Origin of the sequence: Legionella longbeachae (genome assembly GCF_004283175.1) — a bacterium.
GTDB classification, from domain to species: Bacteria; Pseudomonadota; Gammaproteobacteria; order Legionellales; family Legionellaceae; genus Legionella; species Legionella longbeachae.
In genome coordinates, this window is the sequence record NZ_RXNW01000010.1 from 1 (window position 1) to 115,343 (window position 115,343).

Consider the following 115,343-nt stretch of genomic DNA (forward strand, 5'->3'; position numbering starts at 1 on the left):
AGCACTCAAAGTCTTTCAAAGTGCCCACACAGTTTGTCTTCTCTATTCTTAATGAACTTCACCCTCAAGGTGTGCTGCGTATTCTACTCATTTCAGACTCAGTGTCAAACACTTTTTTGTTTTTTTTTAAAATTGTTTTTATCAGTTACTTATTGTAATCCATATAGATTTTATCTAACCCATAATGGGTAAATTTTCATCTATATACTGCTTAACTAATTTCATTCATTAAATTAAAATAACTTTCATCATTGTTTGATTACGTGTTGTAGTACTTCCATATCTTTACTGAAATCGATTTCTAAAATCATTGTGAAAGCGAAGCTCTTTACCCTAAGAATAGTAAAATTAACATATAAGTAAGTGCTTAAGAGGAATGATGATTAGTAATTTAATAAAAGTAGGAATCTAAAATATATATTAGTGCTTTCGCTCATAAAAACAGAAGGTCATATCATGTTTATTTTTTTCATCTTGATGTCGGAATTGCTCATTTTGACAATGCCAAACTGATTTATCGATTTTTGGAAAAAAGACATCTGCTGCAAATTGATGATGTATATGTGTTATATATAAAGAACTTGCTTTATCAATCGCGTCATTAAATAATACCGCTCCTCCAATTATCATTATCTCATCATGGCCAGCAGTATATTCAATTGCTTTTTCTAACGAGTCCAAAACATGAACTCCATCAATAAAAGATAATGATCGACTTAACACAATATTTAGTCGACCTGGTAGTGGCTTCCCTATAGAATCAAATGTTTTTCTTCCCATAATAATGGGTTTTCCCATTGTTATGGATTTGAAATGTTGTAAATCAGCCGGTAAATGACAAAGTAATTGATTATTAATTCCTAATCCGCCAGATTCATCAATTGCAGCAATTAAACTAATTGTTGTCATCATCTCATCCTAGATAAAGCCATGGACTTAGCCATCTCAACCGCTGCAAACATTGAACCCGTATCAAGTATATTTTTTCCTGCTAGTTCTAAAGCGGTTCCATGATCTACAGAGGTTCGAATGATTGGCAATCCTAAAGTTACATTAACTGCCTCATGGAAATCAGCATATTTTAAAACGGGTAACCCCTGGTCATGATACATAGCAACATAGGCATCACAATCATTTAATTGGTTTTTGATGAACATAGTATCAGCAGGCACAGGCCCTTCGACTTGAATGCCCTGCTCTTGAAGAAATTTCAACGCCGGAGAGATTACTTCAATTTCTTCCCGACCTAAATAGCCTGACTCCCCAGCATGAGGATTTAATCCTGCTACCCTAATGCGTGGGATTAAAATATTAAAATCCTTAATCAATGATTGATGTAATTGGCTTACTACTTTGATAATTAAACTGGATGTAATCGAGTCTGCTACTTTTCGCAAAGGAAGATGTGTTGTGACTAAAGCCACCTTCATCTGAGAGCAAGCCAACATCATAACGACTGTTTCGACATTGTAAAATTGTGCAAAAAACTCAGTATGCCCACTAAATGTGATTCCTGCTTTATTAATGTTTGCCTTATTCACTGGTGCAGTGACTAAAGCAGAAAAATCTCCACTGCCACATAATCGTGCCGCCTGGTTTAGTAACTCCACAACATAACCAGCATTATCAGGATTAAGACAACCGCTTTGGACAGGGGCAGGACATGAAACAGGCAGTACCGATAAACATCCAGGCTTGGACTTGAGAGGCTCTCCCATGTACGAAGTAAAACTAATATCAAGTTTCAATTCTTTTGCTCGAGCTTCCAAAACATCTCGGTCTCCCAAAATGACTAATGGAAAGTCGTAATCAGCAAGGGCCAAACATAAGTCTGGACCAATACCTGCAGGCTCCCCACTACTAATAAGCAGTGGCTTCATACTAATTCCTTATCTAGAATGTTTACATATGCATCTGTTCGTATGTGTTGTTGCCAATTTTGTACGGCTTCTGCGAATTTTCTTTGCTGTAAAAATTGCCTTACTTTTTGCACTTTAAACGCTTCAGAGTCATCTTCTTGCTTACGACCAAGAACTTGAATCAAATGCCAGCCAAATTGCGATTTAACTGGAGGGCTAATTTCGTTAATAGCTAACTTATCCATCGCTTTTTCAAATTCAGGAACTAATACCCCCGGTGAAACCCAACCCAAATCGCCACCTTTCACGGCACTTGCAGAATCTAATGAATATTGCTTAGCCATCAGGGCAAAGTCCTTCCCTGCTTTTATTTGCTGATAAATATTCCGAACTTGTTTCTTTGCATCCTCAGGAAGCATGTTCGGATCAGGCTTTAGAAGAATGTGGCGTACATGGGTCTTAGTAATAATATGGTGTTGATTTTCTCCGCCAATAGAAACCAATTTTATAAGCTGAAAACCGTTTCCTGCACGCAAGGGACCAGCAACTTGGCCAACTTTCATTTTCACAACTTCTTTAGCAAATAGTTCGGGGATCTCAGCGAGATGCCGTTCACCTAAGTCCCCCCCCTCCAATGCAAACTCTCCGCTTGAGTTTTCTATAGCAAGGCGACTAAAATCATCGCCTTTCTTGATTTTCGATAACAGTAACTCTGCTTTATTTTTAGCTTTTTTTACTTGTTCTGAGGTAGGCTCTTCACCCAAGGGGATAACTATATTTTGAATACGGTAAGTTAGTGCTGAGCGATCGACAATTCCACCCTCTGTCTTTAAATATTGCTCGACTTGCTCACTTGTAACCATGGCATCTCTACCAACCGCTTTTTGCTGCAAATGGCTTAAGAGCATTTCTTTACGAATATTTTCCCTGTATTCATCCCAACTCATACCCTGCCGTACAATTTCTTCGCGTAACTGTGTTAAAGTGACATGATTCGCGGATGCAATTTTTTCAATTGCCTGATTTAACTCGGTATCATCTACAGTAAGGCCATTTTTTTTCGCCATTTGCAGTTGTAAGTCAACATCAATCAAATGCTGCAGCACCTGTTTGCGTAATACTGATTCTTCAGGTAATTGCATCTTTTGTGCAAGAATTTGTTTTTTTGATAACTCGACCTGCTTATTTAATTCGCTCTCAGTAATAACACCATCGTTGACAACGGCAACTACTTTATCCAGCATTTGTTTTGCTTGTGCAATACCCATAACCACAGAAAAGAAGATGCATATCAGTGCTATTTTCTTATACATAACTGAATCCTTATTTACTTTTTTCGAGCAATTTAGGTTATTTTTATCCAAAATTCAAGCAGATTTGTTTAATTTTCACCATTCCATGATTTAACGATGAAATGGATCACTATATCCTGGGATATAGGTATTCAATACACTGCCTGGATCACTATTGGCTACTGATCCTAAGCCTTTTAATAAAATTTGCAAATAAATATTATTATTATATCGAGGTGAATAATTTGCGTCTAAGCTTTTAAATGTTCTTCCGCCTAAAATTCGTATTGCCCAACAACAATTGTCATATTGCATTCCCAGCAACGACATCATACTATAATCTTTACTAATATTGTGGCTGTATGCCCCAATCGCACTCCATCTATCACTTAATGGCCAGGAAATGGAACCCAGAACTTGATGCAACGCATTATCAACCCCTGTATTATTTCTAACTGCTGTAACATCACCATTCACTAAGTAACTATACCCCAAATTGACAACTGCATTTGACTTAGGCTGATAATGGATATTTAAATCAGCATTGTTCGTAGCAGAGGTAGCGGGATCCCAAACATAATCTCCAAGCAACTTCCAAAATGGGCCTAAAGAATACATAGCTCTACTCGCAATAGGAGAATACCCATAAAACGGTGATAATTGCCCAATTTCTAAGGGATTTGCGAAACATACACCAGAAGGGCTACGACAAAGTTGCACTTTTCTATCCGAAAAGTACTTGATTTGTCCTACAGAGAAAGCAGCTAACTCAGAACCTGTTTCCTCTGATAACCAACGAGTAGTCAATGCATAAGTAAGTTGATTTGCATCACCAATTCTATCAAAACCTGAAAAACGGTTTGTTCTAAAAAGTTGATCAAAATTAAAAATCATATTCGCAGTATCATATATAGGTAGCTGGCTTTGGTTATAAAAAGGTACATACAAATAAAATAAACTTGGCTCTAAGGTTTGTGTATAAGAGCCACCCCTCCAATTATAATTACGCTCAAAAAACAAACCACCTTGGGTGCTAAAACGGGGAATAAAGCGATTGTAATCCGTGTGCATGTTATTCCAATTGTTTTGAACCTGGTAATAGTTTTCTACAAACTCTACGGAGGGAGTAACATATCCCCAGTTAGTTCTTTGTGGTAACGAGAGTTCTGGATTAAGATGGAATCTAGGTCCTTGAGGCATTTCTATTGGAACACCTTGGGGCATTAATATGGGAACGTCTTGCGGCATTGATGTCGGCCAAAAAAACTGGTCATATTGCCCAGTGACATTTAAATTAGCCTGCAAGGGGAGATCATAATAATAACCGCGTGCGTATAATTGTGGCAAACGCTCATATTGATCAGCTATGGGGGTTTCATTAATTGGATGTAAGGTTTGAAAACTTTGTGCCATTCCCCTAAATGTCCAATGCTCTGTAGCATAGGTTAAATCTGCTTGGCGTAATAACTGCCTTTCAGTAATAAGCGCTAAATTAGTACTAAAGTCCTGGAAATAGTAATCATCAGAAACTTGTTGAACATTCACATTTAATCGCAAATCAGGATTAAATTGTGTCGTATTACGAATTCCCCAAAACCAACGATTAGTTGATTCGTTTCTGAACCAAGGAAACTCATCCGCATGGCTGTTTAAAAAGTTACGATATGCAGCATCATTTGGTAGAAAATCACCAGTAATGATACCCATACTTTTTGATGTTAAATAACGAAACTCCCCCCCAATCATTACATTACGTTCCGTGTAAAGATGAGGTGTTATAGTTAGATCATAATTAGGGGCAATATTCCAATAATAAGGCAGCCCAAAATCAAAACCGCCTACATTAGAATATCCTCCCAAAGGCATGAGAAATCCCGATTTTCTTTCTTTTGTTGTTGGAAAGCTTAAATAGGGGACATAGAGAATCGGCCATTCACGGATCCGTACTTTAGCATTTCGGGCAACCCCTATCTTTCTATTATTATCAATAACAATGGACTTAGCTTCAACATCCCAAGCTTTATCTTGTGGGGCGCAGGTTGTATAAGTGGCCTGACGTAATAGATAATCAGAATTAGCAAAACGCTGCATTAAACTTGCTCTTCCCCATGCAGGTAACATTGTCCCACGCTTATTGGTATTAAATCGATATATTACATCCTCAATCTGGCCTGACTTATCTTGTGGGTTAATTGATGCTTTACGAGCAATCAATAATTTATCAGGCTCCAGGTAATGGACATTGCCTAAAAACTCAATTTTGGTAATTTGATTACTTTTAGGATCGCGAAATACATAAGCTGTTTGTGCATTAACTATTCTCAGATTTTGTTGCACTTCTACATGCCCGCTCAAGGTAGATGGCTTATCCTGGTAAAAAGAAACACGATCCGCCATAATGCGTATTTCGTCAGCTGTTGTAAGCGGATTAACGGTGATAGGTTGATAGGTACCATGGCAGATAGGGGCGTTTTGATCCGTTTGCCAACCAAGGCATTGAGCAAATTTGGCTCTTATTGCATTAGTCAAATCAACATCACGTGCAATGACACAGGCTTGTACTGGCTCACTAATTAATGGGGCAGAATAGGCGAAAGTATGATAAAGTACCATAAACACAATAAGCACCATAGCCAGCATGCTCATCAAGAACCATTTGAATGAAATCTTGTTCACGAGTAATAAAATGCCTTATCATGCGCCAAAAAACATGTAACTAAATTATTTTTGATCAGTCGGTGAGTTGTTTTTCTTTAAAAACCTACCCCATTCATGGAAAAAAGAGATCAAATTATAAGTTACTGCCAAAATCGAGGAAGGAAGTATACCATGCATGCACGAGAAAACGCACTGAAAGAATGGCTCATTTACACGTTAAAACATCAAGATTTTCAGTTAGTACCTTTAGCAGGAGATGCCAGTTTTAGAAGATATTTTCGTCTTCACCATGATGGGTTAACCTACGTGGTAATGGATGCCCCTCCAGACAAAGAAGATCTTGAACCTTTTATACACATTGCCCAAACCCTTAAGAAAACCGGAATCCTTACTCCCGAAATACTTGCTATTGATCTTGAGCAAGGATTCCTATTATTAAGCGACTTGGGGGATGAACTTTTATTGAATGATCTTCGGCTTGAAACTGCTAATAAATACTATCACCAAGCTATGGAAACTTTAATTAAAATTCAATCTTGCTCCATTTACGATTCGAGCTTACTCCCTTTTGATAAACCCCATATGCTTAAGGAAATGAATCTATGCATAGAATGGTTTTTTAAATCTTATCTTGCCTTAGAACTCAATCAAGAGGAATTAACTCTAATACAGAAAACAATGGATTGGATTGCCACAGAAGTAACGCAACAACCACTTACTTTCATTCATCGAGACTACCACTCACGTAATTTAATGCTCATCAAGGAGCACACTGAAATTAAATTGGGGGTTATTGATTTCCAGGATGCCATGTGCGGCCCATTAACTTATGACCTGGTTTCGTTACTCAAAGATTGTTATATTTCTTGGCCACGTAAACAAATCCTGGAATGGGTGCGTTACTTTTATACTCACCAGAGTGCGGCAGCCAATCATTACTCATTATCTGAGTTTACTCGCGCCTTTGATCTTTGCGGATTGCAAAGGCACTTGAAAGTTTTAGGAATCTTTTGTCGTTTATATTTACGTGATAATAAGCCAGGATATCTTAAGGATTTACCTTTAACATTAAAATATGTTCTTGAATGTACTGAGATTTACGAAGAATTACATCCATTTTTTCACTTTCTTCAAATGAGAGTCAATTTACCATGAAAACAGCAATGATACTCGCTGCCGGACGAGGTGAACGATTAAAACCGATCACCGATGCAATACCAAAAGCACTTTGCATCGTTAAAGGTAAACCTTTAATCGAGCATCATATAATAAATTTGGCAAAAGCTGGTTTCAAAAAAATTGTAATCAATCATGCCTACCTTGGGGGGAAAATTCGGCAATACTTAGGAACAGGGGATCAATGGGATGTTGAAATCTGTTATTCCCCAGAGCCTCCTGGCGGACTTGAAACAGGTGGCGGCATTGTAAATGCACTACCCCTGTTAGGTAATGAACCCTTCATTACTGTAAATGCAGACATCTATACTGATTTTGATTTTTCTTTATTGCAACCAGAAAATGTTGGTTGCATTCACGTTGTTTTGGTTCCTAAAAATCCAACGCTTAATCATCATGGAGATTTTGGCATCATCAATGAAAATAAATTAAGTAACACTCCCCGTGAATACACTCTTGCTGGTATTTGCTGCTATCATCCCCAGATATTCACAAATTGTAAACAAGGACGCTATTCCGTAACGCCATTAATTAGACACCACGCTGAGCAACATGGGGTCACTGCAGATGTTTATAGTGGTATATGGTTTGATATAGGCTCCCTTTCAAGGCTATACGCAGCGAATCAGAATTAACTCAATATTGTGAGTCAGGTCTTTAAGATTCAGGGCTAAGACCTAACTCAAACTGTAGATGACTCAGCATATTATGCATGCCCTGGACCTTGTGGTTCAACACCGGCTTCTGGTTCTCCTCCTTTTTGAGATGCTGCCTCTAGTTCCTCTGCTTCAATAACTTTTTCAACGGCTTTTGCAGCAGCAGCTCGTCTGCGTTGTTCCTCCAGTCGTTGCTCACCAGGATATTCACGTTGGCGCGTTATAAGTTCTGTAGATACATTGTTCTCTCGAACATATTCTCGAAAATCTTTTGCTGAATCAGCCAGTAATTGTTCCACTTCTTCCACAGGAAGTTTTCGAATATGATTGCCGTCTTTATCTACATGAAACAAATAACCATTTTCTGTAGCAATTTGATATTTCTTTGCTAACCATGCGTTAAATAATTGATCCAAGGAGTCTACTGTAGTTTCATCTAATGAGGCATCAGATCCGGGAACTGCATAACCTCGAACAAAATGCCCATCTTGGCTAATAGCAAAGTCAAATCGAATGCCCTCATAATTTTTCTCTGTTAAATTACTTACTGCTTTTTCAGCAATACCCGTCTGCATATTTTTAAAGTTTGAAGTCTCAGGAAGGTCACCAAGCCAAATATTCGCTCTTTGGGAAAATTTATATTCAACAAATTGCACAAAATCATCTACAGCTTTTCGTATTTCTTCGGCAGCTGCCTTTGCTTCGGGTGATTTATTATAGAATCTTGATTTTTCGATAATTTCATTAACCCGATCCCTTAAATAGTGTGCAAGCTCTGGTGATTTTTCCGCATTTTGCATCGCCTTTAATATCTCTGATTTTGGGGGTAATGTGAAATCTCTAGTAGTGCTGATCGGGGCGTTTGCGGACATAAATTATCTCTCTAGCGGGTTCTATTGTCATATTGACCTAATTATAGCAAAATCATTTAGCTTTCAGAATTTCTAGTTTTACTACGCTGTTAAAAATTTGTAAAAATATAACATATATTATGGGTCTTCGCTTTCAGGAAGACCCTAAAAAACTACCTCAGGAAATGGCAGTGACCCTAATCATACGTTTGTATCAGATTTAAAATCCTGCATAAACGGTGATTTTATCTCATCAATTACCGATTTAAACGAACTATTTTTCATTGAGTCAAAAGTAAATTCATCTACTAGAATTGCATCCCAACGAGCTGCCTCCACTGACAATAACACATCCATTTCTTGTTGATTGATTTCGTTCTTTTCAACTTTTTCTTGAAGCTTTGCTCTTAATTTACCAAATTTGACTCGTTTCAAATCCCCAAGTTTTTGAGCGATCTGTTCGGTCTTGATAATTAATTGCAAAGCATGTTCAACTCGATCAACAGGTTGTTTCGGATCACCACTTAAATAAATCGATTTTTTCACCCGATCCCGGTAAAGGTTATTCTGCGCTGCCAGTTTTGCTAATCTATAATCCAGTTTATCGCTCGGATAGCGCATAGTCTGTCCAAATGGAAACGCCAAGAAACGCACCACAGTACCTAGTACTCTCGATGGAAAATTATTACATAAATTAATCATTGATTTTTGTGCATGGTAAAAGCAGTAAGAGACAGCCCATTGAGCATATAACTGATCATCAGGGTGATCACCATTTAATTGCACGTTACGCAAAACACCCATTGCCATATAAAGATAAGACATTCCATCTGCAAGACGAGCGGACAAGCGTTCCTTACGCTTTAAATCACCACCTAATTTAATCAAAGACAAATCCGCAAGCCAAGCATAAGCATGGCTTAAACGTGCCAATCGTTTGTACTCGCGTTTCATTTTTTGTTTCGGTGCGCTAATAAATATACCACCTGTCCATGCAGAACATACAGTTTTAGCAAAATTTTGCAAAAAGTACTGAATATGTTTCCAAATAATCTTTCTAAATGCCTCTTTGTCCTGATTGGAAATAGCATAGAACTCATCCCGAATATAAGGGTGACATGCCATTGAACCTTGCCCAAAAATTAATAAATTCCTGGACATTATATTTGCCCCTTCCACTGTGATGGAAATGGGAACCCCATGATAGAAATTAGTTAAATAGTTGCGAGGCCCCACTACAACTCCCCGCCCTGCATGCACATCCATAGCTGAATTGACAACAATTCGTGCTAATTCAGTATTAAAGTATTTAGTGATTGCAGATGCAACCGAAGGCTTCTTATGCTCGTTTACAGCTGCTACTGTCAGTAAACGAGTTGAATTAATCAAATAATTTAACCCGGCAATTTCTGCAAGTTTCTCGACTACACCTTCAAACTGACCTATTTCTACATTAAATTGGCAACGAACTCGCGCAAAAGCACTGGTTGTCAAATAGGAAACCGAAGAGGAAGCGGCACCCAACGCTGGTAAAGAAATAGAACGGCCAATTGATAAGCACTCAACCAACATTTGCCACCCACTTCCAATTCTCTTTTGACCACCAATTACTGTAGATATAGGTACAAAAATATCTTTTCCTCGAATGGTACCATTCATAAAGGGTTGATCTGCTGGCAAATGCCTGTTTCCAATTTCCAGATTAGGGGTATCACGAGAAATGAGTAGACAAGTAATGCCTTCTACACCTTCACCTTGTAATAAACCATTGGGATCCTTGACATTAACTGCCAAACCAATCAAGGTAGCAATTGGCGCTAAAGTAATCCAGCGTTTGTCTAAAGTAATGTTTAAACCTAATACCATTTCGCCATCAACAGTCTTCTGCACAACAACAGCATCAGACTGGATTGATGTTGCATCACTCCCTGCACCTGGTTCAGTTAAAGCAAAACAAGGAATATCAATGCCTTTTGCTAAACGGGGTAAATAATATCCCTTTTGTTCCTCTGTCCCATAATAATTTATTAGCTCCCCGGGGCCTAACGAATTAGGTACCATTACAGTTACCGCCGCTACCCCTGAGCGACTGGCAATTTTCATCACAACATCAGAATGCATTCGTGCAGAAAAACCTTTGCCACCGTATTCTTTAGGAATTACCAATCCTAAAAAGCCATTCTCTTTGATATAAGTCCAAACTTTCTTGGGTAAATCATGGGCTTGACTTATTTCCCATTCATCTAACATACCACATAGTGTTTGAGTTTCATTATCGAGAAATGCTTGCTCCTCTGTTGAAAGAGCAGTGCTTACATTAGATAATCTATCCCAATCTGGCTTTCCTGTAAAAATATCTTGTTCCAACCAGGTATCACCAGCATTAAGCGCTTCCTCTTCCGTTTTTGACAATTTAGGAATCGATTTTCCAGCTGTTTTGTAAAGATAATCCGCAATACCTGCACGCAAAGGTTCTAGATAGACTACAAGCAATGCCGTGATAATGATTAACCAAAGCAGAAAACCAATTATCCAGGGCAAACCAATAGCAAATGTTGCTATGATTAAATAAAAAACGCTGCCTAATTCCCAAACTAATGGATTCATTGCTCTATAGAGCACCACTAGCGTAAATATCAGGTAGAGCACAAAAAACAAAATAGCCATAATATCAATACCTTCCCTTGCTTTGGACGATAAAAGTGTAGTATATACTCTTTACTTTACAAGTAGCAATCGCGCATGAAACAACGTCTAATTTGGAATTTCGAATTTGCTCCTGAAAAAAGCCTACCCTTAGCAACCTTTATGGATATAAAAGATGAGCATCTAAAATGGGAAATTCGTTATTTTTGGCCAGAGAATAAATCAATTACTCTTAACATGATCGATCCGTCATTAGTTAACATTACGCATTACCAACAAAAACATAAAGAAGACGAATATTATTTACTACAAAGCCAAAACTATAATATTAAAAAGAGGCGTAACCAATTACTTTATAAACCGCTACTCCAAAAAAAAGGTTCTGCTTTTGGTTTTGGCAGCAAAATCCTTTTAAGTGCGCCTCAACACCTGTCACATCCAACTGAATTAACCGACCCTGAGTTGCTGGAAATAACACAACTAATTGCAAAAGAAAGCATAGAAGTTTCTGTTAAAAAAGAAGCCTTGATTTACACCTTTCCAACCAAACCTAAAATAAAAATGGAGCTTGCGCGTCTCGAGGTCCTTAACAAAATTTATTTTAGCGTATGTATTGAAGGGAGATCGCTTCATTTGGTAGAAACTATTTCCAAACACTTGCTAGGAGAACAAGTTTCCTGCGAATATGTAACTTTCCTAAAAAGTCTATTGAAATTATGCTAAGGACTCTATTTGATATCCTCCTAAGTTTTGGAAAAATCGGGCTCATATCCTTAGGTGGTGGTAACTCTATGTTAAAACTCATGGAGTATGAAGCTGTTGAGTACCGGCATTGGATAGGCCAAGAAGAGTTTGTTGCGATGGTTGGCTCAACCTTTATTTTCCCTGGGCTAACGGGGGTTAAATTATCTGCGCTTATAGGATATAAAGCAGCTGGAATCACTGGATTAATTATTGCCATCCTTAGTCTGAATTTACCAGGATTACTTATGGCTGTGGCCGGATACCATTGGTTGACCAGCCATAATGGTCCTGGGATGCGTAAAATCATGATTGGAGTACAATACGGTGCGCTGGCTTTACTCGCAGCAGCAAGCTACTCCGTTGCCCAAGGGGTTGTGGGTATGTATTTTTCCATTCCCATTGCTTTGTGCTGCATCCTATTTTTTCTTGCTTTAACCTTTTGGAATTTGTCACCTTTTTATGGTTTCATATTATTTATTGGAGTTTGTTTTTTTCTAGTGCGCTGAATAGGATCTGTCAACGGGGCTAGGATTTTTAAAAATCAATGGAGTTACTTTTGGAAACGAAACTGGATAATCCGGAGTACTATATTAATAGAGAGTTTTCTATTATTGCTTTTAATCAGAGAGTCCTTATGTTGGCTAATGATGAGCGCGTTCCTTTGTTGGAAAGAATGCGCTTTCTCAGTATCTGCAGCAGTAATCTCGATGAGTTTTTTGAAATTCGTGTTGCGGGCCTTAAAGAAAAAATTGCCATGTCTTCAGGAAAATTAACAATTGATGGTTTGCGTCCTGATGAAGCATTCAGTCAGATTAGTCAAAAAACTCATAAACTCATTGAACAACTTTACTCAATATTTAACAAGCAACTTCTTCCAGCGTTGAACAAAGAAAAGATTCACTTTCTTGAAACAGAGCAATGGACTGATGACATTCACTTGTGGGCAAAACATTATTTTAAACATGAAATTCAACCTATAATTAGCCCAATAGCGTTGGACTTAGCTCACCCCCTACCACAATTGATTAATAAAAGTTTAAACTTTATTATTTCTCTAAGTGGAAAAGACGCCTTTAATCGTAAAATTAACTATGCAGTAGTGCATGCACCTCGCTCAATTCCAAGAGTTATTCATTTACCTTCTGAATTATGCGGTGACGCCCATTATTTTGTATACCTCTCTTCTATTATTACAACACATGTGGATAGTTTATTCCCAGGAATGGAAATTAGTGGTTGTTATTCTTTTCGTCTTACGCGCAATAGTGACTTATTTTTGCGTGAAGAAGAAATTGATGATTTAGCCAAAGCAGTACAACGTGAGATTTTTTCACGCCACTATGGTCATGTAGTTCGACTTGAAATTGAAAAAAATTGCCCTGAAAAAATTGTTGATTTTTTACTGCAAAAATATCACCTTCGCCATGAGGACACTTATTATTGTGATGGTCCAGTGAATATTCAACGTCAATTAACAGCCATTAATAGTATTAATAGGCCTGAACTGAATTATCCAATTTTTACGGCCCAATACCCCCACTTCCCTAAATCAGAACGGAATTTATTTAACGTGCTCGACGAACAAGACATTTTGTTACATCACCCCTATCAAAGCTTTGATGTAGTGATTGATTTTGTGAGACAAGCAGCAAATGACCCTAATGTTTTAGCAATTAGCCAAACTTTATACCGAACTCGATCGGAATCAGTTATGGTTGATGCTTTAGTTGATGCGGCCCATTCTGGAAAAGAAGTTACCGCTGTCATCGAATTGCGTGCTCGTTTTGATGAAGAGTCCAATCTGAAATTAGCAAACCGATTGCATGCCGCAGGAATTCTTGTGCTTTATGGCGTTGTTGGATTTAAAACTCATGCCAAAATGACCTTAGTTGTTCGTAGAGCCCATGGAAAATTGAAGCGTTACGTTCATTTAAGTACAGGCAACTATCATGAATATACTGCAAAACGTTATACTGATTTTGGATTATTAACCTGCGAACCAACGATTGCTTCAGATACCCAAATTATTTTTCAACAATTAACTGGTTTAGGCAAAGTAGTTAAACTCAAGTCATTAAGTCATTCCCCATTTACACTACAAAAAACTTTATTGCAATATATAGAGCAATGTACCGCTACTGCCTTAAAAAAAGGAGATAGCGAAATTCTTCTAAAAGTAAATGGATTGGCGGATAAAACTATTATTCAAGCTTTATATAGAGCATCACAGGCCGGGGTTAAAATAAATTTGCTTGTACGCGGAGTTTGCTGTTTAAAACCAGGATTGCCTGGCGTTTCAGAAAATATAAGAGTGCTTTCCTATATAGGACGATTTTTAGAACATCATCGTATATTTTATTTTAGGGTCAATGAAGAGGAGTTTTATTTTTGTTCGAGTGCGGATCTCATGGAAAGAAATTTATATCATCGAATTGAAATTATGTTTCCCATTCTTGACGAAAATTGCAAAAAACGCATCAAGCAGGAGATTATTAAAAACTACCTTAAAGATAATAGTAATACCTGGGAGATGCAAAGCGATGGTAGTTATAAATCAATCACTCAAGGAAATAACTGCGCACAAGAAAAACTCATTCGGTTATTTCAAGATGAAGAAACTTCAATTTGATCCTATGGCGCGTGTCTAGGACTTAGTGGATGACTATAGACATCAGGTTTTCTATCGAAAACAAGTTAACTGTGCATTTTCGCCTAATTGCAAAGACACTTTTGTTCCTAAAGGAATAGGAAAATTGATAGGACCATGCCCTATACCCCTGATTCTTAATACCGGAATATCGCTACTTTCTGCAAAACGTCGTAAAACAGGTTCAATGAGAGAGGTACCATTAGGTTCATAGCCTTCAAGAAAATCACCCAATAAGATTGCAGCAGCATTTGTAAAAATACCTGCTTGATTTAAATGTTCTAACATGCGATCAACGCGGTATCCTCGCTCTCCAATCTCTTCAAGTAAAACAATCTTATTTTGGGTATCAATCTGCCAACACGTTCCAATACCTGACTGAATGATTGCCAAATTACCGCCAGTGATAAACGATTGAATAAACTCATCTTTTTGTGCATGCGTGTTAAGTGGGGTCAATCCATTAAAACGTACGGGTGCATCATCAAACAAAATTGACTGTACAGAAACAATCGATTCCTGGGAAAACTTATCAGGAGCAGCGGCTCCATGGATTGTAGGCCATCCCCAATGCTGCTGTAAATAAAGATGAAGACAAGTCACATCACTCATACCAACAAATATTTTGTTATGCTCAGGGGGAGGTGTATCTGCTAATTTCGAAATCAAGCGCGCTGAGCCATAGCCACCTCGGACACAAATCACTGCCTTGGTCTGAGGGTTGTGCAGGGCGTTTTTAAGATGCTGCAAACGCATTTCATCCGTATTAGCGCATAATAGATCCTTCGCAAAAATATCTTTCTGCACAATACAGTTTAATTTCCAGGACTCCAGTAATTCTTTTAATTCAGAGAGCTGATTGTCAGTACTTCGAGAAGACGGTGCAATAATTTCAATGCAATCGCCAACATTTAAAACAGGTAGTTTTTTCATTTGGGCTCTTCTTTAAATAAATGTTACTCTGCTTTATTTCATATCTTTAAATTAACTTAAGCCATGAATAAGTAAAACGAATCACTCCCTGGACATGTTCAGCGCAAAGTACAGTTCTTGGAGACTTGCCATACTTTTGTGAAGCCGTTGCGACGATGCTCAGGCATCCACAGCCCTAGCGGTGTCAGGTAGACTCTGGTTCTAATAAAATTCTTATCCGTAACTCACGTTAAATTAATAAAGTCTTACTTGATTTTCCAGGTTCTTCACGCACTAAACGAGGCAGCATATACCCAGGCAATAAATTTTGTAATTGTTGATAAATACCTTTTACCGTATTAAAAGGCAAATCAAAATGCGCTGCTCCTTTGACTTTATCCAGTACATGTAAATAATAGGGCAAGACACCAAATGAAAATAAGGTTTGACTCAAATCAGCTAAAACATGAGCATTGTCATTAATACCCGCCAATAAAACTGTTTGATTTAACAAATGGCAATCTATACGCCGTAGCTCATGAAGTACTGGTCGCACGGAATCATCAAGTTCTTGCGCATGATTACAATGTAATACAATAACCTTATTTAATTTAACCTTTTTTAATAATGAGAGTAAGTTCAAATCGATCCGTTCTGGAAAAACCACGGGAATACGTGTATGGATACGTAATGTATGCAAATGAGGAATCTGCTCTAACTGCTCTATCAGCTCTCCAAGAACAACATCAGATGCTAATAAGGGATCGCCCCCACTTAAAATCACCTCGGTAATACTCGTATCTTGGGCAATATAGTCACAAATATGTTTCAATCCTGCTCGCCCAGGGTTATTAGCCTGATACGGAAAATGTCTGCGAAAACAATAACGACAATTCACTGCACATACACCAGTCATTGTTAATAAAACACGACCATGATATTTGTGCAAAAGCCCCCGAACTGAGTTATTACTATGCTCATCCAAAGGATCACTGCTGTATTCTTCACTTCCTTGTAGCTCATATCCGGAAGCCAAGACCTGAAGTAACAAGGGATCATGAGGATTTCCTTTTTGCATGCGCTTTGCAAATCCCAAAGGTATACGGCTGGGAAATTGCTTTTCAGCATCTAAATTCCCAGTTGATAAGGGTAACTCCAGATAGGTTAATAATTCAGTGACTGAAGTAAATCCCTGGGCTAATTTTTTTTGCCAACTTAAAGAGGTATCTCGCATTAATAACACAGACTTGATAAACTGTGCGAACTTTAACTAAAACCAAACAAAATCTCAACTGTGGAGCACTAATGGCAATCTATAGCACCAATGAATTTAAAAACGGTTTAAAGGTAATGGTTGATGACGCACCTTGCACCATTCTTGATTGTGAATTCGTTAAGCCAGGAAAAGGTCAGGCATTTACTCGTATTAAAATTCGAAACTTAAAAACAGGCCGAGTTGTAGAACGTACTTTTAAATCGGGAGAATCCTTACCTTCTGCCGATGTTGCTGATGTAGAAATGCAATATCTCTATAACGATGGCGAACAATGGCATTTTATGGTTCCGGATAGTTTTGAACAATATGCGTTGAGCAAAGAAGTACTTGCTGATGCCGAACAATGGTTGAAAGAGCAAGATATTTGCATTGTTACTCTATGGAATAATGATCCCATACAGGTAACCCCACCTAACTTTGTTATTTTGGAAATCGTAGAAACAGATCCTGGTGTACGCGGAGATACTTCTGGAGGTGGTGGAAAACCCGCAAAACTAGAAACAGGGGCTGTAGTACGAGTACCTTTATTTGTACAAACAGGCGAGTTAATCAAAGTCGATACACGCAAAGGGGAATATGTATCTCGAGCTAAGGAATAATGATAGTTATTTTAGAATCAACTTCAAGGTTAAAACATTGCCTAAACTGAACCCAAAGTGTGATTTTAAAACGTCAAAACTCTTTTGGCCAATATTTTAAAATCTAATAGCCCGCAAGCCTTATCAAATGTTGAATCTTCATAGTCCAACTATGAAGATCCAGCGCCCTGTTTCTAATTCGCAGGCTACTTAATATTCGAGCAACAAACAGGTGTGCACGCATCTTATTGAATAATATTAAGCCATTTTAGCCAATATAATAACACTGTAAACAGATCCTAATAAACTTGATAGGAATTATACATACCCCAATATCCTTCATCCCCTAGATCATCATAGCCATAGTAATAGGCATCATTATCATTACTAAAATAATCAATATCCCAATAAGGGCTAGTATGATAATAACCAACAGAATAAGCATATTGCGGAGTATAAGTTGGGGTATAATATACTCTTTCAGTAGCACAACCTGCTACTAACAGTAGGGACCCAACCATCATTAAAGCAAGAATCAATCTGTTCATAATCCATCCTAATTGTTGAAAAGATCCTGCTGATAATTACCAAAGATGCTCATGGTTCGATTTGTACCAAATAAGCATAATTAGTTCCTGCTTTAAGCACATGAAATACTGTGATAACATTTAATCTCTACACTGGCTTATCAAAGGTTGAAGTCGGTGCAGAAAACCATGCATCACGGTTAAGAAAATTGGTGTGCTTAAAACTAAAAAAATAATTAGTGTTTCCATCCTACCTCCTATAAAATTTAATCCAATGTCGTATGTTAATTATACATTATGATTAATTTTTATACAAAATATGCGCTTGATTTTTTTGAAGGATTGGGGAAATACAGGCAATGACTTCCTGTCTTCTGAGCCCGTAACTGAATTTACTATGGAGGTCTATGTAGAGTTTCAGGCTTCCTACCATTTACATAGGCTTGCACATTACTCTCCAAAACAACCCCCCTATCTGACACTATTAAATGGTTCAGGCAGGATAAGTCATTCCCTATATGTATAAATAATAGACCAAAAGGCCTGCTTGTGTTAATTTTTTGAACAAACTTTATCTATTCTTCATTTTCGATAAATGATTAGCAGAAGCCTGTACTGTAGGCATTATAATCATTTCTTCAATATCTACGTGCAGAGGACGAGTAATACAATATACTATTGCATCAGCTATATCTTCTGCTAACAGGGGTTGAAAATCACTGTAGAATTCCTTTGCCTTTTCCTTGTCCTTCCACCGCACTTCGCTAAACTCGGTTTCTACTGCGCCTGGAGCAATTTCAGTAACGCGAACAGGACTACCAAGCATATCTAACCTCATTGTCTTTGAAAGCGCATGAACTGCGTGTTTTGTTGCACAATAAACATTTCCATTTGGATAACATTCATGGCCTGCAATTGATCCAATATTAACTACATGACCATAGCCTCGTTCAAGCATACCTGGAATCAACGCTCGACTCACATAAAGCAATCCTTTAATATTAGTATCAATCATAATATCCCAATGCTCTTCAATACCCTGTTGCACAGGAAGAGTATCTAAAGCCAATCCAGCATTATTGATTAAAATCTCAATCGACTGCCATTGGCTGGGCAAGGCAGCAAGTTGCTTCTTGACTTGCTCATGCTCACGTACATCTAAAGGTAAAATGTAATGTTCCTTGCCATACAGCTGTTTCAATTCCTTCGCTAATTGTTCAAGACGCTCTACGCGTCGAGCACAGAGAATGAGTCGCGCACCATATTTTGCACATAACTGCGCACAAGCCTGACCAATGCCGCTTGAAGCACCAGTGATTAAAATAATTTTATCCATTAAATCATTCATCTTTTTACACCTTTACTTTCAACAAGAAAATTAATTAAAAGGACTACTTGCAACTCTACTCTTGGCGAAACAGCTGAGTTTCCTACATTTCGCCGCTTGAAAATCCAGATATCATGACTTAAATGAGTAGATTATCAATTATCTCAAGTGATATCTTTTTAGTATTAAATATTGCCGCAAATATATAAGCAGATTTTGATGAGGCAATCGTTTATTTTGAAACTGACAACAATTTTATTACTTCATCATCTGTTGTTTGTGAAAAGTCATTGTACCACAATCCTACAGCATAAAAATTAGCTGGTTGAAGTGGGCAGATGATTGCGTCAACTAAAGGGGCGAGCTCATCACAAGTAGAACGTGCAGCAACAGGAACAGCAATAATAATTTTTGCGGGATGCTTCTGTTTCAAAGCTGCAATAGCTGCGCGCATTGTATAACCGGTGGCAATACCATCATCCACAAGAATTACGGTTTGCCCTGTAAGTTCGGGGAAAGACTTATTGCCACGGTACACTGATTCACGACGTGATAATTCATCCTTCTCTGATTGCAGCACCTTATTTAAAGCGTCCTTTTCTATATGAAGAGCACTAAGAACTTCTTCATTTAAAGCAACGGTACCTCCAGAGGCTATAGCACCCATAGCAAACTCTTCATGACCGGGCAAACCTAATTTTCTTACAATAAAAATGTCAAGTTCCAATGACAGCTTCTTTGCAATTTCATAAGCAACTGGAACCCCACCCCTAGGTAGCGCTAAAATGATGACATCGGTCTTTTTTGAATAGTCCTTTAATAAATCAGCCAAAACAAGTCCAGCTTGATAGCGATCACTATAGTTCATGCCAACCCTCCACAACAATCCTTATATTGAAGTTTAGCCTATTTGTTCTGCTGTGCTATATTTTAACAATTAGCTATTCTCACGGAGGAAATAGCCATGAATGTTACAGAAAAAATCATCAAAGCCCATCTTCTTGATGGTGAAATGAACGCGGGAAAAGAGATTGCTTTAAAAATAGATCAAACTCTTTGCCAGGATGCAACAGGCACATTGGTCATGCTTGAATTGGAAGCAATTGAACTCGAACAGACCCAGGCTGAAATTTCCGTCCAATATGTCGATCACAATTTAATTCAAGAAGATAACAAAAATCCAGATGATCACCTCTTTCTTGCAAGTGCAGCAAAACGTTTTGGTCTTTATTTTAGCCGTCCTGGCAATGGAATTAGCCATGCAGTACACATGCAAAATTTCGGTAAACCAGGAAAAACGTTAACGGGTTCAGACAGTCATTCCTGTGCTGCTGGCTCATTAGGAATGATAGCTATTGGTTCTGGGGGACTAGAAGTAGCCATGGCTATTGCAGGCTATCCGCTCTATATAAAAATGCCTAAAGTGCTTGGCGTCCATTTAACTGGGAAATTACCCAAATGGGTTAGTGCTAAAGACGTTATCCTGGAAATGTTACGCCGATATGATGTTAAAGGGGGTGTAGGTTACATCATAGAATACTATGGAGAAGGGTTAAAGTATTTAAGTGCCATGGATAGGCACGTAATCGCCAATATGGGGGCTGAATTAGGAGCAACAACTACAGTATTTCCTGCAGATGAAATCACTAAAGAATTTTTACAAAGTCAAAATCGTGAAAAAGATTGGATTGAATTAAAAGCTGATAAAAATGCATCTTATGATAAAGATGAAGAAATTGATTTATCAAAACTTGAACCCCTTATTGCAAAGCCCACCAGTCCTGGAAATGTAGTTCCTGTCGCAGAAATTGCTGGAGAAGAAATTTATCAGGCATATATTGGTTCATCAGCAAATCCGGGGTATCGTGATTTTGCGATTGCCGCAGAAATAGTAAAAGGTCGTACTGTGCATCCAAATGTATCCTTTGATATTAATCCAAGTTCACGAACTATTTTAGAAGAATTAGTTCGTGATGGACATTTAGGAAACCTAATTCATGCTGGTGCTCGCATTCATCAGGCTGGATGTAATGGCTGTATTGGTATGGGCCAAGCACCTGCAACAGATAAAAACAGTTTACGTACTGTGCCAAGAAATTTTCCTGGCCGCTCAGGAACAGATGAAGATAAAGTCTTTCTTTGTAGTCCTGAAACAGCGGCAGCCTCAGCATTAACAGGTGTTATTACTGATCCCAGGACTTTAGACATGCCTTATCCTGAAATAAAATTACCCCATAAAAGAATACTCAATCCTGGATGTTTTGAAAGTCCATTGCCTTTAGAAGAGGCTAAATACATTAAATTGATAAAAGGTCCTAATATTGTCACGTTGCCTGATTTTGATCCTTTTCCTAATTCATTGAAAATACCTGTATTACTTATAGTGGAAGATAATATATCAACCGATGAAATTTCTCCTGCTGGCGCCAAAGTTCTTCCCTATCGTAGCAATATTCCTAAAATTAGTGAGTTTACTTATCACCATGTCGATTCAGATTATGCAAGTCGTACGAAAAAATATAAAAAGGGTCATGTTATTATAGGCGGAGATAATTACGGTCAAGGGTCAAGCCGAGAACATGCAGCTTTAGCACCACGTTACTTAGGCTTAAGGGCAGTAATTGCAAAGAGCTTTGCCCGTATCCATTGGCAAAATCTAATTAATTTTGGTATTTTGCCTTTAGTTTTTAAAAATACCCGGGATTATGATGAAATCGATTTAAATGATATGGTTGAAATCAATAACTTTCCTGATATCTTAGACAAGGAGTCATTTAAGATAAAAATTGAGGAAAAAGAAATTGAAGTAGAACATACCCTTTCCAAACGTCAAATTGAATTACTTGTAAAAGGTGGATTAATTAACTGGGTTAAGAAAGATTTGCAAAAGAAACAAAAAACGGAATAACCTTAGCTTAGCGAGGCAAAAAGAAATAAGACTTGCAGGATATCATGTATTTTGCCGCGCCCCCAAATATCCAGGTTCACGGCCTATTATGAGGATTAATCAAAAGAAATTTGAGGTCCTAAAGGCACAACCTGAGTTGGGTTAATGGTTTTATGACTGTAATAATAGTGCTGTTTAATATGTAAAAAATTTACTGTTTCATGAACCCCTGGATGGTGATACAGTCGTTTCAAATAAGGTTGCAAAGCTTGATAATCACTGATTCGTTGTTGATTCGTTTTAAAATGACCATAATAAACAACATCAAAACGGATTAATGTTGTGAACAAACGCCAATCGACCTCTGTAAGATGCTCCCCTAATAAATATTTTTGATGGAGTAAACGTTTATCCAACTCATCAAGTAAAGCAAATAATTCAACGTAAGCCTCTTCATATGCATTTTGCGTTGTTGCAAACCCACAACGATATACGCCATTATTAATTGCATCATAAATCCTTTCATTTAAGTTATCTATTTCTGACTGCAAAGATTCAGGATAAAAATCCTGTGTATCGCCCGTTAAATGATTAAAAGCATCATTAAACTGGCGGATAATTTCTGCTGATTCATTACTAACAATAGTTTTTTCTTTTTTATCCCACAAAACTGGCACAGTAACCCTGCCAGTATATTGGTTGCTTGCTTTGGCATAAAGTTCATACAAATAATTAAGTCCGTAAAGGATGTCTCCAGTAGCCCCCATCCCTTTTTTAAATTCCCAACCTTTTTCAAGCATGTGCGGATGCACTATAGAAACATCAATATAATCATCTAATTGCTTCAATTTTCTAAAGATGAGCGTACGATGTGCCCATGGGCAGGCTAGTGACACATACAAATGATAACGCTCTTTTTCTGCAGGAAAACGGGCATTTAATTCATTACTGATTTTAAAGTGAAATTGTACAGGCTCACGTTTGAATTTCCCACCTGTCTTGGAAGTATCATACCAAACATCGTGCCAGTGTCCATCAATCATCAATCCCATAATTTGTCCTTATTAATTTCCTATAAATAATTATAATCAATCTATCATTCTAATTTTCTGCGCCCATGATATGATGCATTATTTAAGTTATTTTTAATCGTTACATGACAAAAATAATTTGCATTGGTGGGGTCACTGTCGATCGAAAAATAATCCCCTCTCATCAATTACGATTGAGAACTTCAAACCCGGTTTCCTCCCTATCCACATTTGGTGGGGTGGCACATAATGTAGCTAAAAATCTCGCTTTGCTGACTAATAACATTCATTTTTGTAGTGCCGTTGGTGATGATCAAGACGGAATAGATGTCCAAACACATTTAAAAAATCTAGGCATAGCAATCAAAAATATTCTCACAATCCCTCAGCAAAAAACCGCGCATTATGACGTCCTTCTCGATCACGAGGGCGAATTATATATTGCTTTGGCAGACATGGAGATTTTTGAGCATATTCCCTTTCAAAAATTTACTCAAACTTGGGAGGAATGGAATCATGGAGATATTGTATTTTTGGATACCAATTTACCAGAACCTATTATCGATCATGTTGTAAATATAGGTCGCACCCAAAATATTAGATTATGTATTGATCCAGTTTCCGTAGTAAAAGCAAAAAAATTATCTTCCTGCCTCGAACACGTTTTCTTATTAAAGCCGGATCGTTATGAAGCCGAAACATTAACGAATAGTTCCATCCATTCCATCTCTGATTGTATCAAAGCAGGACAAATATTACTGGATAAAGGAGTGGAACATTGCATTATTAGTTTAGGCAAATTCGGTTATGTGATCGTTAACGAGAAAATTCAGCAACATTTTCCATCATTTTTTATTGAATCAGTAGTTGATGTGAGCGGAGCAGGTGATGCTTTTCTTGCTGGAGTTCTTTATGAGTTAAAGCAAGAAACCTCCATATTAGAAGCATGTCGCACAGGAGCCGCGATGGCTGCGCTTACGATACAATCACCCCATACAGTAAATGAACAGATTAATCTTGAAGTTCTTCGAAAAATTCAATTCACAAATAAACTAAGAGAAACAGATCATGCTGCAATTTTTTGATTATTCCCCGGAAGTGAAATTTGCCATCGAACATAAAAAGCCCATATTAGCTTTGGAGTCCACTATCATTTCCCATGGTATGCCTTATCCTGAAAATTATGAAACAGCACAAACAGTAGAACAAATTGTCCGTGAACAAAATGTAACTCCCGCTACAATCGCTGTGCTTGATGGAAAAATTAAAATCGGCTTAACGACTCAAGAATTACGAGCCTTCTCATGTAACAACGAAATATATAAAGCCAGTCGACGTGATTTGTCATTTATAATAGCAAATGAATATTCTGCAGGTACTACTGTTGCCGCAACCTTATTTTGTGCAGCCAAAGCAGGTATTAAATTATTTGCTACAGGAGGAATCGGCGGAGTCCATCGAGGCGATGCCCAGGATATTTCCGCTGACTTAATCGAAATTGCACGAACACCCATCGCCACAATTTGTGCCGGCGCAAAAGCAATTCTTGACTTACCCCGGACATTAGAGCTTTTAGAAACAATGAGTGTGCCAATCATTGGGTACCGCACCCAAGTTTTACCCGCTTTTTATAGTGACTCAACCCCTTATCAATTGCCAATATCAGTAAATGATATTGAATCACTCGTTAAAATACTAAAAACCCATTGGTGCATCGATGCAGTCTCTGGAGTATTAATCGCAAATCCAATTCCAGCAGAATTCAATATTCCTGGTAATGAGATTGAACCAATTATCATCAACGCATTACATCAAGCAGAACTAAATAACATTTCAGGAAAAGCGTTAACCCCATTTTTATTAGCTGAAGTCGCCAAGCTTACTGGAGGAAAAAGCTTGCATGCAAATATCGCACTAATTAAAAGCAATGCACGTCTAGGAGCTCAACTTGCCCACGCTTATTTTAACTCCTAGAGCGCTCTCGTTGTCAGAAATTTTTACAAGATTGCTGACAACTGTGTCGCTTTTCTTCGTAAAAATCAGGCCACGCATTAATAAACAACCTTAAATTAACATTGGGAACAAGTGGCATATCCCTAATATTCAACCGCGTTACTGGATCAGGGATAGGCTGAGCATTACCCCATACCGGAAGTCCAATTTGCTTGGAGCTTATCCATTGTTCTATCGAACTTTGCTCATAGGAATATCCACTAGGGGATAATACAGGATTTTTCATAGTTACAAATTGTATGGGATCCTGGATATCCTCTTCTACTTTCTCTAATTTAGCTAAATAGTCATTAGGTTGTAATGCATTTGCAGCAACATAATTAATAATCGTTTTAAGCTTTATATTAGGATAAAAATCTCTGCCTTCTTGTAAAGTTGGATCCTCGTCCAGCAAATGTGCTCGTTCGTATGTAATACCATTCGAAACCAGGGTCACTGGATCTTTCATTAATTTTGCTGCTCCAGTTTTTTTAGTAGCAAGCGGGCATGAAAGAGCCATAAGTATACCTTCTGGCAAAGAAATGATCGTTGATTCCAAAGGTGACGATTTAGGCTTGGGCGCAGTTACATAAGTCGTGTACGCTGTTGTTTGTGTTTCTTCTCCCGCTTTTGGATTTATTCTATTATCTGGAACATAACCGCTCTCAGATAAAAGATTTAATAACCCGGGAAGATGGGGGGTTGTATTTTCCTCTGTCAACTTGACAATACCACCTACAGACATAGCAATGGCATCAAACAAGTCACTTCCCGGACTTTCGTTATTAAGTATCCATCCCTTGTCATTGGATAACAAATAACGTTGCGGTGTATTCATTTTCCATTTGGAGGATGACTTTTTATAACTTATTGATTGAACTGTGAGTAAACCCTCCACTCGACTCTCACGAATCAACCATAATTTACCACCATTTTCTTCTAATTCATCAATCTTGTTAGAAAAAGAGGGCTGATTTTTGAGCAATTCAACTTTGCTCACAAGAATTTGGTTTGTTTCTTTAGGCCCCATTTTACCATAGATAAAAATATCAGCTTCTTCTAATTTAGATTGCATTTTGACTCCACATAAAATCTATATAGAATTCTTTAATGTTCAGAAAACTATCTATAGAAGTTAAAAGAGAATGATTTTACATTGTTCATAAAGGATAAACAATGAAATAAATGCACGATATTGATATTTTAAGTTTAATTAAAGCCCATTTAGTTAAAAATGAGCATATTTACCTAAGAAAATGATGACAGATTATTTTCCTTAATGAGTTAACCCAATTTCAGATGCTCGTAATTCCTCTGTATTCTCCGGTGCGTGGACTCTCCCCTGGCACCAATGTTTCAACTGTTGAAATCCATGTAGCGTCGCCTTGTATAAATCGGGAAGGATAGAAACAATAGCATCAAGAAGATCAGTAAAACCACCTTTATTAAAACCATAAATACAACGATTAAATTCAGCTCCTTTTTTACTTAAAGCAATGATATCGTCCTTTTTAGAAAAAAATTGATGTGGATTAAAACCCAATTGAAACTTGGTATCATAATCTTTTAGTTCCTGAGCAAAAATATCTTCGATATCATCTGCGATAAGATGTTTCACTTGGGCTTCTGTAAGAACAGGATACAGTGTTGCCATCATATGCCGCACTGCTTCATTCTTAGTTAACTGCTCAATAGAACGATCCCTGCGTTTGCTAGGGTCTTGTCCAAGGCTCCAATTACATGCGCCAACCAATAGAGTTAATGACTCGTAGTATTCTGTATATGCTGCCGCCCGTTGATTGATATAATAAACTGTAGCCCCCCAACCTATCCAACCTAAGGAACCAACAACAGGTAGAAATGATAAGGCAGACGCTACTACGCCAAAAGCAACGCTTCCTAAGATTTTTTGATCAACGCTATGGAGTTGCGCGGATTTGTCTTTAAACAAAGCGATGCATTTATTTAAAAATTCAATATGTGTCCTATCTGTAGAGAGAAAACTCTGCCCCTCTTTAATCTCAACAGCAAGTTCATTGCGATTTGTTGCTTGAGCTGATCTAGGAATCACAAAATAATTTTCTGATTCTCTTTGTAGTTTGTAAGGATCAGTGTTAATACCAAGTAGAGGTACTGAAGTAGAATCAGATTGCATTTTAATTCCGAAAAATTCAAATACGGAGGCCATTTTGCGCTTATCCTTCATAAAAAAGGATTGATTGTAAATTTTATTGAAATCAATGACAATATTTGTTTGCTCAAAATTTACATTCTAAAAAAATAGAATTTAAATTATATTATTATTTATAATCATATAGTTACAAAGGATAAAAATTTTACAAACATCCACTAACCGTGTTTGCTAATAATCGCTTTTTATCATAACCAGCTCTACTATTTATTGACCAAAACGTTTAAAACATGTGACCCCTAATGATTGCATGGCGCTGCATTGGATTATTGTGGTTGTAGCCGCCGCATTATTCATGATTTGAATTACAAAAGAGCGTCCATCAGCACACGCGATATCCCAATATGCGGCACCAAATGAATCAAGGCCTTGAAAAAAAGATTGAGTAGGAGTACATGGCAACCCAGCTGAATTAACAATATTTCCCAAAATCTGAACTTGTTGATCTGAAGTTCTGCTTGACAAAATATCACTTGCAACATTGGCATAGGTAGATGCAGCTAATACTAATAAAATGATTGTCATTATCGAATGTCTCATGTTGCATCCTTACGGTACTAACAATAAGATATTGGTCATAATTTTATTGTAGGATAGGATTGGATTTAATTACAAAAAACAACCAAAAAGATAAAATATCAACCTTCAGTAATATCAAAAATAATCAAAGTGACTTAGGTGCAACATCACAGCTGTCCATGAATATGGAGAAAAGTAGAATTTAATCAAAACACGCGTAACTTAATGCCATTAGTGTATACTTGAGAAACATCAAATATCTCGATGTACAGCGAGGAACTATTATGCCAGGACAGCCCTTTAAAATACCCCAGCCACTTATTCTAGGTAGTATGATTTTCTATCTTATATTGCTTCCCTTTATTCAATATCCGCTAACCACTTTACTTAAGCCCTTACCTGTTATTTTGCTTATATTGTATACCTTGCAAGCCACTTTAGAACAACCAATAAAATTCTTTTTACTTGGTGCTTTGAGTTTTTCATGCATAGGCGACATCGTTTTAACATTACCCATAAAAGCCGCACTACAAGCCGGGATCTTGGCATTTATGGCGGCACACTGTGCTTATATTTGTCTTTTTTTAAAAGAGGGACAATTCCAAAAGAAAAATTTCTTTCCTTTTTTACCTATACTTTTATTCGTTCTTATTGGAGGATATTTTCTTTGGCCCTATTTAGGAGAAATGAAAAAACCTGTATTACTATATTTATTTCTTCTTACTTGTATGGTTTTTTGCTCATTTCAAGTAAGGCAGCAATCATTTTTGATTCGCCTTGGAGCATGTCTTTTTTTACTATCAGATTTTACGCTGGCATTAGATCTATTTGTCCTGACGCCTATTAAACCCCTCGCTGTTTTAATCATGTTTCTTTATTACCTGGCACAATTCTTATTAGTGACAGGAACTACTCACAGAACAACCCAAAATCTTAAACAACATAGTCCAACTTATTCATAAATAGAGAAGAACGGATTGAAAATTAAATTACCGCTACAAAAGCCTGGGACAGGATTAGTCCCATTCCCATTGACTAAGGGGTTTGTCATCACGCATTCCCCGCTTTATCCCCCTCATGCTCCTCTTTCTATAGAGTCTATTTTTGACACTACATGTTCTTTATGCTTAATATACCTCTCCAAGTAAAATGCATCAAAATCGCTCTTTGCGATATTAGTGGTTAGAAAAAAGCTCAGGATGGGTAAAATGCGCAATTTGTTATTCATAGGATTGATTACTTTACTTTTAATCTCCTGTAACAAAAAAGAGAATAAATTGTTTAGTGGCTATATTGATGCAAATCTTGTTTATTTATCCGCCGATTTTGGTGGACGTTTGACTGATTTGCCTATATCCAAAGGACAAGTGGTTAAAAAGAATCAATTTTTATTCAAGCTTGAACAAACCAATGAGCTTTATAATGTTAAAATGAGTCAATTAGGCACTAAAGAACTTCTTGCCCAGCGGCAACAAATTTTAACCCAACTCAATTATAATGAAATTAATTATCGCCGCGTCGTAGTAATGCGCCAACAAAATGCAGCCAGCCAAAGTGATCTTGATGCGGCACAAAGAGATTTAAATATTTCCAAACAACAACTTGATGACATCAACACTAAAATTAAAAGTAATCAGGTAGATGTTGCGGATAAAAAATGGTTCGTTAGCCGTAAAGAAAACTTTGCGCCAGAATATGGGATAATATTTGATACCTATTATACTCAAGGTGAATTTGTTCAGGCAGGGATCCCTATTCTTTCATTAATCACGAAAAAGAATATTAAAGCTATATTTTTTGCTCCTGAGGAAAAGTTAAGTCATTTACGACTTAATGAACAGATTAAAATTAAAACGGATCAAAATACCCATCTTGCTACAGGACATATTTCCTATATTTCTAATATTGCTGAATATACTCCTCCTATCATCTATTCCCGCGAGGAACGTCAACGACTTGTTTTTCGAATAGAAGTCCAAATTAATTCGCCTGATTTAGAAAAAATACACCTAGGACAACCTGTAACTTTGGAACTAGCCTGATGAGTGATCTAGCTATTGATGTTAAAGAATTAACCAAGAAGTTCGATGAAAAAGTTGCTGTGGATCATATCTCACTTAAAGTGGAAAAGGGCTCTATATTCGGCTTTCTCGGCTCTAATGGTAGTGGCAAGACTACAACGATTAGAATGATTTGCGGCCTATTAACCCCCACTGATGGCGAAGGTTCTTGCCTTGGTTATAATATCCGAACACAAAGCAACCATATAAAACAAAACACAGGATACATGCCACAAAAGTTCAGTTTTTATACTGGATTAACGGTTTATGAAAATCTTCGCTTTATTGCCGATATTTTCCAAATTAAAAACTCAGCCCAAGAAATAAAAGACATAATCCAGGATCTTGGTCTTGAAAAATACCGCAAAACCCAAGCCGGTCGGTTATCAGGGGGGTGGAAACAACGTCTCGCCCTTGCATGTAGCATACTGCACAAACCCAGCTTGCTCTTTTTAGATGAACCTACTGCTGGTGTAGATCCTAAAGCTCGCAAAGAATTTTGGGATTATTTACATGAGATTACCGCCCGCGATGGGACTACTATTTTAGTAACTACCCACTATATGGATGAGGCTGAAAAATGCACAGATCTTGCCTATATTAATTTAGGGAAGTTACTCTATACAGGCGCTACAAAAAATTTGATACCCTCCTCAAAAGTCAAAACCTTTATCTTAGAAGCTGACAGGAAAGAACAAAATTTATTAATTAAAAAAGTAAACCATTCTTATCCCGAACTATTGGCATCTATTGTAAATAATGAATTGCGAATTTCATCTCGAAATCATCAAGCAATGGATAAGTTAATTCAAGAAAATAAAAACTTATCGTTTAAAGGAGTTACGCCATCTTTTGAGGAAGTTTTTATTGGATTAATGCAATGAAGAAATATCAAAATCTTGTACAAGGAGTATCAATTGCCCGCATTGCAGGTTTAATCCGTAAAGAATTTATCCTGATTACCCGAGATCGTGGCACCATAGCCATGTTGGTTATTCTGCCTATTATGCTTCTTATTCTCTTTGGATTTGCTATTGAATTTGATCCCAAGCATTTGCCCACCTCAATTGTAAGTTACGATAATTCTCCTTTAACCCGCAGTTATGTCAGTGCCCTCGAAGCTTCAGGCTATTTTAAAGTAATAGATGGCGCATCTAGCGAAAATCAAAAAAATCAAGATCTTGCTAATGGAAAAATAAGTTTTGCCTTTACCATTCCCTCTAATTTTACCCGCAAATACATACGTAATGAAAACCCTCAACTCTTGGTGGAAATTGATGGTTCTGATCCTGGCAGCAGCGCCAGTGCGCTTGGAAATGCATTGCCGATTTTAAGTCAAACTCTAAATAGTTTTAATAAACAAGGTTTAGGTGCTCCAACACTGGGAAATTCACAACGGAATGTGAACCTTACGATTCATCGACTTTATAATGAATCAAATACTAGCTCATATAATATTGTTCCTGGTTTAATTGGCGTACTACTGACACTAACCATGGTCATGCTCACATCAACCGCCATTACTTCAGAAAAAGAATCCGGTACAATGGAGATGCTGCTAAGCACTCCTTTAAAACCTACTGAAATTATTTTAGGTAAGGTAATTCCTTATATTGTTTTAGGATATTTACAGCTCACCAGTATCTTAATTTTTGGCAAACTATTAATAAATATCCCTACTGAAGGAAGTTTGGTTTTACTTTATGTTGCTTCAGCGCCATTTATTGTTGCCAATTTAATGGTAGGGATGATTTATTCCACAATCGCGCGTACGCCTATGCAAGCCATGCAACTTAGCGTGTTTTATCAACTTCCTTCCATGTTTCTATCAGGTTATATTTTTTCTTTCTATGGCATGCCAGTATGGGCTCAAATGATAGGATATTGCATTCCAATGACTTATTTTATTCGTATTACTCGAGGAATTTTGCTCAAAGGTAATACTGTTAGCCAAATAATCCCTAACATTTTACCTATTTTATTTATTGCTTTGATCCTGGTGCTTTTGACAGGAAAAATATTTAGAACAAAACTCGATTAAATAAAGTGAAAGAATGATGAAACTAAAAATTATCTTGCTCTATTTATTCACGATGTTGCTGGGATCTTGTTGCAAAAATTGTATCGTTCCAGAAAAAGTTAATTATCCTAAAAGCACTCGTAGTGGAATAAAGTATGTCAACGACGAAACTGTTTTAAGTCAAGTTGCATGGTGGAAAAAGTTAAAAGACCCTGAACTCGATCAACTGATATATCAAGCACTTACTTCCAATTATCAGATCCAGAGTTCTTATGCAACGATTGAGCAAGCACAAGCCCAGCTTAAAGCAGCTCAATATGCATGGATTCCAACTCTTGATGGTTCAACAGGTGGATTTGCAGGTAGGACATGGAATTCACACATTACTCCCCAAGGACGATTGGCGAAAACTCCTTTATTTTCAGACTTATCCAATTTGAGGTTTAAAGAATACAATGCAGGCTTTGTGCCAGGATACACCGTTAACATTTTAACCAATATTAATGATATCAAAGCAGCCCAAGCCTCTTTAGATCTCCAAAAAGCTCAAACTCAAGCAACAAAATTAGGGATTATTAGTCAAATGAGTGGTGCTTATTTCATGTTATTGAGTCAGCGTGAGCAATTAGCGGTAGAAAAAACACTATGCCATGATTTAAAAAAACTACACCAACTAGAGCAAGTTCGGTTTCAAAAAGGAGCCAGTGACCTTGAAACATTAACAAATATTGATCAACAGCTTGCACAAGAGGAAACAAAAATTCCACAAATCGAAAATGTGGTAGCGCAAAGCGAGAACACTATTCATTTCTTATTGAATGGGAATCCCGGACCAATTAGCACAAGCCGTACTTTACTTTCGCTTAACTTAGAGAACATTATTCCGAAACACCTACCTTCGTCCGTTTTAAAAAATCGCCCAGACATTATGATTGCTTTAAATCATGTGAAAATCGCCTATTCACAAATTGGCGTGGCATATTCAGTTTTTTTTCCAACGATTTCATTAACTGGCTTACTTGGAGGTACTTCTGTTGATTTAAGCCATCTTTTAAAATTAAGTACTCATATTTGGATTGCTCAGGCTGCAGCGTCAATGAAAATATTTAATGCCAGCTCTTACCAGAATGTCAAATCCGCTAAAGCGAACTTCAAAGCGACTTATTATGATTATCTAGAGACGCTCCATGCTGCATTTGCAGATGTAGATAATGCGCTAATGACCGAGCAAAAAAGCAGATTATCTTATCTGCAAGCACACAAGGGATATTTAGCAGCGAAAAAAGGATATGCTATTGCTTTGGCACAATACAAAGCAGGAGCTAAAGATTACCGCAGTGTAGTGAACGCAAAGATAAACCTAGATCGAAGCATGCTTAATCTAATACAAGAAAAGGCCCAATTACTCGACGGTATGGTACAAGTTTATAACGCAGTTGCAGGTGGCTACGAAACCACCTAAGTAGATACAGAGAAACAACAAACCTTAACTGCTAAAACTATTTCTTTAAACATGCTCGTCTAATGCTTTCTCAATAACTTTAATCACTTTTCCTGCATCTGGAGAAGTGGTCGAATAAAAATAATCAATTAACTTTCCCTTCCGGTTGATAAGATATTTATGGAAATTCCACTTTGGTGCTGTACCAAATCCCAACTCCTTTCTTGCCCAAAGATAAAATGGATGTGCATTTTTTCCTGAAACCACTTCCTTAGCCGTCATTGGAAAGCTAACACCATAATTTAATTGGCAAAAGTTAGAAATTTCTTGTTCTGTTCCTGGTTCTTGCCCCCCAAAATCATTTGAAGGAACTCCTAATATAACCAAACCCCGGTCTTTATATTTTTCATAGAGCTCCTCTAGGCGAGCATATTGCGGAGTAAATCCACATTTAGAAGCAGTATTTACTACCATTAAAACTTTTCCTTGAAAAGAGGAAAGAGGTAATGGCTCGTGTCCTCGTAAAGTATGAAATGAATAATCATACGCATTATCATAATGCAACGTATCAGCTGAAGCGATATGGGTCATCATCCACCATCCTAGTATTATATATGGGAGCACTTTTCAACAAGCCCTATTGTTATTTAAGTCCAGAACTAAATCCGTTCGGAACATGAATTAATAATATACTATTGACCTTGTAAAGCAAGAATGAAAAAATTATCAACAATTTAGGATTGACAATTCGCATTACCCAAGGAAACAAGAGATACTTTTATGTTATTTTATTCGAAACTGCATCAAGATTTCTTTTCAGCAGCCCCAGACTTTATCTACATCTATCATTTAATCAATAAAGTTCATCATAAAGAATGTACTCATCTTATTGAATCATTATCCACTTTAGAAAAATTACTGACAGAAAAGCGTTTACGAAAAGAAGAGCCTATCTTACGTTTTTTAGTCGATACAAATGGAATCGCATGGTTTGCTCGAGAAAACCAACCCGATATTAGCGCCCCTAAACATTTCCAAATGACTGGGGAGTCACAAAATCAGGCCCGATGCCTAACCGCCGGGAATATAAAATTCACTAATCCAAAATGCCGTGTATTAAAAAGCATTAATCATAGAAGCGGTGATTTTCAACCTTCTTTTTATTCACTGCGTATATTTTTGGCAATACGCATTTTAAATGAGGCGATTTTACCTTTTAAATTACCAAGAATCCTTGTTGTAAAAGAGTTAAATGCTCAGGGTGAAGTCGCATGTAAACACAGATGGCTTGTGGCAAAGATTAAAGAATGGGTATCAACTTTTAATCATAATGAAGAGCTGACCCATAGGCTAAAAAACCAATGCGTCGAGACAAAACAAGTCCATTACAAGAGTACAACTGATGAATTTTGTTATCCAAATTAAATCCGAAGCAACGATAAATAACGATGAAGTGCTCTCTTTAAATTATTTCTATTTGATGTCTAATTTTTTCTTGTACTTCACGCATATGTACTTCGCTCTCGTAATGAGTTCGAGGCCAAAAAAAACCCTTTAGTCCATCCTGCTTGTTTCTTGGAACAATATGAACATGAAGATGAGGAACACTTTGGCTAATTGTATTATTTATAGCTATAAAGCTCCCTGCTGCATCCATCGCTTTTTCAACAGCCTTACCGATTCTTTGAGTTAAGAAAAAAAGAGAGGATGCCAAAGTATCAGGTAAGTCATAAATTGTTTTAATATGTACTTTAGGTACTAATAAAGTATGGCCGGGAAATAAAGGTCGAGAGTCCAAAAATGCAATAAAATTTTCGTCTTCAAAAACAAAAAACGCCCTTTCTTTTTTTGCAACAATCAAATCAAAAATACATTCCTTTGCCATCTTTATTCCTACTTTTGCGTGTTTAGAAGAGTGACGAGCCATTTTTATTTAACATTGATTTTTAAAATCAGTATGACGATTATCAGTTAAGATCCAGCATTAACTTAATTATTTTTTCATGAAGCATCGGGTGTGTCGATAATCCGAATTCCCGCATCCGCAACTTGTTCGCGAGACATAGATGTTGGATATTATGAATTATCCTCCGAAGATTTCGATTATAAATATATTTAGTTGAGTATAGTACCCAAGTGAAATAATACGGGTATATGATTTCAATGCTACACTTTATTATCAGATTTCTTAAAGATAAATTGGGGCTAACGAAATGAAAAAATACTCTCTATTTTTATTTTTAGTGTTGTACATGATTCATTATGAAAGTTTTGCCAGAGGTTTCACTCTTGAAAGTCCAGCATTTCAAAAAAATTCAATAATTCCTACTCAATATACCTGTAAGGGAGCGGACCAATCCCCTCCTTTAGCATGGTATAATATACCTCCAAAGACACAATCACTTGTATTAATTGTTGATGATCCAGATGCTGAGGGTGGAGTTTGGACCCATTGGATTCTATTTAATATTCCACCAACGATAACCAAATTAGATGCTGGAAGCCCAATTCCTCCTGGTGCATCAACAGCAAAGAACAGTTGGGGAGCATTAGGTTATCGTGGTCCCTGCCCTCCTGTGGGAGCACATAGCTACCATTTTAAATTATATGCGTTAAATACCGTAATAGACCTAGGGAATAACACGAGTAGAGATGACTTGTTGAATGCAATAATCGGGCACGTTATTGAAAGTTCGGATTTAGTGGGAATTTATCAATCTTTTGAATAAATCCAGGTAAAAACAACCAGAGCCAATAACGGAATATCCAGTTATTGTAAGAAAATCTGGGTTTTCGATAACATTCGAAAAAGGAAATGACGGCCATCATAAATTATGGCTTGACTACAACCTATTTGCCTTGTCCGGTTTTAAGTAATTGGAATTCAGTCAGTGTGGTATATGTCGATCGTTTTTGGCCTGGTTTGCTTTCAATAAAATAAATCTTATCAACAGTCATTGGTGGAATTTCCCCTAATTCAAATTGCGATAATAATTTCTGTTGCTTCTGCTGATAATGCACCCTGGCCAGGGTCATGTGGCCACGAAATGATCGAGATTCAATGGGATAATTTAAAAAGTCAAACGATTGAGTAATAATACTAACAAATTTAGCTAAAAAATCATGCGGCTCAACATTCAAAGATAGAATTTTGGGATGTCGTAATGAGGGGAACCACTCTACCGGCCCTAAATCTAATTGGAAACATGGAATATCCTTTAACGCATTGGAGACCCTTTTGCTCACCAGAGCCAAGTCATTTATTCGAAATTGGGCAATAAAGTGCAATGTGATATGCAGGTTTTCGATATCAACCCAACGAATATAGTCTCCTGGCATTTCCTGCTTTAAAAATTGCAAAACAGTTAATAAATGACAGCGTATTTCCTTAGGAGGAACAATTGCGAAAAAAACACGTATAGTATTCATCTTATCCATAAATATACGTCTTATTCCGAGCTCGTATTAATTTATATTATATAATGGGAACTCAATATAGGGATCCCATATTCCACTTTTTTCTTGGGGGCAGGCTTGATGCAATAACGTTCGTTTCGCCATATAGATAAAGCGCAACCAAAATGATAGCATTAACCTTTTTATTCGAGAATGAATGAAATACCGTCCCGATATTGATGGGCTAAGAGCCATTGCCATTATATTGGTCCTAATTTATCACGGCGGCCTCCGCTTTTTTCCTTCAGGATTTATAGGCGTTGATGTCTTTTTCGTTATTTCCGGTTTTCTTATCACCAGTATTATTCATGAGTCACTCAATAACCATTCTTTTTCCTTTTTGGATTTTTACAATCGCAGGCTATGGCGCTTACAACCTGTATTTGTCTGTTTACTCTTTTTGACAACGTTTTTAGCTGTATTATTCTTTTTACCTGATGATTTAATGCAGTACAGCAAAAGCGCACGCAAAACATCTTTATTTTTATCCAATCTATTTTTTGACAAAACGACAACAGGTTATTTTTCGCCAGAAACCCATCAACTTCCGCTATTACATACCTGGTCCCTTTCCATAGAATGGCAATGTTACTTACTCCTGCCTTGCCTCATTTATGGTTTATATCGCTTTATTCCTAAAAAATATTTGTCTTTTTCGGTATACGCTCTTACTTTAATCGCTTTTCTCTATTCATTACATAATGCGAAAACGTTACCTGCTCATACCTATTATCTATTGTTAAGTAGAATCTATGAATTTTTAATTGGTTCTTGCATTGCGTTGATTCCTGCAATTAATCCTAGAGTGAATCTTTATTTCCTAAATCTCATTGGCGGTGTTGCATTATTCTCATTATTTTATATCGCAAACCTTCATCCGGTTTTAAACGGGTATCCCGATGAACATGCGCTGGCAGTGTGTCTCGCAACAGGAGTACTTATTACGCTGGGAAGATTTTTCCCCGAGTGCCTATTGAGCAAATTACTTTGCACTAAGCCTTTGGTCTTTATCGGGTTGTTGTCTTATTCTCTATACATCTGGCATTGGGTGATTTTTTCACTGTTAAGATATCAAGGTATTGTAGAAAACCCTCCTATTCAATTTTTTTCCTATCTACTTACTTTTATATTAGCTTATCTCTCCTGGAAATATATTGAAAAACCAGCAAGATATTTAAGACATACCCCATTTCGCTATACTTTGGTGCTCTTGGTTTTTCTTCCAATATTAGTAGTTCATCTTGCTTCTTATTTTGTCAGCGTTAACAAAGGTTTCCCTAATCGCTTTGATGGAGAGCTCGCTTCTATTTATCAACAATTAGAACACTACGAAAGTAAACTACGGCCTAAGTGTATCAGTGATACCCAACAAGAAATCAATTTGCAATGCCTCGTTGGTTCTGAAAAAAGCGACAGTAAAAAAGCATTAATGATTGGTGATTCATTTTCCAATCATTATTGGGGCTTTATGGATGTACTTGGCAAAGATGCTGATGTTACCATTTTGATGCAAGGGGTATCATCCTGCATCACCTTGCCCGGAATTTATCTTTATGACTGGTGGCATTTTAAAAATCAAATTTATCAATCTTGCTTTGAACTCACTCGAAAATATTATCAAATGATTGAAAACAATCATTATGATTATGTGATTATCGGGCAACTATGGGAAAACTATTTATCAGCAAGTGTAATTAATCATTTAGGAGATAAACGTTCATTGGCATTAAGCCAAAAACGATTAGAAACGGCATTAGATAAAGCAATGGCAACAATTATAGGATCTGGGGCTAAACCAGTATTAATTAAAGCAACAGCACAGATGCAAAAAAACTTCCATGACTGTTTTTTTAAACATATAAAATTAAGAAAGCCTTATAATTCAGCTGAGTGTAATTTTAGTTTGCTTGAAACAGATCAAAGGCTTGGCCATTTATTTTATAAAATGAAAAGAAAATATCCACAGCTAATCATTTTAGATCCTAAAAAAGTACAATGCATGCAGGGTATATGTAAGGCAGACATCAACGGAGTCCCTGTTTATCGTGACGTAGGACATATAACCGATTATGCTTCATATCAACTTGGTACACTTTATTTGCAAAAATTTTCTAATCCATTGGGATAATGGATGATTTCACTTTGCCGCAATCCATTTCCACATTAACTTCTTTTTAATGAATTCTACTAAAAATAAATAAGTTACCGTAGCTGTAATAAGAAATAAAAAATAAGTTGGCGGTAATGGAACGAACCCCAAAAATTTCGCAACTGGAGTAAAAGGTAATAACGCTGCAAAAGAAACGACAAATAATACCATGATGATTAAGGGGGTACTTGGTTTACTTTTCCAAGGGCTTTTGGCAGTACGGATCACAAACACAACCAAAGTTTGAGTCGCTAAGGACTCAACAAACCAACCAGTTTGGAATAGAGGCTCTGTTGCAACAAAAATCTTAAGCATGACGTAAAAAGTTATAAAATCAAAAATAGAGCTTATAGGACCTATGTAAAACATAAACTTGCGAATAATTGTTATATCCCAATGTTTAGGTTTACGTGCAAAACTGGGATCTACATTATCCGTTGGGATAACTATTTGAGAAATATCATAAAGAAGATTATTTAAAAGAATTTGGGTGGGTAACATCGGCAAAAAGGGCAAAAGAAGAATTGCCCCAGCCATACTTAACATATTACCAAAATTGGAGCTGGTGCCCATCATAAGATATTTCATCACATTACCAAAAGACTTTCTCCCCTCAAGAATTCCAGTTAACAATACGCTTAAATGACGCTTCAATAAAATAATATCAGCCGCCTCACGTGCTACATCTACAGCACCAGCTACCGAAATACCTACATCTGCGCTATGCAATGAAGGAACATCATTAATTCCATCTCCAATATAACCTACTACATGCCCACGTCCACGAAGAACACTAATTATCCGTTGCTTTTGCATCGGGGAAATACGCGCAAAAACATTTACTTTTTCCGCAATTTCGCCCAATGCCATATCACTGATATGTTCTAATTGTTCGCCTATCAGGATTTGACTGGAATCAATTCCTACTTGTTGGCAAACATGGTGTGTGACCAAGTCATTATCCCCCGTTAAAATTTTTATCGTTACTCCTTCTCTAGATAGTTTTTTTATAACCTCGGGAGTATCCTTAAGCGCTGGATCAAAAAAAGCAAGAAACCCTGCTAAAACCATTTCCTTTTCATCGCGCACATCATAAGAAAATTTTGGCTCTATTTCACGATAAGCAACAGCCAAAGTTCGATACCCCTGCTTACTTAAGGACAAAAAAGTAGTCTCAATTGTTTTGCACAATAGTTCATCTATTAGATGAATTTCACCCCCTATATTACAATGGGTACAATCTCGTATTACATATTCTGGAGCCCCTTTAATGATTAGGATATGCATTCCACCTTTATCTACAACTACACTCGAGCGACGTCGTTCAAAATCAAAAGGAATTTCATCGATTTTATGGTAGGGCTGCAGATCGGGATGATCGTGTTTTAAAATTGCAGCATCTAAAGGATTAATATTAACTTTTTTTAATACGGCAAGATTAAATGGATTGGGAATTTCTGTACCAAAAAGACTGTTTAAATAAGCCCATAACATGACATTTTCTGATTTAGTACCAAAAGGATCTAGATGTTGTTCTAATATCATTTCGCCACAAGTCAAAGTACCTGTTTTATCACTACAAAGAATATCAATGCTCCCAAAATTCTGTATCGCAGACAGATTTTTGACGATCACTTTTTTTCTTGCCATATGCACAGCTCCCGCAGCAAGAGTCACAGTAGTAATCATCGGCAATAACTCGGGAGTAAGGCCAACTGCTAAAGCAACAGCAAATAACAGTGACTCAAGTAAGGAGCGTTTCAAATAAATATTGACAGCGAATACAAAGAGGACCAGAAAAAACACTACTTTCATGATGAACAAACCAAAACGCGTAATCCCTTTTTCAAATTCAGTATGAGGTGCAACTTTAGCAAATGCTTTAATGATATTGCCAAATTGTGTGTCCTGTCCGGTTGCTACAACAATCGCTGTTGCTGTGCCACTAACCACAGACGAGCCTGAAAAAACAGCATTTTGGGCATCCTCTATATTTTGAGGAGTATTATTTTCATAAGTCGCTTCCTTTTCTACAGGCAAAGATTCACCAGTAAGAGCAGCTTGTTGGATGTGTAAATCTTTAGCTTTTAATAATAAAGCATCCGCGGGTATCAAATCACCAGCGATAAGACGGATAATATCTCCGGGAACTAATTCACGACAGGGTATTTCGTTCCATTGTTGATCCCTCAATACATTTGCAGTAGATGCTATATGCCGTTGTAGTTTTCTGATGGCAATAAGTGAGCGATGGCTTTGAAAATAATCCAGGCCAATGCTCATCATAACCATAATAATAATGATAATTGAGCTAACAACATTTCCAGTAAAAGCTGAAACCACAGCAGCAATCAACAAAATAGCAACAAGCGGATTCGTTGAATGTGAAATTGCTTCCATAATTAGAAGACGATAAGGACTTTGGGCAATTTCATTAAATCCATATAACGCTTGCCTTTTTTGGGCTTCTATATGAGTTAAACCATCCAAAGAACTCTTTAGTTTACTAAGTACTTCTTGCTTGTCCAAAGTGATTAACGACTGCAAATCCATATTCCCTTCCTGTAATTTGACGATTCGCATCCATTCATACAGTTCATTGTACTACCTGAGTGTAACTTATAATCCGCTAAGCCAAGCATAAACTTTTGCGCTAAATAATCTCGGGGCGAGTGGTTCACAATGCCCTCCAGCCCCTTCATTAGCATCAAAAAGGATGTATTGCTTTTTGCACTGTAGCTGATCATATAGTTTTTTTGCCTGCCCTAATGTGATGTATTCTAAAGTATTATCACAAACCAGCATGGGGCATTGAATCATTTCGACTAATCCCTTTAAGGTGTAAGCTCGAATTTTATGGAGCATTTCCTCAATAGTTTTAGCACCAAATCGCCACTTCCTGCTTTCGAGCATAAATCGTAAATTTTCATCTGTCTGCATAAGTTGTAGTAACATTTGCTCTAAAGAAGCATTTTTTAAATCAGGGAATTGAGTCCTAAATGAATTAAATTTTGCTTCTAAATTAGCACTCGCATCAAATATACCTGGATCAACAATACAAGCCGCAATTCGTGTTTCTTTGGTTACCGCCCGCGCAGCAAGATACCCTCCAAAGCTTCGGCCAATTAGGAAAATTTTATTGGGATCGATTTCAGGACGGCCTATAATAAAATCAACAACTGCTCGAATCACTTGCTCCCAATCGGGAATAAAAGGTATTTTATTGAAACGCAACATACTACCTTGGCCAGGGCCTTCAAAAGTTAAACAATGAAAGCCTCGTTTTAATGCCTCAGCTGCAGTTCCATAAGACTCTTCCTTAGTACCATCTCCGCCCCCAGTATCTATCAGAATAGGCCTGGGATGATTCGAAGAAGATTGGTGCAGATATAGATAACCTGGCAATTTACTATTTGCAAAGGGAATTTCTACTATTTCTACAGGGGTTTCAAAAAATTCAAGTGCTTGATGGAAGGCTTGGATACTGTATTGTAATGCGTGCTCAATCCGAGGATCGGCAGGTTCATCTTCTAGAAAAAAAAATGCAGTGCGATAATAAGTACAGGCGCGTAAAAAAGCCAACTTCGCGTCAAAATAAAGTCCCCGGTTACGATAAGTTTCGGCAAGATTATAATTATTATCAGCAAAAGCAATCCACTGGGCATACCAGCTTTCTTTATTGCCAGGCTCTATTTGACTCGCTATGGCAAGACATTCTCCAATTTCAGCTCCTTGATAGGTAGTACATCCCAAGCTTCTGATTAATTGAGCATTAAATAGTGCCGGTTTAATGATGTCATGCATGATAAAGCTTCCTTATTCTTTTTTTAAAAAGTCAAATTTGCATTTTGAACAAATACTAAGGCGAGTTGAATTTTTATAGTAGTGATTAATGCTAAAAAAAGGAAGTAGCTTTTAAGTCCATTGGATGAGAAATCTCTTTCGGCTTATTAATAAGTTGCTTTTTGTTTCCCTGGGCTAATAAACCATACTCCGCAATAATAGAATGGGTCGGAATAGAATTGTGGCGCCATTGGCCTATTTTTAAAGGCTTAGTTTCACGAGCAGATACTGAAGTCAAATTGGGCTGCCTTCTTAACGCCAGTTGAAGGCGCATTTTATCGGTACAAAGTTTTTCATCCTCTTGAATTTCAATGCATCTTTTTTGAGTAAGCGGCTCAACTTTTGATGCATAGAAAGGAGCAAGTATTCTCAGCTTGAGCACCAATAGAAACGCTTTCCAAGGTGTTAATTTCTCATAACCATAATGACTCGGATCCTGAGTTGTTTTTTCATATTCTCCAGGTGATACAATTTTAATCTGTTGTAAATTGGAGCGAAAATAAATGCGTTGATCAGGACCTAAAATAAATAAAGGCTGAGTTTGGCGCTTACTGTAATCAATTGCAGGCAAAAAAGTTATTCCTCCATAATCAAATGATCGACGCCTTTCACCAGTTATCATCAACCGTGCAATATCTCCTAGGGAGTTATCCATGCCGTTGATTAACAAGTTACTGTTTTCATCATTTCCATGATTAAAGTAAGTTCCATCACCATAAGCTTTGCAATCTTCCTTAAGCATCTGGAAGTGGCCTTCTTCCGAATGGGGAGGCTGGAAAGAATTAGTAACCATCACCCCTTTTTCATTGTCTTCATTGTGCATATTATTGACAAGAATACTCCCCCATACCCCAAACTCCCGAGGCAATTGCTCTCTCATCGTCCCCAAACGGCTCAGATGGCCACCCGCAAAATGGTCGGAATAAAAATGCATGGCAAATAAATCACGAGCCAACGCCAAAGCATGGTAACGATGCCCTAGTTCAGAGAGTATTTCCTTTTCATTTTTTTCTCGCAACTCATATTTACCTGGATCTTTTTCAATTTTTTTCAATACTTTTTCCAATGTGTTGCGTACATTTTTAGGGATTTGCCCATCTTCTTTGCCAATTTCACCTTGAGCAATTTTATGGCAGTAAAAAGCTATTTCAGCCATACGCAAAGCAGAATAATGCCCAACAATGTATCCACGAAGCGACCATGGTGAAAAATGATCTTCATTGCTTGATAACTTTGCACCATAATCTTTTACAACTACCGTATAAAGCAATTGTTTTAATAGACTTGGGATCAATCGGGACTCATCGATCGCATAAATACGTTGAATGGCCTGTTGCGTTACAGAAGGCGAGGCCAAATTATCATAGGCTTGCCTAAAAGCATCAGTTTCAATAGCAGTAACACGCGCATTGAGCAATTGTTCATTTTCTTCGCTATTTTGCCGAGCTGTGTTTGGAGTTTTTAATTGCGACCACCATCCTGCTTTAGTGTAATAATCCCCTGCCAAAGCAACCACATCACCTGCACTTAATTCCAAGGCAAGTGGAACCGGGACATCATCAATTTTTTGCATGATTCTAAGACGCAAATTATTACTGCTGTCGGTTTCTAGACTCTTACTGCCTTGCAAATAAGGATTTTTCAACGTTTCGATGCGTATTTTATCACCCGCATCTTTATGTTCATTGGTTTCCATATAAAAATAGGATGAAGATATAATAAAAGAGAGTATAACTGATAAAAATTAAGTGAATCTTATGCAAATTTGAACATTTTTAAGAAACATCGATTTTGTCTTTGAATACATCAACGAAGGTAATGATACAGGTCAAGAAAATATAAGTGGAATAAAAAAACAGGCATCGCGCATAAAGCGCGACACGTAGGTAGTCAGGATTTCTACCGACAACAGAACGTCCTCATACCTTTAAAATGTTTTATGAGCTTGTATCTTTTCAGGGGTTATCAACGTAGCTGGCTTCATGTCTTTGAATTTAAAAAGAGAATATTGGGCATGTGGTGATGCTTGTCCTTCTTTAATAGGCTTCAATTCATGAGCACTCATGCCTTGCTTATCGAATATGAGCTCATCATTCCCCGCTTTATCAACATGGGACTGCATTGTTTGTGTTGTTTTCTGCGCTAATTGTTGCTTCAAACGAGAGACCTCTTCTACGAGTGTCTGCACCTGCGATTGAGCCGTTGTATTAACACGTTTTAATTCAATCCTCTCTTCAATTCCTTGTATTAAATTTTGCAATTTTTCTGTCTCTCTATCCACAACTTTAGATTTGCATAATTGATCCATTTTTTCCTTGTCCAACCCTTTCCAGCGACGAATCAGATTTTCAATTCCTGGACGCTCAACAAACCAGTAAATACTAAATGCAGCTAAACCGACAAGAACACCCACAGCAATAATTGGCCAAGCTGTGGCTGCCACTACAGGAACAAATGCACTTGCGATAGTTAAAGCAACCGCTTGGCCTGCAAAAAAACCTCCACTAAAAAAGATAATTCCTGCAATCCCTGCAGTTATCATTTTTCCAGCCTTTAGGTATGGATTTTCCAGTGCTGACTTAAGTTGTGATCGGGCTTCATTTAAGTCCTCATGCCTTTTTAACAACATTTTTGCGATCTCAAGGTCTTGTTCAAGCTCTTGCAACGTTTTAGGAGTCGATTTTGAAAGATGTGCTCGAATTAGTTTTATTTGTTTAAATTCGTCGAGCAAAACATCAAGCAACTTTGGAGCATCAGTAGATTTGACACCCAAATTCTTGGAAATTTCAACTAAATCAAAACTGTAAAATACAATTATGGAGAGTATTGAAAATAACGTCCCCGCTATAAAGAACGCTAGGGTAGGAACAAAAGAGAACATCCCCATAATCGCAGTGACACCATCAAAGCCTTCACAACCAAAATAAATGGTTCCTGCAAGAGCTAATAGCGCTAATTTAGCTTTTGAGAGGGTAGTATTTTTTTTAGAATCGTCCTTTTTCGTTAAAGATTTATTTAATGAGTCTTTTAAATCTTTTAACAATGATGCCTGTAACGATGCAATTAAAAAAAATCCCTCATCATTCCCTGTGACTGAGTGTGATTGTTCTAGCCATTTCAATAAAGAAGCTCTATCAATTTCAGTTCTTTGTTGAAATGGTTGAGGAAAATTTTTATCGATCTTGCTTAACTTGGAAATTAACTCCTGGCTTGTTGTACTTAACAATATAGTCATCAACTTACCCCCTTAATTGCAAGATTATTTAGTCTGCCTAAATTACAGAAGAAACTAATATCATACTGACAAATTATTAACCAAACATTAAGTAAAAGAGCCCATCAGAAAAAGCAAGGTAGTTTTAATTGATAAATGCAGATTTTTGGTTCAAATACAATGCCCAGTTTAAGCTATAATTTGGATGACTCATAAATGAATTGGATTTGCAGCAACCAACTTCAGGCTAGCATAATAGGGAGTTAAAGAGGCATAATATTCACGCAGAGATCACAACGTACGAATTCAACTGGGAACTATGGTGTCACACCCTATATTCAATACAGCTATTGTATGCGGAGGTTAAGACACTATTTCAGGGAGACTTTCAATGATCATTTTATATTCTTATCCGGAGCTTTTTGGTGTTCCTGACAATAATCCTTTTGGTCTAAAAGTGGATACTTTTCTTAGACTAACTAAAATAGACTATCAACACGAGCACATTATTAATACCCAAAATGCACCAAGAAAACAATTACCGTATATTGAAGATAGCGGCACAATTATTGCTGACAGTAACGTTATTCTCAATTATCTTTCCCAAAAATATATTAACCTAGATGTGAATTTAACAGAAAAACAAAAGAACACTCATTTTTTAATCTCCAGAATGCTAGATAATCATTTGTATTGGGTTATGTCATATTCTCGGTGGCAAGATGAACAATTTTGGCCTTTATTCAAAACTGCATTTTTAACTCAACTTACAGAGTTATCAGAATCAACACTTGAGGCGGTAAGGAAACTCAATATTGAAAAATACTATTTTCAAGGTATAGGTAGATATTCCAAAGAGGAAATATACCAAGCTGGAATAGATGATTTGCAATCAATTATTTTTCTTTTAGAGAGTAATCCTTATCTGTTTGGAGACAAAATTCATTCTTTGGATGCTTGTTGTTATGGTTTTTTAGCCAATATTTTATATTTTAATATTGAAACACCGTTGAAGAATTTTATCCTGCAAACACCACTGAAAGATTACACTGAGCGCATAAGAAATTTACTCGGTTATTAAAATAGTATCTGTTCAGGTAGCGGCATCAACCTAAGTACGCCCGGATTACGACGATGCCTAATCCAGGTTACTAAAATAAAGGGCTTATCCAGCGAGCGTATACAGTTTATAAACAGGCTCCCAAATATTAGCTGTAAGCTCCTTTTCTAATTCGGATTCGTTAATACTGGCAAGATTTTCCAATATTGCCTGCTTCCCAACAGCCCTTGCCACATCAAGGCTTATTGAACGAAGGCTCGCTAAGGGTGGTAACAGATTTGCCGTCTTATCATTCCTTGCCGGTGAACAAGCGGCAAGAGCAAGCGCAGCCGCCTTAATCATTCCATCAGAAACCCTTTTTGCCTGGGAAGAAATGATACCTAAAGCTAAACCAGGAAAAATATATGAGTTATTTGTTTGATCAATAGGAAACTTTTTTCCCTTAAATGTTACAGGTTCGAAAGGACTTCCGGTTCCTACCAATGCACGGCCATCCGTCCAGTTAAATAGATCTTGTGGCACAGCCTCACTATGCCATGTAGGATTGGAGAGAGGAAAAATTACAGGGCGTTCCGTATATTTTGCCATAGTTCGTACTACTTCCTCAGTAAAAGCACCTTTCTGGGTTGAAACACCTATTAGTGCAGTAGGTTTTACATTGCGAACAACATCAAGCAAATCTATTTCCATTGGGTTATTAACCTGCCATTCTGCTACCTCAGAACGCTTGCGTGCAAAAAACTCCTGATCTGGACTTAATCCCTTTCCTCCTTCAACAAGTAATCCATACCTGTCCACTGCATAGATCCTTTCGCTAGCTTCTTCATCACTCAAACCCTCATCTTTTAAGGCTGCATGAATCAACTGGGCGATCCCATGACCAGTTCCCCCAAAACCAAGAAAAACAATTTTCTGATCCTTTAACGGAATCCCTGTCACATTGATCGCTGATAAAAGAGTACCTGTTGCCATAGCAGCCGTACCCTGGATATCATCATTAAAAGTACAAAGTTGATTTCGATAACGCCCAAGCAAACGAGCTGCGTTTGCTCCTGCAAAATCTTCCCACTGCAAAAGCACATTCGGCCAACGGCGCTTAACAGCTGAAACAAATGTATCCACAAACTCATCATATTCAGCCCCACGAATGCGGCGGTGTCTCCAGCCCACGTAGAGAGGATCAGCTAATCGTTCTTCATTATCTGTACCTACATCCAAAAGAATCGGTAAGCAATATTGCGGAGGAATACCGGCCAATGCTGTATAAAGTGCCATTTTACCAATGGGAATTCCCATGCCACCAGCCCCCTGATCACCAAGGCCAAGAATACGTTCACCATCGCTTACGACGATACATTTAATTGAGTCATAACGTGGATGAGAAATAATTTTTTCGATCAGATTTTTATTAGGATAACTCAGAAAAAGGCCCCGTGCTTTCCGGAAAATCTCACTGAACTTTTGACAACCTTCCCCAACAGTTGGGGTATAAACAATAGGTAGCATTTCTTCAATATTGTGGACAATTAAGGAGTAAAACAATGTTTCGTTATTATCTTGAAGGCCACGCAAAAAACTATATTTCTCTAAGGGAGTAGGCAATTCGAGCAACCCTGCATGACGTCTTTTTTGTTGTTCTTCCAAAGTACTCACCTGGGGTGGCAATAAACCGTGTAACGCAAATAGATCTCTTTCACTATTTGTGAATGCAGTCCCCTTGTTTAACCGAGAGTTATTCAAAAGGTTGTAACCTGTTAATTTTGTTATAATGCTTCCATCTTCCAGGTATTGCGTTTCTTGAGTTAATTTACCCATGTTTAATATCCTTTTATATCATCCAATTTTTACAGAACTTCCTTATAAAACCAGCTTATTCAGGTAAAGGGATGAATTCATCTTCATCTCCGGGTATTTTTCCAAATTTTCCTGTTTTCCAGTCAAGCTTAGCCTGCTCGATGCGCTCTTTAGAACTGGCCACGAAATTCCACCACACGTAGCGTCGTGTTTCAAGCGTAGCTCCACCAAGAATAATAATGTGAGCATCATCAACAGCAGTTACCTCAATTTCAGTATCCGTTTTGAGAATAAGCATATTGGCACAATGATATGAATTATTATCAATAATGATTTTCCCACTCAAAATATAAATAGCACGTTCCTCAATCGTTGCAGGAATAATCAATGCAGCATGATCCTTAAGCTTACACTCGACAAAAAGAGCATTATTTAACGTAAAAACAGGTGATTTTATCCCATCCCATTCACCAGCAACTACGCGCAGGCTCATGTTTTTACTGTCGTTATCGGTAGGAATAACACTTTTATCATAATGTGTAAATGACGGGCTTATATCTTCTTTGGCAAGTGGTAAAGCCAACCAACATTGAATACCAAAAAAAGGATGAGGATAAAAACGATCTTGATGTGGTGTGCGTTCTGAATGCGCAATTCCCCTTCCAGCAGTCATCAAATTAACATCACCTGGAACAATAATTTGATGACTCCCAAGTGTGTCCCTATGCTCCAGCCTGCCAGAAAATAAATAAGTCATCGTTGACAAACCAATATGTGGATGGGGCCTTACATCCAGTCCTTTTCCCGAGAGAAGCTCATTTGGGCCTGCCTGATCCCAAAAAACAAATGGTCCAACTGTTCTTTTTTCTTTTGAGGGCAGAACTCGCCGCACTTCAAAGCCACCCAGATCAACTGTTCGAGGAATAAGCTCCATTCTAATTTGCTTCACGAAATTTTTAGTCTCACATATTGGGTCTTTTACATTAAAATAGCTCATCTTTTACTACTCTCCCTAAATAATTTAGGCACAATATTGGGTTAATTCACCGCTATGTAATTCAATGTTCTTTATCTATGAAATCGACCCACTCAGTAAGCATAGCTCAAAATAAGGTGCAAACGGGTTTAAAAAAGGTTTTTGTTGCATTATATTTTCCTTTTTGTCTTGGTTGTTAAATGAATTTTTCATACCATAGTGGCAATCGGATTAGTGCAAATAAATAGGACAGTTATGCATCAGTTAGCAAATAAATTATTATTTCTTACCTTGGCGGGAATGAGCAGCTCACTTTTTTCTGCCGTTTTGACTCCTATTGAAATAATACTTGAACCTAATACACCAACTGTTTTATCCAATCCAACAAGTACGAGATTAGCAATGCGATGTGAAGTCCATGTTGCCTCAAACACAAACAATCTCACCATCAAGATAATCAGTGGAAATGGTGTATTCAACGGCACTACATTTAGAGAAGGTGATTCTATGGTGTGGACTATTTACAATATGCAACAAGTCTCATTTACCGCAAATCCCGGTACCAAAGCCCGAGTCACCTATTCAGGATCTTATACATTGAGAGCCGTTTGTATGTAATAATTTATCAAAACTAAATCAATAGTTAAGTGATGCCCTGCCAAGTAATACCCTATGGATAGAAATACGTGTTCCTATGGTTTCGATGCACTACGAATAGGTCATACGTACACCCTGTAAACATATCGCAGTCAGACGAATCTTCAGCCACATTTGTTTTGAGTCGATTTAGCCTTTATTACTTTTTTTAAGTTCTTAATATTTTCTTAAAGTTCGTTCATTATAATGTTTAACCATGGTGGCAATATTTAATACAATAATTATAATTAATAGTAGTTATTCATTGATTTAGAGAGAGCACGATGCCTAAATACGTAAAAGATGTAGAATTAACCCAAGACGGAATGCACGCCATTTTTGAACGATTGGGGCAAGATATTACCAGTGGTATCATTTACAATGGAAATCCTGACATACAAGTAGAAATACTGAATCAACAAGGATTTATGCCAATTTTAACCGGGGTAAGTCCAACACAGGAGTCTGGCCACTGGATCATGTTAATTAAAGGCCAAGGCAATAACTACTACCTTTTTGACCCTTTGGGTGAAGGTTCCGGAAACGGATATAAAAACATCCTGTCTCGAAAACTCCCTCAAGACGCGACTCTATCTGTAATCCCCAATAGCTCTGGATACAACATGGGCTTATGCGGTTATTGGGTTGCTTCTGCAGGAGTAAGAGCGCATACGGCGTTAACAGGTCACAATCCCCCAACGCTAGAAAATCTAGGCCAAACCATCACCCAGGAAATGCAACAGGAACTCGATGGCAATGGCTATGGTGAAATTACCGGTTGGTTACGAGCTGTTGCCAACGAATTCCCTGTAGATGGTGGCGTACAAACTGAAGCAACTGCTTTAAGGCGGGCTACTGAAAAAGATTTACATATAGAAATCCCTGCTCTTATTTTAACTGGGAACAAGACTGCGCCTAAAGAAATACCGACTCAACCCACAGCATCACAAACGGGCCCTGTTTCTATCCTAAACAGCACTTTAATGGAAAATGACCTCGATGTTCGCAATGTTGTAGATTATGTCCATAAAGAATATTTAAGACACCCCTATCCTGGGCCATTAAAAAATCCGGAAGATCCCAGTGAAGGGAGACTACCACCAAACGAAGGGCCTGATCGAACAACCCATGGCCTTGCGCATACAGTACGAACTATGGCTTGTGCTGAAGTCATGATCGAAGAAGCACGTAAAGCAAAATTCAGGGGGGAGGAACTAGGAACAGCAAAGAATGGACAAAATTTAGCCGATGTTACACCAGAAGAACTGAAAAAAATCCTCATCGCACAGGCCTTCTTTGTGGTAGGAAGAGATGATGAACGCTCAGGATATGATGAAACATATGACCGAGATTTTTATGATGAATATCATGAAAAAAGTGAAGCAGCTTTCAGGAAGTACGTTGAAGACAATAAGCTTATTGGCAACATTTTCAAAGATCAAAAAGAAGTAGATCTATATGCCGAGATTCTTCGCGACAATCCCCATAATTGGGATGGAACCCCTGCACACGTTTTAATCCATCAAGGGCATATGGTGGACTTAATGAGAGTGAAGTCACCTCCTGAAGTAGTGTTAGAACGCGCTTATAATACACTGAAAAAATCGGTAGGTTCCCTGGGAGCTGAAGTTGTTCTCAGAACTCATCGACAACTCTTCCTGGCTACCGGATCAGCAGTCCCCGCATTTAATCCCCAGGCAAAAGAGAGCCTCAAAGCGGAAGAACCATATGAGAATATGGTGTCTCAAAAATACGTTATAGAAAAAGGCAGGATCCCAAACACATTAGCGGAGGCACGACGCGTAGCCCCCCATTATAAACTCAAGGACAATGAGCGTTTTGTAACGATAAGAGAACATACTGCTATTGAGGAAAATAATATTCATTCTGAGGAAGCTAAAAAACTGTTTAAGGAGGGGGGAGTTTATGAAAATCCTTATAGTGGTGAAAAATATGTGATACAAAAGGACAAAGATGTCAACTCCATGAGTGATATTCGAATTACAAAATCGAAAAGCCCCATAAAAGAAGACGAGCGCCCCGTAACTATAAAAGAATATTATAGCCTTCCTGAAATCCAGGAAAAATTTCCTGGTTATAATGTACAGTTGGCAGAAAGTCCCGCGACTGATTTTGCCAGAGTATGTGAGCAGCAACCAACGGTATGCCTAGGTGCCATCAAAGAGGCCCGCCAACAAGTAAAAATGGATGCAGTAAAAGAAGCTTTGCAAGCTTCTTCAAGTAAAACAAGAAGACAACCAAATGTAGATGAAATTGCCGCTGCGAGCATTATCCACCAAATCATGGCTAATCCTGATGTGATTCAAAACGATCATGTTTTTTTAAATGGACAAAAATTGGAAGAACAATTTTTTCGTGATTTGTTGATTAAATGCGATATGGCCATTGTAGGATCCTTATTAAATGATACCGATATTGAAAATATCGATCGGTTAATGCAACATGAAAAAGATACGGAATTTCATCCAACCGATCCGAAAGATCCTGCAAAAAAACTTGGAGAAACCTGGGATAAAGTAATTAGACAAAAAAACACTGGATATAGGGATCAGATCAAACATGATTTAGTATATCTCATGCAAAATGACGGTTGGTACTACACCCGAGTCAATGCAATTGCCCAAAATAGAGATACAAACTCAACATTTAAAGAAGTAGTGATTACTGCATTGCTGACTCCATTAACCAGTAAATCACTAGTGGATACCTACGGTAGAGCTTCTTCACCACAAACGTTGTACCGCGGGTTAGGCTTTTCTGAAGACTATCAAAATAAACTGATTAATCAAGCCAATGCCATCATTGCAAATTCGGCTAAACATCTCTTTACTGATTTGTCTGCGCAAGAGTTTATGCAAATCAAATTAAATGACTTTAGTAAGATCTCCGCCAAAACGAATGCAAGTAACTCTACAAATATTGAGGTCCCAAGAACAACCTTTGATTCGAATACCATCTTTGAAATCAATGATCCTGATCGCTTACTGCAAGCAAAACAGGTTGGCACTCATATGCCCGGAACTGAAGATGAATTTTCATTTTATTTACCGGATGATGTTGCCTTAATCCCTACTAAAGTAACTCTTGATGGTAAAAATTCTAAAGGAATGGATCGATATATTTTCACGTTTACGACGATTAAAAGCCCTGATTTTTCTGTACGACACGAAAGTGGTTATGCGGTTGAGCCCCTTCTGAGAATGCAAACAATACTGTTGGCACAGATCAAAGATGTCGTTGAAAAAGCTCAAGAAGCTCCTGATTTAGAACAAATATTTCGTTTACAGATGCGAGTCAGAGGACAAGTACGAGCATCCGTTAATCAAAGGTATAAAACGCTCCTTAATGAACATGTAAATACTGCATTGGAAAATTGCCTTAATGCACTCTTGGATGGGAACATAAGTAACCTTAATAAGGCATTGGCAACCATTCCCACAGAAGAACAATGGGCTGATTTTAATACTCTTGAAGCGAGGCAAATAAAAATACAGATGAACTCCATTAAACAAATGGTTGAAAAAAAATTAGTGCTTGAAGGGCAAACACTTACCGCTTTGACTCAATGTGAGAATGCTTTGGCTAAAAAAGACATCATTACTGCCATACAAGCACTTAACAGTATTCCTTCAGATAAAGATATGAGTAGAGTAACGTCAATTAGTAACCACTTAAAAGATCAAATCCAGCGTGCAAAACAAGAGTTAATCGGAAATTTAGCGCCTTTACAACGTGCTGTCATTGCTCCTGTACTCACGAATCCTGATCAAGTAAGGAAGCGTTATGAAACGCTTATAACAAGCACGACGCAACAGATTACAACTCTAGATACAGCAGAACTCGATGATGTAACTAGCATTAAAAAGGAACTCTATCATTTTAATGCCCTGCAAGAAGAAATAAAATTATTGCGCAATGAAAAAGTTCGGCTCTATTCTGAGACCGGTACAGTTGATCTAGCTGATATCGAAAAACTAACAGAACAACTAGGAGTCATCCATAATAAATTATATGATGCCTTTGTCGTCGAGATAGCAGAAGAGCTCAACATACTTGCAGAAGAAAAACCTAAAAATCTGAATGATGTGAAAGAAATGATTTCTAGTTTTAATGAGCGGCTTGCTGAAATAGAGCAATTGCATCAAGAAAAGATAAAAAAACATGGCGCATCAAAAGAACCTCTTGATCTGTCTGATATTGATAAATTAAAAGCTCAATTACAAACAATAAATCAATTTTTAGTGAAAGCGATGATCAATACAATGAGGACCTCTTTAAATCAAATGGAAGTAAAAACATTTGATGAGCAAACAAAAGAAGCACAACTCAACTTCCAACTGCTCAATAAGCTCGCATCAACATTAGATGATTCTGATGTTGCGCAAAAGCAAAAAGAGGACATTGTGAAATTAAACGAATTTTTTGTAGGAAAACAAAAAGCTTATCCTGCAATGGTGCAGTTGCAATTCAAAAGTGAGGCCTTAATTATTCGATTACGTGAACTATGTGAAGCACACCAGAATAATTTGGCAAAATCAATAAAAACAAAAACCGAAGCCCTTACAAAAAATCGTTGGATGCTTCAAGGGTTTACTGATTTCATACGCCTAACGACAGATGAACGGGTGACTCTGGCTGAAAAAGGAAAACTACTGAATCAGTTCAAGGAAGATTTAAATAATGATAAGTATGACATACAGAAACTTATCAATAAATTAGCGAAGAAAAGCCCCGATGAATTAGAAGATGCGATTGGACTCTCTACGGAAAGTGCGGAAAGAATACATTCACTTTTAAAGCATCTAAGCCACAGTACAACATTTGTCGCTAAAATTGGGGAACGTTCACAATTGATTGACGATGTTTTAGTTGAACTCGGTAAAATATCCATACAGCCTGAGCCTACTCAAGTTGATAAAGAACTACCTCAACAAGATATCATCGGATTTTGACCTCCCTACCTGCTTGCGAATTTATACGGCTGATCCGTATAAATTCGCAAACGGCATATCAAAAGACTTTTCATAATTGCTTGAAAGACATAGATAAAACCTAACTCAACTTAAAAGTTGCCCACTTAAAACTCAATCCAATCAAAATTATTATAATATATTTACATACTGTGTTAATATGCAGCACCATTGCAAACGCTATTCTTAAAGCAGCTTCACAGAGAGAGCTATATGCCTAAGTATGTAAAAGGGGTAGAGTTAACCCAAGATGGTATGCGTGCCATTTTTGAACGTATGGGAAAAGACATTACCAGTGGTATCATTTACAATGGAAATCCTGACATACGAGTAGATGTGCTGAATCAGCAAGGATTTATGCCTATATTAACCGGGGTAAGTCCAACACAGGAATCTGGCCACTGGATCATGTTAATTAAAGGCCAAGACAATAACTACTACCTTTTTGACCCTTTGGGTGAAGGTTCCGGAAACGGATATAAAAACATCCTGTCTCGAAAACTCCCTCAAGACGCGACTCTATCTGTAATCCCCAATGGCTCTGGATACAACATGGGTTTATGCGGTTATTGGGTTGCTTCTGCAGGAGTAAGAGCGCATACGGATTTAACAGGTGATAATCCACCCACTTTAGAAAATCTAGGCCAAACCATTACCCAGGGAATGCAACAGGAACTCGATGGCAATGGTTATGCTGAAATTACCGGTTGGTTACAGGCTGTTGCCAATGAGCTCCCCGCTGGTGATGCTCAAACCGATGCAACTGCGTTAAGACATTCTACTGAAAAAGAATTACATCTCAGAGTACTTCCGCAATCAAATATCACTGGTAAAGAAAACACAACTTTAGAAATTACCTCCACACCCACTGTAATCACAGGGCCATGTCTTCCTCCCTGGAATGGTTTTTCATTGTACACCGATAGTACAGTAAGAGATGCAGTAAAATATGCGTTTAATAATTATTTAGGAAAAAAATACACAGGCACAGTAGAAGCAATACCAGCGCAGATGGGTAGAAACGGGGATAAAATTGTAAATAGGCCTATTCATGGTCTTGCTCATACACTGCGCACAATGGCCTATGCAGAAGTGATGGTTGAAGAGGCGCGTAAAGCAAAGTTCAGAGGAGAATCTCTTAGAACATTCAAGGATAAACGTACTATAGCTGATGTTACCCCTGATGAATTAAAAAAAATCATGATTGCCCAAGCATTTTTTGTAACTGGACGAGATGATGAAGAGTCGGCAAATAATTATGCACGATACCACGAACAAAGTAGAGATGCCTTTTTAAAATATGTCAGAGAAAATGAGTCCCTCTTAATTCCACATGTATTCAACAATCAAGATGATGTGAATTTTTATGCGAATGTTATTGAAGATAAAGATCATAAGTGGGAGAACTCCCCCGCTCATGTATTAGTCAATAAAGGACATATGGTTGATCTAATGAGGGTAAAGCAACCTGCAGAATCTTATTTAGAAAGTTATTTTAAATCACTGCAACCCTGGATTGGAACCATAGGGGCTGAAGCTGTTTTTGCAAAACAAAGAAAGTTTTTCCATGCGACCTATGAAATGGTCAGCTCTTTTGACTGCAACAACCCTGAACCACATTTGGTAACGAGCACTAACGAATTTCGTTATGTCCTTGATAAAAAGGGTGACCCAATCAGAGAGGCACCAAAGGAAGGTGAAAAAAAAGGAAAAATAAAATTTTTTCCCCCTTCATATAAATTAAAGGAAAATGAAAAATTTAAATTCGGAAATGGAGGCCTGGGTCGATATGTCATCGGTGACGATGGTCAGCCCATCCGGAATAAACCTGCAAAGGGTGAGACTCAAGGCACATTAGCTTTTTTTCCCACTTCTTATCAGTTACAAGATAACCAACGCTGGATGCGTATAGATGAATACCTCCAACTTGAAGAAGTACAGCGTAAATTCCCTGGTTCAAATAAAAAACTCGAAAGAGGACTTCCAGAACTTAGTGAATACGCATATCTGCAACATACAAATTCCGATGAAAGAGCACAATGTGAAAATGATGTTGATTTTTGTTTAGGGCAATTACAGGCAGCTAATCATCAATCGAAAATTGCGCCTCTAAAGGGGGCGATTCAATTAAGTAATAAATTGGTAAGACGAAACGCCAATGTAGATGAAATTGTAGCCTCACGTATTATCCAACAAATCCTGGCTGATCCCGATGTGATTCACAACGATCACGTTCTTTTAAATGGCCAACGGCTTGAAGAACCTTTCTTCCGTGATTTATTAGCCAAATGCGATATGGCCATTGTAGGCTCCTTGTTAAATAGCACGGACATTAAAAATATCGATCGGTTAATGAAACATGAAATTGATACTGAATTCCATCCAACGGATCCCAATGAGCCCGCAAAAAAAATTGGAGAAACCTGGGAAAATACAATCAGAAAAGGTGGCGGAGTACTCCAGATCGAAACTGATTTAATTTTTTTAATGCAAAATGATGCCTGGTACTACAGCCGTGTTAATGCAATTGCCCAAAACAGAGATAAGGGCTCAACATTCAAGGAGGTGCTGATAACTGCCTTAATGACCCCACTAACTAGAAAATCATTGGTGGATACAAACATGTCCCCGTCACCTCAAACCCTGTTTCGTGGATTAAATCTGTCAGAAGAGTTTAAAAATAAATTAATCAACCAAACCCACAAGATCATAGCCAATACTACAGAACATCTCTTTACAGATCCGTCTGCAGAAATTTTTAAACAAATTAAATTAAATGATTACAGCCACATCTCGGCCAGAACAAATGCAAGCAGCTCCACAAATATTGCAGTTCCCAGAGACATGTTTGATTCAAACACTATCATTGAAATGATTGATCCCGACGGATTGCTGCAACCGAAGCAAGTAGGAACTCACATAGAAGGCTCTGAAAGCGAATACTCCATCTATTTGCCCGAGGATATTGCCCTAATCCCAATTAAACTCACTATTGATGGTCAAACTGCCAAGGGAAATGATCGCCATATTTTCACGTGTGTTGCGGTACAAAGCGCCGATTTTACTCCACAACATCAGAACGGCTTTGCGCTTCTCCCTTTTATAAAAATGCAAACAACAACATTATCTCGAGTAATAGATGATGTAAACACAGAAGCCGAGGGAAGCTTAAATGAAAGGCTAAAATCACTACGGCTTAAAATGGTAGAACAATCTCATTTACCTGTTAGGGGCGGATTTTTAGATAAAATACTCCACTATTTTTCCGGTAAAGACGATAAAAAAATATCACTGGAGCGAAAAAATTTTCTTAATCAAAAAGTGATCCCACTATTACAGGAATGCCATATCGCGCTTAGGTTAAATAATGTGGAAATGATGCAACGTGCTTTAACAAAATTTCCCACAGATAAAGAATGGTCCCATTTTAAATCAGATGTCGCAAAAGCAGCTAAAATGGAAATGGATAACCTAAGACCGCTTATTGAAAAGAAAATAGCACTTCAAAACCAACTGCTTCCTTTGATTAAATGCCAAGATGCTTTAGAAAAACAACAAATTACTGAAGCTATAAAAGCTCTCGAAAACATTCCCTCAGATAATGAGATGAGCAATATGCCATGGATAAGCAGCAACATAAAGGAGCAGATCCAAAGTGCAAAACAAGCGGTGACTGAAAACTTGGCTCCGATACAACATGTTGTCAAGATGCCCGCGCTCACTAATGCGGAACACGTAAGAAAACGTTATGACGCGCTTCTAATCAATATAACCAGGAAAATTGCAGACCAAGACACGGTAACGCTTTCAGGATTAGCAAACGTTAAAAAGGAAATAGCTCATTTTGATGCCCTCCAAGAAGAAATAAAATTACTGCGTCATGAAAAAGCCCTATTGCATTATGGAGACAAAGCAATTGATTTTGCTGATATCGAAAAACTAGAAGAACAACTACATGTACTTCATAACAAATTATGTGATGCCTATGTGCTCCAAATAACAAAAGGCATAGACATACTTGAACACAAAAAACCTAAAAACCTAGTTGATGTGAAAAAGAACATCTCCAGATTTTATGAACAACTCGCTGAAGTAAATCAATTACATCAAGAAAAGATAAAAAAACACGAGACATTCAAAGATCCTCTTGAACACTCAGACATCGATGGATTAAAAACTCGATTGCAACAGATGAATCAACGCTTAATTAAAATATTAATCAGCAATATTAAAGTCTCTCTCAATCAAATGGAAGCTATAACGTTTGACGAACAGAAAAAAGAAGCTCAGCAAAATTTACAACTTCTCGATAAGCTCGCAAAAACGCTGGATGACTCCGATACAGCGCAAGAACAAAAAATTGAAATTGTTAAACTAAATGATTTTTTTATGGAGAAACAAAAAGCCTATCCAGCAATGACACAATTGCAATTCAAAATTGAGGCCTTAATTATACAATTGCGTGAATTATGTGAACTGCATCAGGCAACATCAAGAAAAAGATCAGAGGAACTTTCTAAAAATCGCTCGATGTTTCAAGCTATTACTGACTTCATAGGTCTTACCACAGACGAACGGGTGGCCCTGGCAAAAAAGGGGAAAAAATTAGAGCAACTTAAGAAAGGCATAAATAACGATACATATGATATTAAGCAATTGCTCAATCACTTAACCAAGAAAAGTGCTGATGAATTAGAAGAAGCATTTGGTATGTCTACTGAAAGTGCCAAGAAACTCTATGAACTTTTAAAGCATCTAAACCGCAATACAACATTTGCCGCTAAAATTAAGGAACGTACGGAATTAATCGATACTGTTTTAGCGGAGCTCAGTAAGACGTCCATGCAATTTGCACTGACTCAAGCAAATCCAGAAATATCAGACGAAGAATCTGTTGAGTTTGACTATTTAATCCTATAAATCCTGACGAAGGCTTGTTTTAGGAAATTCTGTGGTAGATCCAAAGAGAGCTCGTCGAGAGGCCTCTTTAAAGAGGCCAGGTAGAGTAACTTTCAACCAACTTAACATTAACTTAATAATATTAGGTTTATAATAATGAAGAGTACTCTTGTATTGAATCGATAGAAAGTTTCATTTGACGATATAAATATTTTTTGAGGAAAATCTAAATGCCTGAATACATAAAAGGAGTAGAATTAACTCAAGATGGTATGCGTGCTATTTTTGACCGTATGGGACGAAATATTACTAGCGGTATCATTTACAATGGAAATCCTGACATTCGAGTAGATGTATTGGATCAACAAGGATTTATGCCCATATTAACTGCTGTTAGTCCAACGCAAGAATCCGGCCACTGGATTATGTTAATTAAAGGTTCCGGTAATCATTACTACCTCTTTGATCCACTCGGCGAAGATTCAGGAAAAGGGTATCAAAACATCCTGGCTAGAAAACTTCCTCAAAACGCGCAACTTTCTGTGATTCCCAATAGCCCTAGGTTAAACATGGGTTTATGCGGCTACTGGGTTGCTTCTGCAGGGGTAAGGGCACATACTGCATTAACAGGCGAGAATCCCCCAACCTTAGAAAATCTAGGCCAAACCATCACCCAGGAAATGCAACATGAACTCGCTGGTAATGGGTATGGTGAGATTACTGGTTGGTTACGGACTGTTGCCAATGAATTTCCAGCAGGTGCTGCAAAAAACGATGCAACTGCTTTAAGAAAGGCGACAACTAAAAAAAACACTGTTCTAAAAGAAATATCCATACAACCTCCCGTACCACATGTAGTTTCTGAACCTCTTTTTGAAAGTACCTTATTGGAAAATGATGATGATGTACGTAGCATTGTAGATTATGTCCATAAAGAATATTTAAGGCACGATTATCCAGGACCATTAGTAGATCCCAAAAATCCCCACGGAGAACGACTCAAGCCAAATGAAGGGCGTGATCGAGGGACTCACGGCCTTGCCCATACAGTACGCACCATGGCTTGTGCAGAAGTGATGGTCGAAGAAGCACGGAAAGCAAAATTCAGAGGAGAAAAACTGGGGACAGCAAAAAATGGTCAAACCTTAGCCGATGTCACTCCAGAAGAACTCAAAAAAATCCTCATCGCCCAGGCCTTCTTTGTGGTAGGAAGAGATGATGAACGCTCAGGATATGATGCAAGGTATAAAAGAAATTTCTATGAAGAATATCACGAAAAAAGTGAACAAGCATTCAGAAAATGCATTGAAGAGAATAAACTTATTGGTAAAATCTTTAAAGATCAAAAAGAAGTAGATCACTATGCCGCGATTATTCGCGACAACCCCCATAATTGGGATGGAACTCCTGCACATGTGCTAATCCATCAAGGTCACATGGTTGATTTAATGAGAGTCAAAGCACCTCAAGAAGTGGTAGTGGAGCGTGCCTATTATACACTTAAAAATGCTTTAGGCTCGCGAGGAGCTGAAGTCATTCTTAAAACACATCGAGAATTTTTCCTGGCCACCGGAGCAGTTGTCCCTCAATTTAATCCTGAAGCCAAAGATGATCCCAGCAGAGGAGGACCGTATGAAAACCCCTATACTGGTGACAAATACGTTATCGAAAAAGACAAAGTTCCAGATTTCAAGAATATCAAACGTGTAGATTCTGATTATCGACCGAACGAAAAAGAACGGTTCGTAACCATCAAGGAATATTATGCCATTCCTGAGACACAAAAGTCTTTCCCTGGTTGCAAAACCTATTTAGAACCATCTCCCTATATATTTCCAACTGATTTTGCTAAAACCTGTGAGCAGAATCCTAAATCATGCCTGGATGCTATCCAAGAAGCACGCTCCAAAATATCCATGAGTGCAATTAAAGAAGCGCTACAGGCAGATCCAGAAAAAGCCACAAGAATATCTAATAGAGACGAGATTGCTGCCGCTTACATTATTCAACTAATCATGGCTAATCCCGATGTGATTCAAGACGATCATGTCCTTTTAAATGGCCAACGACTCGAAGAACCCTTTTTTCGTCAATTATTGACCAAATGCGATATGGCTATTGTAGGATCATTGTTAAACGATAAGGATATCAATAATATTGATCAGTTAATGCAACATGAAAAAGATACTGAATTTCATCCAGCAGATCTCCATGAACCCGCGAAAAACCTTGGGGATACCTGGGAAAAAAGCATTAGAAAAAAGGACAGCAGAGATAAAAATCAGATCAAACTTGATTTAATAAATCTCATGCAAAATAATAGCTGGTACTCCACAAGGGTCAATGACATTGCCCAAAATAAAGATGAAAACTCAACCTTTAAAGAAGTGTTGCTTGCTTCATTATTAACTCCACTAACGAGTAAAGCGCTGGTAGATACAAAGAAGCAGGAGCCAACACCGCAAATCCAGTACCGAGGCTTAAATCTTCCCGAAGAATTTCAACAACAATTGATTAAACAAGCCAATACCATAATTGCAAATACAGAAAACTATCTCTTTACCGCTCCTTCTAGCCGGGCATTTATGCACATCAAGTTAGATGAAATTTCTTCCAAAATAAAGACTTCAAAACCAATATTTGATTCAAATACAATTTTTGAAATCAGTGATCCGGAAGGGTTACTTTCAAAAAAGCATCTAGGAGCTCATGAGTCTGATTCTACAGATGAATTATTTTATTTACCCGAAAATGTAGCCTTAGTTCCGACCAAAGCAATCCCTGACGGTAAAAATTCTACTGGAATGGGTAGGCACATTGTGAGTTTTGTTGCGGTAAGAAATCCTGATTTTGTACCGAACCATGAAATAGGTTTCGCTGCTGCACCAATTTTTAACATGCAAAAAGCAAAAGTTTTGGATGTAATAAATACGGTTCAACCCGAAGATAAAGCAATTCATAAAAACTTAAATGAAACGCTAAAATCACTACGGCTTAAAATGGTAGAGCAATCTCATTTACCCATTAGAGGCGGATTTTTGGATAGGATACTCCACTACTTTTCAGGAAAAGACGATCAAAAAATATCCTTAGAACGAAGAAATTTTCTCAATGAAAAAGTGATTCCTGCATTACAGGAATGTCATATTGCGCTTAGGTTAAATAATATGAACATGATGCAACGCGCCCTAGCAAAATTTCCATCAGAGGAAAAATGGGCTGATTTTAAATCCGATGCAGCAAAAGCAGCTAAAATGGAAATGGATAAACTAAAACCGCTTATTGAAAAGAAAATGGCACTTCAAAGTCAACTGCTTCCTTTGATGAAATGCCAGGATGCATTGGAAAAACAACAAGATATTGAGGCTTTAAAAGCTTTAGAAGGACTTAACTCTGACAAAGATATACCCTCTATTGGCAACGAATTAAGAGAGAAAATCCAACAAACAAAACAAAGCATAATTGAAGATTTAAAACCCTTACAACGCACGATTCCTACCTCCTCAATCACTAATACTGAACGAGCAAAGGTACATTACGAAACGCGTATATTGGAGATGGATCAACGCATTGCAGCTTTGGAAACAGACAAACGCGATGATGTGACTGGCATTAAGAAGAAGCTCTCTTATTTCAATACACTACAGCAAGAAATAAGATTGCTGCGCCATGAAAGAGCTCAGATGCATCTTGGGGCTGAAAAAATTGATTTTACTGATATCGAAAAAATAGAAAAAAAGCTACGCCCCCTTCATGAGAAGTTATATGATGCTTATGTAGTTGAAGTAGCAGAAGAGATTAACATACTTGCAGAAGAAAAACCTAAGAATCTGACTGCTGTAAAAGAAATGATTTCTAGTTTTAATGAGCGGCTTGCTGAAATAGAGCAATTGCATCAAGAAAAAATAAGAAAACATGGTGCATCAAAAGAACCTCTTGATCTGTCCGATATTGATAAACTAAAAGCCCAATTACAAACAATAAATCAATTTTTAGTGAAAGCGATGATCAATACAATGAGGACTTCCTTAAATCAAATGGAAGTTAAAACGTTTGATCAGCAAACTAAAGAAGCACAACACAACTTCCAACTACTCAATAAACTCGTAACAACATTAGATGATTCTGATGTTGCGCAAAAGCAAAAAGCCGACATAGTGAAATTAAACGAATTTTTTGTAGAGAAACAAAAAGCTTATCCTGCAATGGTGCAATTGCAATTCAAGAGCGAAGCCTTGATTATCCAGTTACGTGAACTATGCGAAGCTCATCAGAATCACTTAGCACAATCAATAAAATCGAAAACCGAAGAGCTCACTAAAAAGCGTTCGATACTCCAAGGACTTACAGATCTTATAGGACTTACTACAGACCAACGAACGAACCTAAGCCAAAAAGAGACGCTATTAAAGCAATTTAAAGAAGATTTGAATAATAACAAGTATGACATTCAACAACTTATCCATCTATTAGCCATAAAAAGTCCGGATGAATTAGAAGAGACGATAGGGGTTTCAATGGATACTGCTGAACAACTACATAATCTTTTAAAACGCCTGGATCAAAGTACAACATTTGTCACTAAAATTGAAGAACGTGCAAAACTGATCGACTCTGTTTTAATTGAGATCGGTAAAATATCCATACAACCTGAACTTTCTCAAGTGAATGAAGAATCCCAAAATACGCTCAACTTTTGATGTGTTACGCCTGGACCTTCCGTTTTTGCGGAAGGCGATGAGATTCTAAATAATTGAAATCGCCAGCCCATCTGCACCTTCAACAAGGTAAAAAAATGGGCATCTGTACAGGGAATATACTCTCCTCTTGCTAGGTATATCCCGGCTAAATTTAGTCGCAATCTGAGTTTTTTTGTACATTCCCCCGGACTATGGATTTGCCTAACCCCGGTTAGAAAAGAATAGAGTCAGTTTTCCTTAGCGCAATTACCGGAACAGATTCATTAAAGAGCCAGGCTAAAATTTAGAGCAAGGATTATTACCCCATAACGCTTACCTGGTTACAGCTACCTTACTCTTTTCATGAGATACAGCCCCAATAATGCAAAAATGACTGTTGGGCCCAATGCTGATAACTCTGGTGGTAATTGAAACACCGTACTTAGTGGACCAAAAAAGCGATTTAAAATATGAAAACTAAACCCCACTGCAGCCCCAACCAATAACTTCGAACCCATAGTAGTTGAGCGTAAAGGCCCAAAAATAAATGGAATAGAAAGAATCATCATAACCATAGTTGTAAATGGTTGAATGAGCCTTTGTAAAAAGGCAAACTGATAATTATGTATATTTTGATGATTCAGTTTTTGCGCCCTTATGTATCGATTCAATTCACGTAAATTCATTTCATCAGGATCAATACTACTAATCGTCAAAATCTTGGGTTTTACCGATACATCCCAAGGTAAGGAGGCAAAAGCCTGTGCTTTCGTTTGATCTCCACCAAACTCTGTTTGTTGTACATCATAAGCTATCCATCCGGTTGGAGTATGTCGGACTTCACGAATAAAACGCGACATTTTTAAATGATGCTGATTATCAAAACGAAATTGATAGATATTATTTAGTACATTGTTGGAAAGCACTACTCCCACTGAAATAAAATCATTGTTATAACGCAGCCAAAACCCTTTTGAGGTTCGTAAAGTTTGACCGCCACTTATCGCTGCTGTTTTATAATCATTTGCATAATGGGATAAATAGGGAACCAGGGTCTCACCTAAAACAGTCACAAATATAATTAGCAAGACCGATGCCTTTAACACTGCCACAGTAATCTGACCTATGGACATACCTGAAGCACGCATGATAACTAATTCACTATGATTCGCTAAGATACCCAGGCCAATTAAAGTACCAAGAAGGCTTGCCATTGGAAAAAATAAATAAACTTGATATGGCATTTGCAACATCACAAAAAAAGTAGCTTGCACAATCCCATAATCAACTCGCCCCAAGTCACTTATTTGATCAACAAATAAAATAAAAATTTGGAGACCTATTAGCATTAAAGTCACTAAACCAATAGAGCCAATAACTGTTTTCGCGATATAACGATCTAATATTTTCATAGTCATGCCAGTTTTGCCTGATTACGCCAGATCAGCCATAATCCAAATGCAATTATGCACAGGTGTACCCACCATAAACCTAACCATTGCGGCATTTTTCCAGACACCATAGCATCTCGAGCAATGAATAATAAGTTTGCGTATACAATATAAATAATAATTGCCGGCAATAACTTGGCAAATTTACCTGATCGAGGATTAATACGACTTAAAGGAACCGCAATTAAAGTCAAAGCAAACACCATAATGGGCACGGAAAAACGCCATTGTAACTCAGCTGCTTTAGCACGATCGGTATTATTGAACGGAAATAAATTAGCAGTACTTATAGTGCGGAAATCTTCTGATATTTTTACCACAGGATGAGGTAATCGCGCTTTATACTCACCAAATTCAGCAATTTGATAATCGGCATGGCCAGGAACTCCCTGGTATTCCTTACCATTTTGGAGAATGATATAATCTTCACCTGTTTTGGGATCAGTTTCTGCAAATGCCTGATCCGCCCATAATACATCCCAACGTGTTTTATCGTCCACAGTAGTTCGTTTTGCAAGAAATACTTGTTCTGCTTTGGTATGATCTCGACTCATCGATTGCACATAGAATACCTCTTTACCTTCATTAATAGCATGAAAACGTCCAGGCATAATAGTTTGTACTAGAGTTTGTATTCCAGTTGAGCGCAATAATTTTGCCCGCTCAATATAAATTAAAGGACTACCCCAAATCATCACTATAGCTACGATAAAACCAACTACAGTGGCCATAATCAGACTATGTTTTAACAATTTATTTGGACCATAACCACAAGCACGTAATACGGTCATCTCACTTTCAGCATATAAACGACCATAAGCAAGTAACATTGCGATATAAAAACCTAAAGGGATAAGTAAGCAAAGCAAAGTAGGTAATTCCAGCATCATCAGCTTCATGATGATAACACCTGGGATACTCCCGGAGGCTGCTCGATTAAGATATTGGATCAGCTGATTACTCAAAAAAATTAACACGAGTATGGATGTTAGCGAAATCAAAGTGATCAACACTTCTTTGGCCAAGTAACGAAAAATAATCAATCATTGCCCCTATTTTAGTAATTCCCTCCTCCCCTAATGAAGGTAGCCCGATAAAGAGATAAGGACTCAAGTATCCTGTATTTTATCTCCTGAAGGAGGCAGGACACTGGAGCAAGATCCCCTGATTCTACATTCCAGCCATAAAATATACGGCTATTTCTTTTCCAGAGTGTGATTGAGAGATTACCTAAAGATGAGATAACTATATGCATTTTAACCCAGAAAAAGCGCTTGAATCTACTAAATTAACGTGGGTTCGACATAATAAAGGGAATAGAGATATCGTTTATGTCCCAAGCAGCAGAATACAATACTATTCTAAACCCTTATACATAATTCACCCAAAGCCATATTCAATACATTTTTGATGAAAATATCTGAAATTTAGTTTAGCGTAACATGCATATTTGGATTAGGGTATTACACAGCAAGAATAACAGCAGCTCAAGCTTAATGAGCTGAGCCGCTTTAAAGGAATAGTAAATTAATGTTTTGTCTCAGCAGCTGTTTTTTTTGCTTCTTGAACAAAACCTAACATCGCCTTCTCAATAATTTGAAAAGATTTTTGGAGGTAATCCAAAGTTTTGTGTCCATTTTCAACAGCCAGATTAATATGTTTCTCTAATAATTCCTCTGGCTTTTTGATACTTGCGATTTCTTCGGGTTTTAGGTAATTAATACCTTGTAATGTTTTAACATTTAATTCAGCCATCGCTTGGAAAGGCTCTTGAAGTTTCTTCGCTACTTCAGTCCATTTGTCAAAGTTTTGTTGATACATGATATTCTCCAGTATGTTGCACTGCACAATTTTATATTAGTCTATATCCTATTAATTTGTCAATGGATTAGAAACTTTTTTTTGCAATGCAGCATAAAAGAAGTGTATTAAGAATTAACTTTTAAATATGCTTTGCCATTGCTGCATCATTTTTTGGATTTGTTGATTCCAGGTCTCAGTTGCCTGGACATAAGGATTATTTTGTAATGGCTTGTCCATAACTTGAAACATCTGCTCCATCATCTGCTTTAAAGAAGCCTGCATGGGATGATTCGCCAAGGATATAATTTGTCGTAAAATTTCAGGGGATAAAAATTGAGTGGGGCCTGCCTCCATCTCAACAATTATTTGTAATAAAATGGAGTTAGTTAAATCTTTTCCTGTGAGGGAATCTTCTACTTTAAACGATACATTATCTATAACATAACGTTGTAACTCTTCAAGAGTTATATACTGACTCGTCTCAGTATCATAGAGTCGACGATTCTTATATTTTTTTATTAAGCGGGTCATAGTTTTCTCATATAAGGAAAAAGATTTTAGTTAAAAATTATAAAAAATAATGAAAACTCTAATACATATGAAGACCGCCGTTTATACTCAAATTGGCCCCGGTTATATATCGGCTTCGTTCGCTAATCAAAAATTCAACTGCCCAAGCGATTTCCTGAGTTTGAGCCAACCGCTTTGCAGGAATTTGTTCAATAATTGCTTCGAGGATATCTGGTCTAATCCCCTTCATGAGTCGGGTATCAACATACCCAGGGGAAAGACTATTGACAGTAATATTTTTACTCATTAACTCTTGCGCCAAGCTTTTTGTAAATCCATAAACGCCTGCTTTTGATGCAGCATAATTTGCTTGTGAAAATTGGCCTTTTTGTGCATTTACAGAAGAAACATTAACAATTCGACCGTATTCGTTTTGTCTCATGTTTTCAACTACATGGCGAGTCACATGAAACATCCCATCAAGATTAACAGTAAGCACTTCATCCCATTGCTCTTTAGTCATTTTATTAAATACAGCGTCTCGAGTAATTCCTGCATTGTTAATCAATACATCAATATTGCCGTACTCTTTAATAATCGAAGAAATAACCTCGCCACATTGCTCAAAATCGGTTACATCCATATGGCGAAAATGAATATTTTTATACCCTTGTTCCTTTAACTCCTCTTCCCAAGCTCGCCCTTGCTTTTCGGAAATTAAATCAAGGGCAAGAACATGATGATACAAAGGATCTAATTCTTGGGCTATCGCAGTACCAATGTCACCTGTGCCACCAGTAATCAACGCCATGTTTTTTTTGTGCATACAATTCTCTATTTTTGAAAAATGACAGGGTAAAATAACCAATATCCTGGCTTTTAAAAGCCAGGATATTCTCATTTACATATACTGACCACCATTAATATCCAGGTTAGCTCCGGTAATAAAACCACTAGCTGGAGACACTAAAAAAGCGACAGCATCAGCAATTTCTTTAGGCTGACCCAAACGACCAACAGGGATACTTGATATTATTGAATTAAGTACATCTTCTTTTAAAGAAGAAAGCATGGGTGTTTCTATGTAACCAGGAGAAATCGTATTCACTGTAATACCCTTACTTGCTACTTCTAGCGCCAGGCTTTTGCTAAAACCATATAAAGCAGATTTAGTAGAGGCATAATTACATTGACCAAATTGACCTTTTCGTCCATTGATAGAAGAAATACTTACGATGCGACCATAACCTTTATCAATCATTATTGGGATAACATTACGAGTCATATTAAATACACTCGTTAAATTGGCTTCAATCACGCTATGCCAGTTTTCAGGAGTCATTTTTCGCAAACTGCAATCATGAGTAATGCCTGCATTATTAACCAGTACGTCAATATGCTGATAGCGCTCCATGACAAGAGAGATTAATTTTTCACAATCTGCAAATTGGGCTATATCGCCGTAAACGATATCAATATCAAAACCCAGCTTTTTTTGCTCTTCTTGCCATTGTTTCGCTTCTTCATGTTTCCCATGCTTAAAATAACATGCCACAACCTGGAAGTCGGAAGCCAATCGCTGGCAAATAGCGGTACCAATCCCCCCCGTTCCTCCAGTTACTATTGCTACGCCTTTCATCATAAACAACTCCCTGTTATTGCTATAATTAAGAAAATTTAAATTAAAAACCCATCACTTTTGAAACAATTGAAATGATGGGTTTGAATATGGCAAAACAATTACTTATAAACAGGAACATATCCTTTTATTTGTTGCGCAAACTGTTTTAAAACTTCAAGGCCAGACTCTTCGGCCTGTCTACACCATTGCTGCAACGCATCAACTAACTCTTTTTGAGTAGACGCTGTTTTTAGCCAAATGTTTTGTAATGATTCCTTGTAGGCATACACAACACGTAATTGCTCACGAGCCTCAAGCAAATTGGATAAACGAGCTTTCGCTTTCGTGGTCAACAAGCAATTTTCACGTCTCAAAAGGCTTCCAGCACGAGAGAATAGTTTTTTATCTTCCTTGCTTTCAACACTGTTACTTTTCTCTTGTTTAAGAATTGGTCTAATCACACCTTTATAATAATTTGACATCACTTGGAAGCGATTGGAAACTACCGCTTTCACAGTATCTAAATCGATCTGTAATTTACCTTCGTCCATAGCAAGTTTGGGTGGCAATTTTTTAACTTTAGCTAGACCTAAAAAGGAAAGAATACGAATATACATCCAACCTATATCAAATTCCCACCACTTCACCGAAAACTTTGCTGAAGAAGCAAAAGTATGGTGATTGTTATGTAACTCTTCCCCGCCTATCCAAAAACCCCAGGGAAAAATATTTCTTGCTGCATCACGGCACTCAAAGTTTCTATATCCCCAATGATGCCCAATACCATTAATGACTCCGGCAGCAAAAAAAGGTATCCACATCATTTGAATTGCCCAAATGGTAATTCCAGGCGCACCAAATAAAAACAAGTCCATTAGGAACATGAGCCAAATTCCCTTGGCAGAATGGCATGAATAAACCTTGCGCTCCAACCAATCTGTAGGGGTGCCGTGAGAATACTTGGCAACCATCCCTCTATCCTTACGTGCTGTGCGATAAAGCTCGGCTCCCTCCCAAAATACTTTTTTAATACCAAAAACTACAGGACTATGAGGATCTCCTTCTACATCTGCTGATGCATGGTGCTTACGATGGATAGCAACCCAATCTGCGGTTACCATTCCAGTAGTTAACCATAACCAACAACGAAAGAAATGACTGACAATAGGATGTAAAGTCAGAGCTCTATGTGTTTGATTCCGGTGAAGATACAACGTTACTGCTGCGATAGTAATTTGCGTCATAATCAATGTCGCAACTACATATCCCCAAAAAGACAGGTTTAAATAACCAAAAACCATAATTACTCCACTTCAAATGCAAAACATGCAAATTAAAAAAACTCATCCCTTAGTTGAAACTCAATAAAACTCAAACGTCCTTATATATTATATATGATACTAATAAAAACACAATTTTACGCTTTACATTGCAACATTTAATTAAGTAGCCGATAATTATAATAATTAAGTTTAGGAATAATGATATGAATGAGAAATTTCCATTTGCAAAAATATTTGAGACTCTAGTCCCTTTCGTTATAGCAGGGATGGCAATTGCATTGTTCTTAGGCCTGTTATTCATGTTCTCTTATGTTTTAATTTGGGGCGTTATCATCGGTGCCACCCTATGGGTCATAGCGACAATAAGGCAAATTTTATTTTCAAAATCTAAAACAACCACAGAAGTAGTCAAAAAAAGTGAAGGTAGAATTATAGAACATAATGATAAGAAATAATGCCAGAATTACCCGAGGTTGAAACCACAAAAGAAGGAATTAAACTCCATCTGGAAGGACAAACAATTAGCAGGATATGCGTTCATAATCCGAGGCTTAGGATACCTGTTCCTGATCGTATAAATGAACTTTGCGCCGGTAAAAAAATTCTTGCGATTACTCGTAGAGCAAAATATATATTAATCCAACTATCTCAAGGTCATCTTCTCATCCATTTGGGAATGTCAGGACACTTGAGAATGGTCGAATTGAGCAGCATTCCCCAAAAACATGATCATATTACGGTGGCTCTAAATAATAATCTTTTATTACGATTTTATGATCCTAGACGATTTGGATTATTTCTTTACATTGATAAGAATCCATATAAACACCCACTTCTTGCCCATTTAGGCAAAGAACCACTTTCAGAAGAATTTAATGGCCATTATTTATTCCAAAAAGGAAAAAATAAAAATAAACCGATTAAATCATTCATCATGGATAATAAGATTGTCGTAGGTGTAGGTAATATCTACGCGACAGAGAGTCTTTTTTTAGCTAAAATTCATCCCAGCACCCCCACGAAAATACTCTCTGAAGAGACCCAACTCAAATTAGCCAAGCACATTAAAGAAGTGCTACAGCAAGCCATAGCATGTGGAGGCACCACTTTAAAAGATTTTTATTCTTTCGATGGCAAGCCCGGTTATTTTAGCATCTCGCTTAAAGTATATGGGCGAAAAAATCAACCGTGTATGCAATGCCAGCATCCAATTGCATCAGTTATTCTTGGAGGACGTAATTCTACTTTTTGTCCTAAATGTCAAAAGCAGGATCCCTAACAACTAAATTAAAACTTCAGTTACCATAGCCAAGTATGGTTTTCTATAATAATAAAAAACGCTCTGGGCAATCCATTCAACTTGCGTTATATTAGCGCTAACTTTTTTTATAGCACCCATAATGAAAATAAATCAATTTAGAACTGCCTGGGTTATTTGCGCTTTAATGTTTTATACGGCAGTAACCAGCATTCGCTGTATCTTTAAGTATTTTCTTAGTACTTTAAACCGCCCATGGACAGACAAGGCACTACACCATTGGGTTGATCAATTATTGAATGAAGTTCAAGTAGAATATAAAGTCGTTAATCCTTTCAATGTTCAACCACAGGCAGGAAAAGCGACTATTATTATGTGCAATCATTCAAGCGCCTACGATATCCCACTTGCTTTCAAGGCCTTTCCAAATCACTCCATTCGCATGCTTTCAAAAAAAGAGCTTGCCAAAATTCCCTTGATGGGCAAAGCAATGGCAGCAGCGGAGTTTCCTTTTATAGATAGAAAAAATAAATACCAGGCTATTAAGGATTTAGCTTTTGCCCAGCAACTCATGGAAAGCGGTATTATCATGTGGATTGCTCCTGAAGGGACTCGCTCCAAAGACGGACAACTTGGCACTTTTAAAAAAGGAGGCTTTATCACTGCGGTTCAATCTAAAGCCACAATTATTCCCATAGGAATCCGTGGAGCAAATAATATTCTACCCGCTCGAAGCTTTAATATTCATTTAAAGCAAAAGGCAGAAATACATATAGGCAAACCAATTGATGCGGCTCAGTTTACTTTAGAAAATAAAGATGTATTGATAAAACAAACTTTTAATGCCATCAAAGAATTGGTGGGAGAACGTTAATCTATTCCAGCTTAATTTTAACCGGCATGCCAAAAACCGCGTATTTTTTTTGTATCACCTTATTTGGTTTTATGATAGCAAGAAGCTTGTTCTCTCGGGTTGCTAAGGGATTAATTTCTGATAATGGCGTTTTTTCAGCATAACTCGGTGTATTTACAATAAAACCGCTTATTTCCTCATTATCAGGAAATATAATATTTATTTTTTTTCCCTGATAAATATCTTCCGCATATTTAGGCTCAATAAAGGCTACGATGCGTAAATTCTTATCAGTAACTATGCTCATTAAATTTTGCCCTGCTGAAACAAACTCATCTTGGTGAGTTGAAATATTCATTATCGTACCATTATCAGGGGAACGCAAAGCAAAATAGCGCATTTTAGTTTTGATTTGCTCAACTTCATTATCAATTTCTAATATTTTCCGTTTAAAATTTACTTCGATTAAAGTAGCTCGTTGCAAAGATAACTCTTCGATTTTTTGAGAGAGCTCTACATATGACCTTACAGCAGTTATATAGTTTTTTCTTGCTTCCTCTAATTGCAACTCAATTAGGTCACCATTTTTGGAATAATTTTTAAAGCGCTCATAAACTAATTTGCTGGTTTCGATATCCTGCTGACTGATATTTAAAGCTTGAGAAATTTGCTGGCTATTATTTTCAACCAAAGAGTTCATAAGCTCAATAATTCGCTTTTTTTCCACTTGCAAATAGGCTAATTTTTCTTCGACAAGCGGTGATGCAAATTGCAAGAGCTTTTGGTTGGCAATTATTTTTTCACCCGTGCGTGCACTAAGTTTTTTTATATAGCCATTCTCTGGGGCTCTAATTGTCACCGTGTCATAGACTATTAAACCTGGAAATCGAATTAGGACATACTCAGTAAATAACTCATAAAATAAATAAAGCAACGGGATACTTAAAAGCAAAACCAAAAGCACCCATCTTAGTTTAGGGGTCATTCTCGATCCACTCCCATACTTAACTGCTAATCCAGTTGGGGTGGTGTTTTTTTTCCACTTGATTCCCATAATTCTCGCATTATATTATTTGGTCTTTCTAATCACCCACCAAGGTGCCATAGATGAATCTCTATGTCCTTTAAACAATATCTCATTTAAAATAAATAGCGCAGCACTAAATCTTAATAGTTGTTGATAAGCAGGCATTAAAAACAGCCATCCACTCATGTAGACATCTTGTTTTGGACGTTCGGAAACTAAAATTAGATACAATATATACATAAAGATTTGGGCTAAAAAATAGTATATATAGATAATTAATGAGACAGACAAAAGGATCGACACATTGAACTTAGCTAATAAAATTAGCGTATACAATAGAATAATAAAAGGAAGAGCAATCTGATAATACAGGCCATACCAAATAAAAAAAAGCATGCGGGTTGGCTTCAACATCCTGGTACTAAATTTTCGCCAATGACGTCTCACTAGAATATAATATAAATCACCATCCCACCGAAGACGTTGCTTCAATAATCTTCGTAATGTTATCGGCGCAGCAGTCCAGGCAACGGCAAGAGGCTCATGAACAATTTTCAAGTAAGGATATTTATTAATATAGGCATGGAGACGAAATGTTAAATCAAAATCTTCTGCGCTACCATTTAACCAGCCGCCAATTTGTTTTAAAAATTTAGTTCTAAATACACCAAAAGCCCCTGATATATTATTTGTAACATTAAGTTCTGTTAATCCATAACGACCTAATTGAATGCCTATCATGTATTCAATTGCCTGGAGCCTTGTAAGCCAGGAGTCTTTAACATTTCTTACTCTAACTGCCCCAGATACAGCGATAACATGAGGATCAATAAAGCGCGCAGCACTTTTTGCAATGGTCTGATTATCTATAGAAGTATCTGCATCCAGCATTATTAAGACATCTCCCTTAGCTAATTTTAACCCTAAATTCATAGAGCTCGCATGTCCCCCTCTTGATGACTTTTCGATTACGGTAATGGTCCGGCTGGGAGGAGTCTGATAAGTCATTGCAAGTTGTCTCGCATAATGAACCGTTTTTTTGTTAATCTGGGCATTGTCAATAATTATGAGTGTTTGAATGTTTCCTGAATAAATTTGTTCGGCTATGGCACGAACAGTGATAAGTACCTCCTCGAACGTTTCGTTATAACACGTGATTACAACAGTTACAAAAGGAGCATAAGTCTTTATTGTTGCGGGTGAGTTATATTCTTTTAACCACGCCTTGATGCTATATAGACAAATTAAAACGTAATAGGGCATTTCTAAAATGACCACAAAAGGAAAAAAAATTAACAAAAAACTGGTCATATTTCCTGAGCTAAATAAATAAGCCAGGTAAAAATAGATCTGATTGCATAAGTCAATCATAATTTTTTTAACTCGCTATTGTAGAGTTCATTAAGCACGAGATCTTTACTTATATTTTTTTCCAAAAGTTCACTGGAATGCATCATTGTTAGGTTAATCTTTATATTAAGATTTCCAACCTGCTGTTTTTGGGTAAATGATTGAATTCGCTCCAAAAGAGTGATGCAATTTTGAGCTGGAGTCATCGGTAGAAGAAACACCAGCACGTTATCGTCCCTGGCAATTAAATCACTATCTCGTAAAAGAACACGTATCCGCTCAAAAAACTCCAGGGTCAATTGTTCGGTTTTTAACATTCCATAGGTAGCGACCAACTCATCTTCATTGGTAATACTTAAAGAGATCAAACTAAAGTGTAGTGCAGCGTGTCGTCTCGCTAGCAATAATTGCCATGTTAATATCAACATAAAAACGCTGAGCTCAGTGAGCTTAAGAAATTGTTCCGCTTCTACCATTATTTCTTTATCAACGCCTTGAGCAATCGCTTGACCTCTAGAAGCAAGTGTATATTCGTAAAGTTTACGTGATTCTAAATTTTCAGGTGGTGTTAATTTTGAACAGACCATACACAATGCCTTAACGTTCTCCTCAAAAAAACAAGATTTGCATGTTTCGCAAATTTTATCTTCCATTGGTTTATCATAGTCAATGCCAATATGGCGTAATGTACTTTGACAGCGAATGCAAGTAAGGGCATGTCCATGCAAAAAATCAGATAAAGGTGCAATATTACCGCACGTAAAACAATGAACGAATGACTTGGTGGTGATGTTGCTGGACTCACAGTTAGGGCAACAATTTTTAAAATTGAGTAACCCGGAATAGCAATGCGGACAGGATTGAATTTCATCAACTATTTGATGATGCACAAGTAGCTTGCGTGACTCCATATTTTCGAGTATGCGCCAACTATCGGTTGAATTATCTTGAAAATTAAATGCAGCCAGCAATGGATAGTAGAAACCTGCAGGATTATGGTAGTTTAGTTTACAACTAATAACAAAATCATTGCGGACGTAAGCATAATAAATGAGTAGACTCTCAAACTCGTCAATATTCGTTATATACTCATTTATTGAAATAATTTTTTCCTGAATTTTTAAGGCAATGTCCAATGAGTCGTCGTTAAATATGCCATCAATAATTTGATTTAAGAAGGGATCCTCTTTACCCAAATAAAAAATAGGTATTAGCTCATAATTGGTTTTTTGCCTGACCTTAGTAATCAGTGAATAGTCAAAAGATTCATCATTGCTATTAAACACAACAAAAGAGCATCCCGACTGGGGCAATTGCTCAATGTTAGCAATAGTCTCAATCGGTTTATCTATGATAGTATCAGATAGATTTTGGCTGATAAAATAGCCTACAAGCCGCTCGTACATGAACAATATTCCCTTTCTAAAAATTTAGAGCAAAAGCAAATGTCATTATTGATCTCGAAGACAGCAATTAGGGTTATAAACCTTCTTAATGACAACTTTAAACCCCTAGTATTTTACCCCATATCCTCTTTGTTGCTTGACAATTGATGCAGCCAAACCCATATTTCTTGGATCGGATGCGGCTGTTAATATATTAGCTTTTTTATCCCACGTAATTGTTTGCATATCACCATAATATTGTCCTAATGGCATCAAATGATATCCCATAATTTTTAGTCCTTCCTGGATTGGTGGTGGAAATGTATCCGGTTCAAACTGTAACAAATCAGGTAAATACTGATGATGAAAACGCATGGCGGAAACCATGCTGATTGCTCCATAAGCGTCATTAAATACTAAAGCGGCAATTAACACCATAGTAGGGATTCGACTGCCTCCTGGTGTGCCTAAAATCGCAACTCGTTCCGGTTGTTCAAGAAAAGTAGGAGTCATGCTTGAAAGAGGTCTTTTACCAGGTTCAATGGAATTTTTATCTGCACCTACAATACCAAAAACATTTTCTTCACCAATTTTGCTGGAAAAATCATCCATTTCATCATTCAATAGAACACCAGTTCCATCGGCAACAACGCTAGAGCCAAAAATATAATTTATGGTCATCGTTGCAGCAACACGATTTCCTTCTGCATCAATAATCGAGATATGTGTTGTATTTGTAGAGTTGGGCGAATTAGTTGTCGATTTTTTTGTTTGACTTTGTAAAAGTGAACTCGCAGTAGCTTTATCTGGTGAAATTAGGGTGCTCAGTTGCTTACCATTTTCTGCAGATATTAATTTCTGTACAGGAATAGTCACAAAATCAGGATCCCCTAAAAAAGCCTCCCGTTGCCAATAGGCAAGTCGCATAGATTCAACCAAATAGTGTACCCATTGCACCTTAGACAATGAAGCAAGCGAATAGTGAGACAATATATTCAACATTGTTAATAAAGCAATTCCACCTGCCGAAGGCGGTGGTGCCGTAATAATAAGCATATTGTGGTACGCCCCGATTAAAGGCTCTCTGACCTTAATCCGATATTGCGCTAAATCAGCCAATGTCCAAATACCCCCAGCTGCATTAACACCTTTAACTAGTTGTTCTGCCACTTGACCCGAATAAAAACCTTGTTCCCCCTTTATAGCAATTAATTTTAATGTTTTCGCCAGATCCTTTTGTACCAAGCGCTCGCCGATTGAATAAGGCCTGCCATCTTTTAGAAAAATTGCAGCGGTAGCCGGATATTTTTTAATTTGCTCCAATCTATCTTCATTTTTCAAGAAAGTATAAAGCTGTTTATCTACTGTAAAACCTTCCTCTGCCAATTTAATAGCCGGGGCGAGCGTTTTTTCCAAAGGCAATCGCCCATAGTGTTTTGCAATATATGCTAAAGCGGCTGGCTCACCGGGAATTGCTGCGGCCAATCCTCCATTGAGAGATAAACCTGGGACTACACTACCATCTGGTGCCAAATACATGTCCTTTTTAGCAGCCATAGGTGCTGTTTCACGGGCATCAATAAAGATATTTTTATGTTGTTCTGCTAGGTGCAACAGCCAAAATCCGCCTCCTCCCAGACCAGAATGATAAGGTTCAACTACACCTAAAACTGCAGATACAGCTACAGCGGCATCAAAAGCATTCCCTCCCTGAGCTAAAATTTCCAGTCCTGCATTTGTAGCTAATGGATGAGCACTCGCCACCGCATAACCAGGAGGTCTTGCATCAGATTGCATAGCAAAACCATTTGTAGTGGCAAAAAATAAATTAGCACAAAGTACAAGACAAATGCCTTTATAAATTTTACGTAGCTTGGTTTTCATTTTGTCTCTTTTTTAATTCTCTTACAACACAAGCAGGAACAAACTGAGAAATATCTCCATCTAAAAATGCGATTTCCCGCACCAGAGTAGAAGAAATAAACATTAAGTTTTCTGATGGGGTTAAAAAGATAGTTTCTATTTTTTTTGATAACTTTCGATTCATTCCTGCCAATTGAAATTCATATTCAAAATCGGACACCGCTCGTAACCCCCGCAAGATAATTCCGGCATTTTGCTCTAATACAAAATCAATTAATAAGTTCTCAAAACCTAGAACACAAACCCCTGGTAAGTGTGCAAGAGACTCTTTCAACAGATTAATTCTTGTCTCCATCGGTAAAAAAGGACGTTTTGCCCTATTGCTTGCTACTCCCACAACAATTTCAGGGAAAATTTTAGCTGCTCGGGTGATAATATCAACATGTCCATTCGTAACAGGATCAAATGTGCCGGGATAAATTGCTTTTAATTTCATCATGGTTAAGACTAATTGCATATAGCAACAGTCTAGCGTATTGTTAATTGAAAAACTACAAAAAAGGACTTGAGGTGATCAATGAATAATTTAACAAAATTAGCAATAATTCCTGTTTGTCTCTTAACCGCCTGTGCTCCTCCTCGACCAGCAGCTGAATTACCTGAAAATAAGGTCATGCCTGTTGAGCAACGCAAAGAAAAAACCGAAACGATTTCATCATGGGAAATTCGTGGTGCTATGGCAGCTAAAAGCAAATCTAAAGGATGGTCTGCAACCATGAATTGGGTTCAAAATGGCCCCAATACTTATCAAATTCGTTTAATGGGTCCTTTAGGAGGAGGAACAGTACTGATCGATAAAAAAGGGAGTACAATTACCTTCCAAGATGGCCCCAAAAAAATTACCTCTCACAATGCTGACGAATTACTTGCACAACAAACTGGTATTAAACTACCTGTAAATAATCTTTATTATTGGGTTAGGGGATTACCTGCCCCTGGTTCAGTTGCAGCAGAACATAGAGATCAATATAACCATCTTACCCAATTAAAACAAAGTGGATATACAATTAATTTTGCTAAATACACTTCAGTCAAAGGCACGGATCTTCCAAGTATGATTCATTTACAAGGAAATGGAGTAATGGTTAAAGTAGTCATTCAAAACTGGACAGTATAAATTTATCCAGTAATTGGTTACTCGATGAGCCCTATCAAAGGCTCATCCTATATGTTATTATTTCTTTGATGTCAATTCCTAATTTACTTAAAATTTATAAAAAATTATTGCTTTCAAAGTTGACATGTTTCAAAAACCACTGCAAAATACGCAACACATTTGTAGGGATGAACGTAGTTAATGCACGGAGTATTTTAGAATCTACAAATTATAGGGGTGTCGCCAAGCGGTAAGGCACAGGGTTTTGATCCCTGCATACCTAGGTTCGAATCCTAGCACCCCTGCCACTTTCTTGTTGATTCAAGTAAACAGACAGCAGAAGATAACCTGGAAGGATGCGTTCTTGTAATGCTCAAATAATAATAATATCTTTTTGGCTGTCTTCTGCTATGTGTTTAAGTTAAATGATTAACCTAGATCGAAGGCTTTATACACATGTCCACAATGATGATTTTTTCCGGGAATGCAAATCCGGAGCTAGCACAGCAAATTTCTTCTCATTTGAAAATACCTATTGGCCAAGCCACTGTTGGTACTTTTAGTGATGGAGAAACCATGATTGAAATTTTAGAAAATGTCCGTGGTAAGGATGTTTTTATAATTCAATCCACATGCGCGCCCTCAAATAATAATTTAATGGAATTATTAACTATGGCAGATGCATTAAGAAGATCATCTGCAGCACGAATTACAGCAGTGGTTCCTTACTTTGGTTATGCACGTCAAGATAGGCGTGTTCGATCTGCGCGTGTCCCTATTACGGCAAAAGTTGTTGCTGATATGATGGCATCTGTCGGCATTTGTCGAGTTCTTACAGTTGATTTACATGCTGATCAGATCCAAGGCTTTTTTTATATGCCTGTTGATAACGTTTATGCTACTCCAATACTGCTTGACGACATCACAAAACAAAATTTAAAAAATATTATGATAATTTCTCCAGATGTAGGTGGCGTTGTTAGAGCTAGAGCTGTAGCCAAGCGACTTGATCATGCGGAATTATGTATTATTGATAAACGCCGTAGTGGCCCTAATAAGTCAGAAGTAATGCATATTATTGGTGATCCGACTAATAAGAGCTGTATTATTGTTGATGATATTGTGGACACAGCTGGTACTCTTTGCTCTGCTGCCCATGAGCTCAAAAAAAATGGTGCCCACAGTGTAAGAGCATACATTACCCATCCTGTACTATCTGGGCAAGCAATAAATAACATTAAAAACTCTTGTCTTGATGAAATAGTGGTAACGGATACCATCCCCCTGTCAGCTGAGGCACGTACATGCGAAAAAATTCGTGTTGTCAGTTTATCCGAAATGCTGGCGCAAGCCATTAAACGAGTCAATATAGAAGAATCTGTTAGTTCCATGTTTGCTGAATAAAGCAGATGCTGTAGCCTGGAGTCAAGCTACAGCATCTAATAGCCTATCGTTAAAAATGAGCTACAACCTAAATAGATAACTCCAATTTTTAGAAGTATTTACAATTGTACCTAAGTACTGGTAAGCATTCGGACAATGTATAACCTAATTAACAAACACTAAATTAGATTGAGTTTCAAGCCCAACTCCAAGTTTTAAAATAACGCCATCTCTTGCTATTGCTGCGGATGCAATCACTTTTTTTGCATCAATTTTCTTTATCTGTATGCCTTTATTCTTCGGGCGATGTACTGGTGTGAGGATACTATAGATTCTTAATTCGTTAAGTGGGTGTCATCACTTTTAAGATATAACTGACTAAAAAGGAGCTGATTAGCTCCTTATAAAACTTAAATTTAAACTAATCACGAGTGCCTACGTATTTATCATCAAAATAACGGCGCAATTTAGTTCTCAATGTTCCTCGACTAATACCTAACATTATTGCAGCTCTGGATTGATTATACTTGCAATGCTCCATAACAGCACGAAATAATGGGGTCTCAATTTCTTCGAGTACAAACTGGTATAAGTCAACAGGATCAGTTCCTTTAAGTTCTGAAAAGTATTTTTGCACTGAAAGAGTTACGCTTTCAGCCAGAGAAGCGGTGTTATCCACTACTTCATTACTGATTGTTGTCATTATTATTAGCTCCTCTTTTTAAAAAAAGTATATTACCGAATCAAGCCACTTGAAACAAGTGCCAATGAAAAAATCCGCATTAAAAATCAATACTCAATATTCATTACACATTCAAAAAGTTCTAATTAGGTGTAGATTGCTTTGGCATACTACACCTTACAAAAACTTTTTAATTATTATCTAAAACTTCATCATTGAAGGATCATAAGGCTTGCCATTAATTATGAATTTACCCTGCTCCAGGGAAACTTCGATGACGTAATCTGTACCTTGAACAATAATTAAACCAGATTGCTGTAATGCATTTAATTGTTTCTCAGTCTGCATATCCGCTAATTGCTCCGCAGTTGGTGCTGGCTGATTGGTTTTATCTGTAGCTTGATTAGCATTTTGCGCTTGCTGATTGGTTTTGCCTGTAGCTTGATTAGCACTTTGCGTCTGCAATTGTTGCACCAGGGTTTGTTGTAAATCAGGCTCTTTAGCTAACTGCTGTAGTATTGATTGTTTTAAAATTTCTTTTACCGCTTCGGCAGGGACTTGTAATTTAGCTTTACCCTCAATTTTCTGCATTAACTCAAATGGATTGGAATTCTCCCCTTTAGGCAAAGTAACATAAAGGTTTCCTTCGATCTGTCCTTGAGGAATTTTAAAGCTGAGTTGCGATATTTCAAACTCTGCACCCTTACTAAATAACTTTGGTAACTCGGGCAATAAAGCGAGCATTGCTTGTTGGCGTTGCACCTCATCGCCATTTTGCATGGCTCGTGTTTGTTCATTGATTTTAGCTAATACATCAGCATCAAGATTTCTTAACGCAACCTCTAAATCTCCTGGACCATAATTTTTATCATTGGCTAACATGGATTTTAAGCTGACGTTAAAATGTGTATTAAAAAGGTGTTGCTCAATATCGCTATCTGATTTAATGACAAGCCCATTAATTTCAAACATTTTTTGATCTTTAACATAAACATCAAAAATGGGTAGACTAAAGTTTGCATCACCCAAATACAATCCTGCGGGTGTTTCGTGCAAATCATAATCACTAGTCACCTTGCTTAATGTAATTTTGGTATCGTCTTTAATTGCATTCAATCCATCTAAAACCACATTACCGTTAACTTTGGTTACTCCCGAAGTCATGGTAGTACTAGAGTTCATGCCTAGCCATTCAAAGCTACCAGAACCATCTTTTGCAACTAATTTAAACGTAGGTACTTTAAAGTCCACGGTGCTTTCATTAAGGTAATTGACAAATATACTTAAATCCAATTGTGGCTTTATTGAGTCTTGTGTGAATTGTGCATTAAACTGATCATTATATTGTGGTGGGAATGGGAAAACAGCTTCTGCATAACCTAATCCAAAACGTATATGATTATTAGCAACAATAACCGGGCCGTGATGAATTATTAATGGCATCTCCGTCCTATAATCCTGAGCAGGAAGAGTTTGAGATTGGCCATTAGCATCTGTTACAACACGCTCAGGAACATGTAAACGCCATTTAATTTTAGCTTCAGAATCAAACATTCCTCTGTGGTAATGTTCAATATCAGCATATAAACCGTTTGATTGATCGATTACTTCAATAGTCTTTCTGATTGACTTTTCAGTAAGAACACCCATGCCATAATATCCGCCTAGAATTAGAACGGCCAGGATAATCACTAATCCTGCAAATTTTTTCATTCTGTTCTCCATGTTATTAATTCGCTACAACAAAACTACAGAACGAAGTATAACAGCAAATAACATAGGAGTGCGATACGCTTATAAAAAAACAGTCCCAGTAATTTTACGGCAATGAACAAACAAGATTAAGTATGTTTTATTGATTTGCAATTAGTTTCTTTAACCATAATAGCTAATATTAATGCAATCAAAGAACATAGTGGCAATATTTTTAACCCAGCCTGAAAATCTGACAACAACAGAGTTTCAACATTATAAGCACGAGCCCCTGAAACCATATCTACTAAGCGTCCGACTAAAGGTTGTAATAAAGCACCAACAAATATTGATATCATATTTGTGAATGCAATTGAAGTTCCAATAACATTTCTATCGTGGATCTCAGTAGAAACTGCATAAGCAATAGCAACCCCTGTGTTGGTAAGACCAAAAGCAAAGAACAGTAAATAAGCTGAATTTTGACTTAAATTTGTGCTATATACAAATAAACTTGTGAAAATGATTCCAAAAATTGCAGAAAAAATCATAAGTGGCTTGCGACGTCCCATTCTATCTGAAAGCCACCCAGATAAAGGACCGCTAATCCCCCAACCTATAAAAATTAATCCTGTAGCAAACGCAGCTGCATGCGCACCCAGTCCTCTGCCAAATTGCAAATAAGCAGGGCCAATTGCTTCCCCAATTACAGCTGTTGGACCAAACAAGAATCCTGCATAAAGCGCGTTATACCAAGTTTGTCTGCAAGATAATACGATTTTTAAACTCTGCAAGATGCTTAATTGGTTTATGGAACGTACCTCACTTCTATGTTCTCCAGGCTTATCTTGTACAAATTGGTAGAGCAAAGCAGCTAAAGCAATAAACAGGAATGCAATAATTAGCATGCTATGGCGCCATCCAACATTACTCACCAAAAAGGACACAGGAGCCTCTCCTGCTGCAGCACCTAACATCCCTAATGCCTGGGTTAAACCGGCAAGTAAACCTAACATTGTCGGAGGAAACCAAGAGGTCGCCAATCGTAACGAGCATACAAAAGCAAACGCAGCACTAAAGCCTATGAGCATTCTACCGATTGACCCCATAAATAGACTTCCTGCCAAACCAAAAACACAGCAACCAAAAGCAGTGACTAACGACATCACAGTAAGTAACCAACGGATACTTAAACGATCTACTGTAAGACCTACGGGAATCTGCATCAAAATATAGGGTATATAAAATGATGCAGTTAATATGCCGAAACCCGCTTCATTGATTCCAAAATCAATTTGCAAGTACCGATGCATCACCCCAGGAGCCACACGAGCCATATAATCTGAGAAATAAAAAGCAGCAGCCAATCCCCAAACTAACCAAGCAAATCCTAAATAACTCTTACGGTTATAAATTTCTACTTTAGATTCATGCATTTTGTTCATAAATTCTCTGTTTTAATAAAAATTATAATTCGCTTTGTTTAATCGAAGGGTTACTAACCGCATTGGTATATCAAAAAGCAAAGCCCCGCATTAGGGCTATTTCATTTTCTACTAATGCTAGAACATCGACTGTAGTATAAATATCAATAGGCCCTAATATTTATACAAAAATGAGCAAAAAAACTGCAAAGCAAGGATCACATTATACTGCTGTTGTCATTTATTTCAACACATGGTTTGATTTCTTTTGTATGAGCCTCTTCCTAGTACCCACAGATATACTAAGTGTTACTCTACATACAGATTATGGTTATAATAATCGTGCTATTTAATTTTTTTAAGGCTTAAAATGAATGCTCTTAATCTTGCAATAAAAGAAGCCCTTCTTTCAGAAGGAAACTCGAAAGAGGCGAACAAAGCTTATCTTGAGTTTATTAAAGCTAACTTCATCATTCCAGTTGAACAAAGCACTGATGAAGAGCAACCTAAAGTGCTATTTTTGCAAGAAAATGGCCATGTTTTTTTACCTGTATTTACAGAAATAGATTTTCTTAATTCCTGGGCTTCAGAAATAGCTGAACAGATAAAGCTTCTCAAATTATCCGGAGTAGATTTACTTACAGGTATCGGTGACAATGTCACTGTATGCCTTAATATAGGCAGTGAACTATATAAAGAATTCAATCCATCTGAAATTACACGTATGCGTTCAATTGTATTAAAACTATTCAAAAAATAATTTAATATCTATAATCCTAAATTTCCGACCTATTTTATTATTATGCCATTTCCTTCTCCCTGTTGGGAGAAGAGAAATTAGACTAAATTAGAAACTACATAAATAGGCGAGTTATGTTTTTGTAGCCATTCTTCTAAATTTTAGGCTACCAACTCAAATAATTGGTATCCAACTAATGCGGAAGCAGCTATAGCACCACTGATTTCAATAACCAACGATAAAAAACTGTGTTTATGACAATACACTTGGTCATTTGCAGCTGCTTCATTAGTTGCTGGCAGCACTTCTGGAACTTCAGAGTTTAATTCAAAAAGTGGTTGCTCTCCTTCCATTGCATCCCACCATCCTTCTAGCCAATGTTTCGCTTGTTGACTGCCTTGATGGAAAGGATTATCGTCTTCGGCTACATCAGAAAGAGCGCATTCATATCCAAATGCGTAACTATCCTCGTAGCTTGGATGATCAATGTTAAAACGTAATTTAATATGTGGTAGTAAGGCTGTTATGTCGTTCATGATTGTACCCTCTATTTATGTATTCAGTATGCTTATTAATACTGTCAATAATTTTTACATTTAAAACAATTTTACGACTTTAATTTAACGCTTATTTACCAATTCAAAACATTTACAAATTTTTGACAATTTTTATTTTGTTAAGAAATAATAGTTATTTTTATATTTCTATAATTATATAAGCAATTTGCAGGCCAACTTTTTTTGTTTCTTAAAAAGCCAAGAAAATTAGAAGAAGAACAATAAGGGAGATACAATATAAATATGAGATGTAAATTTACTTTTTGCCGGCAAAATTTGCCATCATGGTGCTAAACGATGGTATTTCCATTGCCCATCTTGCCGAAAATATTGAATTCGATCATGCAAACGATTATCCCTGCCCTGCCAAAACTCTATTTGGTCAGGAATAATCATATATCCACCCCAATAGTCTGGGCGTAAGACAGGTTGTTGTCCATGTCTTTCTATCAGTTCATTTAAAGCATTTTCTAATGATTGCCTATCTTTAATCTCATGGCTTTGTGGTGAGACAATTGCGCTGAACTGACTTTTAATTGGCCTTGATAAAAAATATAAATCTGATTGTGTAGCCTCGACTTGTTTGACGTATCCCCGAACTCTAACCTGTCGTGCCATTTGCGGCCAATAAAAATTAAGTGCAGCATGAGGATTCATTTTGATTTGTGCTGCTTTTGTACTTTGATAGTTTGTATAAAAAATAAAGTTCCCTTCATTCAAACCTTTTAACAATACAACTCGAGAATCAGGATGCCCTTGCTCATCTACAGTAGATAAAACCATGGCGGTAGGATCATTTTTCTCGTTCTTTAGAACGTCTTCGAACCATTGCGAAAATTGCATTATTGGATCATCAGGAAGTAATTCTTCGCTTAAATTCAGCTCACCATATTCACGTCTGATATCCGCAATGCTTCGAAAATTTGTCATGAAATACCACTTAACATAGGCAGGTATGCATATACCTTTTTTGATTCTCAATAAATAGCCTGGATATCATTTACTCATCCAGGCTATGTCCTTATCTATTTCCAGCCAGTTACTTCTGCTACTGCATCCCCCAAATCAGCTGGAGAACGTACTGTTCGCACACCGGCTGCTTCTAGGGCAGCATATTTTTCAGCTGCTGTGCCTTTACCGCCTGAAATAATTGCACCGGCATGTCCCATACGTTTACCCGCTGGAGCAGTGACTCCTGCAATGTAAGAAACAACGGGTTTACTCACATGTGACTTAATGTATTCAGCCGCTTCTTCTTCTGCTGAGCCGCCAATTTCACCGACCATAATAATTGCCTGTGTTTGTGAATCTTGCTCAAATAACGCTAAAGCATCAATGAAATTTGTACCTGGAATAGGATCTCCTCCAATACCAATACAAGTACTTTGTCCAAAGCCTTTATCTGTAGTTTGTTTAACAGCTTCATAGGTTAATGTGCCAGAACGGGAGACAATTCCAACTTTTCCGGGTAAATGGATTGAGCCTGGCATAATACCAATTTTGCACTCTCCTGGAGTAATGATGCCAGGACAATTTGGGCCAATTAGCCGCGCCTGGGTATTATTCTCCAAATAGACTTTTACTTGTAACATGTCTAATACCGGTACCCCTTCAGTAATACAGACGATTAATTGAATCCCGGCGTCCGCAGCTTCTAAAATTGAATCTTTACAGAATGGGGCTGGAACATAAATAACACTCGCCTCTGCTTTTGTTTCTTGAACTGCCTCTCGCATAGTATTAAATACTGGTAGGCCCAAATGCATCTGGCCACCTTTACCCGGTGTTACACCACCAACCATTTGCGTACCATACGCAATTGCTTGTTCTGAATGATAAGTTCCTTGCTTTCCAGTAAAACCTTGACACAGTACTTTAGTCTGTTTATTAACTAATACACTCATTGTTAACCTCGAAAATTAGTATAACTATTCACCGCAGTTCATAGAAAAGTTATATCTGGCATATTTAGAACAAAAAAACTCTGTTTATTCTAGCTATGCTGAAATCTAACTTTCCCCCAAGATTTTAAATTGTGATGAATAGTTATAAATTAGTAATTAAGCAACAGCCGCAACAATTTTCTTTGCAGCATCAGTTAAACTGGTTGCAGCAATTACATTTAAATCACTCTTATTTAAAATATCAGCACCAAGTTGTGCATTATTACCCTCAAGACGCACAACTACAGGAATTTTTACATCAACTTCTTTCACAGCAGCAAGAATACCATCAGCGATGAGATCACAACGGACAATACCACCAAAGATATTAACTAAAATACCTTTAACTTTTTCATCAGATATAATAATTTTTAGTGCTTCGCTCACTCTCTCTTTAGTAGCGCCCCCCCCAACATCCAGGAAATTTGCTGGATCGCCTCCATGGAGCTTAATCACATCCATAGTCGCCATAGCCAGGCCTGCACCGTTGACCATACAGCCAATAGTTCCATCAAGTGGAATATAATTTAACTCCCAGTCACTCGCACGATTTTCCCGTTCATCTTCCTGTGATGCATCACGTAAACTCTTCAATTGAGGTTGGCGATACAATGCGTTACCATCAATATTGATTTTGCCATCCAAACAAATTAATTGTCCTGATTGGCTCACTACGAGTGGGTTTATTTCCAATAGGCTCAAATCACACTCAACAAACATTTTGCCTAATCCCATCATTAAATGGGTAAATTGCTTGATTTGATCATCTTGCAAACCTAATTTAAATCCTGCTTCACGGCATTGAAAAGGCATCACACCTACTAGAGGATCCACGATTATTTTGAAAATTTTGTCAGGAGTTTCTTCTGCCACCTTTTCAATCTCAACCCCTCCCTCAGTAGAGGCCATGATTACTACTCTACGGGTAGCGCGATCCACAACGGCACCAAGATATAATTCTCTTCCAATGTCACAGGTTTCTTCGATGAGAACCGCATTAACAGGTTGACCCTGTGCATCTGTTTGGTAGGTTACCAAACGAGTTCCTAAAAGCGATTTCACTACAGAGGCTAATTCATCTTTATTAGCCACTACTTTGACCCCGCCGGCCTTGCCTCTTCCTCCAGCATGGACTTGTGCTTTAACAACCCAACGATTTGTGGATAATTGTGAAGCCACTTGTAATGCATCATCAACACTATAGGCAACTTGGCCATTTGGAACTGGTAAATTATATTTTGCAAACAATTGTTTGGCTTGGTATTCATGTAAATTCATTGCAATTACCTTTCTAAAAAAAGCAAAATTCATCAGCACATACGTGCCAATGAAAAAACTTAAACATTAAGTAAAAGACGAGCGGGATCTTCCAATAGCTCTTTCACACTCACCAGAAATTGGACTGAATCTTTACCATCAATTAAACGATGATCATAAGACAGAGCCACATACATCATAGGACGAATTACAATTTGTCCTTTTTCCACCACAGGTCTTTCTTCTATCTTGTGCATTCCCAAAATACCTGTTTGTGGGGGATTAATGATTGGAGTAGCCAATAAAGAACCAAACACCCCGCCATTGGTTATAGTAAATGTACCACCTTGCATATCTTCCATAGCCAATTTACCTTGTCTGGCTTTTGTTGCAGCATCATTAATTGCCAGTTCAATATTAGCCATACTCATTTGATCTGCATCACGGATTACAGGCACAACCAGCCCTCTATCGGTAGACACGGCAATACCTATATCATAAAAACCATGATACACCACATCTTGACCATCTATAGAAGCATTTACCGCAGGAAAACGCTTTAATGATTCAACAACCGCTTTCGTGAAAAAGGACATAAACCCAAGCTTAACACCATGCTTTTTCTCAAAACTGTCTTTATATTGAGCACGCATGTCCATCACTGCTTTTAAATTAACTTCATTGAAAGTAGTCAGCATCGCTGCGTTATGTTGTGCTGCTAATAAGCGCTCTGCAATTTTTGCCCGTAATCGTGTCATTGGAACACGGCGCTCTTCACGTACCCCCATTTGTACCTGCGTTGTTTGTTCTTTTGGGCTTTCTGCGGGTTTTGATGATTTTTCTCTGCTTGATTCTATATAGGCAAGAACGTCTTCTTTTGTAATGCGACCATCTTTTCCGCTGCCTTGGATTTGTCCTGGCTGAAGATCATGTTCTGCCATCATTCGCCTTACCACCGGACTTGTTGATTTATCTTCTTTAGCACTCACATTTTCTTTTGTAGAATCAGCCTGCTCTGCTTTCTTTTCCTCTTTGGAACCAGCCTTCTTTTCTTCTTTTGGTTCAGCTGCATCGCCTTCCTTTATTTTTGCGAGCAATTGTCCTGAATGGACCGTGTCTCCCTCTTGAAACATTATTTCACTTAATATTCCATCAACCGGAGCTGGAACCTCAAGAACGACTTTGTCTGTTTCTAGATCCAACAAATTTTCATCACGGGAAACTTTATCACCCACTTTTTTATGCCAAGCAGCTATTGTTGCATCCGCTACTGACTCAGGCAAAACAGGGACTTTGACTTCAATCGACATGGTTATACCTTCTTATTTATTAGGGTTTATTACAATTCGACTATCTTTGCCGAAATCTCTTGATTCTCTGCGCTATTCTGCTCGCACACTTCATGTATGCTCAACTTCATTACCTCAAATTCAAGAAATTTTGAGCCAAGTCAGCAAATTGTAAACAGGCCCCTAGATTCATTAACAAATTTGTAGACAGGAGACAGGTAATCCCCTGACTCCAGCTACGATAAATACAAATTTTAACTCAATAAAGCTTGCTCAACTAAAGCCTGCTGTTGCGCGGCATGCAAAGCAGGACTTCCTACAGCGGGTGCTGCAGCAGATTCTCTGCCTGCATATTGCAATGTTTGATCTGCATGCAAGCAATCTTTTATATTATGTTGAGAAGAATACCAAATCCCCTGGTTTTGTGGTTCTTCTTGACACCAGATTACTTCTTTTGCTTGAGGATATTTTTTGAGCTCTGCAATAAGTGCTTTCTTAGGAAACGGATACAATTGCTCTATGCGCACCAACGCAATATGGTTCAACTTCTTGTCACGACGCATTTGTAAGAGGTCATAATAGACTTTGCCACAACACAACACGATTCGAGTCACTTTTTTTGCATTTAAATCATCAATTTCAGGAATAATGGTATGGAATTTTCCTTTAAATAAATCCTCTAGCGGTGAGACTGCTAATTTATGGCGCAATAAACTCTTTGGGGTCATCACAATTAAAGGTTTGCGGAAGTTACGAATAACTTGCCTTCGTAATAAATGGAAAATCTGTGCCGGGGTTGTTGGAGTACATACCTGTATGTTGTGCTGTGCACAAAGCTGCATATACCGTTCTAAACGAGCCGATGAATGCTCAGGACCTTGTCCTTCATATCCATGCGGTAATAACATGACTAAACCACATAAACGACCCCACTTTTGCTCGCCTGAACTAATAAATTGGTCGACAACTACCTGAGCACCATTTGCAAAGTCACCAAACTGGGCTTCCCACAACACTAAAAAGTTAGGATCGGAAGAAGAATATCCATATTCAAAAGCCAGGACAGCTTCTTCAGACAGTACTGAATCAATTACAGAAAAAGGGCGGTTAAGTTCATTAGTTATATGTTCCAAAGGAGTGAATGTATCGCCAGTTTCCACATCATGTAATATAGCATGACGATGTGCAAACGTCCCCCTTCCAGAATCTTGGCCTGAAAGGCGAACACCATAACCTTCCTGGACTAGGCTTGCATAAGCCATAGTTTCAGCATATCCCCAGTTCATGGGTAACTCACCTGCGGTCATTTTATCACGTTCATTTAATAAACGCTGAACCACTGGATGTAATGAAAAACCTTTAGGCAGGTCATTTAATTGTTTCGCCAATTTCTGTAAACTGGTTTTAGAAATTGTAGTATCAGCTTTATCAGTCCATTTTGCATCAATGTAAGGCGTCCAATCCATTGCATGTTTGCCTTCATAATCGCCGTGTACCAAATCTACAACCGCTTTACCTTTATCTAAACTATCACGATATGAATCTACTAATTTTTCAGCATCTTTGCTTGTTAATAGATCTTCTTTAATAAGTTGATCTGCATAGATTTCTCGTATGGGACGCATTGATTTAATTTTTTTATACATTGCAGGTTGCGTTACCGCTGGTTCATCAGCTTCATTATGTCCATGTCTTCTGTAACACACGAGATCAATAACAACATCGCGTTTGAACTTCATCCTAAAATCAAATGCTAACTGAGTAGCGAACACGACTGCTTCGGGATCATCGCCGTTTACATGAATCACAGGAGCCTGAACCATTTTAGCAACATCAGTACAGTATAAAGTCGAGCGCGCATCTAAAGGGTTACTGGTTGTAAAACCTATCTGGTTGTTAATAACGATATGAACTGTGCCTCCAGTACAATATCCTCGAGATTGAGAAAAGTTAAACGTTTCCATCACGACACCTTGGCCAGCAAATGCAGCATCTCCATGGATAACGATTGGCACTACTTTTTCTTTTTTGTCGATATCATTACGCCGTCTTTGACGAGCACGCACTGATCCCTCTACTACTGGGCCAATAATTTCTAGATGAGAGGGATTGAATGCCAATGCTAAGTGTACTACGGAACCTGAATTTGTTTTTATATCGGATGAAAAACCCAAATGATACTTTACATCTCCAGTACGTTCCGATTTAATTTTTCCTTCAAACTCTTGAAAAAGGGCATTAGGCTCTTTACCCAGTACATTTACAAGAACATTTAACCGTCCTCGATGTGCCATACCAATAATTACTTCCTTTACATTATCCCTTCCGGCACATTGAATAATTTCCTTCATCATAGGAATTAAAGAATCCCCGCCTTCAAGCGAAAATCGCTTTTGTCCTACATAACGGGTACCCAAATAACGTTCCAACCCATCTGCAGCAATAAGATCTTTTAGGATTTCGATTTTTTTTGATGTATCTAAGGTTGGGCGACCCCGCACAGACTCCATCCGTTGTTGCAACCATTCTATTTCTTTAGTATCAGAAATATGCATGTATTCAATACCAATGCTGCCACAGTATGTTTCACGCAACGCTTGATATATTTCATCTAATGTCATTTCAGGTCCATTAAAAGTGGTTCCTGCAAAAAACTTTCGACTTTTATCGACATCAGACAAATGATGATAGTCCAGCTCCAGAGCTGGAACGGGTATACGTTCTGCCATTTCCAGTGGATCCAACCTGGCAGCATGATGCCCCATTGCTCGATATGCATTAATTAAGTGGGCAATCCGAAATTGTTGATTGTCAGTTGATTGGACTACGGGTATTGCTTTTTTATCTGCATTCTGCAAAAAATATTCGCGAATATCTCTATGAGAAAGCTCTTTTTCGGCATTGTTCACTTTAGGTAAAGCACTAAATACTGCTCGCCATTCAGCCGAAACAGAGTTAGGATCAGCAAGATAATCCTCATATAGACTATCAATATAAGCCATACTTCCACCAGATAAATAGGAAGATGCCCATTCATTTTGCAGATTGGAACTGCTCATTTTTCTCTCTCCAAAGGGGTATTGATCACTACCACCATTAAAATTGGCTATTCCACTCATCCACGTGGATAAAACGGCTATCCCTGCAAGCAGGGATTCGTCCTTATCCTGGTTCCGACTCAAAAACCTGGGATAATAACTCTTATGCTAGAGATTTGAGTTATTGAACATCCGATTCAATTCAATACAGGTTTAGTAGTTTTTTACCAGGCACCCAAAAAATAATACAATATATTAAGTTTCCTGTTTCAACATTTGTACGCGAATCTCTCCAATCGCCTTTGTCGGATTGAGTCCCTTAGGACAAACATTCGTACAGTTCATAATGCTGCGACAACGAAATACACTGAATGGATCCTGCAATTTTTCCAGGCGATGTGTAGTTGCTTTATCTCGGCTATCAGCTAAAAAACGTCTTGCCTGTAATAATCCAGCAGGCCCCACAAATTTTTCCGGATTCCACCAAAATGAAGGGCATGAACTAGTACAGCATGCACATAGAATACATTCATACAATCCATCAAGTTGTGCCCGCTCCTCCGGAGATTGCAATCGTTCTCGCGCGGGAGCAACTTCGTCATTTTGCAAATAGGGTTCTATACGTTCATATTGTTGATAAAATTGGGACATATCAACAGCCAGATCTCTAATCACTGGAAACCCAGGTAAAGGGCGAATCACTACTTTATCTGTCTGCAATTGAGAGATATGAGTAATACATGCTAAACCATTAGTTCCATTAATGTTCATTCCATCAGAACCACATACGCCTTCACGACACGATCGTCTGTAAGTAATGGAAGGATCCTGTTCTGCTTTCAAACGCTCGAGTAAAGTAAGTAACATAGGATCACTTTTGGCTGGAATGTCCAGCTCATAATCTTTCATATATGGCTTAGCATCCACCTCTGGATTATAGCGATATATTGATAAGGTCAATTTTCTACTATCTGCCATGTAATGTATCCTCTTTAATAAACACGTTCTTTGGGCATAAAAGGCTCGACATGCTTAGGTGATGCATTAACTGGTCGAAAATCAATCGTCTCACCCTCCTCAAAATAAAGTGTATGTTTAATCCAGTTTTTATCATCCCTACTTGGATAATCTTCTCGGCTATGTGCACCACGACTTTCAGTACGTACCATTGCCGATTGTGCCGTAGCATATGCAGTTGCCATTAAGTTATCCAACTCCAACGCACTTACTCGTTCCGTATTAAATACTTTGCTTTTATCCGCTAATTTTGCATGTGCTAAACGCTCACGTAAAGCTTGCAGGCGTTTTAATCCTGAAGCCATAACATCCCCGGTACGGAACACACCAAAATCCTCTTGCATCACACGTTGCATTTCATCATGAATTACTGCAGGACTTTCACCTTCTTTTGAATTGTTCCAGCGGTTAAATCGTTCTAAAGACGGAGCCAGATCATCATCACTAATATAGGTCACATCAGGTAAGTGGTTTGATTGCCATAATTCTTCAACATGCAAGCCTGCTGCTCGTCCAAATACAACCAAATCAAGCAGGGAATTACCGCCGAGACGATTTGCTCCATGTACTGATACACAAGCACACTCCCCTACCGCATACAAACCTTCAACTACATGTTCTTGACCGTTAGTTTTGGTAATAACTTGTCCATACATATTGGTAGGGATACCTCCCATGCTGTAATGGCAAGTAGGTACGACAGGAATAGGCTCAACAATCGGATCGATACCCGCGAACTTAAGCGATAACTCACGAATTCCAGGCAAACGTGACTTAATAAGATCTGCACCTAAATGATCTAATTTTAATTTAACATGATCAATGCCCTTAGGATCAAATCCTTTCCCTGCACGTATCTCTAAAGCCATAGAACGTGCTACAACATCCCGGGAAGCCAAATCTTTAACTCGGGGAGCGTAACGCTCCATAAAACGCTCACCATCTTTGTTGATTAAATAACCACCCTCACCGCGGCACCCCTCGGTAACCAAAACACCTGCTCCAGCGATTCCCGTAGGATGAAATTGCCACATTTCCATATCTTGTAACGGAATACCGGCTCTTAACGCCATACCATACCCATCACCTGTATTAATAAACGCATTCGTAGTGGATTGATAAATACGACCAGCCCCACCAGTAGCCAAAATACATACTCGTGCTTGAAAAAAGACAACTTCCCCTGTTTCAATACACATAGCGGTTACACCAGAAATACGCCCATGGGCATCTTTAACTAAATCAAGAGCATACCACTCGCTAAATATAGCCGCTTTTGCTTTTAAATTTTGTTGATAAAGAGTATGAAGTAACGCATGTCCTGTTCTATCTGCCGCAGCACAAGTACGGGCGGCCTGTTCGCCACCAAAGTTTTTGGATTGGCCTCCAAACTGGCGTTGATAAATTCTGCCATTATCCATTCGAGAGAATGGCAACCCCATATGCTCCAATTCATAGACAGCTTCAGGACCTGTTTTACAGAGATATTCAATCGAATCCTGATCACCAATATAATCCGCCCCTTTTACAGTATCATACATATGCCAACGCCAATCGTCATCATGTGCATTTCCTAATGCACATGTAATACCGCCTTGCGCTGAAACTGTATGTGAGCGAGTTGGAAATACTTTAGATAAGAGTGCAACTTTTAAACCCGATTTAGCCATTTGCAGTGAAGCGCGCATTCCAGCCCCACCTGCACCTATAATTACAGCATCAAATTCATTACGTGCAATTGCCATGCTACCGCCCCCAAAGGATCATTAAGCCCCAGACAAATTGACTAAGGAGCCATAAAACAACTATCATTTGTACTGATACACGCAGAACAGTACATTTCATATAATCTGTAGTTACAGTCCAAAGACCTATCCAAGCATGTAAAGAAAGAGCAAATAAAGCAATTATGGATGCGATCTGAACCACAATATTAGAAAACAGAGCATGCCATTGAGCAAAACTCAGTCCAGGATGAGATAACAAAAAACCGATTATAAAAATAGTGTACACAGCAAAATAAACCGCCGTTACTCGTTGAATTAACCAATCTTTTAACCCATTACCTGTCAAGCTAGTGACATTAGTTACCATATCCAGATTCCTAGAAAAATTGCCAAAATAACAGTAAGAACAATGACTAAAATAGCCGAATTGCGGCCGGCATTAAGATGCTCACCAACGCCTATATCCATCAAAAGATGGCGTATCCCTGCAAGCAAATGATAAATCATGGCCGAACCAAATGCCCAAACCACCATTTTATAACATGATTGAGATAATAAATTTTTCACGTGAAGAAATGCTTCTTCTGATTGTACTGATTGCCCCCAAATAAATAACATAATGGGCAATAATAAAAATAAAACTACCCCTGAAATCCGATGCAATATGGAAGCGATTGCCATTGGGGGGTATTTCAAACTAACCAAATCTAGATTAACGGGTCTTTTTTTATTCACTGTAGTTTTCTTCCTTAATTTAGAGAAAGTTATTAAATAAAGTACAAATGCGAGTATAGCACTCTGTTTTTATCACGCAAGATTAAGTCTCTATCGAATTCGAATAAAAGTAAACAGTATCTGTAATTTGGACAATATTTTATTACAAATCTCTTGCACCACGATGAATTTGTCAGGGCAAAGTTTTTTCATTGCCAAGGGGAAGAATATTTATTAAATGGACATACGTACAGAAAAATAATGGGGCAGATGTATTAAAATCACAACCTGTATGTATGTAAATTTAATATATAAGACAATGGCCACTCAGAAGGCGAGAGATAAGAATTTCTATCTCTTGGGAGACGGGGTTGAATGGGGTTGTTTATATGAATCTCGCGGTGCCTCAGATGGATATCCGTATTTGTCTGCATTTTGTTTCACAATTTGTAAATAACGTTCCCCCCACTCGCCGGGATCAAAGTTAGTGACTACCACATTGTAGGCTAAATTAATAATTGACTCAAAGGCCTTTCTTTGCGGCAATAAATGCCCTCCAAAAGAGACTTGAACTTCTGTATCTGTAGTAATTCCTTCTTTTTTCAAACGCTCAATCAAAATGTAAATCATTTTTTCTATAGTCATATAGAGTTTATGCATAGACATGCCTGCATGGTACATTTGTGCGCATTTAGAAGTTGCGAGTTTTGATCCGGAATCATGGATAGGATATACGAACTCATATTCATCCGTACCTGGAATTAGTTCAGGATTAATAATCAAAGGAGGTGAAATAGTATCAATAAACGGTGACACAATATATAACTGAAAATCAGCCCAATGCCACCAAATTTGATACACTCGCTCAACTAGAACTACTGGATCATTTAAGTCTGCTTCCATTTCCAATCGACGCTTCCCAATATCGATGCCGATCGTTGGAGTTTCAGGGATATCAGTGCTATCAGCCATTTATTTGTCACATAAAAATCAAGCTATAAGACTATATTAGCTCAAATTTCGCCAATGGGCACGCAAGTTAAAGTCGCATAAGTAAAAAAACTGTAAAAATGCTCGTACAACAATCTTTTTTCTCAGCGGAAAAAGTTCATCAAAGATATTGATAATATTCAGGCTCTTGAGAACGACATTTAAAGCAAGAACTTTTACATTGTACTTTTTCCTCACACTTACGTATCACTCCTTTTCCGATCCATAGGTTAAGCATCGGTTGCAATGCCTGGAAGTCTAAATGAAATTCTCTAATCAATTGTTGCGTACTTACTACACCTTTTCGACGAATATAATCACGTATTTGCAGCAGCATTTGCTCTCCTCATACTTCGTTTTTTTGAAATATGTATGACGATCATAAAAAATAGAACAAACAAAGATCCTGTAATCCAAGATATACTTAATCCTGAAGACTGAACCCATTTCGCGGCTTGATAAAATAAAACTGCCGCCATATAAGCAACAACAAATGACCAAATTACTGAAAACCACATTAACTTTCTGTTTGCTTCTTGCCGGATTACAGCCATAGTTGATACACAAGGAATATAAAGAAGAACAAAAAGTAAATAAGCAAAGGCACCGATTTGACCATCAAAACGCTGAGCCATAACTCCATATACGGATTGAGATACTGGGCTATCTGCAGCACTTGCCAGTACAGGGTTTGCCAATGCAGAGCCTAATTGTGATAAATTCTCCGGAATAGACCAAAAAGCCGCTTTAATACCTGCCCAAAGGTCAAAATGTGCTGCAGCTACCTCACCTACATGGCCTACTTGAGCATAAAGTGAATTCAAGGTACCTACTACTACCTCTTTAGCCAGCATCCCGGTTAACAATCCAACAGTTGCAGGCCAATTATCTTGATGAATACCCATAGGGGCAAAAAAAGGAGTGATCCATTGTGCCATTACAGACAATAATGATTGGGTGCTTGCCTCGCCTGAATTAATACCGCCATCAAGAGTAATCGCATTTAACCCTCCCAAAAGAACACAAACAGGCAGAATTAATTTTCCCGCACGCAACACAAAAAAACGCAAACGTAAGGATGTTTCTTTAATTAAACGTTTCAATGCTGGTTTATGATAAGCAGGTAACTCCAAAATCAAAGGAGATGCATGTCCCTTTAAAGTGGATTTTCGCAATATGAATCCGGTTAATACCGCCATTAGGATGCCGATAATATATAAAGAAAAGACAATGTTTTGGCCACCTGAAGGAAAAAATGCAGCAACAAATACTGCATAAATGGCCAAGCGGGCACTGCATGACATAAATGGGCTCATCATTACAGTTAATAATCTGTCGCGTTCTGAATCTAACGTACGCGCAGCCATAATGGCGGGTACGTTGCAACCAAAACCTACAATCATAGGTACAAAAGATTTACCCGGTAACCCCAGCGCACGCATCGCTTTATCCACAACAAAAGCAGCCCTTGCCATATATCCTGAGGTTTCCAGTAATGACAAAAAGAAAAACATTGCTGCAATGACAGGGATAAATGTTAGTGTTGTATTAATTCCTTTGCCAACCCCATTGGCTAATAAGGCAATTAACCAATTCGGGGCGTGAATTTGCTCCAACAACCAAGCAGTCCCCTGTACAAATAATGTATCTGTGCTAATATCAAAAAAATCTTGAAATGCGCCACCAATATTGATTGCAAATAAGAACATCAAGTACATCATGGCAAAAAATATAGGTAATGCCCAAAAGCGATGCAATACAACCCTATCGACTTTTGCGGTAAAATGCTCACTGGCATCACTGCGTTTTTTCTGAACTGCAGTAACAATTTCGTGTATTTTTTGATATCGAGCATCTGCTAGTAAGATATCTAAATTAGCTTCTTCTGGATTCAATGAAGCCAAATTTTTAGACAACGCCTGCCCCAAGAGCAATACATCTCCTTCTGCAATCCGACGCGCTTGATAATAGGCAAGCGACTGGCTATAACCCTCCTGAATTAACTGTCGTTCCAATGCGATTAATGTTTCTTGTATGGGTTTGGACAAGGGAAGTGTCCAAGGCTCAATGTCTTGTGGTAATTGCGTCAGCGCCTGTTTAAGTAAAGGTATACCTACCATTTTATGTGCCTGGATTGCAACTACCGGACAACCTAATCGTTGCGACAAGGCATTAATATCTATCGTTATGCCTCGTTGCTGAGCAATATCCATCATGTTGAGTGCAAGAATTACGGGGGTACCTAACTCTAGAATTTGACTGGTTAAATATAAATGTCGCTCAAGATGGCACGCATCGATCACATTAATAATACAATCTGCTTGCATGGAAACAACTGCTTGTGCTGCAATTCGCTCATCCTGACTGACTCCATCAGCATTTGCGACCAGTGAATAAACACCCGGCAAATCAGTTATGCTTATACGCTGTCCAGCGAGCAAAAATTCACCCGTTTTCTTTTCAACAGTAACACCAGGCCAATTTCCTATACGTTGATTATCTCCGGTTAAAGCATTAAATAAAGTGGTCTTACCACAATTAGGATTGCCAACGAGTAACACATGCGTCATACATACTCCAAAACCAATTGATTCGCCTCTTCTTTACGCAAAGTTAAAGCCGTTCCTCTGACTTCAATTTGTATAGGGCAACCTAAAGGGGCAAGACGAACAACTGAAAATTCGGTACCGCACGTTACACCTAAAGATAAAAGCCTACGTCGATACTGCATATCGGTTGAACCAAAACTTGTTAAGCGTACTTTATCACCTTGGACTAGCTCTGTAATGTTTACCATGTGTGAACAAGAAAATAACTAAATAAAGTAATTTTAGCACAAATGGAATCGAGAATCATTCTCAGTTAAGTAAAAAGTGATATATTTTTGACTTTGAAACGTAAAATTTTTGATCATACAGTTGTCGTTGCTGTAAAATAATAACTTAATTACACCTAAAAACGATATCTTATTAAGGGGAATTAACGTTACTCGAAAATGAATAAACCACGTTACGACTCCGAATCATCCGAAACCAACTCGTGTAACTCGCGTTTTGGGTGGCGTGCCAAATAATCTACGGACTGCATTTCCAACAAACGACTCAAAGTCCGTTTAAAGGTTTCTATCATTTCGCCCTCAACATATAACTGTTCTGCAGTAACTTCCGCAGATATAATAATGTTAATGCCACGATCATACATCACATCAATAAAATGGATGAACATTATGGTTTGCAATGTATGGTTTACTGTTAAAACAGGTACGTCACTGACAAAAATAGTGTCAAATTTATCTGCCAATTCTAAATAATCTAATTGGCTACGCGGAAGATTGCACAAAATATCAAAAGCGAACCAAATTGATTTTATCCCGCATTTCAGATAAGGAATTGCACGCTTTTGAATCGTAATAATTCCATGTTCTTGAAATTCACTGTTTAGTAACACAAATTGTTTTTCCATTGCCTGGATTGTTTGCTGATTCAGGGGGCATAAATAAGCATCTAATAATGGCTCGCGCCCAATTCGATAATCTCTTTGTTCATTCAAATTAAGAACTTCACAATTTTCTTTAATAGCGGCAATAGCAGGTAAAAATCGTTTACGATGTACACCATCCCGATACAAATCATCTGGAGGTATATTTGAAGAAATTACTAAAATTACTCCATGAGCAACTAAAGCCTTGAGTAATTCAGCCAATATCATGGCGTACGCCACATCATGAACCATAAATTCATCAAAGCAGAGCACCCGAGTTTTCCTGGCAAGTTTTTTGGCAATCTGCAGTAGAGGATTTTTTTGTCCCTGCAATAATCTTAATTGTGCATCAACTTGTTGCATAAAATGGTGGAAATGAAAACGTGCTTTCTTTTTTTCTTCAAGAAACTCATAAAAAAGATCAACCAAATAAGTTTTTCCCACCCCAACCGGGCCATAAAGATAGATCCCCTTAATTCGAGGTTTGCTCCAGGGATAAAACCATGAAGAGTTTGATTTTTTTACTTCCTCAGCAAGCCGCTGAAAATGCAGCAATATTTGTTTTTGCAAAGAATCATCGTCAATTTCGCCACGGGCAACCGCCGATTCATACTGAGTTAGTAACGTCATTATAGAACAACCTGAGAGGTTATATATTCAATCAGTTTTGTTTTGAGCTCTATCAATTTTCCATGAAAAAAATGGCTTGTACTGGCAAATCGAATTACTGGAACTTCAGGATGTAACTGTGCTGCAAAATCAAAAACCAACGCAGGAGGAACGACCTCATCATCATCACCTTGAACAACAACCCAGGGAAAAGGTGCAGGATTAAATTCATGATAATTATAGTGGTGTATTGGCGGAGCTATCGTGATCAACAAATGTGCATGCGCTTGTGCTGCTGCCCGATAGGCAACATAAGATCCAAAAGAAAACCCCGCAAAAATTAATTTCTTTTCGGGCTGCTCTTCTTGTAACTCACGGGCCAAAACAAGCATATCCTCACTTTCACCTTGTCCTGCATCATAAGATCCTTCAGACTGCCCGACTCCTCTAAAATTAAAACGCAATGAAGGAATACCTAATTCTTTGAAAACACGCGCCAGGGTAGTAACAACTTTATTGTTCATCGTACCACCCTGCAAGGAATGTGGATGTCCTAAAAAAGCAAAAAATTCAGTATTATTTTGATCAGGAACTGTCAAAACTGCTTCTAACTTACCAATGATGCCTTGCAATGACAGGGGATGTTCGCCAGGAATAGCTAATTGTTCAATGATTTGCATAAAAAACCTGTTTACATGAAGTATTTTATTTGTCGCAACTATAGATGCTTGTCTCGTCAAAGAGGAATAATACCTCAGATTTATAAAGGAGCAAAATAGCCCCCTTAATTTAACGCTACTTCTCATCTCCCAGAATTTAAACTATGATACGTAATGCGTTGACCCCTTGGCAGCGACTTTAAATTTTTAACTTGTGGAGGACTTGATCCATGCGACAGGTACCTGTAGTACATTTTGCTTTACATAATCATGCTTACTCCAATTTCTTAATCAAGGAGTAACACAAATGAAAATTCAAGATTTCAAACGTAAAAAAGAAGAACAACAAAAAATCGTCATGGTCACCTGCTATGATTATCCATCTGCCTGTATTGTCTCTGAGTCTAATGTCGATTGTGTCCTGGTTGGTGATTCAGTAGCTATGGCCGTACATGGCCACGAAACAACCATTATGGCTACCATAGAAATGATGGTGCTTCATACCCAAGCCGTAGCACGTGGATTAAAACAACAATTTTTAATTAGCGACCTCCCTTTTTTAAGCCACAAAACTTCCTTGGCTCAAACTGTAGAAAATGTGAAAAGTCTATTACGTTCAGGAACACATGCTGTAAAAATCGAAGGTGCTGATGCAGATACATGTCAAACCATTTCCTATCTAGTCGGTGCGGGTGTTCCTGTTATGGGCCACATTGGTTTGACACCCCAATCCATTCACCAATTAGGCGGCTATAAAGTACAGGGAAGAAATCCAGATCAAGCAGAAATACTGATTCAACAGGCATTGAGTTTAGAAGCTGCTGGTTGTTTTGCCCTTGTAATTGAATGCGTTCCTCAATCGTTAGCACAAGCCATTACTCAATCATTGCGCATACCTACTATTGGTATTGGAGCCGGCTCTGATACTGATGGTCAAGTTCTTGTTTGGCATGATATGTTGGGTTTACAAACTGATTTTAATCCCAAGTTTGTCAAAAGATACCTACAAGGTAAAGAAATGATGCTGAGTGCATTAAATGCTTATGCTCAGCAAGTACGACAGGCTAGTTTTCCAACTTCTGAACATGCATTTTAATTGACGTGGGCATCCAAGAAAAATGCACCACATTTTGTACAAAGTCTTTCAAAACGATTCGTTCGATACAAAAACCAAGAGCCAATTTTATTGTATCGAACGCTCATAATCAGGAGCATCATGATGCAAATTTTTCATAATCTTGAAGAATGGATAGCTTTTCGTAAAACTTTAGCCACTGAACTAACCATAGGTTTCGCACCTACCATGGGTAATTTGCACGTAGGGCATGCATCTTTATTTACAACAAGCCAAAAAGAAAACCACTACACTGTTTCCAGCTTATTTGTTAATCCAACACAATTTAATCAAGCCGAAGATTTTAAATTGTATCCACGTACCTTGGAAGCAGATCTGAGGATGATGGAAGACTCGGGGGTGGATTTTTGTATTCTTCCAGATGATAAGGCAATGTATGTTGATGGATATAATTATCAAGTGCATGAAAAACAACTGTGCCAATTAATGGAAGGCAAACATCGACCCGGGCATTTTAACGGTGTCTTAACGGTTGTCATTAAATTATTTAATCTTGTCAAACCAAATAGAGCATATTTTGGGGAAAAAGATTATCAACAATATCAACTGATCCATGGAATGGCGAAAGCATTCTTTCTGGATATAGAAATCAAAGTATGTCCAACCCTGCGTGAGCCTAGTGGCTTAGCATACAGTTCGCGCAATAATCGCCTCTCCATTGAGCAAAAATCCATAGCCGAAGATTTTGCCCGATTATTTCAGCAAAAAAATAAATCCTGCACGCAAATCATTGAGGAATTAACCCAAAAAAATATTGTTGTCGAGTATATTGAGGAACATCAAGGGCGCAGATTTGCTGCTGTTCGTATTGGGGATATTCGCTTAATTGATAATTACTTAATATAACCAGTTGTGGGTCACTTGCGCCATGCTCTGTGATGGGTGATCCACAAGTCCGTAATAAATCGGAAGATAACCACAAGATCGTAAAGCAAAAGGGCATATCGTATGGGAGACGTAAGGAGTGCTTTAAAAAACATTTTGATCCGTTCGCCTTTTGTGCTCATTGCTACCAGTATACAAGAGATTAAAGTCTCAAAGATAAATGTTAATAAAAATGCTTCCCACCAGCCAAAAATAATAAACAGCAAAAATATCGATGGAAATAAAATTTTTTCAAGCGTATTTGTAAAAATAAACCAGCCAATAGGACGACCAAAGGTTTTAGTGATTTCAACACCAAAGCTTTGGCGATACTGCTCCTTAATTTTCCTTCTGGATTCAAAAATTTTTTCCTTTTTGCTGTTGCGAAATTTATATATTAATTTATTAATTGCTTTAAAAGGTGTGGCGACTAAATAATTAAAATAATACACACTTTGAAGAAAGGCTGATGACCACAAAAAAACCTGGAAAGGCAAACGTTGAATATAAGGCTCTAAAGTACAGGCTTCGACATCAAGTAACTGTATGTTTCGATAACCTTCATTAGCAAATGCAAAGCCTATGTATATATCCTCTGAAGTTGTTAAATCACTACCTAAAGTTTCTCTAGCACTTACAAAGATATCCTTTACGTATTTTCTTCTATACGCCACAGCACAACCAACGGGATTGATAATAGTACCCACAAAAATCATTTCGGCTCTATAAATAAATTTTTGCAAAAATTTATACATCACATCCCTGTAGAGATTAGTAATGAATCGAGCGAAACGTTGCAAGTTAGTATTTTTGTTATAATAGCCTGCTTGGGGATAGCATTGAAAATGCTCCCTTAAAGCACCGCCTACCCTTTCATCAGCAAGCAATTTACTACGATCTTTTTCTTTTAAGGGATAAATTATTCCGCAAGCGGAAGCGATACCAACCCCTTTATAAAGTTCTTCTACCAACCGTTCAAGATAGTTTTCGGAAACCAGGATAGTATCACTATCCAGGACAAACTCCACATCAGCATCACTTTCATAAGCTCCTTTTTCGATGCTCGGTGTTTTTCCGATACTTTTTTCTCTTCTAATGATGTGGACATTTGTTAAATTTAACCTTTCGCAGATATCCTCAGCAAATAGTTTAGTATTATCCTTACTGCCATCATCAATCACGAAAATGTGGCGGGGTTTTAAAGTTTGACGCGCCAGTGAAGCAATGCATAAATCGATTTCTGCTTCTGCATTGTAAGCCGGAATGATTACATCCACCACTGCATCATGCCAATCTTCTGCTGGAGTTGGAATCGTTTTGTCAGGTCCATGCATAAGACCAATAAGACCTGTAATTAGGGTTGGGCCTATTAAGAAATAAGATAAAGTAGCCATTATTTTATAAGTTCCAATAGGTTATATTTCCCAAATCTTTTTTCTCTTCAACAAATAAATTAGGTATATCCATTATCAAACCAGCAGGTTTGAGCTTATTAACAAATTGCTGCCAGCCTTTTTCGCGATAAAAATCATGCTGCACAATAATAATGGCAACAGAAATATCTTCCATTTCATCAAATTCTTTTAAATCCAGATGATATTTTTCTTTGACCACTTTTTTGTTAGCCCAAGGGTCGTGAGCAATATAGTTAAAGCCATATTCTTTCATTTCCTTAATGAGCTTAAAAGCCAGGCTATTGCGAATATCTGGAACATTTTCTTTATAAGTCACACCAAAAAAGCCAATTTTTATTTTTTGGAAGCTAATATTTTTTTTGATGAGCATTTTGTTCATTTCATGAATAATAAATTGAGTTATTCCATCATTAACTTGTCTGGCAATCGATATAATTTTAGGATCAACACCATGTCTTTTTGCTTTAAAAGCCAAATATTGTGGGTCAATAGCAATGCAATGCCCTCCAACAAACCCCGGTTTAAAGGGGATGAAACTCCATTTTGTTTTTGAGCCATTGATGATTTCATGAGTATCCAAACCAAGCGCATGCATGATTTGTGCAAATTCATTCATAAAGGCAATATTAATATCTCTTTGTGTATTTTCCAGTATCTTTACCGCTTCTGCTGTTTTTATATTTGAAACGGGATAAACCGTATCACAAATTAAATGATAAGCCTCTTTAATTTCTTGCAGAGTATGTTCATTTTGAGCAGAAATAACTTTAGGAATATTCTGTAAGTGATGCTCTTTATCCCCCGGGCTTATCCTTTCAGGAGAATAACCAACATTAAAGTCATGACCACAACGGAGATGACTTGTTTCTTCCAAGATAGGAATGCAAACCTCTTCTGTTGTGCCGGGGTAAACGGTAGACTCGAAAACGACGATATCTCCCTTTTTCAGAACCTCGCCTAAACTTCTTGTCGCATTAATCAATGGCTCCAAATTAGGGAGTTCATAAAAATAAGCCGGAGTAGAAACTGCCACAATGTAGAAATTAGCTGTTTTGATTAAGTTGATGTCATTTGTTAACTTGAGTTCGCTATTTTTTAGTTTTTCAAAAGAAACGATACAATTTCTATCCCGGTTTTGTTGTAACTCTTCAATTCTGTTTTTTGATATATCATATCCATAAGTTTCCTTTTTTTCAGCTAAAGAAACTGCCAATTCTAATCCAACATAGCCAAGACCTAATACTGCAAAAGTTTTCATGGTATTCACTTTATGCATCCCTTAGTAACTATGATCCTAGAAAAAGAGGTTGGATCCAACTGTGCAAGCTAAAGTCGGTGAATCTGCTCGATTTTCTAAAATAATAGCTGATTCATTCAATTTTAATTTACCCCTAATTTTCTGTATTTTTATTAAGGGCAGCCAAAGTATTTATTGTCGCTTCTAAAGAAAATTTATGTTTAAAATCTATGTAACGAAACAGTTTATTTAAATCTGGCCTTCTTCTTTGAATATCAATATAGTTTTCGCCATAAGCTTTAAGATAGGAAATATGCTGAATATCACCCTCTGGATTGACACAATTTTTTACTAATTTAGCGAGTTCATTTATGCTGAGTTCCTGGTTATTACCTACATTGATAATTTCTCCAAATGCTTTTTTACTGTTCATAAGTAAATCGAGCATGACCACTGTATCGCGCACATCACAAAATGAGCGTGTCTGTTCACCTGAACCAAATACAGTAATTGGCTGATTCTCCAGTGCCTGATTTACAAAATTAGGAACTACCATCCCATAACGACCTGTCTGTCTTGGGCCAATAGTATTAAACAAGCGAGCAATTACGACGGGAATATGAAATTTTTGATAATAAGCTAATCCCATTGCTTCATTAGCTAATTTGCTAATTGCATAGTTCCAGCGGTTTTTTGCAGCAGTTTCAAGAATAATGTTATCCTCTTCTGCAAGAGGCAATTTGTTATGTGGCCCATAAACCTCGGCACTTGAAGCCAACAAGACTTGAGCCTTCCAATTAGACTTACAAACAGCTTTTAATAAATTTTCGCAGCCCGCAATATTTACAGACAGAACTTTTTCAGGTTCTTGAATAACTTTATATACCCCGACTATAGCGGCCATGTGATATATTCGATCCGCCCATGAAGCAAATTTTTCAATTTCAGGCCAGGTAATAATATTGTCTTTAATAAAATAAAAATTGGGGTTAGCAAAAAATTTTTTAATATTACTTTCTACCCCAGAGCTCAAGTCGTCAATACCACATACCCAATCTCCTTTACCCAAATGGTATTCAACGAGATGAGAACCTATAAAACCTGCAGCACCAGTCACTAGTATTCGCATAGAAATAATATCCCCATATTTCTTTGCTTTAATTATAGTCTATTTTAATTTAAAATTTTGAATCGACTGAATTATTTTATGAAGAGGATGCCTACCTGGGCTTAAAAACGTCGAGTAAGAATTAAACCAGTAGACCATGCATGATAATTTCCTGTGGGATTTTCTCTAAGAGTATATCCTCCTTTAAGTCGGAGTTGCCAATCCGTGTAGAGCCCCCAAAATGCCTGGAATGCAAAATCTTCTTCATAGTAGTAATGGGGAAAAGTTTCATCCTTTTGCATTCCAAATCCGCCTGATAAACTATAGCCAACATTCTCTGATTGAATGTAGTACGTTTCAATAGTTGCTTCATAGCCATTAAAATCAAGGGGATCATAATAGCCATTTGCCAAGCGTTTTTTGTATTGCCAAATATCAGCATTAACACCCACAGTGACTTTCCAATGCTCAGAACCAAAAATTCTCGCTTTTGGCCAAATATTATAGTGCCAATAACTATTGGTATCACTTAGCTCCGAATAAGAAACCAGTAGGTTTAAATATTTTTGAATGAACGGCTGCCACTCTAAGTAAATACCATTACGAGTTTCCATAATTTGTAAAGAAATGGATCTGGGTGACTGCGGTACAAGATAGGGTCTATACAAATTATGTAAATTTGTAAAAGTTAATTTGGCTGTTTCTCCAATATTGGGATTAAAGTTGAGTTCGTAAATTCCATGGTTATTTTCATTTTGAATTTTCAAGCCTCCTGCTACAGCAGATAGATTAAACAAAGATTGGACTTGGGTAGCAAAGCCGACCATGGCACTTTCATCAAAAATGGATCCATTCCCATTATAGGTTTCTAAACCACTACCAATCGCTGCCGTAGAACGCTCATATAGCCCTCGAAATAATAAACTGAACGTTGGTGTTAGGAAGTATTGAGCAGTTAAAGGTATGCTTAAAATTTTAGTAGTATCCGATGCAGCAATGTATTCTGTACCCAGATTCACATTGGTTCTAAGTGGAGTCAAAATGATATTGTTTAGACTTTTTACCTGGTTTTCATCAGGGTATAGCTGATTGACTTTGTGTAAATAGTTAAGCGCATTTTTTATTTGAAATCCTTTAGCCAGCGCAGCAACTTGAGTTGTCAGCAAATATAAATCATTTGGATTTTTTTCCAACAAAGGCTTATTAATCGCAAGAGCGGATTTGTATCTTTCAGCCAAAGCAAGAAATCGAGCTTGCTTCGTTAAATAATCTGTAGTGATTCCTTTTAAGTCTTTGTACTGGGCAATTGCGTTGAAGGCGCCAAGATAATTCTCTGTCCATGATAACACTTCGGAGTAATGAAGCCATCCTTCAGCAATTTTTGGATATACCTTGAGAAATAATCGATAAGCGCGGATAGCATCATCGGTTCTGCCTTGCCATCTTAACGCATTGGCCAATTGCAGCATGGCTTCTTGATCGTGAGGTTTTAGCAGCAGGATTTTTGCGTAACTTTCTTCCATTTGATATTTATCACCAGCCCAAGCAGCTACTTTGCCCTTAGCTCTTAAATAATCAAGATTTGTGGGATCTAGCGCTAAAGCCTGATTAATTGCTGTCAATGCTAACTGAGGTTTATTAGCCATAGCATAGATTTCAGAAAGCATTTTAAATAAACGAGGATCTTTAGGCTTCATTTTAATGGCTTTTTTTACTGCATCTTCCGCTTGATTATATTGTCTAAGGCTTGCGTAATTATTGGCATCAGCTACTAACTGCTCTACAGGGCCAAGCGTTTTCTTTTCCAAATGCACCAGTGCTTTAAGACCTGCAATAGCCTCTTTATTGCCAGGAGACAGGGTTAAAATCTTTTGATAAGTTTCCTTGGCTAATTTACTATCTTTTAACCAATTTGCGTATTTAGCCTTTATTTCCAAGAAGCTAATTCGGTTAGGTTCAATTTCAATAGCCTTGTTAATCGCATTCATAGCATTCTGAGGATCTTTTGCCGTTGCATAAGTTTGCGCCATCTCTTGATACAGCATCGCATCCTTAGGATTTAATAATATAGCCTGTTCGTAAACTTTAAAAGCATCTGGATACCGATGCTCTTGATTATATAAATTGGCAATTTGCCTTAGAAGACTCACTTTTTCACTATCATCTTGGCTGAGCTCCAGAATTTTTTGGTAGGTTTCAATGGCTAATTGATTATCCTTTAACCACGTTGCAAGAGTCGCTTTGGATTTTAGGTAGCTTACATTATCAGGGGATAATTCAAGAGCAGTGTTAATGGCTTGCATTGCTTTATCAGGTAGCCCTGCAGCAGCATAAGTTTGTGATAAATCTTGATAAAGTGTGGCGTCTTGAGGGTAGATTTGTAGGGCTTGCTCATAAGTCTTTATCGCATCAGGATAATTGTGCTCTTGATTTTGAAGGCTTCCTATTTGCTTGAAAATTACAAGGAGGTCTACCGTTTTAGCCTGGTCATTATGAGCGGTTAAATCCAATATTTTGTGATAAGTTTCGATGGCCAGCTGATTTTCTTTTAATAGACTTGCCAATCTTGCTTTGGATTGCAAAAGTTCTATATTGGAGGGATCTAAATTCAAGGCTTTATTAATTGTATCTATGGCTTTATCCGGTTCTTTTGCGGCAGCATAGACCTGAGCTAACTCCTCATATAATTTTGGATTATCGGGATTTAAAAAAATGACTTGATTGTAGCTGTTTATAGCATCCGGGTAATTTTTTAACTGCGTCTGCAGACGTCCAATTTCTATCAAGATCTCTTTCGTGTTAACCTTGATTTTCTCCGATTTGCCAAGCTGTAGGATTTTCTGATAGCTTTCTAAAGCAACAGCAGGTTGCTTGTTCCAGTTTGTAATTTTTGCTTTAGCCAGCAAATAGTCCACATTATCAGGGCTTAATTTAATGGCTTCATTAATTGCAATTAGCGCTTCTTTGGGTTGATTTGCCGCGGCATATATTTCAGATAAGTCTTTGTGCAAAGTAACGTTATTGGGTTGTATCCGTAGGGCATGTTTGTAAGCATCAATTGCAAGAGGGTATTTTTTAAGGTGATATTCTATTTGTGCCACCCTCAACCATAAATCAATATTGTCAGGTTTTTTTAGTAACAAACCAGTGTAAATAGAAATCGCTTTTTCCCAGTCCTTTTCCATTTCAGCTTGCAACCCCTCCTTTGGCAACGCCGATTGTGCCTGTGAATCAAGTGAATAGGACGGACTGCTATTAATAACGAGGAGAGATAAAACTGCAAAAAACAAAATCCGTAATAGCATATAGTTATCCCTGATATATCCTATAAGATTGGATACAACAATAGCCAGTTAGCAATATAAAAATAGAATGCTATTGTTTTAACGGTTAAAAATATATATCTTACTTGATTAATTTTAATTTTTGTATTTATTATCACAGTAAAAAGAGAAACTTCTCTCATTTCATGAGCATAGCCTATTTAAAATGGAAAGAATTCAAACAAAAAATGGAGTAAGGAAAAGCACAGGGGCTACAGTAATTGAAATCATGTTAATGATTATGCTTCTAGTAATTTTTATTGCCATTATTCTATCAATATATCTACATTTTGATTGGAAAAAATCTCCAGAGGCAATTAAGGAAGAGCAAGATGTTTTAATCATAGAGAATGCCATGAAGTTCTATAAGCTGGATAATGGATTTTACCCTTCAAATACCCAGGGAATAGCTGCTTTGATTCAAAAGCCAGTTACAGAGCCCGTTCCTCAAAATTGGATAAGGTATTTAGATAAAATCCCCAATGACCCTTGGGGATTTGCCTATCGTTATTCAAATCCTGGTAGATTCAGTGCTATTGAAATATACAGTTGTGGCCCCACCCAAAAGCTAGGCACATGGGCTAAAATAAAATATTGGCTAACATCAAGTCCTAAAATTAATTGTAAGTAAGTACCAAAACAGAATGGTGAATATTTACATTAACTCTGGAGCCACTTCTTCTATATCTGCTTTGATAACAGGCTGCGCCATCATTATTTGCGGATATGGGAAACTGTATGCGGCTGATTGAGCGGGAATACCAGCCCAATGGGTATTTTCAGGTAAACGTTCACCTTTCATTAATAAAGAAAGGCTTCCTAATGTAGAATTTTCTTCCATCAGGGTATTATAAAGAATGATTGAGTCAGCCCCTACATTACAGCCGGAATTAATTGTTAAATGAGAAACTTTAAATACGCGATCTTCATAAAGATGAGTTTGTATCCTTGCCCCGTCATTAATGCATACATCATCACCAATAGTAATTAAATCAAATTCTGCAAATCCTTCCGTACCCACATAAACTCGTTTGCCTGCTTTAGTTCCAAAACAACGTTCTACACAAAGCGCAAAAGGCGTCCCTAAAACTTTTTCAGTAAAGTGAGGATTAATAAAATAACTATACGAATATTCAATCACATCATTTTTCCAAATAAAAGGATCCCACAAAGGTTTAGTAAGAGGCTTCAATTTACCCAACATCACCCACTTTAAAGCAATTAATAGACTAATCAGGCTGACAATAAAAAATAACTCGGCTGGAGGTAATAGCAGCGCCGTAACCAACCAGGAGTGAGCCATAAGCATATAATCGATAAAATACAATAAATTAAACAAAATGATCAGTGAAAATGATGTAGGTAAAATAATTCTTATAAACTCAATAAACAAGCGTAGACAATAAAGCTTGATGGGTGGATTAAATCTCTCTTCGTCAGAAAATCCAACCGCGATTTCCCTTCGGGGCAAAAAAACAGCAGGTGAGCCTAACCAGGAAGAATAGGGTTCTTTTGCTTGCTCTCCAGGAGGAGTCACAGAAAGACATCCTAACAGTCCACCATCTCCAATTGATTGGCCCGCAGGTACCAAACTTACATTACCCACAAATGCTTCATGTCCAATAGACACTGGAGCAAAAGAAATAGAGCCATTGTAGACAATAGGCCAAGCCAGAGCAACAGAGCTGGCGGTGAACCCCCCGTCTTTAATGGTCAAAAGATCCGGTATAAGGTGAGGTGTTTCGCCCATTTCCACTTTTTTGCCTAATTTTGCTCCAAGCAATCGTAACAGGATGGGAAGATACAAAGAGTCCGCTAGAACATGTATTTCATTCACATCAAAAATTTTCATAAATGTCCAATGGCGGAGATAATACAAACTTTTTAAGGGATAATTGCCGGGTTTTAGCTTTTGCAAAATAATCTTCTTACAAATTATGGTACAAAGATAATAAGTGCTTAAAAATAATATACTTCCTAAAGGGATGGCAAAAAATATAGTAGTAAAATAATGCCCTTGGTCATAATAATAGCTAATTAATGAAATTGACGGGATAAGACACAAATAATAGACCATGATGGCAAAGACTATCCCGAGATAATGAAGAACGCCAAAAAGGATATTTTTCATCATGCTTGGCTCTGTAATCCCCATTTTTCGTTGGGTAACATGGTCGGCAGGAAGAACGCCAGATACTGCTGGAGATCCCGAAAAATAAGTCTTCATCGGGACTACCCCCTGATCAGGCAGCATGGACATATCATCCAGAACGGCCTCACTTTCAATTGTTGTGTTGATCCCAATTACCGAACGAGAGCCTATGTAGCAATGATCACCTATAGCGATGGTTCCTATTTTTAACCAGCCATCTTCGACTATATAGCCATTTAATTTACTATCAGTACCTATGGAGGTATTCTCTCCGACGCGGAACAAATCAGGAGTCCCCACATACATAGAGCCTATATAACAATTTTTTCCAATTTTAGCGCCTAATAATCGATAATAGACAT

At 37.6% G+C, this 115,343-nt stretch carries 91 protein-coding genes and 1 tRNA gene (1 of these 92 running past the window's edge); 32 read left to right on the plus strand and 60 right to left on the minus strand.

Annotated features, from left to right (window positions below; all coding sequences use genetic code 11):
* Nucleotides 1–420: 420 nt before the first annotated feature.
* The 4 genes from EKG34_RS10975 to EKG34_RS10990 form a co-directional block, all read right to left on the minus strand.
* Complete coding sequence (locus EKG34_RS10975; RefSeq protein WP_003633095.1) at nt 421–909, minus strand: dihydrofolate reductase; 489 nt, start codon at nt 907–909, stop codon at nt 421–423.
* On the minus strand, nt 909–1,880 hold the full coding sequence (gene pdxA / locus EKG34_RS10980; protein ID WP_003633096.1) for a 4-hydroxythreonine-4-phosphate dehydrogenase PdxA: 972 nt from the start codon (nt 1,878–1,880) through the stop codon (nt 909–911). Before pdxA ends, EKG34_RS10975 begins: the two co-directional genes overlap by 1 nt.
* Nucleotides 1,877–3,172, minus strand: coding sequence for a peptidylprolyl isomerase (locus tag EKG34_RS10985; protein ID WP_003633098.1), 1,296 nt, complete (start codon nt 3,170–3,172; stop codon nt 1,877–1,879). Before EKG34_RS10985 ends, pdxA begins: the two co-directional genes overlap by 4 nt.
* A 90-nt stretch (nt 3,173–3,262) precedes the next feature.
* Nucleotides 3,263–5,797, minus strand: a complete 2,535-nt coding sequence (locus EKG34_RS10990) for an LPS-assembly protein LptD (RefSeq protein WP_012978802.1) — start codon at nt 5,795–5,797, stop codon at nt 3,263–3,265.
* 183 nt (nt 5,798–5,980) lie between these two features.
* On the opposite strand from EKG34_RS10990, the gene EKG34_RS10995 reads away from it, so the two are divergent.
* Complete coding sequence (locus EKG34_RS10995; RefSeq protein WP_003633103.1) at nt 5,981–6,964, plus strand: aminoglycoside phosphotransferase family protein; 984 nt, start codon at nt 5,981–5,983, stop codon at nt 6,962–6,964.
* The gene (locus EKG34_RS11000; protein ID WP_003633104.1) at nt 6,961–7,620 is read left to right on the plus strand and encodes a nucleotidyltransferase family protein; all 660 of its coding nucleotides are present in this window, start codon (nt 6,961–6,963) and stop codon (nt 7,618–7,620) included. Before EKG34_RS10995 ends, EKG34_RS11000 begins: the two co-directional genes overlap by 4 nt.
* 71 nt (nt 7,621–7,691) lie before the next feature.
* Here the strand turns inward: EKG34_RS11000 and EKG34_RS11005 are convergent, their stop codons facing one another.
* Together EKG34_RS11005 and EKG34_RS11010 are read right to left on the minus strand one after the other, a co-directional pair.
* Nucleotides 7,692–8,513: a hypothetical protein gene (locus tag EKG34_RS11005; protein ID WP_003633107.1), complete on the minus strand. Its 822-nt coding sequence runs from the start codon at nt 8,511–8,513 to the stop codon at nt 7,692–7,694.
* Nucleotides 8,514–8,693: 180 nt separating this feature from the next.
* Entirely contained in the window at nt 8,694–11,159 is a 2,466-nt protein-coding gene (locus tag EKG34_RS11010) for an acyl-CoA dehydrogenase (protein ID WP_012978801.1), read from the minus strand.
* 75 nt (nt 11,160–11,234) lie between these two features.
* Here EKG34_RS11010 and EKG34_RS11015 point away from each other — a divergent pair, with 75 nt between their 5' ends.
* The 3 genes from EKG34_RS11015 to ppk1 are packed head-to-tail and all read left to right on the plus strand — an operon-like array spanning nt 11,235 to nt 14,511.
* Complete coding sequence (locus EKG34_RS11015; RefSeq protein ID WP_003633111.1) at nt 11,235–11,861, plus strand: hypothetical protein; 627 nt, start codon at nt 11,235–11,237, stop codon at nt 11,859–11,861.
* Nucleotides 11,855–12,388, plus strand: a complete 534-nt coding sequence (locus EKG34_RS11020; RefSeq protein WP_003633112.1) for a chromate transporter — start codon at nt 11,855–11,857, stop codon at nt 12,386–12,388. The genes EKG34_RS11015 and EKG34_RS11020 overlap by 7 nt, the downstream gene beginning before the upstream one ends.
* Before the next feature lie 50 nt (nt 12,389–12,438).
* Complete coding sequence (ppk1, locus tag EKG34_RS11025; protein WP_172622896.1) at nt 12,439–14,511, plus strand: polyphosphate kinase 1; 2,073 nt, start codon at nt 12,439–12,441, stop codon at nt 14,509–14,511.
* 51 nt (nt 14,512–14,562) lie between these two features.
* Here ppk1 and EKG34_RS11030 read toward each other — a convergent pair whose 3' ends face one another.
* Together EKG34_RS11030 and epmB are read right to left on the minus strand one after the other, a co-directional pair.
* A complete protein-coding gene (locus EKG34_RS11030; RefSeq protein WP_003633116.1) occupies nt 14,563–15,462 on the minus strand; it encodes a S66 peptidase family protein in 900 nt (299 codons plus the stop codon).
* Nucleotides 15,463–15,691: 229 nt separating this feature from the next.
* Nucleotides 15,692–16,675, minus strand: a complete 984-nt coding sequence (gene epmB, locus EKG34_RS11035; protein WP_003633118.1) for an EF-P beta-lysylation protein EpmB — start codon at nt 16,673–16,675, stop codon at nt 15,692–15,694.
* A 71-nt stretch (nt 16,676–16,746) separates the two neighbouring features.
* Here epmB and efp point away from each other — a divergent pair, with 71 nt between their 5' ends.
* On the plus strand, nt 16,747–17,316 hold the full coding sequence (gene efp / locus EKG34_RS11040; RefSeq protein ID WP_003633119.1) for an elongation factor P: 570 nt from the start codon (nt 16,747–16,749) through the stop codon (nt 17,314–17,316).
* Between the two features lie 278 nt (nt 17,317–17,594).
* On the opposite strand, the gene EKG34_RS11045 is transcribed toward efp, so the two are convergent.
* The 3 genes from EKG34_RS11045 to EKG34_RS11055 form a co-directional block, all read right to left on the minus strand.
* Nucleotides 17,595–17,843: a hypothetical protein gene (locus EKG34_RS11045; RefSeq protein WP_003633121.1), complete on the minus strand. Its 249-nt coding sequence runs from the start codon at nt 17,841–17,843 to the stop codon at nt 17,595–17,597.
* 550 nt (nt 17,844–18,393) lie between these two features.
* The gene (locus EKG34_RS11050) at nt 18,394–19,170 is read right to left on the minus strand and encodes an SDR family NAD(P)-dependent oxidoreductase (protein ID WP_003633123.1); all 777 of its coding nucleotides are present in this window, start codon (nt 19,168–19,170) and stop codon (nt 18,394–18,396) included.
* Nucleotides 19,171–19,381: 211 nt separating this feature from the next.
* Nucleotides 19,382–20,017 carry a phosphoribosyltransferase gene (locus tag EKG34_RS11055; RefSeq protein WP_012978799.1) on the minus strand — a complete coding sequence of 212 codons (636 nt, stop codon included), beginning with the start codon at nt 20,015–20,017 and terminating at the stop codon, nt 19,382–19,384.
* Between the two features lie 96 nt (nt 20,018–20,113).
* Between EKG34_RS11055 and EKG34_RS11060 the strand changes: the two genes are divergently transcribed.
* Entirely contained in the window at nt 20,114–22,057 is a 1,944-nt protein-coding gene (locus tag EKG34_RS11060; RefSeq protein ID WP_003633129.1) for an aconitate hydratase, read from the plus strand.
* Nucleotides 22,058–22,152: 95 nt separating this feature from the next.
* Here the strand turns inward: EKG34_RS11060 and EKG34_RS11065 are convergent, their stop codons facing one another.
* Nucleotides 22,153–23,088: a glutathione S-transferase family protein gene (locus tag EKG34_RS11065; protein WP_003633130.1), complete on the minus strand. Its 936-nt coding sequence runs from the start codon at nt 23,086–23,088 to the stop codon at nt 22,153–22,155.
* 104 nt (nt 23,089–23,192) lie between these two features.
* Here EKG34_RS11065 and EKG34_RS11070 point away from each other — a divergent pair, with 104 nt between their 5' ends.
* Entirely contained in the window at nt 23,193–24,152 is a 960-nt protein-coding gene (locus tag EKG34_RS11070) for a carbohydrate kinase family protein (RefSeq protein WP_003633131.1), read from the plus strand.
* Nucleotides 24,136–25,041, plus strand: coding sequence for a pseudouridine-5'-phosphate glycosidase (locus EKG34_RS11075; RefSeq protein WP_003633132.1), 906 nt, complete (start codon nt 24,136–24,138; stop codon nt 25,039–25,041). The genes EKG34_RS11070 and EKG34_RS11075 overlap by 17 nt, the downstream gene beginning before the upstream one ends.
* A gap of 13 nt (nt 25,042–25,054) precedes the next feature.
* On the opposite strand, the gene EKG34_RS11080 is transcribed toward EKG34_RS11075, so the two are convergent.
* The 3 genes from EKG34_RS11080 to EKG34_RS11090 all read right to left on the minus strand — a co-directional run bounded on the left by EKG34_RS11080 (nt 25,055) and on the right by EKG34_RS11090 (nt 27,790).
* On the minus strand, nt 25,055–26,134 hold the full coding sequence (locus EKG34_RS11080; RefSeq protein ID WP_003633133.1) for a U-box domain-containing protein: 1,080 nt from the start codon (nt 26,132–26,134) through the stop codon (nt 25,055–25,057).
* A gap of 201 nt (nt 26,135–26,335) precedes the next feature.
* Nucleotides 26,336–27,247, minus strand: a complete 912-nt coding sequence (locus EKG34_RS11085) for a hypothetical protein (RefSeq protein ID WP_012978798.1) — start codon at nt 27,245–27,247, stop codon at nt 26,336–26,338.
* 210 nt (nt 27,248–27,457) lie between these two features.
* Entirely contained in the window at nt 27,458–27,790 is a 333-nt protein-coding gene (locus tag EKG34_RS11090; protein ID WP_012978797.1) for a hypothetical protein, read from the minus strand.
* A 263-nt stretch (nt 27,791–28,053) separates the two neighbouring features.
* On the opposite strand from EKG34_RS11090, the gene EKG34_RS11095 reads away from it, so the two are divergent.
* The 5 genes from EKG34_RS11095 to EKG34_RS11115 all read left to right on the plus strand — a co-directional run bounded on the left by EKG34_RS11095 (nt 28,054) and on the right by EKG34_RS11115 (nt 33,311).
* Complete coding sequence (locus EKG34_RS11095) at nt 28,054–28,731, plus strand: lysoplasmalogenase (RefSeq protein WP_003633137.1); 678 nt, start codon at nt 28,054–28,056, stop codon at nt 28,729–28,731.
* A gap of 246 nt (nt 28,732–28,977) precedes the next feature.
* Nucleotides 28,978–29,811, plus strand: coding sequence for an HlyD family secretion protein (locus tag EKG34_RS11100; RefSeq protein ID WP_003633140.1), 834 nt, complete (start codon nt 28,978–28,980; stop codon nt 29,809–29,811).
* Complete coding sequence (locus tag EKG34_RS11105) at nt 29,811–30,713, plus strand: ABC transporter ATP-binding protein (protein ID WP_003633141.1); 903 nt, start codon at nt 29,811–29,813, stop codon at nt 30,711–30,713. The genes EKG34_RS11100 and EKG34_RS11105 overlap by 1 nt, the downstream gene beginning before the upstream one ends.
* Nucleotides 30,710–31,870 (plus strand): ABC transporter permease, encoded by a 1,161-nt coding sequence (locus EKG34_RS11110; RefSeq protein ID WP_003633142.1) that lies wholly within the window; start codon nt 30,710–30,712, stop codon nt 31,868–31,870. The genes EKG34_RS11105 and EKG34_RS11110 overlap by 4 nt, the downstream gene beginning before the upstream one ends.
* A gap of 13 nt (nt 31,871–31,883) precedes the next feature.
* On the plus strand, nt 31,884–33,311 hold the full coding sequence (locus EKG34_RS11115) for a TolC family protein (protein ID WP_003633143.1): 1,428 nt from the start codon (nt 31,884–31,886) through the stop codon (nt 33,309–33,311).
* A 45-nt stretch (nt 33,312–33,356) separates the two neighbouring features.
* Here the strand turns inward: EKG34_RS11115 and EKG34_RS11120 are convergent, their stop codons facing one another.
* Complete coding sequence (locus EKG34_RS11120) at nt 33,357–33,884, minus strand: glutathione peroxidase (RefSeq protein WP_003633144.1); 528 nt, start codon at nt 33,882–33,884, stop codon at nt 33,357–33,359.
* A gap of 186 nt (nt 33,885–34,070) precedes the next feature.
* Here EKG34_RS11120 and EKG34_RS11125 point away from each other — a divergent pair, with 186 nt between their 5' ends.
* The gene (locus tag EKG34_RS11125) at nt 34,071–34,715 is read left to right on the plus strand and encodes a hypothetical protein (RefSeq protein WP_080619835.1); all 645 of its coding nucleotides are present in this window, start codon (nt 34,071–34,073) and stop codon (nt 34,713–34,715) included.
* A 37-nt stretch (nt 34,716–34,752) separates the two neighbouring features.
* Here EKG34_RS11125 and EKG34_RS11130 read toward each other — a convergent pair whose 3' ends face one another.
* On the minus strand, nt 34,753–35,175 hold the full coding sequence (locus EKG34_RS11130; RefSeq protein WP_003633146.1) for an HIT family protein: 423 nt from the start codon (nt 35,173–35,175) through the stop codon (nt 34,753–34,755).
* A 328-nt stretch (nt 35,176–35,503) separates the two neighbouring features.
* On the opposite strand from EKG34_RS11130, the gene EKG34_RS11135 reads away from it, so the two are divergent.
* Nucleotides 35,504–36,019: a YbhB/YbcL family Raf kinase inhibitor-like protein gene (locus tag EKG34_RS11135; protein WP_003633147.1), complete on the plus strand. Its 516-nt coding sequence runs from the start codon at nt 35,504–35,506 to the stop codon at nt 36,017–36,019.
* Between the two features lie 121 nt (nt 36,020–36,140).
* On the opposite strand, the gene thpR is transcribed toward EKG34_RS11135, so the two are convergent.
* A complete protein-coding gene (thpR, locus tag EKG34_RS11140) occupies nt 36,141–36,719 on the minus strand; it encodes an RNA 2',3'-cyclic phosphodiesterase (protein WP_003633148.1) in 579 nt (192 codons plus the stop codon).
* A gap of 184 nt (nt 36,720–36,903) precedes the next feature.
* Here thpR and EKG34_RS11145 point away from each other — a divergent pair, with 184 nt between their 5' ends.
* Nucleotides 36,904–38,874 carry an acyltransferase family protein gene (locus EKG34_RS11145; protein ID WP_003633151.1) on the plus strand — a complete coding sequence of 657 codons (1,971 nt, stop codon included), beginning with the start codon at nt 36,904–36,906 and terminating at the stop codon, nt 38,872–38,874.
* A 9-nt stretch (nt 38,875–38,883) separates the two neighbouring features.
* On the opposite strand, the gene mgtA is transcribed toward EKG34_RS11145, so the two are convergent.
* The 4 genes from mgtA to EKG34_RS11165 all read right to left on the minus strand — a co-directional run bounded on the left by mgtA (nt 38,884) and on the right by EKG34_RS11165 (nt 45,973).
* Nucleotides 38,884–41,448, minus strand: coding sequence for a magnesium-translocating P-type ATPase (gene mgtA, locus EKG34_RS11150; protein ID WP_012978794.1), 2,565 nt, complete (start codon nt 41,446–41,448; stop codon nt 38,884–38,886).
* 66 nt (nt 41,449–41,514) lie between these two features.
* Nucleotides 41,515–42,699, minus strand: a complete 1,185-nt coding sequence (locus tag EKG34_RS11155) for an alpha/beta hydrolase family protein (RefSeq protein WP_003633154.1) — start codon at nt 42,697–42,699, stop codon at nt 41,515–41,517.
* Between the two features lie 91 nt (nt 42,700–42,790).
* Nucleotides 42,791–44,434, minus strand: a complete 1,644-nt coding sequence (locus EKG34_RS11160) for a hypothetical protein (RefSeq protein ID WP_003633155.1) — start codon at nt 44,432–44,434, stop codon at nt 42,791–42,793.
* A 231-nt stretch (nt 44,435–44,665) separates the two neighbouring features.
* Nucleotides 44,666–45,973, minus strand: coding sequence for a hypothetical protein (locus EKG34_RS11165; protein ID WP_003633156.1), 1,308 nt, complete (start codon nt 45,971–45,973; stop codon nt 44,666–44,668).
* A gap of 370 nt (nt 45,974–46,343) precedes the next feature.
* On the opposite strand from EKG34_RS11165, the gene EKG34_RS11170 reads away from it, so the two are divergent.
* On the plus strand, nt 46,344–47,033 hold the full coding sequence (locus EKG34_RS11170; RefSeq protein ID WP_003633157.1) for a glutathione S-transferase family protein: 690 nt from the start codon (nt 46,344–46,346) through the stop codon (nt 47,031–47,033).
* 84 nt (nt 47,034–47,117) lie between these two features.
* On the opposite strand, the gene EKG34_RS11175 is transcribed toward EKG34_RS11170, so the two are convergent.
* Nucleotides 47,118–48,827: an NAD-dependent malic enzyme gene (locus EKG34_RS11175; protein ID WP_003633158.1), complete on the minus strand. Its 1,710-nt coding sequence runs from the start codon at nt 48,825–48,827 to the stop codon at nt 47,118–47,120.
* Nucleotides 48,828–48,882: 55 nt separating this feature from the next.
* Nucleotides 48,883–49,803, minus strand: a complete 921-nt coding sequence (locus tag EKG34_RS11180; protein ID WP_003633159.1) for a pirin family protein — start codon at nt 49,801–49,803, stop codon at nt 48,883–48,885.
* A 234-nt stretch (nt 49,804–50,037) separates the two neighbouring features.
* On the opposite strand from EKG34_RS11180, the gene EKG34_RS11185 reads away from it, so the two are divergent.
* The 4 genes from EKG34_RS11185 (at nt 50,038) to EKG34_RS11200 (ending at nt 65,008) form a co-directional block, all read left to right on the plus strand.
* Nucleotides 50,038–50,400 (plus strand): hypothetical protein, encoded by a 363-nt coding sequence (locus EKG34_RS11185; protein WP_003633161.1) that lies wholly within the window; start codon nt 50,038–50,040, stop codon nt 50,398–50,400.
* A gap of 302 nt (nt 50,401–50,702) precedes the next feature.
* A complete protein-coding gene (locus tag EKG34_RS11190) occupies nt 50,703–55,391 on the plus strand; it encodes a SidE phosphodiesterase domain-containing protein (RefSeq protein ID WP_012978793.1) in 4,689 nt (1,562 codons plus the stop codon).
* Between the two features lie 231 nt (nt 55,392–55,622).
* Nucleotides 55,623–60,329, plus strand: coding sequence for a SidE phosphodiesterase domain-containing protein (locus EKG34_RS11195; RefSeq protein ID WP_003633164.1), 4,707 nt, complete (start codon nt 55,623–55,625; stop codon nt 60,327–60,329).
* 209 nt (nt 60,330–60,538) lie between these two features.
* Complete coding sequence (locus EKG34_RS11200; RefSeq protein WP_012978792.1) at nt 60,539–65,008, plus strand: SidE phosphodiesterase domain-containing protein; 4,470 nt, start codon at nt 60,539–60,541, stop codon at nt 65,006–65,008.
* Between the two features lie 326 nt (nt 65,009–65,334).
* Here the strand turns inward: EKG34_RS11200 and lptG are convergent, their stop codons facing one another.
* From lptG to EKG34_RS11235, 7 genes are all read right to left on the minus strand, one after another.
* Nucleotides 65,335–66,405 carry an LPS export ABC transporter permease LptG gene (gene lptG / locus EKG34_RS11205; protein ID WP_003633166.1) on the minus strand — a complete coding sequence of 357 codons (1,071 nt, stop codon included), beginning with the start codon at nt 66,403–66,405 and terminating at the stop codon, nt 65,335–65,337.
* A complete protein-coding gene (lptF, locus tag EKG34_RS11210; RefSeq protein WP_003633167.1) occupies nt 66,402–67,481 on the minus strand; it encodes an LPS export ABC transporter permease LptF in 1,080 nt (359 codons plus the stop codon). The genes lptG and lptF overlap by 4 nt, the downstream gene beginning before the upstream one ends.
* Nucleotides 67,482–67,965: 484 nt before the next feature.
* The gene (locus EKG34_RS11215) at nt 67,966–68,259 is read right to left on the minus strand and encodes a phasin family protein (RefSeq protein WP_012978791.1); all 294 of its coding nucleotides are present in this window, start codon (nt 68,257–68,259) and stop codon (nt 67,966–67,968) included.
* Between the two features lie 114 nt (nt 68,260–68,373).
* Nucleotides 68,374–68,772 (minus strand): polyhydroxyalkanoate synthesis regulator DNA-binding domain-containing protein, encoded by a 399-nt coding sequence (locus EKG34_RS11220; RefSeq protein ID WP_003633169.1) that lies wholly within the window; start codon nt 68,770–68,772, stop codon nt 68,374–68,376.
* Nucleotides 68,773–68,830: 58 nt separating this feature from the next.
* On the minus strand, nt 68,831–69,577 hold the full coding sequence (gene phbB, locus EKG34_RS11225) for an acetoacetyl-CoA reductase (protein ID WP_003633170.1): 747 nt from the start codon (nt 69,575–69,577) through the stop codon (nt 68,831–68,833).
* A 75-nt stretch (nt 69,578–69,652) separates the two neighbouring features.
* Nucleotides 69,653–70,393 carry an acetoacetyl-CoA reductase gene (gene phbB / locus EKG34_RS11230; RefSeq protein ID WP_012978790.1) on the minus strand — a complete coding sequence of 247 codons (741 nt, stop codon included), beginning with the start codon at nt 70,391–70,393 and terminating at the stop codon, nt 69,653–69,655.
* Between the two features lie 98 nt (nt 70,394–70,491).
* On the minus strand, nt 70,492–71,673 hold the full coding sequence (locus EKG34_RS11235) for a DesA family fatty acid desaturase (RefSeq protein WP_003633176.1): 1,182 nt from the start codon (nt 71,671–71,673) through the stop codon (nt 70,492–70,494).
* A gap of 185 nt (nt 71,674–71,858) precedes the next feature.
* Between EKG34_RS11235 and EKG34_RS11240 the strand changes: the two genes are divergently transcribed.
* The 3 genes from EKG34_RS11240 to EKG34_RS11250 all read left to right on the plus strand — a co-directional run bounded on the left by EKG34_RS11240 (nt 71,859) and on the right by EKG34_RS11250 (nt 73,787).
* Entirely contained in the window at nt 71,859–72,110 is a 252-nt protein-coding gene (locus EKG34_RS11240) for a hypothetical protein (RefSeq protein ID WP_003633178.1), read from the plus strand.
* Nucleotides 72,110–72,934 (plus strand): bifunctional DNA-formamidopyrimidine glycosylase/DNA-(apurinic or apyrimidinic site) lyase, encoded by an 825-nt coding sequence (gene mutM, locus EKG34_RS11245; RefSeq protein ID WP_003633180.1) that lies wholly within the window; start codon nt 72,110–72,112, stop codon nt 72,932–72,934. Before EKG34_RS11240 ends, mutM begins: the two co-directional genes overlap by 1 nt.
* Nucleotides 72,935–73,055: 121 nt before the next feature.
* Entirely contained in the window at nt 73,056–73,787 is a 732-nt protein-coding gene (locus tag EKG34_RS11250; protein ID WP_003633182.1) for a lysophospholipid acyltransferase family protein, read from the plus strand.
* Between the two features lies 1 nt (nt 73,788).
* Here the strand turns inward: EKG34_RS11250 and EKG34_RS11255 are convergent, their stop codons facing one another.
* From EKG34_RS11255 to coaD, 5 genes are all read right to left on the minus strand, one after another.
* Nucleotides 73,789–74,820 (minus strand): HlyD family secretion protein, encoded by a 1,032-nt coding sequence (locus EKG34_RS11255; protein WP_012978789.1) that lies wholly within the window; start codon nt 74,818–74,820, stop codon nt 73,789–73,791.
* Nucleotides 74,821–74,835: 15 nt separating this feature from the next.
* Nucleotides 74,836–76,164, minus strand: coding sequence for a glycosyltransferase family 2 protein (locus EKG34_RS11260; protein WP_012978788.1), 1,329 nt, complete (start codon nt 76,162–76,164; stop codon nt 74,836–74,838).
* Complete coding sequence (locus EKG34_RS11265) at nt 76,161–77,549, minus strand: TackOD1 domain-containing metal-binding protein (RefSeq protein ID WP_003633185.1); 1,389 nt, start codon at nt 77,547–77,549, stop codon at nt 76,161–76,163. The genes EKG34_RS11260 and EKG34_RS11265 overlap by 4 nt, the downstream gene beginning before the upstream one ends.
* Before the next feature lie 105 nt (nt 77,550–77,654).
* Complete coding sequence (ggt, locus tag EKG34_RS11270; RefSeq protein ID WP_003633186.1) at nt 77,655–79,412, minus strand: gamma-glutamyltransferase; 1,758 nt, start codon at nt 79,410–79,412, stop codon at nt 77,655–77,657.
* Nucleotides 79,393–79,908: a pantetheine-phosphate adenylyltransferase gene (coaD, locus tag EKG34_RS11275; protein WP_003633187.1), complete on the minus strand. Its 516-nt coding sequence runs from the start codon at nt 79,906–79,908 to the stop codon at nt 79,393–79,395. The genes ggt and coaD overlap by 20 nt, the downstream gene beginning before the upstream one ends.
* Before the next feature lie 60 nt (nt 79,909–79,968).
* Between coaD and lolB the strand changes: the two genes are divergently transcribed.
* From lolB to EKG34_RS11295, 3 genes are all read left to right on the plus strand, one after another.
* The gene (gene lolB / locus EKG34_RS11280; protein ID WP_003633189.1) at nt 79,969–80,568 is read left to right on the plus strand and encodes a lipoprotein insertase outer membrane protein LolB; all 600 of its coding nucleotides are present in this window, start codon (nt 79,969–79,971) and stop codon (nt 80,566–80,568) included.
* A gap of 212 nt (nt 80,569–80,780) precedes the next feature.
* A tRNA-Gln gene (locus EKG34_RS11285) sits at nt 80,781–80,855 on the plus strand.
* A gap of 148 nt (nt 80,856–81,003) precedes the next feature.
* Complete coding sequence (locus EKG34_RS11295; protein ID WP_003633191.1) at nt 81,004–81,951, plus strand: ribose-phosphate pyrophosphokinase; 948 nt, start codon at nt 81,004–81,006, stop codon at nt 81,949–81,951.
* Between the two features lie 400 nt (nt 81,952–82,351).
* On the opposite strand, the gene EKG34_RS11300 is transcribed toward EKG34_RS11295, so the two are convergent.
* The 3 genes from EKG34_RS11300 to EKG34_RS11310 all read right to left on the minus strand — a co-directional run bounded on the left by EKG34_RS11300 (nt 82,352) and on the right by EKG34_RS11310 (nt 85,749).
* Nucleotides 82,352–82,633 (minus strand): helix-turn-helix domain-containing protein, encoded by a 282-nt coding sequence (locus tag EKG34_RS11300; protein ID WP_003633193.1) that lies wholly within the window; start codon nt 82,631–82,633, stop codon nt 82,352–82,354.
* Between the two features lie 180 nt (nt 82,634–82,813).
* Nucleotides 82,814–84,325, minus strand: a complete 1,512-nt coding sequence (locus EKG34_RS11305; protein ID WP_003633194.1) for a YdgA family protein — start codon at nt 84,323–84,325, stop codon at nt 82,814–82,816.
* Nucleotides 84,326–84,453: 128 nt separating this feature from the next.
* Nucleotides 84,454–85,749, minus strand: coding sequence for an MFS transporter (locus EKG34_RS11310; RefSeq protein ID WP_003633195.1), 1,296 nt, complete (start codon nt 85,747–85,749; stop codon nt 84,454–84,456).
* Nucleotides 85,750–86,098: 349 nt separating this feature from the next.
* On the opposite strand from EKG34_RS11310, the gene EKG34_RS11315 reads away from it, so the two are divergent.
* Nucleotides 86,099–86,488: an SseB family protein gene (locus tag EKG34_RS11315; protein WP_003633196.1), complete on the plus strand. Its 390-nt coding sequence runs from the start codon at nt 86,099–86,101 to the stop codon at nt 86,486–86,488.
* A gap of 140 nt (nt 86,489–86,628) precedes the next feature.
* Here EKG34_RS11315 and EKG34_RS11320 read toward each other — a convergent pair whose 3' ends face one another.
* The 16 genes from EKG34_RS11320 to EKG34_RS11395 all read right to left on the minus strand — a co-directional run bounded on the left by EKG34_RS11320 (nt 86,629) and on the right by EKG34_RS11395 (nt 103,768).
* Nucleotides 86,629–87,003, minus strand: coding sequence for a hypothetical protein (locus EKG34_RS11320; protein WP_003633197.1), 375 nt, complete (start codon nt 87,001–87,003; stop codon nt 86,629–86,631).
* A gap of 303 nt (nt 87,004–87,306) precedes the next feature.
* Nucleotides 87,307–87,954: a pyridoxamine 5'-phosphate oxidase gene (pdxH, locus tag EKG34_RS11325; RefSeq protein ID WP_003633199.1), complete on the minus strand. Its 648-nt coding sequence runs from the start codon at nt 87,952–87,954 to the stop codon at nt 87,307–87,309.
* A gap of 95 nt (nt 87,955–88,049) precedes the next feature.
* Complete coding sequence (gene sucD / locus EKG34_RS11330) at nt 88,050–88,928, minus strand: succinate--CoA ligase subunit alpha (protein WP_003633201.1); 879 nt, start codon at nt 88,926–88,928, stop codon at nt 88,050–88,052.
* Nucleotides 88,929–89,084: 156 nt separating this feature from the next.
* Nucleotides 89,085–90,245, minus strand: coding sequence for an ADP-forming succinate--CoA ligase subunit beta (gene sucC / locus EKG34_RS11335; protein ID WP_012978786.1), 1,161 nt, complete (start codon nt 90,243–90,245; stop codon nt 89,085–89,087).
* Between the two features lie 59 nt (nt 90,246–90,304).
* Entirely contained in the window at nt 90,305–91,534 is a 1,230-nt protein-coding gene (gene odhB, locus EKG34_RS11340) for a 2-oxoglutarate dehydrogenase complex dihydrolipoyllysine-residue succinyltransferase (protein WP_003633204.1), read from the minus strand.
* Between the two features lie 233 nt (nt 91,535–91,767).
* The gene (locus tag EKG34_RS11345; protein ID WP_012978785.1) at nt 91,768–94,572 is read right to left on the minus strand and encodes a 2-oxoglutarate dehydrogenase E1 component; all 2,805 of its coding nucleotides are present in this window, start codon (nt 94,570–94,572) and stop codon (nt 91,768–91,770) included.
* 234 nt (nt 94,573–94,806) lie between these two features.
* Nucleotides 94,807–95,529 (minus strand): succinate dehydrogenase iron-sulfur subunit, encoded by a 723-nt coding sequence (locus EKG34_RS11350; RefSeq protein ID WP_003633208.1) that lies wholly within the window; start codon nt 95,527–95,529, stop codon nt 94,807–94,809.
* A 14-nt stretch (nt 95,530–95,543) separates the two neighbouring features.
* The gene (sdhA, locus tag EKG34_RS11355; protein ID WP_003633210.1) at nt 95,544–97,313 is read right to left on the minus strand and encodes a succinate dehydrogenase flavoprotein subunit; all 1,770 of its coding nucleotides are present in this window, start codon (nt 97,311–97,313) and stop codon (nt 95,544–95,546) included.
* Between the two features lies 1 nt (nt 97,314).
* Complete coding sequence (gene sdhD, locus EKG34_RS11360) at nt 97,315–97,662, minus strand: succinate dehydrogenase, hydrophobic membrane anchor protein (RefSeq protein ID WP_003633211.1); 348 nt, start codon at nt 97,660–97,662, stop codon at nt 97,315–97,317.
* Nucleotides 97,656–98,030 carry a succinate dehydrogenase, cytochrome b556 subunit gene (gene sdhC, locus EKG34_RS11365; protein ID WP_003633212.1) on the minus strand — a complete coding sequence of 125 codons (375 nt, stop codon included), beginning with the start codon at nt 98,028–98,030 and terminating at the stop codon, nt 97,656–97,658. The genes sdhD and sdhC overlap by 7 nt, the downstream gene beginning before the upstream one ends.
* A gap of 330 nt (nt 98,031–98,360) precedes the next feature.
* On the minus strand, nt 98,361–98,981 hold the full coding sequence (locus EKG34_RS11370; RefSeq protein WP_003633213.1) for a hypothetical protein: 621 nt from the start codon (nt 98,979–98,981) through the stop codon (nt 98,361–98,363).
* Nucleotides 98,982–99,120: 139 nt separating this feature from the next.
* Nucleotides 99,121–99,336, minus strand: a complete 216-nt coding sequence (locus EKG34_RS11375) for a FeoC-like transcriptional regulator (RefSeq protein ID WP_012978784.1) — start codon at nt 99,334–99,336, stop codon at nt 99,121–99,123.
* Nucleotides 99,317–101,569, minus strand: coding sequence for a Fe(2+) transporter permease subunit FeoB (feoB, locus tag EKG34_RS11380; RefSeq protein ID WP_003633214.1), 2,253 nt, complete (start codon nt 101,567–101,569; stop codon nt 99,317–99,319). Before feoB ends, EKG34_RS11375 begins: the two co-directional genes overlap by 20 nt.
* Nucleotides 101,566–101,796 (minus strand): FeoA family protein, encoded by a 231-nt coding sequence (locus tag EKG34_RS11385; RefSeq protein WP_003633215.1) that lies wholly within the window; start codon nt 101,794–101,796, stop codon nt 101,566–101,568. The genes feoB and EKG34_RS11385 overlap by 4 nt, the downstream gene beginning before the upstream one ends.
* A 212-nt stretch (nt 101,797–102,008) precedes the next feature.
* Nucleotides 102,009–103,109, minus strand: coding sequence for a cell division protein ZapE (gene zapE / locus EKG34_RS11390; protein ID WP_003633216.1), 1,101 nt, complete (start codon nt 103,107–103,109; stop codon nt 102,009–102,011).
* Nucleotides 103,109–103,768, minus strand: a complete 660-nt coding sequence (locus EKG34_RS11395) for an alpha/beta hydrolase (RefSeq protein ID WP_003633218.1) — start codon at nt 103,766–103,768, stop codon at nt 103,109–103,111. Before EKG34_RS11395 ends, zapE begins: the two co-directional genes overlap by 1 nt.
* 286 nt (nt 103,769–104,054) lie before the next feature.
* Here EKG34_RS11395 and panB point away from each other — a divergent pair, with 286 nt between their 5' ends.
* Both panB and panC read left to right on the plus strand, forming a co-directional pair.
* Complete coding sequence (panB, locus tag EKG34_RS11400) at nt 104,055–104,843, plus strand: 3-methyl-2-oxobutanoate hydroxymethyltransferase (RefSeq protein ID WP_003633220.1); 789 nt, start codon at nt 104,055–104,057, stop codon at nt 104,841–104,843.
* A gap of 123 nt (nt 104,844–104,966) precedes the next feature.
* Nucleotides 104,967–105,728: a pantoate--beta-alanine ligase gene (gene panC, locus EKG34_RS11405; RefSeq protein WP_012978782.1), complete on the plus strand. Its 762-nt coding sequence runs from the start codon at nt 104,967–104,969 to the stop codon at nt 105,726–105,728.
* Nucleotides 105,729–105,739: 11 nt separating this feature from the next.
* On the opposite strand, the gene EKG34_RS11410 is transcribed toward panC, so the two are convergent.
* The 4 genes from EKG34_RS11410 to EKG34_RS11425 all read right to left on the minus strand — a co-directional run bounded on the left by EKG34_RS11410 (nt 105,740) and on the right by EKG34_RS11425 (nt 112,811).
* On the minus strand, nt 105,740–107,140 hold the full coding sequence (locus EKG34_RS11410; protein WP_003633222.1) for a glycosyltransferase: 1,401 nt from the start codon (nt 107,138–107,140) through the stop codon (nt 105,740–105,742).
* 4 nt (nt 107,141–107,144) lie between these two features.
* The gene (locus EKG34_RS11415) at nt 107,145–108,419 is read right to left on the minus strand and encodes a nucleotide sugar dehydrogenase (RefSeq protein WP_223800119.1); all 1,275 of its coding nucleotides are present in this window, start codon (nt 108,417–108,419) and stop codon (nt 107,145–107,147) included.
* Between the two features lie 133 nt (nt 108,420–108,552).
* On the minus strand, nt 108,553–109,527 hold the full coding sequence (locus EKG34_RS11420) for an NAD-dependent epimerase/dehydratase family protein (RefSeq protein WP_003633224.1): 975 nt from the start codon (nt 109,525–109,527) through the stop codon (nt 108,553–108,555).
* Nucleotides 109,528–109,628: 101 nt separating this feature from the next.
* Nucleotides 109,629–112,811 (minus strand): tetratricopeptide repeat protein, encoded by a 3,183-nt coding sequence (locus EKG34_RS11425; protein ID WP_012978781.1) that lies wholly within the window; start codon nt 112,809–112,811, stop codon nt 109,629–109,631.
* A gap of 184 nt (nt 112,812–112,995) precedes the next feature.
* On the opposite strand from EKG34_RS11425, the gene gspG reads away from it, so the two are divergent.
* On the plus strand, nt 112,996–113,460 hold the full coding sequence (gene gspG, locus EKG34_RS11430; RefSeq protein ID WP_003633226.1) for a type II secretion system major pseudopilin GspG: 465 nt from the start codon (nt 112,996–112,998) through the stop codon (nt 113,458–113,460).
* A gap of 24 nt (nt 113,461–113,484) precedes the next feature.
* Here gspG and EKG34_RS11435 read toward each other — a convergent pair whose 3' ends face one another.
* A protein-coding gene (locus EKG34_RS11435; protein WP_003633229.1) for a Pls/PosA family non-ribosomal peptide synthetase crosses the window boundary here: on the minus strand, nt 113,485–115,343 show its 3' portion. Its footprint extends 1,558 nt past the window's final position; 1,859 of the gene's 3,417 nt are visible here — the last part of the coding sequence; its start codon lies off the right edge, out of view — the gene reads right to left on this strand; it ends in the stop codon at nt 113,485–113,487.

Excerpts from the sequence above, each read along its gene's own strand:
- zapE (WP_003633216.1), bottom strand. The coding sequence starts at position 103,109 with ATGACGTTACTAACTCAGTATGAATCGGCGGTTGCCCGTGGCGAAATT.
- ggt (WP_003633186.1), bottom strand. The coding sequence starts at position 79,412 with ATGAAAACCAAGCTACGTAAAATTTATAAAGGCATTTGTCTTGTACTT.
- lolB (WP_003633189.1), top strand. The coding sequence starts at position 79,969 with ATGAATAATTTAACAAAATTAGCAATAATTCCTGTTTGTCTCTTAACC.
- EKG34_RS11395 (WP_003633218.1), bottom strand. The coding sequence starts at position 103,768 with ATGCAAATCATTGAACAATTAGCTATTCCTGGCGAACATCCCCTGTCA.
- odhB (WP_003633204.1), bottom strand. The coding sequence starts at position 91,534 with ATGTCGATTGAAGTCAAAGTCCCTGTTTTGCCTGAGTCAGTAGCGGAT.
- EKG34_RS11235 (WP_003633176.1), bottom strand. The coding sequence starts at position 71,673 with ATGGTTTTTGGTTATTTAAACCTGTCTTTTTGGGGATATGTAGTTGCG.
- EKG34_RS11135 (WP_003633147.1), top strand. The coding sequence starts at position 35,504 with ATGAAAAAATACTCTCTATTTTTATTTTTAGTGTTGTACATGATTCAT.
- EKG34_RS11110 (WP_003633142.1), top strand. The coding sequence starts at position 30,710 with ATGAAGAAATATCAAAATCTTGTACAAGGAGTATCAATTGCCCGCATT.
- EKG34_RS11095 (WP_003633137.1), top strand. The coding sequence starts at position 28,054 with ATGCCAGGACAGCCCTTTAAAATACCCCAGCCACTTATTCTAGGTAGT.
- EKG34_RS10995 (WP_003633103.1), top strand. The coding sequence starts at position 5,981 with ATGCATGCACGAGAAAACGCACTGAAAGAATGGCTCATTTACACGTTA.
- EKG34_RS11160 (WP_003633155.1), bottom strand. The coding sequence starts at position 44,434 with ATGGAAACCAATGAACATAAAGATGCGGGTGATAAAATACGCATCGAA.
- pdxA (WP_003633096.1), bottom strand. The coding sequence starts at position 1,880 with ATGAAGCCACTGCTTATTAGTAGTGGGGAGCCTGCAGGTATTGGTCCA.
- EKG34_RS11055 (WP_012978799.1), bottom strand. The coding sequence starts at position 20,017 with ATGAACTATAGTGATCGCTATCAAGCTGGACTTGTTTTGGCTGATTTA.
- mgtA (WP_012978794.1), bottom strand. The coding sequence starts at position 41,448 with ATGGATTTGCAGTCGTTAATCACTTTGGACAAGCAAGAAGTACTTAGT.
- EKG34_RS11125 (WP_080619835.1), top strand. The coding sequence starts at position 34,071 with ATGTTATTTTATTCGAAACTGCATCAAGATTTCTTTTCAGCAGCCCCA.
- EKG34_RS11100 (WP_003633140.1), top strand. The coding sequence starts at position 28,978 with ATGCGCAATTTGTTATTCATAGGATTGATTACTTTACTTTTAATCTCC.
- EKG34_RS10985 (WP_003633098.1), bottom strand. The coding sequence starts at position 3,172 with ATGTATAAGAAAATAGCACTGATATGCATCTTCTTTTCTGTGGTTATG.
- EKG34_RS11410 (WP_003633222.1), bottom strand. The coding sequence starts at position 107,140 with ATGGCTACTTTATCTTATTTCTTAATAGGCCCAACCCTAATTACAGGT.
- EKG34_RS11200 (WP_012978792.1), top strand. The coding sequence starts at position 60,539 with ATGCCTGAATACATAAAAGGAGTAGAATTAACTCAAGATGGTATGCGT.
- EKG34_RS11180 (WP_003633159.1), bottom strand. The coding sequence starts at position 49,803 with ATGAGCTATTTTAATGTAAAAGACCCAATATGTGAGACTAAAAATTTC.
- EKG34_RS11010 (WP_012978801.1), bottom strand. The coding sequence starts at position 11,159 with ATGGCTATTTTGTTTTTTGTGCTCTACCTGATATTTACGCTAGTGGTG.
- EKG34_RS11070 (WP_003633131.1), top strand. The coding sequence starts at position 23,193 with ATGACAAAAATAATTTGCATTGGTGGGGTCACTGTCGATCGAAAAATA.
- EKG34_RS11175 (WP_003633158.1), bottom strand. The coding sequence starts at position 48,827 with ATGGGTAAATTAACTCAAGAAACGCAATACCTGGAAGATGGAAGCATT.
- EKG34_RS11020 (WP_003633112.1), top strand. The coding sequence starts at position 11,855 with ATGCTAAGGACTCTATTTGATATCCTCCTAAGTTTTGGAAAAATCGGG.
- EKG34_RS11115 (WP_003633143.1), top strand. The coding sequence starts at position 31,884 with ATGATGAAACTAAAAATTATCTTGCTCTATTTATTCACGATGTTGCTG.
- sucC (WP_012978786.1), bottom strand. The coding sequence starts at position 90,245 with ATGAATTTACATGAATACCAAGCCAAACAATTGTTTGCAAAATATAAT.
- EKG34_RS11265 (WP_003633185.1), bottom strand. The coding sequence starts at position 77,549 with ATGTACGAGCGGCTTGTAGGCTATTTTATCAGCCAAAATCTATCTGAT.
- EKG34_RS11105 (WP_003633141.1), top strand. The coding sequence starts at position 29,811 with ATGAGTGATCTAGCTATTGATGTTAAAGAATTAACCAAGAAGTTCGAT.
- EKG34_RS11255 (WP_012978789.1), bottom strand. The coding sequence starts at position 74,820 with ATGGGAATCAAGTGGAAAAAAAACACCACCCCAACTGGATTAGCAGTT.
- mutM (WP_003633180.1), top strand. The coding sequence starts at position 72,110 with ATGCCAGAATTACCCGAGGTTGAAACCACAAAAGAAGGAATTAAACTC.
- sucD (WP_003633201.1), bottom strand. The coding sequence starts at position 88,928 with ATGAGTGTATTAGTTAATAAACAGACTAAAGTACTGTGTCAAGGTTTT.
- EKG34_RS11080 (WP_003633133.1), bottom strand. The coding sequence starts at position 26,134 with ATGCAATCTAAATTAGAAGAAGCTGATATTTTTATCTATGGTAAAATG.
- EKG34_RS11000 (WP_003633104.1), top strand. The coding sequence starts at position 6,961 with ATGAAAACAGCAATGATACTCGCTGCCGGACGAGGTGAACGATTAAAA.
- EKG34_RS11315 (WP_003633196.1), top strand. The coding sequence starts at position 86,099 with ATGAATGCTCTTAATCTTGCAATAAAAGAAGCCCTTCTTTCAGAAGGA.
- EKG34_RS11385 (WP_003633215.1), bottom strand. The coding sequence starts at position 101,796 with ATGGTAAACATTACAGAGCTAGTCCAAGGTGATAAAGTACGCTTAACA.
- feoB (WP_003633214.1), bottom strand. The coding sequence starts at position 101,569 with ATGACGCATGTGTTACTCGTTGGCAATCCTAATTGTGGTAAGACCACT.
- EKG34_RS11045 (WP_003633121.1), bottom strand. The coding sequence starts at position 17,843 with ATGAACAGATTGATTCTTGCTTTAATGATGGTTGGGTCCCTACTGTTA.
- epmB (WP_003633118.1), bottom strand. The coding sequence starts at position 16,675 with ATGCGAGATACCTCTTTAAGTTGGCAAAAAAAATTAGCCCAGGGATTT.
- EKG34_RS11170 (WP_003633157.1), top strand. The coding sequence starts at position 46,344 with ATGATCATTTTATATTCTTATCCGGAGCTTTTTGGTGTTCCTGACAAT.
- sdhD (WP_003633211.1), bottom strand. The coding sequence starts at position 97,662 with ATGGTAACTAATGTCACTAGCTTGACAGGTAATGGGTTAAAAGATTGG.
- EKG34_RS10990 (WP_012978802.1), bottom strand. The coding sequence starts at position 5,797 with ATGAGCATGCTGGCTATGGTGCTTATTGTGTTTATGGTACTTTATCAT.
- phbB (WP_012978790.1), bottom strand. The coding sequence starts at position 70,393 with ATGATGAAAGGCGTAGCAATAGTAACTGGAGGAACGGGGGGGATTGGT.
- EKG34_RS11420 (WP_003633224.1), bottom strand. The coding sequence starts at position 109,527 with ATGCGAATACTAGTGACTGGTGCTGCAGGTTTTATAGGTTCTCATCTC.
- EKG34_RS11295 (WP_003633191.1), top strand. The coding sequence starts at position 81,004 with ATGTCCACAATGATGATTTTTTCCGGGAATGCAAATCCGGAGCTAGCA.
- EKG34_RS11260 (WP_012978788.1), bottom strand. The coding sequence starts at position 76,164 with ATGATTGACTTATGCAATCAGATCTATTTTTACCTGGCTTATTTATTT.
- EKG34_RS11060 (WP_003633129.1), top strand. The coding sequence starts at position 20,114 with ATGAATGTTACAGAAAAAATCATCAAAGCCCATCTTCTTGATGGTGAA.
- EKG34_RS11185 (WP_003633161.1), top strand. The coding sequence starts at position 50,038 with ATGCATCAGTTAGCAAATAAATTATTATTTCTTACCTTGGCGGGAATG.
- EKG34_RS11195 (WP_003633164.1), top strand. The coding sequence starts at position 55,623 with ATGCCTAAGTATGTAAAAGGGGTAGAGTTAACCCAAGATGGTATGCGT.
- EKG34_RS11075 (WP_003633132.1), top strand. The coding sequence starts at position 24,136 with ATGCTGCAATTTTTTGATTATTCCCCGGAAGTGAAATTTGCCATCGAA.
- EKG34_RS11350 (WP_003633208.1), bottom strand. The coding sequence starts at position 95,529 with ATGGCAGATAGTAGAAAATTGACCTTATCAATATATCGCTATAATCCA.
- EKG34_RS11425 (WP_012978781.1), bottom strand. The coding sequence starts at position 112,811 with ATGCTATTACGGATTTTGTTTTTTGCAGTTTTATCTCTCCTCGTTATT.
- panB (WP_003633220.1), top strand. The coding sequence starts at position 104,055 with ATGAAAATTCAAGATTTCAAACGTAAAAAAGAAGAACAACAAAAAATC.
- phbB (WP_003633170.1), bottom strand. The coding sequence starts at position 69,577 with ATGCACAAAAAAAACATGGCGTTGATTACTGGTGGCACAGGTGACATT.
- coaD (WP_003633187.1), bottom strand. The coding sequence starts at position 79,908 with ATGCAATTAGTCTTAACCATGATGAAATTAAAAGCAATTTATCCCGGC.
- EKG34_RS11320 (WP_003633197.1), bottom strand. The coding sequence starts at position 87,003 with ATGAACGACATAACAGCCTTACTACCACATATTAAATTACGTTTTAAC.
- panC (WP_012978782.1), top strand. The coding sequence starts at position 104,967 with ATGCAAATTTTTCATAATCTTGAAGAATGGATAGCTTTTCGTAAAACT.
- EKG34_RS11145 (WP_003633151.1), top strand. The coding sequence starts at position 36,904 with ATGAAATACCGTCCCGATATTGATGGGCTAAGAGCCATTGCCATTATA.
- EKG34_RS11005 (WP_003633107.1), bottom strand. The coding sequence starts at position 8,513 with ATGTCCGCAAACGCCCCGATCAGCACTACTAGAGATTTCACATTACCC.
- gspG (WP_003633226.1), top strand. The coding sequence starts at position 112,996 with ATGGAAAGAATTCAAACAAAAAATGGAGTAAGGAAAAGCACAGGGGCT.
- EKG34_RS11305 (WP_003633194.1), bottom strand. The coding sequence starts at position 84,325 with ATGAAAAAATTTGCAGGATTAGTGATTATCCTGGCCGTTCTAATTCTA.
- EKG34_RS11065 (WP_003633130.1), bottom strand. The coding sequence starts at position 23,088 with ATGGGATTGATGATTGATGGACACTGGCACGATGTTTGGTATGATACT.
- EKG34_RS11085 (WP_012978798.1), bottom strand. The coding sequence starts at position 27,247 with ATGGCCTCCGTATTTGAATTTTTCGGAATTAAAATGCAATCTGATTCT.
- EKG34_RS11015 (WP_003633111.1), top strand. The coding sequence starts at position 11,235 with ATGAAACAACGTCTAATTTGGAATTTCGAATTTGCTCCTGAAAAAAGC.
- EKG34_RS11130 (WP_003633146.1), bottom strand. The coding sequence starts at position 35,175 with ATGGCAAAGGAATGTATTTTTGATTTGATTGTTGCAAAAAAAGAAAGG.
- thpR (WP_003633148.1), bottom strand. The coding sequence starts at position 36,719 with ATGAATACTATACGTGTTTTTTTCGCAATTGTTCCTCCTAAGGAAATA.
- EKG34_RS11250 (WP_003633182.1), top strand. The coding sequence starts at position 73,056 with ATGAAAATAAATCAATTTAGAACTGCCTGGGTTATTTGCGCTTTAATG.
- EKG34_RS11240 (WP_003633178.1), top strand. The coding sequence starts at position 71,859 with ATGAATGAGAAATTTCCATTTGCAAAAATATTTGAGACTCTAGTCCCT.
- EKG34_RS11220 (WP_003633169.1), bottom strand. The coding sequence starts at position 68,772 with ATGACCCGCTTAATAAAAAAATATAAGAATCGTCGACTCTATGATACT.
- EKG34_RS11300 (WP_003633193.1), bottom strand. The coding sequence starts at position 82,633 with ATGACAACAATCAGTAATGAAGTAGTGGATAACACCGCTTCTCTGGCT.
- EKG34_RS11165 (WP_003633156.1), bottom strand. The coding sequence starts at position 45,973 with ATGACTATATTGTTAAGTACAACAAGCCAGGAGTTAATTTCCAAGTTA.
- EKG34_RS11190 (WP_012978793.1), top strand. The coding sequence starts at position 50,703 with ATGCCTAAATACGTAAAAGATGTAGAATTAACCCAAGACGGAATGCAC.
- pdxH (WP_003633199.1), bottom strand. The coding sequence starts at position 87,954 with ATGACAAATTTTCGAAGCATTGCGGATATCAGACGTGAATATGGTGAG.
- EKG34_RS11215 (WP_012978791.1), bottom strand. The coding sequence starts at position 68,259 with ATGTATCAACAAAACTTTGACAAATGGACTGAAGTAGCGAAGAAACTT.
- EKG34_RS11050 (WP_003633123.1), bottom strand. The coding sequence starts at position 19,170 with ATGAATGATTTAATGGATAAAATTATTTTAATCACTGGTGCTTCAAGC.
- EKG34_RS10975 (WP_003633095.1), bottom strand. The coding sequence starts at position 909 with ATGACAACAATTAGTTTAATTGCTGCAATTGATGAATCTGGCGGATTA.
- sdhA (WP_003633210.1), bottom strand. The coding sequence starts at position 97,313 with ATGGCAATTGCACGTAATGAATTTGATGCTGTAATTATAGGTGCAGGT.
- EKG34_RS11415 (WP_223800119.1), bottom strand. The coding sequence starts at position 108,419 with ATGAAAACTTTTGCAGTATTAGGTCTTGGCTATGTTGGATTAGAATTG.
- EKG34_RS11090 (WP_012978797.1), bottom strand. The coding sequence starts at position 27,790 with ATGAGACATTCGATAATGACAATCATTTTATTAGTATTAGCTGCATCT.
- EKG34_RS11030 (WP_003633116.1), bottom strand. The coding sequence starts at position 15,462 with ATGAAAAAACTACCTGTTTTAAATGTTGGCGATTGCATTGAAATTATT.
- EKG34_RS11310 (WP_003633195.1), bottom strand. The coding sequence starts at position 85,749 with ATGAACAAAATGCATGAATCTAAAGTAGAAATTTATAACCGTAAGAGT.
- lptG (WP_003633166.1), bottom strand. The coding sequence starts at position 66,405 with ATGACTATGAAAATATTAGATCGTTATATCGCGAAAACAGTTATTGGC.
- EKG34_RS11370 (WP_003633213.1), bottom strand. The coding sequence starts at position 98,981 with ATGGCTGATAGCACTGATATCCCTGAAACTCCAACGATCGGCATCGAT.
- EKG34_RS11120 (WP_003633144.1), bottom strand. The coding sequence starts at position 33,884 with ATGATGACCCATATCGCTTCAGCTGATACGTTGCATTATGATAATGCG.
- EKG34_RS11375 (WP_012978784.1), bottom strand. The coding sequence starts at position 99,336 with ATGCTGCTGCAAATACGTGATTATATTCGTCGAAAAGGTGTAGTAAGT.
- EKG34_RS11345 (WP_012978785.1), bottom strand. The coding sequence starts at position 94,572 with ATGAGCAGTTCCAATCTGCAAAATGAATGGGCATCTTCCTATTTATCT.
- EKG34_RS11155 (WP_003633154.1), bottom strand. The coding sequence starts at position 42,699 with ATGCATGACATCATTAAACCGGCACTATTTAATGCTCAATTAATCAGA.
- efp (WP_003633119.1), top strand. The coding sequence starts at position 16,747 with ATGGCAATCTATAGCACCAATGAATTTAAAAACGGTTTAAAGGTAATG.